This window comes from Anaeromyxobacter terrae, assembly GCF_022690685.1.
Lineage (GTDB): Bacteria > Myxococcota > Myxococcia > Myxococcales > Anaeromyxobacteraceae > Anaeromyxobacter > Anaeromyxobacter terrae.
In genome coordinates this window covers 1-97114 of sequence record NZ_JALCYY010000016.1, presented here as the reverse complement: position 1 = coordinate 97114, position 97114 = coordinate 1, and the positions used below count along the sequence as shown (strand labels likewise).

Sequence of the window (97114 nt, the reverse complement as noted above, 5' to 3'; positions counted from 1 at the left end):
AGCGCGGACTCCTCCCGCTAAACGACCGAGCATGATTCGGAAACAGACAACGAGCGAAGCGAGCCCGCCGGGGCGACACCGCGATAGCGGCGAAGCCGCCCGCGGTGGCGCACGGGACCCGGCGAGCCGGGGTGGGGCCCCGACGAGCTCTGCTCGGCGGGGCGGGGGCGCAGCCCCCGTCGGAACATGCCTAAACGACAGCGCGATTCGCGACACCGCAGGTGATCGCGAATTGCGAACTGTCGTTTAGGGCCTTCGCGCCTCGAGGCGCGCGAGGTCCGCCTCGCTCATGGTGACGTCGCCGAAGTGGCGATCCGGGGAGATCGCCGGACCGTGGAAGTCGGACCCCGCGGTGGGCACCAGATCGAGCGCCTGGGCCGCGCGGTGGTACTTCTCGCGCACGGACGGGTTGTGGTCGGCGTGCAGCACCTCGACGCCTTCGACGCCGAACGCGCGCAGCCGCTCGAGGTCGCCGCGCTCCAGGCCCGACACGCCGGGATGCGCGACGGTGGTGGTCCCGCCCGCGGAGCGGACGAGCCGTACCGCCTCGTCGGCCTCCAGCCGGTAGCGCTGCACGTAGGCCGGCCGGCCTTCACCGAGGAAGCGGTCGAACGCCTCCTTCACGTCTGCGACCACCCCCTGCTCCACGATCGCCCGTGCCACGTGCGGCCGGCCGATCGTCTTGCCGCCGCTGTACTTCTCGATGTCCTCGACGCGCAGGCGGACCCCGAGCGCCGCGAGCTTCTTCACGATCTGCTCCATGCGGCTGCGCCGCTGGTCCGCGAGGAAGTCCTCGAAGCGCTTCAGCCCGGGGTGCCCGGGATCCACGAAGTGCCCGAGCAGGTGGATCTCGCGCCGGTAGAGGAAGGCGGAGAGCTCGATCCCGGGCACGAGCCGGACACCGAGGCGATCCGCCGCGTCCTTCGCGGCGGGCAGCCCCGCGACGGTGTCGTGGTCACAGAGCGCCCACACCTTCACGCCCGCCGCGGCGGCGAGGCCCGCGACGTCCACGGCGGAGAACTGGCCGTCCGAGGCGAGGCTGTGCGAGTGCAGGTCGATGAGGCCGTCGGCGCGGGGGCCAGCCATTAAATGTCCACCTCGTGCGTGCTACAATAACGGCTTTCAAGCAGCGCGCTCGGCAGGAGAGGCGGCGCGCGAGGAAGGCCCCGATGCAGCACGTACTGCGTATCTCGCGGAAGATCGATTACGGGCTCCGGGCGATGATCTACCTCGCCTCGATCCCGCAGGAATCCGTGGTGCCCTTCCGGGAGATCGCGCGCCAGATGGACGTGCCGGAGGACTTCCTCGCGAAGATCCTGAAGACGCTCGTGGACCAGAGCCTCGTGAAGTCGACGCGCGGACCGCACGGCGGCTACGCGCTGGCGCGCTCGCCGAACGAGATCAGCTTCCTCGACGTGATCGAGGCGGTGGAGGGTCCGGTCGCCCTGAACGTCTGTCTCGACGGAGAGGACGCCTGCGGTCACTCGACGGCGTGCACCATGGTCTCGGTCTGGCGGCAGGGGCAGGAGCGGATGCTCGACGTGTACCGGCAGGCGAAGCTCGCCGAGCTCGCGTTCAAGCCGGCAGACGACGGGCAGATCGGCCTCGTCCAGCTCCAGCTCCAGGCCTCGGCCCGCGAGGCGTGATTGACGGGGCCGCGCCCGGCCCCCTGCCCGCCGTTCCTTGACGCTCTCCGCGGCGGCCGGTAACTTCCGCGCCCGCCATGGCCCAGAACTCCAAGGTTCTCCGGAAGAAGTACCTCTCCCGCCCCCCCGTCGAGCCGATGCGGCTCCGGCCGGGGATGTCGGTCGAGGATCTCGTCGACGTCTACCGCCGCGCCGGCGCCTTCAACGGAGGCCGGCTCGCGGAGGGCTGCGACCTGTTCGGCCGGATGATCGACTCGGGCGCGACGATCGCGCTCACCGTCACGGGCGCCATGGCGCCCGCGGGGCTGGGTGGCGCGATCCAGGCGATGATCGAGGCGGGCTTCGTCGACCTCGTCATCTCGACGGGCGCGAACCTGTACCACGACCTCCACTTCGCGTTGAAGCTGCCGGTCGTCCAGGGCCACTTCCACGTGGACGACAAGGAGCTGTACCAGGCTGGCATCGAGCGCATCTACGACGTGTTCATCACCGAGGACTCGCTCCTCGACACGGACGCGTTCGTGCGCGAGGCGCTCGAGAAGGCGCCCAAGGCGCTGCGCGCCCGCATCTCCACGCCGCAGCTCCACCACTACCTCGGCCAGCTCGTGAACCAGCAGGCGCCGCTGCCGGAGAAGAGCTGGGTCGCGACCGCCGCCCGGTACGACGTCCCGGTGTTCACGTCCTCGCCGGGCGACTCCTCGATCGGCATGAACGTCGCCGCCATGAAGCTCCGCGGCGGCGAGACGACGATCGACCCCGACCTCGACGTCCTCCAGTCGACGGCGATCGTCTACGACGCCAAGGTGAACGGCGTCGTCATCCTCGGCGGCGGCTCGCCCAAGAACTTCTACCTGCAGACCCAGCCGACCCTCTGGCAGATCCTCGACCTCAACCGCGGCGGCCACGAGTTCGTCCTGCAGATCTCGACGGACTCGCCGCAGTGGGGCGGCCTCTCGGGCGCGACGCCCTCCGAGGCCATCAGCTGGGGCAAGGTGCAGGCGAACATGATGAAGAACCACGTCGTGGTCTACTCCGACACGACGATCGCCGCGCCGCTCGTGTTCGCGTACGCGCTCGCGACGCGCAAGAAGCGCAAGCCCAAGCGGCTCTTCAAGCGCCTCCCGGACATGTACGAGACGCTCCGCAAGGCCCACGAGAAGAAGCACCCGGGGTCGGGCGCGCTGCCGGAGATGCGCGACTCGGGCAAGGCGAAGACCGTCGGCCCTGGCCGCGCGCTGCCGCGCCGTTAGACGTCCACCATGTCCTTCGATCCCTCCGCCGCGGCCCAGCCGGGCTCCGGCGTCTTCGGCCTCCCGCACTCGGAGGAGGACGCCGGCGTCGTCCTCGTGCCCGTGCCGTTCGAGGCGACGACCTCCTACGGCGGCGGTACGAACCGCGGGCCCGAGGCGATCCTGTCGGCGAGCCGCCAGGTCGACCTCTTCGACGTGGAGACCGGCCGGCCCTACGAGGCCGGCATCCACATGCTCGAGGTGCCCGAGGCCATCGCGCGGCTCGACGAGGAGGCGCGCGCGGCGGCGGCGCCGGTCATCGCGGCCGGGGGAGTGGTGGTGGGCCGGGAGGACCTCGCCCGCGCCGCCCAGGCGGTGGACCGGGCGTGCGAGCAGGTGAACCGGTGGGTGGAGGAGCGCGTCGAGGGGCTGCTCGCGCGGGGCAAGCGCGTCGGCCTCGTCGGCGGCGACCACTCCACGGCGCTCGGCTGCATCGCCGCCCACGCGCGCCGCCACCCCGGGCTCGGCGTCCTGCACGTCGACGCCCACGCCGACCTGCGCGTCGCTTTCGAGGGGTTCACTTACAGCCACGCCTCCGTGATCTACAACGCCGCCGAGCGCTGCCCCGGCATCGGGCGCATCGTGCAGGTGGGGCTGCGCGATCTGTCGGAGGAGGAGCACGCCTACGCCGGCCGGTCGAGTGGGCGCATCGTGCAGCACCACGACGCGCGGCTCGCGCAGGCCCGCTTCGACGGCGAGCCCTGGGCGGCCACCGTCCGGCGCATCGTGGAGCCGCTCCCGCGCGACGTCTACGTGTCGTTCGACGTGGACGGCCTCGACCCGACGCTCTGCCCGCACACGGGCACGCCCGTGCCGGGCGGCCTCTCGTTCCAGGAGGCGACGGCGCTCATCGGCGGGATCGTCCGGAGCGGCCGCCGCATCGTCGGCTTCGACCTCGTCGAGGTCGCGCCCGATCCGGAAGGCGGCGAGTGGGACGGCAACGTCGGCGCGCGCCTGCTCTACAAGCTCATCGGCTGGATGCTCCGCTCGCGGGCGGCCTGATCCGCGGCCGAACGCGCCCGTGACGGGTCGCCCTCGCGCCGCGGCGCCGCTCGGGGTTGCGCGCCGCCTGGCCTGAGCGCGGCCTGGGGACCTCACCGCCTCTCCGGCTCGCCCTCCCCGCGCGTCCGGAACCGCTCGAGCGTCCGCGCCCCGTCCGGCGCGACGCGCTCGACGAGGTCGTATCGCCCGGCGAGATCCACGAGCTGGCTCGAGCGCAGCGCACGCGAGAGCCCCTCGGGCGCGAGGCGGCCCGCGAGGGCGAGGATGGAGAGCAGCACCCAGGCGCCGAGCGCGCCCTTCAGGCCGCCGAGGAGCGCGCCCAGCCCGCGGTCGGCGGGACCGCGCACCGCGCGCGCCGCGGCGGTGCCGCTCAGGAGCGCGCCGCCCACGAGCGAGACCAGCGCGGAGACGCCGAGGAACAGGAACGTGGGCGCGACGACGCGCGCGACCGGCGCGGAGGCGAGCCGGCCGAGCCCGGCCGCGATGGGGGCGGCGAGGTGGTGCGCGGCGAGTCCCCCCGCGACCACGGCGGCGAGCTGGACGAGCTGCCGGAGGGCCCCCGAGGACGCGCCCAGGGTGGCGGCGAGCGCCACCGCCGCGATCACCGCGAGGTCGATGGTCGAGCCCGTCACTTGATCTTGAAGACGTCGCCCTTCGCGCGCCCCTTGTCGAGCTCGCGCTGCACCGTCGCGAGCTGCTCCTTGAAGCGGGCGTTCTCGGGCTCGTACATGAGCGCGCTCTTCAGCGCACGCTCGGCGCCCTCGAGGCGCGCGGCCTCGAGCTCGACGAGCGCCGCGGCGTAGAACTTCCGGCCGTTCGGGGTCTGCCCGAGCTGCTCCTCGAGCTTGCGCTTCTGCTCGTCCTTCACCGCGGCCTCCTCGACCTCGGTGAAGCGCAGCTTCGCGGCGCGGTCGGGCCCCGAGACGTCGGCCTGGTAGCGCGCGCGCTTCCGATCGTCGCGCAGCACCGTGTACGCCTCGTTGATGCGCCGGTAGATCCGGCCGACGAGGTCGCGCAGCGCGGCGTTCGGGAACGCGGCGAAGCGGTCCGGGTGGTACGCCCGCGACTCGCGGTAGTAGGCGGCCTTCAACTCCGCGGGCGTGGCGCCCTGCGGGAGCTTCAGGATGGCGAAGTAGTCGAGCTGGTCGAGCGAGCCCGCCAGCGTCTCCACCTCGATGAGGAACTGGGCGTCCATCGTCGTGACTCCTGCCTACGCCCGCGGGCCGCGGGCGAGCTCGAGCTCGGCGTTGTGGTCGATCGCCGCGCGGAGGTCCTTCTCGGAGAGCCCCGACGAGAGGCTGATCGTCGTGGAGGTTCGCTGGCCCGTCTCGAGGTCCGCGGCGGAGACGTTCACGATGCCGTTCGAGTCGATCTCGAACGTCACCTGGATCTGCACCGCGCCGCGCTGCGCCACGCGGAAGCCCTTGAACTCGAACTCGCCGAGGAGCTCGCAGCCCTCGGCGCGGTTCGACTCGCCCTGGTAGACGCGGATCTTCACGCGGTCCTGGCCGTCGCGGCTCGTCGTGAAGGTCTTCGACTTCTCGATGGGGATGGGGGTGTTCTTCTCGATGATCTTCTCGGTGAAGCCGCCGACGGTGCCCACCCGGAGCGAGAGCGGGGTCACGTCGAGCAGGTAGCTCGCCTGGCCGTACTCGGCGGCGTTCCGGTTCAGGAGCGCGTGCGCCTGGAGCGCGGCCCCGACGGCGACCGCCTCGTCGGGATCCACCCCGGACATCGGCTCCTTCTGGAAGTAGTGCCGGACGCTGTTGCGGACGATGGGCAGCCGCGTCGGGCCGCCGACCAGGATCACCGCGTCGACGTCGCCCGCGGTGAGCCGCGCCGACTGCAGCGCCTCGTCGCAGACCTTGAACGTGCGCTGGACGAGGTCCATCACCATCCGGTTGAACTGGTCGGTGGTGAGCTTGCCCCGGAGGTCGAGCACCTCGCCTTCCGGCGACTGGCAGATCCCGGGGACGTGGATGCTCGCCACGCCGTCGCGGCCGACCTCGATCTTCGCGCGCTCGCCCGCCTCCTTGAGCATCTGCAGGCAGAACCTGTTCTGCCGGAGGTCGAGGCCGTGACGCGTGAGGAAGTCGTCCGCCAGCCAGGTCATGATCCGGTCGTCGAAGTCGTCGCCGCCGAGGTACGTGTCGCCGGCGGTCGAGAGCACCTCGAAGACGTCCTTGCCGATCTCCAGGATCGACACGTCGAACGTGCCGCCGCCGAGGTCGTAGACGCAGATCTTCTGCGAGATGTCCCGGCCGAAGCCGTACGCGAGCGCGGCCGCGGTCGGCTCGTTGATGATGCGGAGCACCTCGAGGCCGGCGATGCGGCCCGCGTCCTTCGTCGCCTGGCGCTGGTTGTCGTTGAAGTACGCCGGGCAGGTGATGACCGCCTTCTTCACCTCGCGCCCGAGGGCGGTCTCGGCGATGGCCTTCATCTCCTTCAGGACGAGCCCCGAGATCTCCGGCACGGCGAGATCGCGCTCGCGAACCTGGAGACGGACCGCGTTGTTCGGCCCCTCCACGATCCGGTACGGCATCACCGCCTGCGCCTTCTTCACCTCGTCGGAGAAGAAGAACCGCCCGATGAGCCGCTTCGCCGAGTACACCGTGCTCTCGGCGTTCGTGATGATGTTCTTCTTCGCGTCGTTCCCGACGAGGACCGAGCCGTCCTCGAGGAAGGACACGACCGACGCGTGCGTGCGGTCCCCCCACTCGTTCGGGAGTACCTGCGGGGACGCGCCCGCCTCGGTGACGGCGGCGACGGCGCTGTAGCTGGTTCCGAGATCGATTCCGACCGCGATGTCGTCGCTCATGGATGTTGTCCAGCGGTTTCGCCGGGTTAGCGCATCCTAGCGGCGGGCTCGCAGGGCTGTCAAACGAGCGACCTCTCCCTCGTGTGGGCGCTCGCCGACCGGTACCCGGCCCCGGGGCGCGCGCGCGGTTATTACTGTTTCGAGCGGCGCGGTGATCTCTCGCCGCAGGGTCTTCGACCCGAGGAGAACGGATAGATGGGCGCCCTCGTCGCGGTCCTCCAGACCGATGACAGCCTGCTCCGGTGCCAGCTGGAGCGGCTCAGGTCGCACGTGTCGCTGCAAGGCGAGGGGGACACCCTCCCGCTGGCCTACGGCTTCGGTTACTACGCCGCGGGGAACGTGCTGCTCGGGAAGCGCCCCTCCGGCGCGACCGCGCCGCTCGCGCTCCCCGAGCTCGTCGGGAAGGTCGACTCGGAGGCGCTGCTCATCCACGCGCGCCTCTCGTCCGGCCTCGCGCTCAAGGACGAGAACACCCAGCCGTTCCGCTACCGCCGCTGGCTCTTCGCGCACGCGGGGACCATCGCCGGGTGGGAGGGCATCCGCCCCAAGCTCCTCTCGGCGGTCCCGGACCACCTCCGCAGGCAGATCGCCGGCGAGAGCCCCTCCGAGCATGCGTTCATGCTGTTCGCGAAGCACCTCAAGGACGACGGCCGCCTCGACGACCTCGACCTCGACGCGGCCACCGCCGGACGCGCGCTCGCGAGGACGGTGCGGCAGCTCGAGGCGTGGGCGCGCGAGGCGGGCGAGCAGAAGGCGAGCCCGCTCGTGTTCGTCGCGACGAACGGGCGGATCATGGTCGCGACGCGCCGCGCCGGCCCGCTGTTCTACGCGCTCTACGAGGGCATCGTCCCGTGCGCCCTCGACCAGATCGGCCTCGACACGCCGGAGAGCGACCCGCGGGTGCGGCCGCACCGCCGCGTGAAGGCGGTCGCGTTCGCGACGCGGCTCCTCGCGCCGAACGGCTTCATCGAGGTGCCGGAGGGGAGCGTCGTCGCGGTGAGCCGCTCCCTGCAGGTGTCGGTGTCGAGCCTCAACGGTCCCTGAGCGGCGGCCGTCAGACCACGCTCCACGGACGCGGGACGAAGATCGCCTCCCACACCCCGATCGCGAAGCGATCGGTCATCCCCGAGAGCCAGTCGATCACCGCCCGCTCCGGCGGATCGCCCTCGCGCGCGACCACGCCGTGCCGCTCGCGCAGCCGCGCGAGATCCTCGAGGCACCAGCCGTGGAGATCGCGCAGGATCCGCTGCGCCTTCACGAACTCGTCGTGGACCACCGGGTTCTCGTAGACGCGCGCGTACAGGAAGTCGCGCAGCGCGAGCAGCGCCTCGTGCACGTCCGGCGACATCTCGATGTGGCCGCCCCCGTCCACGTCCGAGCGGCGGATGACGTCGCGGATGAGGGTGCGGTACCGCGAGGTGGCGCCGCCGCCGAGCACGCCGCGGATCGCCGCCGGGACGTCCGCCTCCTCGAAGAGCCCCGCGCGCACGGCGTCGTCGAGATCGTGGTTCACGTACGCGATGATGTCCGCGAGCCGGACGATCTCCGCCTCGAGCGTGAGCGCCTTCGCGCCGCTCCCCTTGAGGAGCACGTTCCCCTTCCCCTTCGAGTGGCGCAGGATCCCGTCGCGCACCTCGGCGGTGAGGTTCAGCCCCTGCCCGTCGTTCTCGAGCACGTCGACGACGCGCACCGACTGGATGACGTGGTGGAAGCCGCCCGGCACGACGTCGTTCAGGATGCGCTCGCCGGCGTGCCCGAACGGCGTGTGGCCGAGGTCGTGGCCCATCACCATCGCCTCGACCAGCATCTCGTTCAGCCGGAGCGCGCGGGCGATGGAGCGCGCGACCTGCGCGACCTCGAGCGTGTGGGTGAGGCGTGTGCGGTAGTGGTCGCCGCGCGGCGCGAGGAAGACCTGCGTCTTGCCGGCGAGGCGGCGGAACGCCTTCGAGTGGACGAGCCGGTCCCGGTCGCGCTGGAACGAGGGGCGCTCGTCGTCCTCCGGCTCCGGGCGCTCGCGGCCGCGGGACTGCGACGCCCGCGTGGCCCGCGGGTGCAACGTCCGTTCCTCGAGCTCCTCGAGCATCTCGCGGATGGTCCCGGGCATGCGCGGGTTTCTAGCGCCCGGCTCCCGGCCTGTCACCCGTAGAAGCTCGCCTCGAGCGTCGCGAGGAAGACGTTCGAGAGCGCGTGCACCACTACGGGGGCGACGAGGCCGCCGGTTCGCTCGCGGACCCACCCGAACAGGATCCCGGGCAGGAAGGTCGCGAGCCGCCACGGCTCGAGCACGACGAGGTGGCCGAGCGCGAAGAGCACCTGCGTCCACAGGAACCCCGCGCCGAGGCGCGCGCCGAGCACCGTGACGCCGCGCTCCGGGGCGGAGCGGGCCCAGCTCGTCTGCATCCAGCCCCGGTAGAAGAGCTCCTCGGGCGCCGCGACGACGAGGAACTGCACCACCACGAGGAGGAGCACGCGATCCGGGAGCCGCGGCGAGAGCCGCGGGGCGATGCCGTACGGCGCGACGATGCGTGCGATCGCCCCCGGGACGTGCGGGAGCGCCTCCGCGTAGAGCCAGAACAGCGCGCCGAAGACCGGGAACACCACCGCGCAGACGAGGAGCCCCTGCAGCGCGCCACGGCCGAGCGCGCGCCGCGTGTCCGCGTCCCGCGGCGCGAGGCGCGGTACGCCGTACGCGGTCCACGGCTCGTGCCTCGCCCGCAGGCGGCCGTCGGGGAGCGCGATGAACAGGAAGGCGGCGATTCCGGCGAGGTTCCCGGCGAGGAGGCCGGTCGGCTCGACGTACGAGACGAGCTTCGCGAGCGCGAGCCCCCCGATGGCGAGGAGCCAGGTGCGCATGAGCACGCGCGGCGGCTCGGGCGCGGGCGTCCTCCTCTCGAGCGGGGTCGCGGCGCGCGTGTCGGCGGACGTCCTCTGCACCGGGCGGGGATCGCACGGGTCGCGCGGAGCGTCAACCCGGCTGCGTGTGCGCGCGCGTGCGCCGCGGCGGTACGAGGGAGCGCCCGCGCCGCTGCCTCGTCGGGGTCGGCCCATCGCCGTCCGGCCCGCCGCGGGCGGCGATCGTCCGCGGCCGCGCCTCTATACTCGCCGCATGGATCGCGCCCCCGCCGTGGCCGGCCGGTTCTACACCGCCGAGCCGGCCGCCCTCGCCTCGCAGGTCGACGGGTTCCTCTCGTCCGCGGGCGAGAAGCTCCGCGCGCGCGGCCTCGTCGCTCCGCACGCGGGCTACGTCTACTCCGGCGCGATCGCGGGCGCGATCTACGCGCGCGTGGAGGTCCCCCGGCGCGTCGTCGTGCTCGGCCCGAACCACAGCGGGCTCGGCGCGGCCGCCGCGCTCTGGCCGGCGCAGGGCGCGTGGCGCACGCCGCTCGGCGACGTGCCGGTCGACGCGGACCTCACCGCCGCGCTCGCCGCCTCGCCGCTCGTCACGCCCGACACGCGCGCGCACCGGCTCGAGCACGCGCTCGAGGTGCAGGTCCCGTTCCTCCAGCGCGCGCGGCCCGGCGTCACGATTGCCGCGCTCTGCCTCGCGCACCTCGCCTTCGAGGACTGCGTGGAGATCGGCGGGACCGTCGCGGAGGCCGCCTCCGCCGCCGGCGCGCTCGTCGTCGCCTCGAGCGACATGAGCCACTACCTCCCCGCGGCGGTGGCGCGCCGCAAGGATCACCGCGCCATCGAGCGGATCCTCGCGCTCGATCCGGAGGGGCTCTACGAGGTGGTCCACGCCGAGGACATCTCGATGTGCGGCATCGTCCCGGCCACGGTGATGCTCGTCGCTGCGCGGCTCATGGGCGCGACGCGCGCGGAGCTCGTCCGCTACGGCCACTCCGGCGAGGTGACCGGAGACGACGACCAGGTCGTCGGCTACGCGGGGATCGCGGTGGCCTGAACGGCGCGGCCGCGTCAGCGCCGGCGGCCGCGCCGCGCGAGCGCGACGAGCGCGAGGAGCGCCGAGGCGAGCCCGCCCGCCCCGCCCCCAGACGCGCAGCCGCCGCCGCCGCTCGCCTTCACGGGCGACGTCCAGGTCGCGCCGCCGAACGGATAGATGGCGCAGAGCCCGGCCCGGTCGTCGTCGGTGAGGGTGCGCTTCGAGACGTCGCCCAGGGTCGCGGCCGGGAACATGACGAGGGGCCTGTAGACGCTGGTCTTGGGATTGCAGTCGCTGTTGCCGAGCGTGCACGGATGGGCGAGGCCGATGAAGTGGCCGATCTCGTGGGTCGCGTTCGACTGCAGGTCCACGTAGGTGCAGCCGCTCTGGCCGTAGGCGGAGCAGGGCGGCTGGGCGGCGGGCGTGCAGGTGAAGTACCAGCCGTCCGGCGGCTGCGTCGATACCCCGCCGGGACTGAGCGAGCTGCCGGCCGGGAGCTGGCCCCTCCAGTCCGCGAGCTCGATGTCGGCGTCGTAGATCCGCCCGGAGTGGGCGTCGTGCGTGACGGTGGTGATCGCGATGGTCGCCCGGTCCGCCGGCAGCGCGTCCTCGAAGCAGTCGTAGGTGTTCGCGCAGGTGCCCGAGTCCCAGCACGCGTCGGCGGGCAGCGCGACCTCGGAGCACCAGCCCTCGCGGAAGATCACCAGGTTCTCGTTCCGGGCGGCCCGCGGGTCGAACCCGACGGTCGCGACGTCCGTGAAGCCCTGGTCCAGGAGCTCGAGATCGGTGCAGTCCTGCACGGCGCCGGTCCAGGTGCGGAACGCGGCGCGCACCGCCTCGATCGCGGCGGTGTCCGCGTACTGGGAGGCGTCCGAGCAGGACGGAGCGGATGGCCCGCGGCGCGGGTTGATCTGGTAGCCGACCTTCCGCTCCTGCCAGTAGAACGGGGCGCCTTCGCGGCTCGTGCTGCGCACGTAGGCGCGGGCGGCGGGCGCGAGGAGCAGCGCCGCGAGGGCGGCGGCGAGCCGGACCGTGCGCGGGCTCACCGGGCGCTCCGGACGCGCTGCTCGAGCTCGACGACGGACATCCGTCCGACCGCGCGCTCTCCGGCAGCGAGCCCGCGCGGCGCGAAGCGCGCGCCCGCGGTGCCCGGCGTCGCCATCCCGTCCTCGATCCGGTACTTCCCGAGCGCGAGGCCGTTCACGCGATAGGTGTGCCCTCGCCGGCCCGCGAAGACGACGACCTCCTCGCCCTCCTCGAACGTCGGCGCGGCGTCCACCTCCTGCGCGAGGTCGCCCACCGTGCCGCCGGGCACGAGCAGCGTGAGCCGCTCGCCCGGCCGGCCCTTCCACGCGCTCGTCACGCGCACGACGACCTCGGTGAGGATGCGGGAGCCAGCCCAGCGCGAGCCGACGCGCTCGACGACGCCGCGCACCACCGTCTCGGAGGTGCGCGCGGTCTCCTCGACGCTCGTCTCGAGGAAGGTCGCGGCGCGCGCCGCAGAGGGCGCGCCCGCGAGCAGGGAAGCGAGGAGGAGCGCGGCCGTTGGTTTCATCAGCGCACGATTCTACCCATGCTAGGTTCCGCCCGCCATGGACACACCCCGCGTTCGCTTCGCCCCTTCTCCCACCGGATACCTGCACATCGGGGGTGCGCGCACAGCGCTCTTCAACTGGCTGTGGGCGCGCCGCAACGGCGGCACCTTCGTGCTGCGGATCGAGGACACGGACCGGGAGCGCTCGACGCAGGCGGCGGTGGACGCGATCTTCGACGGCATGCGCTGGCTCGGCCTCGACTGGGACGAGGGACCGGAGGTCGGCGGCCCGCACGGGCCCTACTTCCAGACCGAGCGCCTCGGGATCTACGCGGAGCAAGCGGAGAAGCTCATCCGCGAGGGCAAGGCGTACGCCTGCTACTGCACGCGGGAGACGCTGGACGCGCAGCGCAAGCAGGCCGAGGCCGAGAAGCGCCAGTTCCGCTACCCCGGCACGTGCCGCAACCTCCCGTACGACCCGTCGCGGCCGCACGTCATCCGGTTCCGCGTGCCGGAGACCGGCTCGACGACGTTCGTCGACCTGGTGAAGGGGCCGATCGAGACGCCGCACGAGGTGCTCCAGGACGAGGTGATCCTGCGCGGCGACGGCGTGCCGCTCTACAACTTCGGCGCGGTCGTCGACGACGTGACGATGCGGATCAACCTCGTCGCGCGCGGCGACGATCACGTGAACAACACCGCCCGGCAGATCCTCATGTACGAGGCGCTCGGGTACCCGGTCCCGAAGTTCGCGCACCTGCCGATGATCCTCGGCGCGGACAAGGCGCGCCTCTCGAAGCGCCACGGCGCGACGAGCGTCACCGCCTACCGCGACATGGGCTTCCTGCCCGAGGCGGTGGTGAACTACCTCGTGCGCCTCGGCTGGTCCCACGGCGACCAGGAGCTCTTCACGCGCGAGGAGCTCGTCCGGTACTTCGACTTCAAGGACGTCGGCGCCACCGCGGGCGTGTTCAACCCGGAGAAGATGGCCTGGGTGAACCACGAGTGGCTGAAGAAGCTCTCCGACGAGGAGCTCGCCCGGAGGGCCCTGCCCTACTTCCTCGCCGCCGGGCTCCCCGCCGCCGACGACGCGAAGCTCCGCCACGTCTGCGCGGTGGCGCGCGAGCGCGCGCGGACCTTCGGCGAGTACGTGCAGCAGTTCCGCTACTTCTACGCGCCGATCCAGCTCGACCCGAAGGCGAAGGCCAAGTTCCTGACGGCCGACACGAAGCCCATCCTCGAGGCCGTCCGCGCCGGCCTCGCCGCGCTCGAGACGCTCGAGACCGAGGCGATCGAGAAGCTCTTCCACTCCGAGGCGGAGCAGCGCGGGCTCGGGCTCGGCAAGATCGCCCAGCCGGTGCGCGTCGCGCTCACCGGCGGCACGGCCTCGCCCGGCATGTACGACGTCGTCCAGATCCTCGGGAAGGAAGAGACGCTCCGGCGGCTCGACGACGCCATCCGGCTCGTCGGCTGACCCCCGCGGGAGCGCGCGAGGCGGCGCATTCGAGAGGCCCGCGGGGGCCGCCGCAGGGTTGCGAGGCGTGGCGCGCTGCGATACCACCATCGGCCACCATGAGCGACGCCCCGCGCCCCTCGAACTTCCTCGCCGACATCGTCGAGGCGGACCTCCGCGCCGGCCGGAACGGCGGCCGGGTGGTCACGCGCTTCCCGCCCGAGCCGAACGGCTTCCTGCACATCGGCCACGCGAAGTCGATCCTCCTCAACTTCGGGCTCGCCCGGGCGTACGGCGGCCGCACCCACCTGCGGTTCGACGACACGAACCCGGTCACCGAGGAGACCGAGTACGTCGAGGCCATCCAGGCGGACGTGCGCTGGCTCGGCTGCGAGTGGGGCGAGCACCTCTACTACGCGTCGGACTTCTTCGAGCGGATGTACGCGTGCGCCGAGCGGCTCGTCCGGGACGGCAAGGCGTACGTCGACAGCCAGACGCAGGACCAGATCCGCGAGCAGCGCGGCAGCTTCGAGCGACCGGGAGTGAACAGCCCGTTCCGAGATCGCCCGCCGGCGGAGAGCCTGGACCTCCTCCGCCGGATGCGCGCCGGCGAGCTGCCGGACGGCGCGGCCGTGCTGCGCGGCCGGATCGACATGGCGCACCCGAACGTGCTCATGCGCGATCCGCTGCTCTACCGGATCCGGCACGCGAGCCACCACCGGACCGGCGACCGGTGGTGCATCTACCCGATGTACGACTTCGCCCATCCGCTCGAGGACGCGTTCGAGGGCGTGACGCACTCCATCTGCACGCTCGAGTTCGAGTCGAACCGCGAGCTGTACGACTGGGTGCTCGACAGCCTCGGGCCGTGGGATCCGCGCCCGCGGCAGTACGAGTTCGCGCGGCTCTCGCTCGGCTACACGGTGCTGTCGAAGCGCAAGCTCCTGCAGCTCGTGAACGAGCGGCGCGTCTCCGGCTGGGACGACCCGCGCATGCCCACCATCGCCGGCATGCGCCGGCGCGGCGTGACCCCCGAGGCGCTCCGCGACTTCGCCGACCTCATCGGCGTCGCGAAGAACAACAGCGTCGTCGACATCGGCAAGCTCGAGTTCGCCATCCGCGGAGACCTCGAGGGGCGCACCCCTCGCGCGCTCGCGGTGCTGAACCCGCTGCGGCTCGTCGTCGAGAGCTGGCCCGCGGACCGGACGGAGGAGCTGGACGTCCCGTGGTGGCCCGGCGAGCCCGCCCGCGGCGGCAGCCGCAAGGTGCCGTTCGGCCGGGAGCTCCTCATCGAGCGGGACGACTTCTCCGAGGAGCCGCCCAAGGACTGGAAGCGGCTCGCCCCCGGGCGCGAGGTGCGGCTCGCCGGCGGCTACGTGGTGCGCTGCGAGGGGGTGGTGCGCGACGCGTCCGGCGCGGTCACCGCGGTGCGCGCGACGCACGACCCGGCCTCCCGCGGCGAGGGCGAGCGGCGCAAGGTCTCGGGCACGATCCACTGGGTCCACGCGACGCGCTCCGTGCCCGCCGAGGTCCGGCTCTACGATCGGCTCTTCGCGGTCGAGCAGCCCGACGCCGAGCCCGACTTCCTCCAGGTGCTGAACCCCGACTCGCTCGTCCTCGCGAAGGGCGCGCGCGTGGAGGCGGCGCTCGCCGATGCGGCGCCGGGCACCCGCTGGCAGTTCCTCCGCCAGGGCTACTTCTTCGTGGACCCGGTCGACTCGCGGCCGGGGGCGCCGGCGTTCAACCGGACGATCACGCTCAAGGACACCTGGGCCGCGCGCACCGCGGCGAAGCCCGAGGCGCGCCGCGCGAAGCGCGAGCCCGCGCCGGTGGACGGCCAGGGAGCGGCGGCCGCTCGGAAGGGCCGCGCGGAGCTGCGCGCCGAGGCGCGCGCCGCGGACCCGGAGCTCGCGGCGCGCCACGCCCGCTACGTCGGGCTCGGGCTCTCGGAGGAGGAGGCCGACCTCCTCTCCGGCGACGCCGCCGTCGCGACCTGGTTCGACGCCGCCGTCGCCGTCCACCCGAACGCGCGCTCCGTGGCGCGCTGGCTCCTGAACGACCTCGCCGGCCTCGCGCGCGAACGCGCCCTCGCGTCGCTGCCGCTCGCGCCGGACGCGTTCGGCCGGCTCGTCGCGCTCGTCGACGCGGGTCGCCTCACGCCCGCGGCGGGCAAGGCGCTCCTCGCCGAGCTCGTCGAGAAGGGCGGCGATCCCGAGGCGCGCATGAAGGCCCTCGGCCTCGAGAAGGTGGACGACCGCGCCGCCGTCGAGGCCGCCGTCGCGCGCGCACTCGAGGCGCGCCGGGCCGAGGCGGACCGCTACCGCGCCGGCGAGAAGAAGCTCTTCGGCGTGCTCGTCGGCGCCGCCATGCGCGAGACCGGCGGCGCCGCCGACGCGGCGCTCGTGCGCAAGGTGCTCGAGGAGAAGCTCGCGTAGCCGGGGCGCGCCGTGGGAGCCCGCGTCGATCCCGTCCCCGTCGCGTGCCGGCCCGCCCGCCCCGAGGACGCGGACGCGATCGCCCGCATCTACAACCAGGGCATCGAGGACCGCTCCGCCACGTTCGAGACCCGGCCGCGCAGCGGCGCCGAGGTGGCGGAGTGGCTCGCGAACCCGGTCGTCGTCGCGGAGGACGCGGGCGCCATCCTCGGCTACGGCGCCCTGTTCCCCACGAGCGCCCGCCCCTGCTACGCCGGCGTCCTCGAGCTCGCGGTGTACGTCGCCCGCGACGGGCGCGGGCGGGGCGTCGGCCGCGCCCTCGGCGAGGCCCTGCTCCAGGCCGCCGAGGCCGCGGGCGCGTGGAAGATCGTCGGCAAGCTCTTCCTCGAGAACCACGCGAGCGCGTCGCTCGTCCGCTCCCTCGGGTTCCGCGAGGTCGGTGTCCACCGCCACCACGCGCGGCTCGACGGCGCCTGGCGCGACGTGCTCCTCGTGGAGCGGCTCCTCGGGGACGCTCGCGAGGGCTGAGGCGCGGCGGGGGCGCGGCCGGCCCTCGTCGGCCCCACAAGGCACGGGCCGGCCCGAGGTCCCCAGACCATCCTCGCCCCATCCCGCTCCGGGAGGAGGAAGCGCATGGCCGCGAAGAAGATCCTCATGCTCGTCGGCGACTTCGTCGAGGACTACGAGGCGATGGTGCCGTACCAGATCCTCACGATGGTCGGTCACACGGTCCACACCGTCTGTCCGGGCAAGAAGCCCGGAGACACGGTGAAGACGGCGGTGCACGACTTCGTCGGCGATCAGACCTACGTCGAGCTGCCCGGGCACCGCTTCGCGATCACCGCCGCCTTCGAGGAGGTCCGGCCCGGCGACTACGACGCGCTCGTCATCCCCGGGGGGCGCGCGCCCGAGTACCTGCGGCTCAACCCGCGCGTCATCGAGCTCGTCCAGACCTTCGCGCGCGACGAGAAGCCCATCGCCGCGATCTGCCACGGGCCGCAGATCCTGGCGGCGGCGGGGGTCCTGAAAGGGAAGGCCTGCCTCGCCTACCCTGCCGTCGGCCCGGAGTGCACCGCCGCGGGCGCGCGCTTCGGCGAGGTGAACGCGACGGCGTCGAACGCGCTCACCGACGGGAAGCTCGTCACCGCGCCGGCCTGGCCCGCGCACCCCGAGTGGATGCGGCAGTTCCTGATGGTCCTGGGCTCGCGCGTCGAGGCGTAGGGGTTCGCGGCGGGAGGACGGCGCCGCGTCGTCCTCCCGCCCGAGCGCTACCGCCGCGCGGTTTCGGCGAGCCAGGTGAGGATCGCCCGGTTCACCTCGTCGGGCGCCTCGTTCTGCACGAAGTGCCCCGCCTCCGGGACGAGCACCACGGCGGGCGCGTTCCCCGGCGCGAACCAGGGCGCCATCTTCTCCGGCGCGATCGTCTCGAGCCCGAGGAAGCGGTCCCGGACACCCCACACGACGAGCGTCGGCGCGGCGACCGGCCGCGTGCGCGCGTCGCGCCCGAAGGATCCGCCTCCGCGAAACGCGGCCCGGTAGTAGCCGAGCGCGGCCGCCGCGGCGTCGGGTGACGCGAACGCCTCGCGGTAGGGCTCGAGCTCGTCCCTCGGGAAGGCGTCGCGCCGGTACGCGCCGCCGCGCAGCGCCCGCGCGATCGCCGCCGCGTGGTCGCGCGCGAGGAGCCGCTCCGGCAGCCACGGGAGCTGGAACGCGAGCATGTAGCGCGAGCGCAGGAGCTGGCGGGGGTTCACGAGGAGCTCCCGGGCGAGCGTGGCCGGGTGCGGGCAGTTGAGCACCACGAGCCGTTCCACCACCCGCGGCGCGTACGTCGCGGCTGCCCACGCCATCGCTCCGCCCCAGTCGTGCCCGCACACGATGGCGCGCTCCCGCCCGAGCGCGCGCACGAGCCAGGCGACGTCGCCGGCGAGCGTCCGGAGATCGTAGGGGCCCCGCCGCTCGGTGCGGCCGTAGCCGCGCAGGTCCGGCGCGACGGCGCGGTAGCCAGCCGCCGCGAGCGCGGGGAGCTGGTGCAGCCAGGAGCGCGAGAGCTCCGGGAAGCCGTGCAGCAGGAGCACGAGCAGGCCGTCCGCGGGGCCCGCCGCGAGGGCGAAGAACCGCAGCCCGTTCGCCTCCAGCTCGACTGTCTCGAGGGGGGTCAAAGAACGTTCACTAACGATGCGTTCGACTCCCCGCGAGAATTCGCCCGGGGTCATCCGGCCTCTCGAGCCCCTGTCCCGCCCGCGGGGGACCCCGCTTCCAGCCGACCCGGCCATCTGGTACACGATGGGTGCAGCGTCAATCGGTCGCACGCCATTTGGTCAGGCGAGCGCCGTTACTCGTTGGGGGTTCAATGATCAGAACTGTCCGGCTTCTTCTCTTTCCCCTCCTCGCCCTGACGATCGGCGCCGGCTGCAGCGGCTCCGGCTCGAGCGATCCTGGTGAGCCCGGCTCCAACACCCCACCGCTGGAGGGCTGGTTCGTCGCGACCGGCGGGTCGGACAGCGCGGCCGGTACCCGGCAAGCGCCGTTCGCCACGACCGCGCGCGGCATCGCGGCGGCCAGCGCGGCGGGCGGAGGCGACGTGCACGTCGCCGCAGGCACCTACCCCGGCACGCTGGAGCTCGCGAGCGACGTCGCCGTGTACGGCGGGTACGACGCCGCCTGGGTCCGCAATCCGTCCGTGAACGTGACGGTCGTGCAAGGCGGCACGGACGACCTGGACGGCAACGACGGAGTCTTCGGCTCGGGGGTGAGGAACGTCCTCCTCGACGGGGTCACGATTCGCAGCGCGGACGCGACTGTGCCCGGGAGGAGCTCGTACGGCGTTCGGCTCCTCTACTCCTCCGGCGTCCGCATGCACGCGGTCGTGATCGAGGCGGGCGACGGCGCGGACGGCCTCCCGGGCGGGAAGGGTCCCGACGGGCAGGCGGGCCAGCCGGGCCTTGCCGGAACCCCGGCGTGCACGAAAGACACCGCGTGTACTGGCGCGGGCGGCTCCGGGGCAGGCGGCGGGGCCCCTGGCGGCGTCGGCGGAACCGGCGGGTTCGGCGACAACGGGAGCGCCGGCGAGCGGGGCGTGGGGCTGGGCGCCGGCGCAGGCGGCGCAGGTGGCCTCATGAACGGCACCTCGACGACCATCGCCGGCAAGAGCGGGTTCGCGGGAGCGAGCAGAGGAACGTCGGGCGCCCCCGGCCGCGGCGGCGCCTCGTTCGGCGCCGATAAGGACGGCCGGTACCTGCCGGCCCCCGGCTTCGTGGGCGAGGCGGGCACGTTCGGCGCGGGCGGCGGCGGCGGCGGCGGCGGAGGCGGTACCGCCACCTTCGACACCACGAACGGCCTCGTCGAGCAGAGCACCGGCGCAGGCGGCGGGGGCGGCGGCGGCGGGGGCGGCGCCGGGGGCGGTGGCGGCGGCGGCGACGGCGGTGGCGGCTCGTTCGGTGTCTTCCTCGTGAACTCGACGGGGATCGCGCTCGAGGACGTCCGGATCGTCACCGGCAACGGCGGGAACGGCGGCGCAGGGGCGCAGGGTGGAGCGGGCGGCGCCGGCGGAGCGGGCGGTCTCGGCGGAACCGCGGGGACGACCGGGGCCGGCGCCGGGGGCAACGGGGGCGCAGGCGGGACCGGCGGAGCGGGCGGCCCGGGCGGCGGCGGCGGCGGCGGGCCGTCGATCGGGATCTTCGAGGACCCGTCGAGCATGAGCACGCGCCAGACCGTCGACTTCACGCTCGGCGCTGGAGGCGTCGGCGGGACCTCCCCGTCCGCGGGCGAGGTGGGCGTCGTGAGCCGCTCGTACCCGCTGTAGATCGGGAGCTGAAAAAACGAGCCCCGACTCCTCGACGCCGAGGGGCGGGGCTCTGCTTCTTGCGCCCTCGGTAGCCGCTCAGGCGCGCGGCACGAGACACCGCGCCGGCGTGACGGCTGAAAAGAAAAACCCCGCCTCCTGGACAAGGGAGGCGGGGCAAATGGTGACCCGTACGGGACTTGAACCCATGCTCTCGGCGTGAGAGGCCGATGTCCTAACCGCTAGACTAACGGGCCAACAGCGGGCGCTTATGTATCCGCGAGCGGTTCGGCAGTCAACGCTCGCCGTGCTTCTTTTTGTTACTGGCTGGGGGACTAGGATTCGAACCTAGATAGCCAGATCCAGAGACTGGCGTCCTGCCGTTAGACGATCCCCCAGAAACCTATTTTCTCTTCACGAGCACGAAGACGCGGGTCTCGCCCTTCAGCTCGTAGACGTTCAGCCCTTCCCACTGCCCCGGCTTCGCCGCCTCCGGGTTCTCGATGTGCACGGCCTTCACGGTGGGCTGGTCCGCGATCGGCCTTCTCCTGAACTTCCCCGGCGAGTAGACCGTCCGGAAGAACTTCAGCGTGTCGTCGTAGCTCTTCGAGACCCGGTACCGGTTCTCGCCGACCTTGACCGCCTCGTCGGGGAGGACCGCTCCGGCGACCCGCTCAGCGAGCGCGACGCCCGGCAGCGTGATCAGAACCGCTGCGAGCGCGGCCTTATAGCGAGGCGGAAGGGGCACAGTCAAGCGGCACGTGTACCGGCCCGGGCCGCGCGCGTCAACCGCCGAGATCGGCCCCGTCCGTCGGCGCGCGCTCACCGCCAGACCCCCACCAGCTTGCCCTTGTGGCCGGCCTCGCGCAGCTTCACCTCGCCCCGCTTCCAGGCCGCGCCGGCGTGCGGACCGACCCAGAAGCCCTTCGGGTCGCTCCTTCGCCAGTTCTTGCGGAACAGGTCGTGGACCTCCTGGAAGAGCGACTTCAGCGCGAGCGGCTTGCCGAGCCGGGTGTTCGCGTCGTCGGTCACGTCGAGCTCCGCCCACAGCCGGCCGGCGACGAGCTCCCCCTCCGCGTTGGGCAGCGAGCGCTCGTAGTGGATCACGGGCGAGGGGATCTCCTCGATCTCGAGCATGCCCCTGTCGCGCCCGCGCTTCACCGGGTGGACGATCACGGGCCCGAGCCGCTCCAGGGCGAGGTAGTAGGCGGACTGGTCGAGCTGCGCGACGAGGTCGGGCGCGACGCGCGGCGCCGTGTAGCCGGGCGGCACGAGCTCGGGGTAGACGGTGATCTCGCGACGCTCGAGGTGGCGGAAGAGCGCCCGCTCGTCGTCGGGGAGCATGAAATAGTGGAGGGTCGCGGCCATGGGTCCGGGTCCGGCGAGGAGCCGGGACGCCCGTTCTACCGCACGCGGGCGACGAGCGTCTCGTAGCTCTTCGCGATCCGCGTGGCGAGGATGAGCAGCTCCCCTACCCCGCCCGCGTCCACGACCCCGCCGCGGCCGTTGTCCGCGTAGAAGACGTTCACCACCCTGCCGAGGGCCAGGATCGGCACGAGGAACGCGTTCCCGGGCACGCCGCCGCCGAGCCGCTTGAGGAGCCGGATGTTCGCCTCGGTCTTCGGGAGCGGCCCGAGGAAGTGCGCCTGGGTGCGGACCACCGTGTCGACGACGCCGGGCGCGCCGAGCGCGAGGCGGAGGCGGCCGACCTGCTCCGCGTCGACCCCCTCCCCCAGCCCGGCCCAGCCTCGCGCCTCCCCGCGGTTCACGGTGAGGAGCACGGCCCGCCGGAAGCGGGAGCGCGCGTGGCGCAGCACCGACCGGGCGATCGCGCCGCGCTCCGTGACGCCCTCGAGGGCGCGGAGCGCCTCGTCGAAGCCGAGCGGCGAGGGCTCGGGCTCCGCCCGCGGCGCCGCGGGCGCGACGAAGCGGGCCGGCGGCGCATGGCCCGGCGCCCGCGCGAGCGACGCGAGCACCTCGGCGGCGAGCGGCGGCGTCGCTTCGTCGCCCGGCAGGATGAGGTCCGTGAGCTCGATGATCTCGTCGTCCGGGGCGGCGGGGCCGGGGGGCGCGAGCGCGAACGCGCCGGTCTTCGCGTAGAGCGCGTCGAACTCGCCCTCTCCGAGGAGATCCTCGGGCGCCCCCGGGGCGGGCGTCCCGGCGGGAGGAGGCGGCGCGGGGGCGGTCAGGCGGCGCCGGAGCGATCCGAACTCGACCTCGATACCGCGGAGCTGCCGCTCGATGCCGTAGCCCTCCCTGAGGAGCGTCCAGATCCGCGCCTCGGGCGCGACGATGGGGTGGACCTGCTTGCCCGTCGCGAAGGCGACCTCGTCGAGCATCGCGAGATCGGAGGGATCGCAGGCGAGGATCGCGAGCCGGCGATCGGCGACGAGGTACGGCACCACGTCGTGCCGGTCGGCGACCTCGGGGCGCAGGAGCGCCAGCGCCTTCGGGTCGAGCGGGAGCTCGCCCGAGAGCGCCGGCAGCCGGTGGCGCCTGCCGAGGGCGGCCGCGAGCGCCTCCTCCGTCACCGCGCCCATCTCGAGGAGGTTCGTGCCGAGCCGGCCGCCGAAGATGACCTGGTTCTCGAGCGCGCCCCGGATCGCGTCGGGATCGCACGCACCGTCCTGCACGAGGATCTCGCCGAGCCTTGGCACGGCGCGATGATACCCCGGATCGGGTCAGGCCCTCCCCGGCCGCGTGAGCCTGGCTGCGTCGAGGATCCGCCGCACCTGCCTCTCCGGGAGGCCGCCGCGCTCCACTGCGACCTCGACGATCGACCGGCCGGTCCTCACCGACTCCTTCACGATCTCGGCCGCGGCGGCGTAGCCGATCCGCGGCGCGAGCGCCGTCGCGAGGCTCACCGTCCGCTCGGCGTAGTGGCGGCAGCGGGCCTCGTCCGCCTCGAGGCCCCGCGCGCAGCGCTCGTCGAACGCGCGCACGGCGTTCGCCAGGATCTGGAGCGCGTGGCAGAGATCGGCGGCCACGAGCGGCATCATGACGTTCAGCTCGAGCTGGCCGCCGCTCGCCGCCCAGGCGATCCCCGAGTCCATCGCGACGACCTGGTACGAGACCATCGCGAGCATCTCGGCCATCGACGGGTTCACCTTGCCGGGCATGATCGAGGACCCCGGCTGGACCGGCGGGAGCCGGAGCTCACCGAGCCCGGTGTTCGGGCCGCTGCCGAGGAGCCGGACGTCGCCGCCGATGCGGAGGAGCTCGAGCGCGGCGGCCCGGAGGGCGCCGGACAGCGCCACGGCCGGGGCGAGGGACTGCATCGCGTAGAAGAGGTTCGGCGCGGGCGTGAGCGGGATCCCGGTCAGCCGCTCGAGCTCGGCGACCACGAGCCTCGCGTAGCGCGGATGGGCGTTGACCCCCGTGCCGACGGCCGTCCCGCCGAGGCCGAGGACCGACAGCTCCGGCAGCGCGTCGCGGATCCGTCCGGCGGCGGCGCGGAGCGCGGCCGCCCAGCCCGAGACCTCCTGGCCCAGGCGGATGGGCGTCGCGTCCATGAGGTGCGTCCTGCCAGACTTCACGACGCCGTCCCACGCGCGCGCCTTCGCCTCGAAGGTGCCGGCCAGGCCGGCGAGCGCCTCGATCACCGCCGGGGCGAGGTCGAGCGCGGCGAGCCGGATCGCGGTCGGCACGACGTCGTTCGTCGACTGCGCCATGTTGACGTCGTCGTTGGGGGAGACGAGCGGCGCGCCGCGGCGGCCGCCGAGGAGCTCGGTGGCGCGGTTCGCCAGCACCTCGTTCACGTTCATGTGGTGCGAGGTGCCCGCGCCCGCCTGGTACACGTCCACCACGAACTCGGCGCGGTGCTGGCCCGCGAGCACCTCGCGCGCGGCGGCCTCGATGGCGCGGGCCTTCGCGCGCGGGAGGAGGCCGAGCCTCGCGTTCACGCGCGCGGCGGCGAGCTTCACGCGCACCGTCGCGTCCACGAAGGCGGGGTGGGGCCGGAGCCCGGAGATGGGGAAGTTCTGCACGGCGCGCGCGGTCTGCGCGCCGTAGAGCGCGTCGGCGGGCACCGGCACCTCGCCCAGGGTGTCCTTCTCGATGCGCGTGCGCGCGCTCGCTCGCGGCGCGCGGCGCGCCGCGGCGCGGCGCGGGGATCGGGTCGTCGGCATGGAACGGATATTCACGGTTCGTCGCGTCCAGCGCAATCGCGCACGCGCTAGGGGGCGCGGCGCTCGCCGGGCCGCAGGCCGGACAGGCGCCTCCAGCCGCCTTGCGCGCGCACGTTCTGCGTCTAGATTCACGTGGCGTGTGCCTGGCGCGCGACATCGCGCCCCGTTCGCCCGCCCGAAGCGCGGCCCGGCGAATAGCTCCGCATGCGTCTCGCCCCGCAGCGGGGTCTGCCTTCTCTCCCGAAGTGGGTGCACCGTGGCGTGAACGCGGGGCAACTTTCGCCCGCGGGGCACGTCGCGCATGCGGCACTCCAGTGCTTCTCTCCGCATCACGTGACCCACGGTGCACGAAGGAGGATGGGCGATGACGTGGCGTATCCGAGGCGCGGCGTGCAGCCTCGCCGCAGCGGTGGCGATGGTCGCGGCGGTGGGTTGCGGAAGCAGCAACAAGAACAAAGGCGGCGGAGGCGGAGGCGGCGGCACGACGGGCGACACCTCCTCGATCCAGAACGGCGCGCTGAAGGTCGAGATCCAGAGCGTCGAGCTCCCGGAGAGCGGCCCGCCCGTGCTCACGTTCCGCGTGACCTCCGACGACACGGCGGTGACGGATCTCGCCCAGGAGGTGAAGAACGGCGTCGTCCCGTCGGGCGCCCCCGCGTCCACGACGTTCCCGTGGGTGAGCCCGATCCGCGTCACCCTCTCGAAGCTCGACTCGACCACGGCCGAGTTCACGTCCTATTACACGACCCAGGCCACCGGCCAGCCGTTCACGCCTCCCGGCGGCACCGAGCAGCAACCCAAGCAGGCGAACGCGACGCAGGCCACCTTCGATGCGGGCCCCACCGACGCGACGCTCGACCAGCGCCTCACGCACCAGGGCGACGGCGTGTACCGCTACACGCTCGCGGCCATCCCCGCCGGCGCGCAGGTGGACCGGACGAAGACGCACACCGCCGGGATCTGGCTCACCCGCCACACCGCCGCGGGTGAGCCGGGCACGTCGTCCGCGACCTCGACCCGGAACTTCGTCCCGGCGGGCGGGACCGCGCAGCGGCCGGAGATCGTCAGCAACGCCGCGTGCAACACCTGCCACGGGCCCGCGATCGCGGCGCACGACGAGCGGCTCGGGGCGACCGTCTGCCAGACCTGCCACTCGCCGCAGACGACGGACCCGGAGACGGGCAACGTCGTCGACTTCAAGATCATGATCCACAAGATCCACATGGGCGGGGACCTGCCCTCGGCGCAGGGCGCCACCGGCCAGCCCTACACGATCGTCGGCTTCCGCCAGACGGTGGCGGAGTTCGACACTTCGTGGATGCACGACGTGCGCGACTGCACGGTGTGCCACAAGGGCACGGACGCCGACCGCTACAAGACCAACGCGAACCTCGCGGCGTGCACCTCCTGCCACGACAACGTCAAGTTCGACGGCTCGGGCGCGGCCGCTTGCGCGCTGGGGACCGTCGACACGGCGGCCTGCAACCACGCGCAGGTCGGCACGACCGCGTGCACGACGTGCCACACGGCGGATGCGCCGAGCATCGGCGTCGCGACCGTGCACGTGACGCTCGCCAAGAAGGCCGAGGCGTACAAGTACGAGCTCGTCAACGTGACCGCCGGCGCCGACCGCAAGCCGGTGGTGCAGGTGCGGGTGACGAGGAACGGGCAGCCGGTCGACATCACCACCGACGCCGCCTACAAGCAGACGCTCAGCGCGCTCAACGCGAAGATCGGCTGGCTGGAGCCGGCGAAGGCGGACTACACCAACGTGGGCAGCGGCGCGACCTCCCCGGGACAGCCGGTGAACATCGCCATCGTCTCGAGCGGCGCGATCCCCGCGGCGAGCAACGTCACGCCGGTGTCGGGCCAGACGAACGTCTACCAGGTGACCTCGCCCACCGCGATCCCGGACGGCGTCACGACCTACTCCGTGCTCATCGACGGACGCGCCGTCGAGAACGGGGAGGAGATCCCGATCAAGAACGCGATCCAGGACTATGCGATCGGCGGTGGCCAGGCGACGGCGCGGCGCCAGGTGGTGGACATCGCGAAGTGCGACGCGTGCCACGGGTACCTGTCGGCGCACGGCGCGAACCGGAACGACGTCATCCAGGTCTGCACGGTCTGTCACAACCCGCGGGCGACCGACAAGGGCCGGCGGACGGCGACGGCGACGAACCCTGCGTGCGCCGCCAGCACGACCGAGCAGTCCATCGACTTCAAGCGGATGATCCACGAGATCCACGGAGGGTCCATCCGCGGGAACGACCTGACGATCTGCGGCTTCGGCAGCACTCCGGTCACGTTCGATGCGGGCGCCGAGGTGCCGCAGCTCGACAAGGTGCAGAACTGCGCCATCTGCCACACGGGCGAGACCTACCAGGTCCCGCCGGCGGGCAGCGTGGTGCCGCTCGACACGACGTACCTGTCGAACGTCGTGGCGGACCAGACCGACGACACCACGACCCCGGCGGTCATCGCGGTGTGCACCGCTTGCCACGACAACGCGAAGTTCACGGCGACGGCCGGGTTGCCCGCGTGCAGCTCGCTCGCGACCGTCAACAGCGAGCCTTGCGCGCACACGGGCGGCGAGGCGACCACGGGCACGACGTGCGTCGGCTGCCACGGCAAGGGCGCACCGATCGACATCGTGAAGTTCCACAACATCCAGCCGTGAGACAGGAGCCCCCGCGCTGCGGGGGTCCGCGAGGGCCCGGCCGGCACGTTCCGGCCGGGCCTTCTCGTTTTCGGCGTGCGGCTGCCCGTCCGGGGATGGCGCCCCGAGCGGACCGTCACGAGCGTTCCGTCTCGGAGGTCCGGATGCGCACGGGATGGAGCGGGACGTGGATCTTGGCGGTGGCAGGGCTCGCGGTCGGCGCGGCGTGTGGCGACGCGCGCGAGGTCGCGAACGACGAGAACACCAACACCCCGGCGACCCCCACGCCGACCGCGCAGGTGTCGTTCGAGCAGGAGCTCCACCCGCTGCTCCAGGGGAAGTGCGGCGCCTGCCACGGCAACGACTGGGGGTCTCCCGACGTGAACACGTCGTACCAGGCGGCCCTCGGGAAGGTGGACACCGCGAACCCGGCGCAGAGTCCGCTCTACGTGCGCCCCACGGGCGGGAGCGGCCACGCGAAGGTGCTGTCCGACAGCGAGGCGCTGCTCGTCCTCCAGTGGATCCAGCAAGGGGCCAAGGGGCCTACCGCCGCGACGACGCCCACGACCCCCACCACGCCGGCGACCCCCGCGGCCGTCTCCTTCTCGCAGCAGATTCACCCGTTCCTTCGGTCTGACTGCGGCGGCTGCCACGGCGACGCCTGGGGCAGCTCGGATCTCGTGACGTCCTACGCCGCGGCGCTGCAGAAGGTCGACACGGCGAACCCGGCGCAGAGTCTGCTCTACCTCCGCCCGACGGGCACCGGCCACGCGAAGATCCTCTCCGACGCGAACGCGCAGCTGCTGCTGCAATGGATCCGGGAAGGCGCGAAGAACGACTGAACGATCGGCTCGCGGCGCGGCGCCGAACGCGACGTCCGCGGCACGGGGCCGCCTACGCGCCGAGCCGTGCCGCGAGCCGCCGCAGCGCGATCTCGGTCTTCCCGTCCTCGATCTCCCCGGCCTCGCACGCCGCGATCGCCGCGTGCAGCTCGCGCCAGGCGAGCAGCGCGCCCTCCTCCAGCGGCGAGCCGTCTCCCTCGTGCGGCGCCTCGTGGAGACCTTCCACGTCCGTCCGCGGCACCTCGCCCGCGAGGAGGTGGATCTTCTCGGACACGATCCCCGGCAGCGGGAAGAAGGGACCGCCGAGCAGCTCGAGGCGCTCCGGGGCGATCTCGATCCCCGCCTCCTCGCGCGCCTCCTCCGCGCCGCGCCGGCGCAGCGCCTCGACCCCCCGCTCGCCCGGCTCGAGCACGCCCGCCACGATCTCCTCCACGAGCAGGTACTCGGGCTCGGGGAGCGCGGCCGGCTTGCCGCGGCGGAAGTACGCGGCCGGTCGGAGCCCGCGGCGCGTGAGGATCTCGATCCCGCGCGGCGTCCGGGCCCAGAGCACGACCGCCACCGCGTCCAGCGTGGGGCGATCGATGACGTCGATCGGGTAGACGGTCGAGGTGGTCCCGTCGGCACGGCGGTTCCGGGCGCGGTAGCGCTTCAGCCGGAGGAACCCCTCGTCGCAGCGGGCACGCTCGGTGTAGTCCTCGACGACCTCGATCGCGGCGATCCTGGGCATGCGTGAAGCCTGCGCGCCCTCCGCCCGGGCGCAAGCGCGAACGTTCGCCGGACGGCTCCTGTCTCCCCATCTCGACCGTCCGAGCGCCCCGTCGTCTCCCCGGCGGGGGGTAGTGGACTGGATCCATCGATGACAGCTTTCACTCAGGAGGGACCAGGATGAAGCAGTCGGAGGTGAGCGGGGAGCTGTCGCGCCTGCTGGCGCTCGAGATCGATGCGTTGCACGCATACGACGCGGCCATCGCCTGGGTGGGCGGGCCGGGCAGCGCGATCGGCGGCGAGCTCGCGCTCTTCAAGGTGGAGCACCAGCGTCACGCCCTCGCGCTGCACGAGGCGCTGCTCGCGATGGGCGCCCGCCCGCCGGAGGTCGAGCCGGACGTGAAGGGGGTCGTCATCGGGGCGCTCACGCCGCCGCGGCGCCGCCTGAACGCTCAGGAGGTGCTCGAGGCGATGCGCAACAACGAGCAGCTCACGACCGCGGTCCACCGCAAGGTGCTCGCCCTGCCCCTGCCCGAGGACGTCCGCGCGCTCGTCGAGCGGGCGCACGCGGACGAGGAGCGCCACCTCGCCTGGATCGAGGAGGCGCTCGCCCGCGCGCTGTGGTTCCAGACGTCCGTCGTCGCCGCCCTCCCGTAGTCGGGCGCGCCCGGCGGAGGTGCGATGCGCGCGCCGCGGCGCGTCACCACCTTTCTCCACGGGAGGCTCTCAGATGAACGTGCACGAGATCGCGGAGGAGCTGTCGAACCTCTTGCAGCTCGACGCCGACGCCGTCGTCGCCTACGACCGCACCATCGAGGTGATCGGCGACGGCTCGATCGCGACGGAGCTGGCGCGCTTCCGGCTCGACCACCAGCGCCACATCCTCGAGCTCTCGAAGGCGCTGCTCGACCTGAACGTGCGCCCGCCCGAGGCGAAGCCGGACATGAAGGGGACGTTGCTGGGCAGCGTGACCGGCCTGCGGGCCCGGCTCGGGATGGAGCAGGCGCTCCGCGCCATGAAGCCGAACGAGGAGCTCACCACGTCCACGTACGCGCGCGCGCTCGCGAAGCCGTTCCCGGAGGACGTCCTCGAGCTCGTGCGCCGGAACTACGCCGACGAGCAGCGGCACCTCGCGTGGATCGAGCGGGCCATCGACGAGCGGACCTGGGAGCAGCAGCAGCCCGGCGCGGCGTCCTGATCCCTCGACGCGCAGGTGCGCGCCGCAGAAACGAGCGCGGCGCGCCGTCCGAGGACGGCGCGCCGCTCGAATGTCACCGGCGCGAGACGCGCCGCAGCCTCAGGCGACGACCTTGAGGCCCTGGTAGCCCTCCAGCTCGTCGAACTGCAGGTACCGGTACACCTGCCCCGCCTTCGGCGCGATCTTCTCCTGGTACGCCGCGAAGTACTCCGCCGGCGTGGGCAGGCGGCCGAGGGTCGCCGCGACCGCGCCGAGCTCCGCGGAGCCGAGGAACACCTTGGCGCCGTTGCCCATGCGGTCGTCGAAGTTGCGGGTCGACGTCGAGAAGACCGTCGCGGCGTCCGGCACGCGCGCCTGGTTGCCCATGCAGAGGGAGCAGCCCGCGATCTCGATGCGGGCGCCGACGGCGCTGTAGGTCGAATAGTACGCCTCGTCCTTCAGCTGCTGCTGGTCCATCCGCGTGGGCGGGCAGATCCAGGTGCGCACCGCGGGGTTGAACTTCTGGCCCTTCCAGATCTCTCCGGCGGCGCGGAAGTGGCCGATGTTCGTCATGCACGAGCCGAGGAACACGTCGTCGATCTTGGTGTTCGCGACGTCGGTGAGCTTCTTCACGTCGTCCGGGTCGTTCGGGCAGGCGAGGATCGGCTCGGTGATCTGGGCGAGGTCGATCTCGATCACCGCGGCGTACTCGGCGCCCGCGTCGGCGGAGAGGAGCTCCGGCTTCGCGAGCCACGCCTCGGCCGCCGCGATGCGGCCGGCGAGCGTCTTCGCGTCGCCGTAGCCGTCGGCGATCATCTTCTTCATGAGCGCCACGTTCGAGCGCAGGTACTGGGCGACGCTCTTCTCGGAGAGCTTCACCGCCGCCGCCGCCGCGCTCCGCTCCGCCGCGGCGTCGGTCAGCTCGAACGCCTGCTCGACGGTGAGGTCCGGGAGCCCCTCCATCTCGAGGATCCGGCCGTTGAAGACGTTCTTCTTGTTCTTCTTCGGCACCGTGAGCAGGCCCTGCTGGATCGCCCAGTAGGGGATGGCGTTCACGACGTCACGCAGCGTGATGCCGGGCTGGAGCTTGCCCTTGAAGCGGACGAGCACCGACTCCGGCATGTCGAGCGGCATGAACCCGAGCGCGCCCGCGAAGGCGACGAGGCCGGAGCCCGCCGGGAACGAGATGCCGATCGGGAAGCGCGTGTGCGAGTCGCCGCCCGTCCCGACGGTGTCGGGCAGGAGGAGGCGGTTCAGCCACGAGTGGATGACGCCGTCGCCCGGGCGGAGCGGCACGCCGCCGCGCTCCTGCACGAACTGCGGGAGCGTGCGGTGCATCTTCACGTCGGCCGCCTTGGGGTAGGCCGCCGTGTGGCAGAACGACTGCATGAACATCGGCGCCTGGAACTTGAGGCAGGCGAGCTCCTTCAGCTCGTCCGCCGTCATCGGGCCCGTCGTGTCCTGGGAGCCGACCGTCGTCATCCTCGGCTCGTAGTAGCCGCCGGGGAGCGCGCCCGGGATCCCGCACGCCTTGCCGACCATCTTCTGCGCGAGGGAGTAGCCCTGCCCCGGCTTCGGCTGCGGGTTCGTGACCTTCGCGAAGAGGTCGGTCGGCGGGAGGCCCGCGGCCTCGCGCGCCTTCTCGGTGACGGCGCGGCCGATGGTGAGCGGGATGCGGCCGCCGGCGCGGTACTCGTCGGCGAGCGTGTTCGGCGCGAGCTTGAAGGTCGAGAGGACCTCGCCCGCCTCGCTGCGGAGCTCGCCCTTCACCGTGTCGACGACCACGACGTCGCCCGTCTTCAGCTTCGTCACGTCGGCGCGGATCGGGAGGGCGCCGGAGTCCTGCGCCGTGGCGAAGAAGATCGGCGCGATGACGCCGCCGATGATGACGCCGCCCCGCTTCTTGTTCGGGACGAACGGGATGTCCTCGCCGATGGCCCACTGCACGCTGTTGCACGCGGACTTGCGGGAGGAGCCCGTGCCGACCACGTCGCCCACGAAGGCGACCTGGAAGCCCTGCGCGCGGAACTCCGCGATGGTCTGGAGGCCGCCCTTGAAGCGGGTCTTGCCCATCGCGAGCGCGTGGAGCGGGATGTCGGGCCGGGTGGACGCGTCGCCCGCGGGGGAGAAGTCGTCCGTGTTGATCTCGCCGTCGACCTTGAAGACCTTCACCTTCACCTGCGCCGGGACGCCCGGGCGGCTCGTGAACCACTCCGCCTTCGCCCACGCGTCGAGCACCTTCTTCGCGGCGGCGTTCGTCTTCGCGAGCGCGACGATCTGATCGAACGCGCCGTAGACGTAGGTCATGTGGGAGAGCGCCTGCGCGGCGTCGTCGGCGAGCGCGGGGTCGGCGAGCGCCGCGACGAGCGGCGGCACGTTGTAGCCGCCCATCATCGTGCCGAGGAGCTGCACCGCCTCCTTCTTGGAGATGAGCGGCGAGCGCTTCGCGCCCTTCACGACGTCGGCGAGGAACCCGGCCTTCACCTCCGCGGCCGGGTCGACGCCCGGGGAGACGCGGTCGCGCAGGAGCCCGAGGAGGAAGGCCTCCTGGCCCTTGGGCGGGCTCTCGAGCAGCTTCACGAGCTCGCGCGTCTGCGCGGGGTCGAGGGGCTTGGGCGGGATGCCCTGCGCCTTCCGCTCCGCCTCGTGCTTCAGGTACGCCTCGATCACGGTCGCTCCTCCTCCCGACGGAACGTGGCGCCCGCCAAAGGGCGGAAAGCCGGCGGCGGACGCAGGTCGGGAAAGCTCCGGCCCTATAGCACGTCGCGTCGGCCGGCGTCACTCGCCGACCATGCCGAAAACCTCGCGAGAACGGGTGTTTGCGGGACCCCACCGGTCCATTTTCGGGCGGGCGGCGCCGGCGGGCGTGCCCCCGCGCGGCGCCGGCCGGCGCCCGGTCAGGTGGTCTCGGAGCGGTACTCGTACCGATGGTACCGGCCCGACCTGCCGTAGCGGCCGCCCTTCTCCGCCATCTCGTTCAGGATCGCACCCTGGACCCGCACTCCCGCCTGGCCGAGCTGCTTCACGGCGAGGGCGATCTCGTGCACCGAGTGCGCTGCAGCGCGGAGGACGAGCAGGTTCACGCCGGCGTGGCGCGCGACCAGGGTCGGGTCGGTGACCGCGAGCACAGGCGGCGTGTCGACGATGACGAGGTCGTAGCGCTCCGAGAGCTCTGCGAGCAGCGCCTGGAAGCGGTGGCTCGCGAGGAGCTCGGCGGGGTTCGGGGGGATCCGCCCCGTCGAGAGGAGATCGAGCCGCTCGACGAGCGTGCGCCGGAGCGCCTGCTCGAGCGGGGTCGCGCCGCTCACGACGTCCGACAGCCCTGGGGTGCGCTCGAGCGAGAAGTAGCGATGGAGGCGGCCACGGCGGAGATCGCCGTCGACGAGCAGCACGCGGCGGCCGGCGGCGGCGAGGAGGTGCGCGAGGTTCACCGAGATGAAGGACTTGCCGACCGCGGGCGATGGCGCGCCGAGGGCGATCACGTTGTTCCGGGCCTCGACGAGCGCGAACTGGAGCGCGGTGCGCAGGCTCCGAAGCCCCTCGATGGCGAGGTCGTCGGGCGCCGCTTGAGTGAGGGCAGCGCGATACGAGCCGGGAACCCGGCGCGCGTCGCGGTCCAGCCGGGCCTCCACCTCGCTGTGCGGGATCATCACGTACACCGGGAGACCGGTGCGCGCCTCGATCTCGTCGGGATCGACAGCACCCTCGTCGAAGGCCTTGCGCACCAGGGCGATGCCGACGCCGAGGCCCAGACCGAGGATGAGCGCCAGGGACAGGACCTGCCCGCGCTGCGGGCTGCTCGGCCGCCTCGGCACCTCCGCCGCGTCCAGCACCGCGACGTTCCCGACGACGCCCGAGCGCGCGACCTTGAGCTCCTGCGCCTTGTTGAGGACGAGGACGTACAGCTCGGACGCGACCTTGACGTCGCGGGCGAGGCGAACGGAGTCGAGCTCGCGCCCGGGGAGCGCCCGCATCTGCTGGTCGAGCGCGGCGCGCTCGCCCTGCATGCGCGCGATCTTCTGCTGGATGGCGACGATGGCCGGGTGATTCTCCGTGAAGCGCTGGCGCAGGTCGGTGGCCTGGAGCTGCAGCTCCTGCAGCGCCCCCTCGATCCTCACGGCGCGCTCGAGCATCGCCTCCGCCTCCTGCGAGATGTCCACCAGGCGGTTCTCCTTCTGGAACGCGTTCAGGGCCACCTCGGCAGCGTCGACGCCCGACTTCAGCACCGGCAGCTGCGACTCGAGGAAGCTCAGCATCTGCGCCGCCTCCGCGGACTTCCGCTCCACGTTTCGGCGCAGGTACGCGCGACCGATCGCGTTCAGCAGGAACGTGACCCGCTGCGGCTCGGGGCCCTCGAGCGTCGCGACGAGGATGCCGGTCTTCCTCCCGCTCTCCTGCACGCCCAGCGCGCGGCGGATGCGGGACACCAGGCCGGCGCGATCGTGCTTCGTCACGAGGAACTGCGTGCCCGGGCGAGCGACGAGCTCGTGGACGACGATCTCGACCGAGCGCGCCCCCTCCCCGCCCGAGGCGCGAGAACCGACGGCCGCCTCGAGGAGCCTCGGCTCGTCGGCGCTGCCGATCCGGTAGCGACCGCCCTCGAGCGCGGTGAGCACGAGGGTGTCGTCGACGAGGTCCTCGCCAACCTCGAGCCGGCTGAGATCGATCCGCTCGCCACCCCAGCCGTAGCGCTCGAGCCCGAAGCGCGCCGGGGCGGGTCCTGCACCCCGCCACCGGCGGGCGAGCGCCGCGCCCAAGAGCGGCGCACGGCGCGGCGTCGCCTCCACGTCGAGCCCGAGCTCGTCGACGACCCCGCCGATGAGCGAGCGGGAGCGGATGATCTCGATCTCCGTCTCCGCGGGCGACGCGGCGGCGGCCATGAAGTCCGAGAGATCCTCGAGGCCGGTCAGCTTCTTGGAGCGCTCCTCGATCTGCAGGACGAGGTTCGACTCGTAGATCGGCGTCGCGACGAACAGGTACGCGACCGAGAGCGCGAGGGCCGCGAGCAGGACGCCCGCGATGAGCCAGCGCTCGGCGGCGAGCGTGTGGAGCACCTCGACGAGAGAGGGCGGGCTCCGCGGCGCCAGCGCCGACTGGGGCGGCGGCAGATCGCGCAGCGTCGCAGCTCCGAAGTTCACCTCTACGACCGCGTCGCCCTTCGCCCGGTCGTTCGACATTCCGCCTCCCCTGCAATGCTCACAGCGTCGCCGGCCAACCGGCTCCGGCGATCCGCTCGCGCGGGCCGTGCTTCCGCGTCGTGTACGGCGAGCCCTGCTCGTCCTGCAGACCTGGCCGGGCGCAGTACGTGGGGACGAGCGATCTCAGCGCCGCCAGGATCGCCTCGCGGTTCCCGTCGTTCGCGAATCGCCTCAGCTCCTCGAGCCGGGCGTCGAGATCGTGCGGCGGCGGCGGGCTCTGCGTGACGCGGATGCCGTCCCGCACGACGAGCGAGCGCTCCTCCTGCTCGGTGAGCACCTCTTCGTTGAGCTTCTCGCCGGGCCGCAGCCCCGTGTAGACGATCTCGACGTCCTCGCCTGGGACGTGGCCGGAGAGGGTGATCATGCTGCCCGCGATGTCCGCGATCCGGACCGGCTCGCCCATGTCGAGCACGCAGAGCTCGCCGTGGCCGCCGAGCCCGGCGAGCAACACGAGCCCGACCGCCTCCGGGATCGTCATGAAGTAGCGCATGCAATCCGGGTGCGTGACCGTCACCGGGCCGCCGCGCGCGATCTGGTGCTTGAAGATCGGGATGATGCTTCCCGAGGAGCCGAGCACGTTGCCGAACCGGACGGCGGTGACGCGCATCCCCGACCGGCGGGCGATGTTGCGGACGATCAGCTCCGCCACGCGCTTGGTCGCCCCCATCACGGAGGTCGGGTTCACCGCCTTGTCCGTCGAGATGAGGACGAACCGCTCGGCGCCGCACTCGTCGGCCATCCGCGCCGCGTTCATGGTGCCGAAGACGTTGTTCTTCACTGCCTCGGCGGGCGCGTCCTCCATGAGCGGGACGTGCTTGTGCGCCGCGGCATGGAAGACGTCCTGCGGCCGGTAGCGCTCGCCCAGGCGGCGCAGGGGCTCCGGCTCCCGCACGTCGGCGACCTCGCACCGGATGTCCACCTCGGGGTGGTCCTCCGCGAGCGCGAGGCGGCGCAGATAGAGCTCGTTCTCGTTCATGTCGACCATGACGAGCTGTCGAACGCCGTTTCGCGCGAGCTGCCGAGCGAGCTCGCCGCCGATGCTGCCGCCCGCTCCGGTCACCAGTGCCCGGCGACCGGCGACGAGGCGACGGATCTCGAGCTCGTCGAACGCGATCGCGGCGCGCGGCATGAGGTCCTCCGGCGACATGTCCTCGAGCATCGCGCCGGAGAGACGGCGCTCGAGGTGCGCCCACGACGCCGGGGTGATCTTGAACCGGACCCTCGACCTGGCGCACAGCGCGACGACCTCGCGGATCCGCGCCGCGGGCATCCTGGGATCGGCGAGGAGGATCACCGCGATCCGGTGACGCCGGATGAGCATCGGGAGATCGTGGATCCCGCCCAGGATCGGGATCCCATCGATGCGGCAGCGCACCATGTGCGGGTTCTCGTCGATGAAGCCGACGAGCTGGTACTGCGCCTCCGAGGCGCGGCGGAGATCGCGCGCGAGCAGCTCGGTCGCGTGCCCCGCGCCGATGATGAGCGCGCGCGGCGCGCCGGCGAGGGTCTGGGACCACATGCCGGCCCACCGGAACGCGGCGCGCGGCAGGAAGCGAACCACTCCGAACGCGGTCGCCGACAGGAAGAGCTCGAGCGCGTACACGGTCCGCGGGAGGTGGAGCCCGAGCACCCAGGACGCGGCCACGAACAGGACCGTCCCGGCGACTGCCGCCGCGGCGACGCGGATCCCCTCCGCGAGGCCGGCGAGACGAAACGACCAGCGGTGCAGGCGCGCGGAGGCGTTGCACGCAAGCCGCACCACGACCAGCGTGCCTGCCGCGGCCGGGATCAGGCGCGCGTACCCCGCCGGGATCTCACCGTCGAACCTGAGCCACAGCGCGACGACCAGGGCGACGATCGACGCGACCCCGTCCGAGGCGATGATGATCGCGTATCGGATTGCCGGCGGAACTGGCGACGCGTCGATTCCGTCGCGCACCGCGGCCTGAACGACGGCACGCAGGCTGCGAAGACTACCCATCCCATCCCAGCCGACGGACCCAGCGTGGGCCATCACTACCCTCCCGAACCGCCTCCCGGACATCCCCCTGGATCGTGCAGTGACAGGTATGTGCTCTTGTCTCACACGGCGAGTCCACTGACTCCCGGGCATGAGAGGGTCGCCCACCTGGCGCAATCTGGCCGGGTCGCGCGCGGGCGAGGTGCCTGCGAACACGCCCAGGCGGCGCGGCCCGGTGCGAGCGCGGACGATCCGTGTACCCTTCGCGCGTCCCGCGGATCCGGTGCACGGTCTTTCACGCCGCCGCACGCTCAGTCCGCCGACGTGGGGGCGCCCCCATGAGCGTTTCAGGCCCGCACGATGCGCGGGCCATCGCCCCCGCTGAACAGCGGCGCGACGGCGTTCCGGGTGTCCACTACGAGCCGGACCCCCTCGTAGAGTGCCGCATCCTTGAACACGTCATGGGCTGTGGAGACCACGACGGCGTCGTAGCGCGCGAAGGTCTCGGCATCGCACGCGACCGAGTGCAGACGGAGATCGTGCTTGCGCCCCTTCCGCGACGCCGGGAAGTGCGGATCGCAGTAGTCGACGCGCGCGCCCCGCTCCTCGAGGAGCTCCAGGATCTCGTACGAGGGCGACTCGCGGTCGTCGTCGATGTTCGCCTTGTACGCGAGCCCGAGAACGAGGACCGCCGAGCCCTTGAGCGGCTTGCCGTCCTCGTTCAGGCCCTCTGCGATCTTCTCGACCACGTACCGCGGCATGCGTGCGTTGATCTCGCCCGCGAGCTCGATGAAGCGCGCCCACTCCCCGTGCTCGGCCGCCTTCCACGCCAGGTAAAATGGGTCGAGCGGGATGCAGTGGCCTCCGAGGCCCGGACCGGGATGGAACGGCATGTACCCGAACGGCTTCGTGGACGCGGCCCGGATCACCTCCCACACGTCGATCCCCATGTGGTCGAAGATGACCTTGAGCTCGTTCACGAGCGCGATGTTGACCGAGCGGAAGATGTTCTCGAGGAGCTTCGTCGACTCGGCGACGCTCGCGCCGCGCACGGGCACCACATGATCGAGCGCGGCCGCGTAGAGCGCGGATGCGACCTCGGTGGAGGCCGTGTTCACGCCGCCCACGACCTTCGGGATGCTCTTCGTGGTGAAGTCGGTGCGCCCAGGGTCCTCGCGCTCCGGCGAGAACGCGAGCAGGAAGTCCTCCGGAGTTCGCAGCCCACCTTCCTCCAGGATCGGGCGAACTTCCTCGTCGGTGGTGCCGGGGTACGTGGTGGACTCGAGCACGACGAGCTGCCCCGGCCGGAGCCGGCGCGCGATCTGGCGGACCGTCTGGTGAATGTACGAGTTGTCCGGCTCGCGATGCCGGCCGAGCGGGGTGGGGACGCAAATGAGGATCGCGTCGCACTCGGCGAGCCGGTCGAAGTCGGTCGTCGGCGTGAACCCGCTCGCGACGGCGGCCGCGACGCGCTCCGGCCCGATGTGCTGGATGTAGCACTCGCCTCGGGAGAGCGCCGCGACCTTCGCGGCGTCGACGTCGAACCCGATCACCCGAAAGCCGGCCTCGCTGAACACGAGCGCGAGCGGGAGGCCGACGTACCCCTGTCCGACCACGCCGACGAACGCGGTTCGCGCCGTGATCCGTTCACGAAGAGCCTGCATCGCCGTCCCCCCGGGACGTAACAAGCTGTTCATCGAGCGGCGGTCCGTCTCCTCCCATTCGTAATAGCCCGCACGGGCTGGGAAGGGCTCACTTGTCCCTGGTTGCACGACCTGGATACGCGATGAAGCCCGAGCAGGCTGGCGACGCGATCTTCCGGACGCCCTGCGCCGGGCAGCGAGAGCTTGCGTTCCGCGGCCCGAGCCACGGCTGAAACCGGTACCCGCGAACTTCCGCGACCCTCCGGAAACGACCTGATCCCGAGCGACGGGGGCGCGCCTCGCGCGAGGGGGGCTCCGAACAGCGCCAGTCGCGATCCTGGTCGCTCTGGCGGTCGTGTTACCTCGTTACTACGAGTTCCGAGCCCGCAATCGCGCGTGGAGGGCGGCGACCGATCACTTCCTCACCCGGCGAGCCACGGAGACGACCGTTGCGTCGAGAGCTAGCCTCCCACCATGGTGCCGGTCCCGGAAAGGGGCCGTTTCCAGCACAGGGATGAGGGCCGACGTCCGCGGATGGGTGCCGACGACAAGTCGTCCGTGATTGAAACGGGAAGCATGGAGACCGCGATGGAACCGGACAGCCTTAGAGTGACTGCCATTCGACGAAAGACGATCGCGGCCTCGACCGGTGAGGACGCAAGGCTGAACGCATTTGCCTTGATGGCCGTGCTCGGCCTGGGATTGTGCCTCCGGCTCGTGGACATCGACCGGCCCTTCTACGGCTACCACATGTGGAATGAGGCCTACTACGCCACCATCGCTCGCAACTTCGATCATTTCGGTCTCTTCCATTCGTACAATTACGATTGGCGCGGAGGATCCGACCTCGGTCAGCGATACGGGCCTTCTCCATTCGTGCCCTGGCTGATCCATTTCTCCTCTCATCTCCTTGGAAACAGCGAAGCTGCCGCGAGGCTGCCCATCCTGATCCTGGGACTGTTCTCGCTCCTGGCGATCTACTTCATCGCTCGCGAGCTGTACGACGCGGAGATCGCGCTGATCGCGAGCTTTCTGGCCGCCATCATGCCGGGCGTGGTCTTCATGTCACGTCAGGTGGCCCTGGACAGCCCGATGGTCGCGTTCGGACTGGCTTCGGTCTGGACGCTGTTGCGGGCCAGACGCACACCCGGTGGCGGCTGGATGTGGGTCGCAGCTTCGTCCCTGTGTCTCGGGATCGCCGTCTTCATCAAGTACACGGGCGTCCTGTTCGTGCCGCTCCTCGGGTGGATCTGGTTGAGGTCCATCGGACGAGGCGGCGCCTCTCGAGAGCCGTCCACGTGGCTGCTGCCTGGAGCCTATTTCCTGGCTGCGAGCCTTCCGGCCGTCGCATGGCTGGCCAGAGGCTGGCTGGCGTCCTCCGGCTCCGGCGAAGCCGGCAACTCGCTGGCCACCTATCTGGTTCGCGCCAACGAGTGGGCGCTGAGGTCCTGGATGCGGGCCATCTACGCGACCTGGGTCAGGACGGGCCAGCAGGTGGGCCAGTTCCTGTGGTACCCGTTCGTGCTCGCGGTGGTCCTCGCTTCGACGGGCCGGCGGAGCCTGGCTTTCATCAAGCAGAACGTCGAAGCGCTGCTGCTCGTCCTTCCGTGGCTTGCGCTGCTGATCTACCCGGTGTCCTGGTACCAGAACGATTCCTACTCGTACCCGGCTCTCTACGGACTAGCGGTCCTGATGGCGCTCGTGATCCGGCGAGCCGCTCATCTCCTCCAGGAGCTGCTGAGGCCTTCCCATCGGAAGACGGTCGTGGCCGCCTCCCTGTCGATCACGGTGGCCCTGGGTGCGAGCCTCGCGGATTACGTCCAGTACTATGGTTCCTGGTACAGGGATTTCTCGTCGAGCTGGGGGCTCCAGCTGCCGGCCAACCTGATCACGCAGCAGGAACCCTTCGCGTCGGCGCGGATGGTCCGTTCCCTGAACACGTCTCATGCTCCCATCCTGGCGGATAGCCCGGCCACCCTCTACTACGCCCAGGACGAGTACTGGAAGGGAACGGCGACTTGGTACTGGTGGACGATGCCGGGGGAGCTCGCGCTGCTGTTGAAAGCGATCGAGTCACTCAAGTACGTGTACGTGGTCTTCACCTACCAGCCTCCCTCGGTCGTGGTGAGGGTCCTGGGCGACACCGGCTATCACCACGTCGGCCTGGGAGTATGGCGACGAGCGAGCGAGCAACCCGCGAAGAGCGAGAGCCCCGCCTCGAACGCCGATTGATTGCAGCGCTGGATGAGCGCGCGCCGCGAGCCTCGGCATCACCGGCGAGGGCGGCAGATCTCGGGGGTCTCGCTCACCGTGGCGGGATCGCCGCTCGGCAGGTATCGGTGCTCACTCACCGACCCGGCCTCCGCCCTCCTCGGTTTGCGCGCCCCCCCGCTGGCCCCCTGGCAGGGGAGCCCCGAGCACGTCGACGTCCTGTGTCGTCAGGACGTTGGATCGGCTGATCAGGTGTTGCACGGTCAGCGCGAGGATCTTCAGGTCCAGCCAGAGGCTCCAGTGATCCACGTACCAGACGTCGAGCTTCACCCGATCGTGAAACGGGAGAGCGTGGCGGCCGTTCACCGCCGCCCACCCCGTGATGCCGGGCGGCATGTCGTGGCGGCGGCGCTCCTCTGGCGTGTAGACGTCCAGGTATTCCATGAGGAGCGGGCGAGGCCCCACGAGGCTCATCTCGCCACGCAGCACGTTCCAGAGCTCCGGCAGCTCGTCGAGGCTCGTCGCGCGCAGGAGCCGGCCGAGCCGTGAGACCCGGCGCGCGTCGGTTCGATACCAGACCTCGGCGGGAAGGGGCTCGCGCATGGTCCGGAACTTCAGGATCGTGAACGGCTCGCCGCGCAGTCCCGGGCGTCGCTGCCTGAACAGGACCGGCCGGCCGTCGATCACGGCCACCGAGATCGCGGTGAGCGCCAGGACGGGCGAGAGCAGGACCAGGCCGGCTGCGGCCCCGACGACGTCCATGCCTCGCTTCAGGGCGAGCGCCTTTCCCCGAGCGGTCCCCGGCGTCCTCTCTCGCTCCGCGCTCACGCGATCTCCAGCAGCGCGCCGAAGCGATCGACCTCGAGCGTCGGACGAGCGTCCCCTCCCACCTCGAGGCACGGGCGCAGGTTCTCGGGGTGCCGGAGCTGCACGGTCAGCCAGCCCAGCCGATTGGGCGCCACGAAGTCCTTGCGCTCGTTGTCCGCCACGTAGACGAAGGCCTTCGCGTCCGGAGCGGACCTCATCACGCTCTCGAACGACCACGGGTGCGGCTTCCAGTGATCGCGCCCCCGCTCGTCGGTGAAGATCACGGGGTGGAACGGCACGTCGAGCCGCAGCGCTCGCCACTTCCTCCGCTGCGGCTCCAGGTGACCATCCGAAACGAGCGCGAGCCGGTCGCCACGCCGCGACAGCGCGGCCAGCACGTCGCGCGCACCTTCACGCAGCGCGATGACCGGATCGTGCGTCCGGTATTCCTGGACGAGCCGCGGCAGCCACCCCGGGTCGAGCCCGAGCTCCGCCAGGCGCCGCTGGAAGAGATCCCGCGGCCGCGCGCGGCGCCACTCGGCCACGAGCCACTCGCCGCTCGCGCCGCGTCGCGCCCGTGACAGCTCGTCGAGCCTGCGGCCGACGGCGCGCAGCCCCGACTCGACGTACTCGCACTCGGAGATGAGCGTGTCGTCGAGGTCGAAGCAGAACACTCGCATGGCGGCTCAGCTGCCCGAGTCGAAGTACACGGCGTCGTCGTACCGGAGCATGACGACGCCGTCGCGCCAGTCGTCGAACGCGCGGATCGGCTTGCCTGCGCACATCTCGAGGATCCAGCGGGGGTAGTCCGCGCCCGCCGCGTGAGACAGCGGGAACCCTCCGCCGAACCTGAGGTTCGCCTCGAAGAAGACCGGCTCCTCGCGCCCGCCCCTGTCGAAGCACTGGAGCGTCACGCAGCCGCGGCAGCCTCCCAGGCCCTCCACGAGGCGCTTCCCCGCCTCCATGAGCTTTCGGTCCTTGGCCGTTCGGCCCTTGCTGATCTCTCCGGCCCGCACCTCCCACCGCTGCCTCGGAACGGCGCAGCGGGCGCGCCCCTCGAGGTCGGCGAACACGTCGATGGTGTACTCCTGGCCGCGCTCGAGGCTCTGCACGACGGGCGTCCTGAGGCGCCGTGACCAGAACCGGAGCTCCTCCGGTGTATCGATGCGCATCGCGTCGATGCTGCTCGAGCCCGCGGCGGGCTTCATGAACACGGGGTAGGGGAGCTCCTCGGGGTGCTCGAGCGCCTCGCCGTCGAACACGCGCGGTGCGCGGAACCCGAGCTCGCGGAAGCGCTGGACGGAGAGCCGCTTGTCGCGCGTCATCTCCACCACCGCCGGGTCGCTCACGATGACGTGACACCCCGCGGCGAGAAACTCCTCGCGACGGCGGGCGAGCACCAGGAGCTCGGTGTCGATGAGCGGGATCACGACGCGAATGTCGCGCCTGCGCACGAGGTCGAGCAGCGCGGGAGCGTACCCCGGGTCCTCGCAGGGCGGCAGGAGCACCCCTTCATCGGAGGCCCGCAGCGCCGCGCTCAGCGGAGAGACGTCGGCGGTGAGCACCTTCGACCTCGGGTGCAGGTCATCGAGCGCCTGGCGGAAGGCGCGTACCAGGGCGACGCGGCGGCCCGAGCTCGTCAGCAGGACGTTCACGGCTGCAGGGCTCCTCGGGATCGCGACTCGCGCCGGGACACCGATCGGATTGTCTCGATCACGACGTCCTGCACGTCCGGAGAGAGGCTGCTCGAGCTCGGCAGGCACATCCCGCGCTCGTACAGCCGCTCCGCGACCTCACCACCCTGACGGGCGCACCCCGCGTACAGGGGCTGCAGGTGCATCGGCTTCCAGAGCGGGCGCGCCTCGATGTCGCGCGCCTCGAGCGCGCGCAGGACGTCGTCGCGGGTCGCGCCGAAGCGGTCCGGATCGACCAGGAAGCAGGAGAGCCAGTTCGTGTGAAGGCCGTACGGCGCCTGCGGCATGAGCGTGATCCCAGGGAGGTCCGCGAACGCGTCGCGGTACCGGAACGCGACCGCCCGCCGCTGGCGCACGCGCTCGTCGAGCACCTCGAGCTGCCCGCGGCCGATGCCCGCGAGCACGTTCGACATCCGGTAGTTGTAGCCCATCTCCGTGTGGTGATACGCGGGCCCCGGATCACGCGCCTGCGTGGACCAGAAGCGCGCCTTCTCCACCCAGTCTTGCCGCTGCGCGACGAGCACTCCACCGCCCGTCGTGGTGATGATCTTGTTGCCATTGAACGAGAAGACGCCGACCTCGCCGAGCGCTCCCACTGGCTTGCCCTTGTAGAGCGTCCCCAGCGCCTCGGCCGCGTCCTCGAGCACCGGCACGTCGTGTCGTCGGCAGACGTCGAGGATGGGGTCCATGTCGGCGCTCTGCCCGTACAGGTGGACGACGATCACCGCGCGGGGCCGCCGGCCGCGGCCCGCGCGGTCCTCGAGGGCCTCCGCGAGGAGCGCCGGGCTCATCATCCAAGTGTCCTCGTCGCTGTCGACGAACACGGGCTCGGCGCCGAGGTAGCGGATCGGGTTCACGCTCGCGACGAAGGTCAGATCGGACACCAGGACCTCGTCCCCGGGGCCGACGCCGAGCAACCTCAGGCCGAGGTGCATCGCCGCCGTCCCGCTGGCGAGCGCGACCGCCGGACGGCCGAGGCGCTCGGCGAACGCGCGTTCGAACGCATCGAGGTTGGGCCCGACCGTGGAGAGCCAGTTCGACGCGAACGCCTCGCGAACGTACCGCTCCTCGTTGCCGCCCATGTGTGGCACGGAGAGGTACACACGCGACATGCATCACCTCACGGCTGCTGCGCTGGCTCGGACCACGGCAACGTCAGCGCGCCCTCGCGTCCCGTCTTTCCATGTTCCGCCTCGGCGCTTCAGGCTGTCGTAGTCGGTGACGCCCAGGAACCCTGCCCTCGCTGCGAGCCATCGTGTCCTCGATGCGTGATTCGTACGCAACTCGTGGTGCCCGCCCTCTCGCAGGCTCCGGCGGCGCAAACATATGCTCGGACCGCGTCAGGCGTCTGGGCCGCCAAGAGGGTGCGACGAGCACGCCGGCGGCACGCTCGTTCGGACGACGGCCCTCGTTCGGAGGAGCCAACGAGAGCACTCCGGGAGGCGGCAGCTCCTGTGACACCAGAAGCCAGGCGAGACGCGCGAAGCCGGTGGTCGAGGTCTCGGCGGGTCCATGCCCCTCCGGGCACGAGGCTGCGGAGAGCGGAATGCGAAGCTGTTGCCCGGTATGAGACCACCGGTGGCATCCGCGGAAGACGACCCGGAGCCGGGGAGCTCGCCCATCGGCGTGGAGACCGAGCGGCTCGTGCACATCACCACCATCCCGGTGACTCTCGGGTTCCTGCGCGGACAAGCCGCGTTCCTCCGCAGGAAGAGCATCGGGGTCCACGCGATCTCGTCGCCCGCGCCCGAGCTCGCGCGCTTCGCTCAGGAGGAGCAGGTGCAGGTTCACGCCGTGGAGATGGCCCGGCAGATCACGCCGCTCCGGGACCTCTTGGCGTTGTGGCGCGTGTGGGGAGTGCTCCGCGGGGTCCGTCCGGTCATCGTGGATGCCCATACGCCCAAAGCCGGGCTGCTCGGCATGATCGCCGCGACGCTCGCCAGGACTCCGGTGCGCGTCTACCACCTTCATGGGCTTCGATTCGTCACTGCATCAGGGTGGAAGCGGCGGCTGCTACTTCTCGCCGACCGGACCGCGTGCGCCCTCGCGGACCGGGTTCTCGCGGTGAGCCCTTCGATCAGGGCGATCGCCATCGAGGAGGGGGTGTGCCCACCCGAGAAGATCAAGGTTCTCCTCCGTGGGAGCGTTAACGGGGTGGACGCGACCGGCCGGTTCAAGCCGCAGATGGAATTGGTGCGGAGCGCGGCGCGATCGAAGCACGGGATCCCCCAGGACGCGCTCGTCGTAGGGTTCGTGGGGCGACTCGCGCGCGACAAGGGGATCGTCGAGCTTGCAGGCGCGTGGCGGCAGCTGCGGGCGAACCCGCGTCTTCACCTGTTGCTCGTCGGAGCGCTGGACTCGACGGATGCGCCGCCGACGGAGATCATGACCGCACTACACTCCGATCCGCGCGTGCATCGGGCCGGACAGGTCCCCGTCGCCGACACCCCTCCCCTCTACGCAGCGATGGACGTGGTGGTCCTGCCCACCTACAGGGAGGGGTTCGGGCAGGTCGCGCTCGAGGCTGCTGCCATGGCGCTGCCGATCGTGGCAACTATGGTGTCCGGCTGCGTCGACGCGGTCCGGGACGCGGTCACGGGCACTCTCGTCCCCGCGCGCGACATAGAGGGTCTCGTGGGCGCGCTGCGCAGATACCTCGAGGACCCGGCGCTCCGCGCGGAGCACGGCAGCGCGGCGCGGCGGCGCGCCCTCGCGGAGTTCAGCCCGGACGCGATGTGGAACGCGTTGGCGGAGGAGTACGGCGACCTGATCCTGCGCGCCCGAGCCAGGGGTCCTGAACGAGCGCCGACGGGCGGGGCCCGTTAATCACTGACCGTCATGGAGGGTGCATACGCAAGCGGACGGTACCTCGCGGGTCATCCGGGATGGCACGTCGAGGACTCGGAATGGAAAGCCAGCCAGGTGCTCGAGGCACTACGGCGGAATCGGATCGCGCCGAGGTCGGTGGCGGAGGTCGGTTGCGGAGCCGGCGAGATCCTGAGGCGACTGCAACTCCAGATGCCTCCCGAGACTCGTTTCGTCGGCTTCGATGTATCGCCGGATGCAATCGCACTATGCCAGCAGCGCGCCAACGATCGCCTGCAGTTCATCCTTGGGCAAGCCGCGTGTCACTCAGGCGAGTTCGACGTCCTCCTGATGATCGACGTAATCGAGCACGTCGAGGACTACTTCGGCTTCCTGCGGGAGCTTCGGCCGAAGGCGCGAACGAAGATCGCTCACCTGCCGCTCGACATGTCCGCTCACGGCGTCCTTCGGCGGGTTCCGGCCACGAGCCGGCGCAACGACCATCACCTCCACTACTTCATGAAAGACACCGCGCTGGCCGCATTCGCTGATTGCGGATATCGCGTCATCGACTGGTTCTATACGCCCAAGGCGAAGCTCCCCGCTCGCCAGTGGAGGACGGCGATCTCGAACCGCATCCGCCGAGCAGGGTTCGTCTTTGCTCCTGACCTCGTCGTTCGAGCGTTGGGAGGATACGGTCTGATCGTCGTCGCGGAGTAGGCCGGTCGTCCGTCTGCCCATCGCGCGCGCTCTTGCGGCGCGTTCCCATCCGGGCTCGTGCCGGGCCCCACGGGCGCTGACTAGCGTTGCGATCGCGTCCGTGCGAGCTGAAGCCACAGGGGGCCGACTCCGCGCCCGGACGGCGCACCCCCCTCAGGGAGGCACATGTCCCTCCGGATCACGCTCGCCCGTTGGACGTTGTGCCACCCCGTCGAGGGGTCGCCTCGGACGCGCTGGCACGAGTTGGCGACTGCGACTCGGAGGCTGCAGGGGCCGCCCGGAGGGGCTAGATGACGGCGCCCTTGCGCGTTCTTGCGCTGACCGTGCTCCTCGCCGCAACTCTGGTCCTGCCGAGTGCGGGCGGGCCGCTCGGCGCGGCGCTCATCTGGTCGCTGTGCTTGTCGATGCTCGTGCGCTCGCGCCCGAGCGGTTGGCTCTCGCTCGCGTCGCTCTACCTCTTGGTGCTGGGCATCTTCCACCTGGGGCTCATCGTGCCGGACGCCCTCGGCATCTCCACCGAAGACGCCCCCCAGTGGGCCCACTCCTCCCAGCTCGGTGCCGCGCTCGGGCTGTTCTCCATTGCGAGCATTGCATTTACGCTGGGCGCCGGCGCGTATACGCGGGTGCCCCTGGAGGAGGACGCAGCTCCGCTGCCGCCTCAGCGCGCGCTGTTCTGGATGGGCGTACTCGTCGCGGTGTGCGGCGCCGCCATGCTTTGGGCTGGAGTGCTCAAGCTTGGGCTCCTCTCCTTGGGGTACAGCGCGCACTTCGAGCGCGCCATGATGGAGGATGTCAGGTTCTTCGGGTTCGGGCTGATGCTGTTCCCGATGGGGGTTCTCGTCGGAGCGGTGGGCGCTACCCAGCGGCAGATGCTAGCGCTGGGGGGCATGCTCGCGGTCGTCCTCGGTCCACTTTTCCTGGGTGGCTTCCGCGGTCCCGCAATCGTCCAAGCGACGGCGCTCCTCGCAGTATGGGCGCGCAAGGACCGCCGCATCGCCCGGCGCCTCGCGATCACAGGTACGGTCGTAGCGATCGTCCTCATCCCTGCGATCGGCGTGACCCGCGACGCGGCTGAAGGCTTGTCCGTAGGCCTCGCCAAGTTCCGTCCTTTGGCCGTACTGCGGGAAACGGGCGGATCGCTGTACCCCCTCGTGGTGACCACGGAGCGCGTGAGGTTGGGGTCGGAGAAGCCGTGGATGGGCCGGTCCTACTTCATGTCGGTGCAGCGCATCGTCCCCAATATTTCGCGGCGCTGGACCCCACCCAGCGGACAACGAACGCTCACGCCGAGCACGTGGGCCACGATGCATGCGGATTCATGGGCGTACGAGCACGGCGGGGGGATCGGATTTTCCGGCGTAGCCGAGCCCTACCTGAACTTCGGCGTCGCCGGAGTCGTGATCTTCTTCCTCCTGCTCGGCTTCGTCATACAGCGATGGGACCGCTGGCTCGCGCGCGACCCGTTCCGCGCCGCGATCGGCGCCGCGAGCTTCGGGACCGTCCTGTGGACCGTCCGGAACGACGCGATGGAGCTGTTCCGGGTCCTGGTGTTCGCGAGCGCTACCGTGCTCGCCGCGTGGCTCGCCACCCGAATTTGGGCGCGGCGCTAGCTCGTCCTGCAGCGAAGGAGGAGTCCACGGTCGACACGCTGACCACATCACGCGAACCTCCGAACACCGGGAGCGTACGCGTCAGAGGGAACACCGTGATTCCGGAAGTTCGCAAGCCGCACGAGTGCCTCATCCTTGCTTACCACCGCATCAACGAGTCCCGGCAGGATGCACTGAGCGTCAACACCCGCCTGTTCCGTCGGCATCTGGAGCATCTGCTGGAGACGGGGTATCGGAACGTGACGCTGGAGGAGGTTGCGGCGCGCATTCGATGCAAGGAGCCTTCTCCCGGGAGGTGCTTCGCCCTGACATTCGATGACGGGTACCGGGACAACTACACCGATGCCCTGCCGGTCTTGAAAGACCTGGGTTGTCAGGCAACCTTCTTTCTCGCTGCGGACTACATCGGGGCCAACAGGCCGTTCCCGTGGGACGTCGGAAGGTTCGCGTGGGTGGGACCCGCCGACTACGCCATGGACGAACGAGAAGTCGGGGCGCTCGTGGATGCAGGTATGTCACTCGGTTCCCATACCTGTTCCCATCCCCTGCTGGCCACCCTGGACGCGCCGCGCGTGTGGCACGAGGTTGAACAGTCCAAGGTAACGCTCGAGCGCCGTTTCGGGGTGTCCGTACGGACGTTCTGCTACCCCGCCGGCAGCTTGAACGATGGCGTGGTGGCCTGCGTCGCGCGAGCTGGCTACGTCGCTGGCGTGGTGACGCCCCCTCGCCCGGGGATCCCCGAGACACTGTTCACGTTGAAGCGGGTGGGTGTGTATCACGGCACGACGCTTCCCCGGCTCCGGCTGAGGCTCAATCCACTGTACTCGCGGGTCCGGGGGATCATCTGGGAATGGAAGGAGAGACGCAGTATCCCATTTACCCAATCCTCGACCCCCGTCGCGCGACACCATATCCAGCGGACCCGTGAGCCTGGAGGCAACGAGCGACCCGGGGGAGCCCTGGAGGTGTTGGCGTGAAATGGGAACCGAAGCGGCTCGATGCTGCCGCGTTCGAGGAAGTGGCTCGGCAGGTCGGTCCCGCGCATGTTTTTCAAACCGCCGCCTGGGCACGCGTGAGGGAGCTGTCCGGCTGGCGTCCTCACTTCTTCGGCATTGCGGGAGAGGAACGGTGGGAAGCGGCGCTTCTTTGCCTGGAGAGGTGCAAGTACGGCGTATCCGTGATGAACGTGCCGCGGGGACCCATCCTGCGCAGCGGGAGCGGACGCCCGCAGGCCCTCGACGCAACCCTGAACGTCGTGCGGTCGCTGGCGCGCAGCCGCCTAGCAGCGTTCGTCAAGACAGTGCCGGATCTCGTTCGACACGAGACGTGGGCGGAGCCGATCTTCCGCGCAGCCGGCGCACGGCGATCCACCGTGCCCACTGGGCATACCTCGACGCTCCGCCTCAACCTGGAGCCGGACGAGGCGCAGCTTCTTGCCCAGATGGAGAGTCGGACTCGGTACGCCATCCGCAAGGCCGAGGAGGCCGGGGTCGACGTCAGGGCAGGCGCCGACCGCAATCTCCTCGATGACTTCTGCGCTCTGTATCGGCAGACGTGCGCGCGGGCCGGAATCAGCGCCATGCCGGTCCACCTGATGGCGGCCATGGTCGAGACCGGGATCGCCTCCATCTACGTCTCCTACTCCCAAGGTGATCCAGTGAGCGGCGCCTTGATGCTCCGGCATGGAGAGAGCGCCTGGTACCTCCTCGGCGGGTCTCGCCGGGGCGTCAAGCACACGGGGGCGGAGCTCCTGCATTGGACGGCCATACGGGAGGCGAAGGCGGCGGGCGTCCGCACGTACGACTTCCAAGGGATCCCTTCGAATCCGGACAAAGCGCACCCGCTCTATGGCGTCTATCTCTTCAAGCGCGGGTTCGGAGGCGAGCGTATCGACCTTCTCGGAGAGTTCGATCTGGGATCGCCGCCGCTCCTCGCTGGGCTCGGAGCTCGCGCCGTCTCGGCCTACTCGAGCATCAGAGCACACGCACATCGTCACAGGGAGACGCGGATCTGAGGTCACGGCGATCACGCCCCCCCCGGCGTCGTCGAGGTCATTGCACCCCCAAATCGTCTTCCCTCGAAGAGCGTCCAGATTCCGACCGCCGGTCTACCAGATCAGGTGCGCCCGCCTCACTCCCAGCCACCTTCGCGCGAGCCCGGCGAGCCCGGCGGTCGTGTACTATCTCTACGAGTCAACTTCAGCTGGACGCTCGCCGGGTACGTCGTCTACGCCGGATGCCAGTGGGCAACCCTCGTCGCAATGGCGAAGCTCGCATCTCCGGATGCGGTCGGGCGGTTCGCCCTGGGCACGGCGGTGACCGCTCCCATATTCCTGTTCGCGGGCCTGAACCTGAACGCGGTGCAGGTGACCGACACGGAACGCCGCTTTGCCTTCTCCGATTATCTAGGCGTGAGACTCGCCGGCATGCTGGCGGCTCTCGTCGCGGTGGCCGTCATCGTATCGCTGTCCCCCTATGACCGCCAGATGCGCCTCGTCGCGCTCGCCGTCGGCATGACGAAGGCCATCGAGGGGGTCAGCGACATCCACTACGGGTTCCTGCAGCAGAACGAGCGCATGCGACCCATGGCGGCGTCGCTGATGTGGCGCGGGACCTTGGGCGTGCTGGCCGTGTGTTCCGTCCTGTGGGCCGGCGGGGGGCTTCTGCTCGCCGTCGTCGCCATGGGCGCCTCATGGCTTGCCGTGCTCGTTGCGCACGATTGGCGAGCCGTCGCCTCCCTCATGCGGGCCACCGCACGACACCCCCTCCAACGTCCTCGCTGGCGTACCTTCCGTCACATCGCGGCGACATCCGCTCCGATTGCTGTCGTGTTGATGCTCGTGTCGCTCCGCACGAACCTTCCACGCTACTTCATCGAGAACCAACTCGGCGCCTCGGAGCTGGGCGTGTACGCGGCCGTTTCGTCGTTGGTGGCCGCCGGAAACCTGGTCATCGCCGCCCTCGGTCAAGCGGCCACTCCACGGTTGGCCCATCATTACTTCGCAGTGAAGTTGCGCGCGTTCCGCCGCCTGATGGCTCAGCTCCTCCTGGTTGCGGGGTTCGTCGGATGCGCCGGGGTGGCTCTGGCGATCTTCGCCGGCAAGCCGCTGCTGCGGGTGCTGTTCGGCCCGGTCTATGCCGGGCGCGCGGATGTCCTGGTATGGCTCATGGTTGCTGGGCTCATCGCGTACGCCGACTCGTTCCTCGGCTGCGCACTGACCGCAGCGCGCCGGTTCAAGATTCAGCTGCCTCTCTTCGCGGTCACCGCAGTCGCGTGCGCGGGAGCGTCCGCCTGGCTGGTGCCCAGGTATGGGCTCATCGGTGCCGCGTGGGCCTGGGGAGCGACACTCATGCTCGAGAGCATCGCGGCCGCCGTGATCCTGGCCCTCGCGGTGAGGGCTCGTTCCGGTCAGCCGTGACCATCCGACGCGGGCGATCCGCTGCATCCGCCGTCACGAGGTCCTGGCCGCATTCGGAAGCCGCGATCGCGCTGCTCGGGCCTGGTCGACGATCGCCGCCTTGAACTCTCGCACGAGCGAGCCACGACGCGCATCGACGACATCCGCTGCGTAGTCCGAGGCAGCTCGCCAGTTCCGGCGCGCCTGCTCCTTCATCTCCTCGCGATCTGCGAGGAGTGCGTCGACGAGTCGCGCGAGGTCGCGGTGGTCTCCGGGTCGATGGAGCCAGCGCGGGTGGAGCAGCTCGGGGATACCGCCCACGCGGGAGCCGACAGCGGGCAGGGCGCGGCTCATCGCCTCGACGAGGCTGCGCGGGAGCCCCTCCGTGAGGCTCGGAACCACACACACGTCGAGGCCGTCCATCCACTCGAGCACCGGCGCGCCGTGCGGTAGCGCGCCGTCGAACGCGACATTCCGCTCGACCCCGAGCGCCTCGGCCCGCGCGCGCCAGCGCGAAGGGTCCCCCACGCCGATGCACCGGAGAGTCACCGGCCGCCCCGACCGCAAGAGGAGCGCGAGCGCGCGCAGTGCGGTCTCGTGTCCCTTGTAATCCACGGCGTAGGAGCCGACGAGCCCGAGCGTTGCCGTGGCACCGTGGACACGCGAGTCGATCCTTGCAATCCGCCGATGCAGCACGTCCGTGCTCGGCATGCCGATGACGACGTTCGACGCCGCGACCCACTTCCCGCCCGGCGGATACCGCCGTTGCAGCGCCGCGCTCGTGACGTAGGTCGCGAAGAGCGCGCGCCCGATGTAGTGCCGGTTGAGGAGTGCCATCGGGACCGCAGCCACCTTCCCCTTCCACGACCCGTGATTCCACAATGCGTCGAACGCGTCCCCCGCCACCTCGGCCAGGAATGGCATGCCGATACGAAGTGCTTCCCTGGAGGCGATCGGGCCGATGATTCCAGGCATCCGGACGATCGCGCAATCTACCCTGGCGAGCACCTCGCGAGCGCGACGCGAGACGACGCTGACATAGCGCGCGGCCGACAGCGTCGACGTGTCGATGCACGCCCACTCGACGCCCTCGCCGCTCGCGACGGTTCGCGTCGCCCCGCTCGACTTCCCCAGGCGGCCGACCACGACGACCCGGTCGAAGTGCTCGAGGTAGCGGGCGAGCGCCCCGTACGGCACCGCCCCAGTGCTGTAGTAGGTGCCTGAGGCGTCCCGCGTGAAGCGTTCATCGTAGAAGAACGCTGCGATCATGGATTCACTATCACTGATAGATCGACCGACTGGACCGCTCCCAATATACGTCGACCAAGCGTAAGCGCTGCACGGCTGCAGGGGTCAGGCCCCCCCTACGCGGGCATGTGGGCTCCCCGAGCGGGCGCTGCCCCGGATGGCACCCATGTCCAACCTTACGAGCCATGACCGCGGTCCGGGTGCTCCACGTCGTGGGACAGATGAACCGGGGGGGGGTCGAAACCTGGCTCATGCAGGTGCTTCGCACCCTCGACCCAGCGTGCGTTCGCATGGACTTTCTGGTCACCCGCGGCGACCCCGGCCATTTCGATGCCGAGATTGATGCGCTCGGGTCCGCGGTGATCCCGTGCGAGTCGCCGTCGAGTCCGACGCGCTTCGCGCGGCAGTTCCTCGCCGTACTGCGGGAGCGCGGGCCTTACCACGTGGTTCACAGCCATGTGCACCACTTCAGCGGGTTCACCCTCGCGCTTGCGCACCGCGCGTCGGTCCCGGTCCGGATCGCCCACGCCCACTCGGACACGTCTCACCTCGACGCGCGCGCGAGCCCGTGGCGACGAATCTACCTCCGGCTCATGAAGGCCGCGGTGCGCCGCTACGCGACGCACGGGCTCGCCGCGAGCAGCGCCGCCGCGACATCGCTCTTCGGGCCGCGGTGGCCTGACGTCGGGCGCTACGAGGTCGTCCGTTGCGGGCTCGACTTCTCGGCGTTTCGCAAGCCGATCGCGGAGTCCGCGTCGGCGCGTGCCGATCTCGGTGTTCCGCCGCGTGCGCTCGTGCTCGGCCACGTCGGGCGGTTCGATGGCTGCAAGAACCAGGCATTCCTCGTCCGTATTGCGATGGCAGCATTGAAGCTCGAGCCATCGACATTTCTCGTCCTGGTTGGAGATGGACCATTGCGCGCTTCGGTCGAGGCGGATGCGACGCGCCTCGGGATCCGGGAACGCGTCGTCTTCGCCGGCGTCCGGGCCGACGTCCCACGCGTCCTGGCCTCGTTCGACGTGTTCGTGTTGCCGTCCGTTCGCGAGGGGCTTCCGCTCGTCGGGCTGGAGGCACAGGCGGCGGGCTTGCCAATCGTGCTTTCCGACATCATCACCCGCGAGCTCGTCGTTATCCCGAGCCTGTTCACGTGGCGGGCGCCGACGGATTCTCCCGAGTCATGGGCAGAGGCAGCGCTCTCGGCGGCGCGGGGCGGCGTTTCGCGCGCGGACGCGGCGGCGACGCTCGAACGGAGCGAGTACTCGCTGTCGCGGTCTCTCCCCCGGCTCCTCGAGGTCTACGGGGTCACGAGCTCCGCGACCAGGATCGCTGGATGACCCTCGGCGACCCGCCGGTCGCGCGTCGTGGGCCCATGCGCACCCGCATTCCCCAATCTTGCTGGGCTCGATGCCGCCTTCGAGGCAAGCTCAGCGCGAAGAGGCGCGGACTTCCTCGCGAGGACGGTGTCTCGCGAAGAAGCCCGCGCCTTGTGGGAACTACTCGATCTCCGGGGAAAGCCGGGCGATGAGCCCCCGGCGGCCCCTGCCGGCCTCGCTACTGCACCTCGTAGGCGCCGATCTCGACCCCTCCGTTCATGACGCGGGGGTTCCCGACGAAGTCCACCGCCCCCGATACGCTCGACCAGACGCTGGCGTCTCCGGAGTTGATCGCGGGCGACGTGCTCCGGAGCGAGAAATCGCCTGCACCTGCGTTCGTGAATTGGGGGTCCGCGGTCACCTTGTGCACGTCGGGGCCCGTTCCGCCGCCCACGTAGAGGTTGTAATCCATGGTCCCAACAGGCCATCCGAGCCCGTTCACCACCGAGGCGGAGCTATTCGCGACGATGTTGTTCTTCCAAACCACGGTCGCGCTCGTGTATGGCCGGATGACGAGCCCATTGGCGCAACTGTACAGCGTGTTGTTGAGCACCTGGATGTTGTAGACGGACGAGCCATCCGTAGTGCTGTACCAGTTGCCGAGCATGATCCCGGCATAGTTCCGCTCCGCGACATTGTTACGAATGACGACATCGTGAGACATGGGATATCCGGGCTCACTCACGACTCCGTACGCCCACCCAGAGTCCCTGACCGTGTTGCGCTCGATGGTGGCGGTGTTTCCTCCGGTCACATAGATCGCGTTTGCCCCGCTCCCGGTGTACCAGTATGAGCCGTCCCGCCTCTTGCTGATCCATTCCAGGGTGTTGCCGCGGACGATGTTGTTCGATGAGTTCTGCCCGAGGTCGATGGCGATCGCGTCGGTGTCGTGAATCCAGTTGTTCTCGATGGTGACGTAGCTGCCCGTGACCGACAACGTCTCGCCATAGTTGGAGACGATGTGGCCAAACTCGTTTCCGTAAATCCAGACGTGGTTCGCTGGAGCGGTCACCCAGAAGTCCAGCAGGGCATTGGTCCCGTCCCAGGCGCCGTTGTTCTGGATGTTCAGCACCTTGTTGGACTTGAACTCCACGTAACTCGATGACCCGGAGATGTTCACGCCGCGCTGCATGGCGCCCCGCACCTGGTAATTCTGGAACGTGAGCCCCTGAATCCGGACGTAGCTTCGGTTCGAGACCGCAAGGAACGGCACGCCGTCCGTCACGAGGCCGAACGAGGAGTAGTCAAGTACGACCGAGTCGCCGGTGCCGGAGCCGGCGTACCCGTAGGGCTGGAAGGTGATGTAGCTGCCGGCGGTGCCGGACACGTTGACCGTGAGCCGCTCCGGATAGGTCCCACCCTTGATGTTGACGGTCGAGCCGGCCGTTGCGGAGTTCATGGCCTTTTGGATCGTCCGCCAGGGCTGGGCCTCCGTCCCCGGATTCGCGTCGTTGCCGGTCGTCGCCACGTAGAACTGGGGACCGGAGGGCGAGGGCGAGGGCGAGGGGGAGCTCGGAGGGAGCGGGATGGGCGCGGTCACCGTGACCGTGGCCGTGGCGGTCTTCGACCGATCCGCGCCGCTCGTCGCGACGACGTGATACGTGCCGGCGGTCGCGGGCGCGGTGTAGACGCCGGACGCCGTGATCGAGCCGCCCGCGGCTCCCTCCTGGATCGACCAGGTGACCGCCGCGTTCGTCGTACCGGTCACCGTTGCGGTGAAGGCCTGCGTGGCGCCGCCGACGAGCGAGGCGGTCGTCGGGCTCACCGAGATGCTCACGGACTGCGCCGGCGCCGAGACGGTGACGGTGCCGTAGCCCGCCTTGGAGGGATCGGCCTTGCTCGTAGCCAGCACGCGATAGGAGCCCGGGGTGGCGGGCGCGGTGTAGATGCCCGTCGTCGCGTCGATGCTGCCCGGGGAGCCGCTGTCCAGCGACCACGTGACGGACTTGTCGATCGTACCCGTCGCGGCGACGTCCGCTGCCATCTGCACCGTTCCGTTCGCCATCACCGTGGCGTCACGGACGGTCACGCTGGTGATGCCCGCGAAGGGGACGCCGTTGGCGCTGAAGTCGACGACGGCCAGCGGGTCGGCGCTGGACGGGCTCCGCACGGAGAGGGTCCCGCTGGTCGCGCCCGCCGCCGTGGGGGTGAACCTCACCGTGAGCGTCGCGGACGTGCCGGGAGAGAGCGTGGCAGGCAGCGACAGCCCGGACGCGCTGAAGCCTGCGCCCGTCGCGTCGACGGCCGAGATCGCGACCGGCTCCGCCGACAGGTTCGTGAGCGTCACGGTCCGAGCGCTGAAGCTCCCGACGGTGACGTCTCCGAAGGGCAGCGTGGTCGGATTCGCGATGACCGAGACGGGCGGAGCGGACACGACGCCGCTCCCGCTGAGCTCGATGACCGCCTCCGGGTGCGGCTGGTCGCTTCTCAGGGCGATGTCACCCGTCACCGCACCGACGACGGTGGGAGCGAACGCCACGGCGACGCTCGCGCTCGCGCCGCTGCGGATCGTGAACGGCAGCGCCGGGACGGAGGCGGCGACGCCGCTGCCGGTCGCGACCATGTTCGTGATCGTCACGTCGCGCCCGGAGAGGTTCGTGAGCGTCACGTTCTGGACGGCTCGGTCGCCGACGGCGACCTGGCCGAACGCGATCGCCGCAGGCGCTGCGGTCACGGAGGACGAGGGGAGGACCCCCTTGCCGAGGTGATTCACGATCGTGGGGTTCACGGGGTCGCTGCTGGTGACGGTCACCGCACCGGCGACGTTGCCGCTCGCCGCGGGGACGAGCTCGACCGCCAGCCTCGTGCTCTCGCCGGGCGTGAGCGTCAGCGGGAGGGCCGCACCCGAGGTGACGAGCGCGGAGCCCGTGGAGTTCACGTCCGTGATCGTCAGGGGCTTCCCCGACGTGTTGGTCAGCGTGATCGTACGAGAGGTGCTGCCCCCGAGGGACACGTCCCCGAAGGCGACGTCAGAAGGAGACGCGACCAGCGACGGTGACGATGCGCCACCGCCGCACGCGAAGAGGGCAACCAATCCAGCGATCGACAGCACGGCGGCACTTCCGTGTGGAACCCTGTACATTGAGGCGTTTCCCTTTCATCCCCCCTCCGGTCGACTTGACTGAGGGTCCAGCGCGATATCCCGCGACTCCACGACATCCGTTTGCGGGACTCCGACGAAGGGAGACGACCACACCCAGTGGGTAGGTGGGAAAGCACCCAAGGTAAGAACCATCCGATATTACTGAGTTTTCTGGCGTTCGACTGCGATCTGGATGTCATACCCCTAAGGAGCCGCACGGGTCGAACGACACCTGGAGTGCGGCCTGACCCGGCAATTAGGCAAGCATCCTAGGCCCTTGCGGTTGGGCCCGTCGGCGGCGGCGTTTGCTTTGAGTGAGCGGCTCCTCGCCTGTGCGGCCGGGAGCTGGGCGCCAGCCGACATTCCGACCGGTCGGTTGCCGTTTCCCCCTTATCGGGGGTTCGATCATCGAGGATCGAACGCGCAGGAGCCTCGGGCTTGCCCGATCGCGGCGCGAGCAACCTCCGGGTGGCGATCGCGCGCGTGAGGCGGATTCACCCACAGGCGATCACGGCGCCCGACGCGTGCTCGGGACGCGGCGATGACTGCCGCTCGGCTGCAAGGACGCGCGGGCGACGCGGATCTACCGTTCTGCGCGCGCCGGCGCGACGCGGGCGCCTGCCGGGGCGGAGTGTCGCGCGAGCAGCACCACGAGGAGGACCTCGAGCGCGAGCAGCGCCCAGATCTGGTGCGGCACGAGCAGGATCCGCCACACGGCGGAGCCGGAGAGCCACGCAGGCACCTTCCCCGCGCTCACGAGGACGTGCAGCGTCGGCGCCCCGGGCAGCAGGAACGGCGCGAAGCAGGCACCGAGCGCGTAGCGAAGCGGCCTCGACAGGCCATCGCCAGCGGCCAGCACTGCGACGAGCGGCACCGCGAGCAGGAAGGCGTCATACGTTCGGTGATACGTCGCGAGGAGAGACGCGACGACCAGCGCGGCGAGCGCGAGCAGCTCGGTTCGGCGATCTCGCGCGACGCGCAGGCGCCACGAGGCGAAGGCGGCCACCGGGAGCGTGGCGGCGAGCGTCAGCACGGTGATCGCCGCAGGGCTGGACGTGATCCGCCACAGGAGCATCTCCAGGTGGATCATCGGGATGCTGCCGCCCGCCTCCGGCCGGACGTCATTCATCCCGGAGGGCGCAGCCGCCTCGCGGACCAGGCCGAGCCAGTCGCTCACCCAATCGTGCCCTCCCGCGTGAAGGCGCGCCACGGCGGCGACGAAGAGGCCGCCGAGCGTGGCTGTGCCCACGGCGACGAGCGGGAGCGCAGGCCTCACGGCGCAGGCGAGCAGGAACGGGATGGCGAGGGGCGGCTTCAGGGCGGTGCCGATGGCGAGGAGCACGCCGGCAGCCGCGGGCCTCTCCTGCCGCAGCGCCCACCCGAGGAGGAGGAACGCGGCGCTGGGGATCGCGACCTGTCCCGCGCCGAGCCCGGTGTGCAGCGGCGCCAGTGCGAGCGAACCGAGCACGGCGACCGCCGCGCGTCCGCCGGACAGCCCCGCATCGCGAACGAACCGCGACAGGGCGAGGAGGACCAGCGCGAGAGCGCCCGCCGCGAAGACGGCGACGGCGGTCCGCCAGCCCAGGAGCGCCAGCGGAGCCTCGACCGCGAACGTCACGGGCGGATAGACGGAGGGCATGTACTCGCGCGTCGGCCTCGTCTCGCGCGGACCGCCGCCCGCCTCGAACGCATCGCCGACCTGGCGCATGTCGTAGGGGTTTCCCCCCTCCACCCAGACGCGCGCCGCGCCGAAGTGAACCGTCAGATCGCGGCTCTCCTGGAGGGCCCGGACCGGTCCTCGGACCACGAGCTCGGCGAGAATGAGCGCCGCCACGGCCCAGTGCCAGGGCCGGTGCAGGGCGCGGCGAATGCCCGACAGCCGCATCCCGCGGCCGCCAGTCCCCTCGCCATCGAACGTGTGCTCCACGTTCTCCTCTCAACGGATGATCTTCAGGAGCGCGGCGGACTCGGAACCGACGACCTCCTGCACGGGAAGCGGCAGGCGCCCCGGATCGTACGGCTTCTTCACGAGCAGATAATCGAACTGATCGACGATCGCCGACCGCATGTGCGGGTCGAGCGTCGTTCCCGCCTGGTACCAGAACTCGTCGACGATGCCCTTCGGCCGCGCCAGGTAACGGAAGAACCTGTTCGGTCCGCCGCTGAAGAGATAGGGCGTCATGGCGCCGGCCTCGAGCGTGGCGAACGCCCCGGCGTGGAGGTACATGTCGACGTGACCCACGTGAGGCGCCGTGGCGACGGGCAGGACGCGAGCGCCCGCGGGGATCTCGGCGGCGACCGCCCTGTACTGTCGCATGACCGCGTTGTGCCGAATGAGCGGCGTGGAGATCGCGGCCAGGTTGGCCGCGGCGAGCAGGACGGCGAGCACGACCGCGATCGTGCTCCGCCGAGGAGCGTGCTCCACCGCCGCGAGCGACGCGACGAGCACGAAGATCGCGACGAGCGGCAACGCGCGGCTGTCGATGTAGTAGACGCGGCCGCTCTCGAACGGCAGCGCCGCGTAGGTGCCGAGGAACACCAGCGCCAGCGCCGCGGCGTTCACGAAGCGTGGGTCCGATCTCAGGGCCCTCCCGCGGACGAGCAGCAGCACGCACACGGCCGCGAACAGCAGGAACAGCGCCGCGTCGCCGAGCCGATCATAGCGGTAGTACGGGGAGACGAGCCGGACGATCTTCCTGAGTCCTCCCCAGCTCCAGTCGCCGTCGGGCGCCCCACCGGCGTAGCTCGCTTGCCAGACGGCGAGCGCGACCACGGGAAGCGTACCGGCGACGACCCTCCGCCACGTCGTCGTCCGCATGGCGAGCGAGACGAGCGCGATGCTTGCCGCTCCCATGGCACCGAGGACGAGCGCCGAGAGGTGCAGCAGGTACGAGACGGCGAGGAGCCCTGCCCACGCGACGTAGGCACCGACCGAGCCGCTTCGTAACCACACGTGCCCCGCGGCGAGGGCGAGCAGGACGAACGCCAGTCCCAGGCGGTAGTGGTGGAGACCGCTCAGGAGCGCCCAGTCGGTGGTCAGGTACAGCGACAGCGGGAACGACAGCAGGACGCCGTACGCCGAGTGACCAGTCGTCCGAAGATAGGCGGCGAGCGACAGCGGCAGCGACGCGGCGACCGCCATCAGCCAGAGCCGTCCGGCGACGTCGGAGCCGAAGACCGCCACGAGCCCGGCGAGCGCCAGATCCCCTCCCACGAACGGCCAGAGCTCGAGGTCCACCGCGAACATCGAGCCGAACCGCCTCCCGTCATGGAACAGCAGGTCGGCCTCGACGGTCGCTCGGGCGAGGTGGTTGGGGAGGTCCTGTATCGGTAGGGCGTCGAGCGACCAGAGCAGGAGCAGGTACCCAGCCGACAGCAGCGCGACGGCGACCGCCAGGACCTCGAGAAGGGTGCGCTGGCTCCGCGGCCGCTCTGGGGACGCACGCCACTCGACTTCGCCGCGCTCCACCGTGAACACTCGACGTAACATCGCATGCTCGCGCCCGCGGCCTAGGGCGGCGACCCCATGGGAACGCTCCGGTCCCCTACCTCGTCCGCGGCGGCGCTGCGATACAGCGGGAACCACGGGCGCGAGCGGAACTTCTCCGGATCGCTCCCGTCCCGCCGCATCTTCTCCGCGCAGAGCCGCTCGTAGATCTCGGGCAGGTGGATACGACGTCCCAGGAAGTAATCCGCCCGGCCAGGAGAGAACCTGGCCTTGTAGCGGAAGAGCGAGTCCTCGCCGTTGAGCCCGCCGCCGAGCAGGAAGCGTCTCTTGCCGATTCGATGGGCCCATTCGATCGCCGCGACCAGCAGGAGATCGTTCGTGCCCAGCGTACGCGATTGAGGGTCGGAGCAAGCGAGGTGGTAGTACGCGAACTCCTCGCCGTACAGCATCAGCAGCCCTCCCAGCACGCGGCCGTCGAGGACCGCGACCAGGAGACGCGCTCCTCGCCCCAGAAGCTCCCGGATGGACCGGAAGAACGGATCGGGGAAGAAGTAGAACCGTTCCGCGCCCCGGAGCGCCATGGTCGCTCGATATTGCGCGACGAACTCGCCAAAGAACCGACCGCCGAGATCGTCGATCACCTCGAGGCCCGCTTCCCGCGCCCTCCTGACCCTCCTCCGGACGTCCTTGTCCCCGAGTGGGTGGAGGTCCCCTCCGTCGGCCCTGAAGTCGATGCACACGACCTGCTGATGGAGGCGCACGTCCACCGGCGGCGGCTCGATGTCCCGGTGGTTGCCGAGCAGCGGGTGGAACCGAACGAACTCGCTCACGATGCCCGCCTCGCGGCAGTATTCCGCGAAGACCGCGGCGAATCGCGGGATGGGGGCATCGCGAGGGGATTTGACGTAGCCTCCGAACCCGTAGACCGAGGTGATGTCCCAGTACCCGGATTCTTCGATCGGTCGCCTGACGTACGGATAGACCACGACGGCGTCGCGCTCCTCGTAGGCGAAGCACTCCGCGACCCCACCGAAGGCGGGCTCGTTCGCGGCCACGTATCCCGGCGTGAAGAACACGTCGGTGACCCCGGCCTTCGCGAGGAGCGCGGACCACGCGGCCGCATCCTCTCTCCGCAGGATCGTCTCCACGGCCGCCCTACCTCGCGCATCACGTCAGAAATCGTCGAGCTTCACTCCGCGCGGCTCCGGCGCGTGCCCCGTCTCCCGAAGGCGGAGGTGATCTTCGGGCGCGACGTACACCTCGTCCCAGTAGCGCAGGCACAACCCCGGACGGACGGCCGGGCGGGCGATCGCCTCACCGAGAACGAGGTCACGAAGGCACAGCTCGGCTTCGTTGAAGCCGAACGACGCCCTCATCACCGTCGAGCTGGAGAACCGGAGGTTGATCTCGAAGATGCGAACGCCGGCGGCGGTCTTCCGCAGCTGGATGTTGATGGGGCCCCAGATGTCGAACGACTCCACGACCCGCCTGCAGACCGCCTCGATCTCGTCGTCGAAGACGACCTCGGCCTTGTACGTCAGCCCGGCTCCGAGCGCTCGCCGGAAGACGATCTGGCCCACGTACCCGGTTCGCGGGCTCTTGTAGATGCCGACCGTGTACTCCTCGTCGTCGGGGAACAGGTACTCCTGCAGGACGGCGTTCGGCACGTAGCGGGAGAAGAACTCCAGCTCCGCCTGGCTCCGCAGGACGAACTTGCCCTTCGACCCGGAGCCATCCCTGGGCTTGAGTACATAAGGGAAGGCGTTGCGCGTGACGAAGGAGCGGACCGCCTCCGCGTCGGCGACCGGAACGGTATCCGGGACCGGAAGGTCCCGCTCACGCAGGCGGCACGTCATGTGCCACTTGTCCAGCAGCGCATCGAGGAACCGCGGCTCGTTGAGGACGAGCCTGGCCCCCGTCGCCCGCTCGAAGTCCTGGATGCGTGGCGCCATGCGCCTCATCTCGATCTCGGAGCCGAAGCACACCGTCGAGACGCGCTCTCGGAGGCAGATCTCCTCGAGGCGGCGGAGATAGAGGTCCTCGACCTCGGCGACCCTGGGCAGCACGTAGGCGGCGTCCGCTCGGAACAGCCCCGCAGACCTGGGATCCGCGTCCGTCGCGACGATCCGAGGGCGGAGCCTGGACTGGCGAAACGCCTTGAAGATGGAGACACCCAGGGCGGAGCCGGTCCCGGTGACCAGGACGGTCAGATGCTGCGCTTTTCCCATGACCCGCTCCCCTTTCGCCCACTGTCAGCCCCTCTACCCGCCAGGACGACGCCGATCGTGCTGAAGACGATCCCGAGATCGCGGAGCAAGGACCAACTCCGGACATAGTCGACGTCCAGCTCGATCCGCTCCTCCCAAGGGATCTGGTTCCGGCCGTTGACCTGCGCCCAGCCGGTGATGCCGGGCCGCATCTGGAGTCGCTGCCGCTGGAACGGGGTGTATTTCTCCACGTGGCGCGGCAGATCCGGGCGCGGGCCGACGAAGCTCATGTCGCCCTTCACGATGTTGAAGAGCTGAGGCAGCTCGTCGAGGCTGGACCTCCGAAGGAGTGCCCCGAGTCGCGTCGGATGTGGATCGAGCTCGGGCGGCGGAGCCGCGTTGACCATCGTCCTGAACTTGTAGATCGTGAAAGGTCGACCGTCCTTGCCCACTCGCGTCTGCCTGAAGAGAGCGTCTCCAGGGGACGTCGCCTTCACGAGCAGCGCGATCGCGCCCATGAGCGGCGACAGGACCGGCAGCAACGACGCTGCCAGTAGAAGATCGATCGATCGCTTGAGGAAGAGCTGCATCGAGGAGTCCAGCGTTAGCCGGGGGGATGATGCCGAGCCCCGGCGACCGGGAACTCGTACTGCGGCGCAGACACTCCCGGCGTCCGCGGGGAGTCGCGTCTCGTCCACCTCTTCAAGGCGCGGTACGCGGTCGTGACGACCGGCGGGAGGCTGTCCTTGCGTCCGTGATAGAGCTCCATGAGCTTTCTCTTCGCCGGGTTCTCCCTCCTCGGTGCCTGGGAGGGGAACCAGACGCGGTGCGGCGAAACGCCGTGCACGAAGTCGTCAGCGAAGTACTCCACGAACACCGAGCCGACCTCGCCCGGGAAGTGGGCGTCGCTCCCCGCCACCGCCGGCAGATCGTGCGTCAGGGCGAACCGGTAGCTCCGCTGGTTGTTCTCGTAGCTGTCCCTCCCGTTGAAGCACTCCACGATGTCGACGTAAGTGAGCACGTCCTTCACGAGCTGGTCGGGGCGTCTCGCGTCGCTCCGAAAGATGCCGCTGCCTCGCCGGAACGGATGCGGGAGCAGCACCAGGCCGCCCTGCAGCTTGATGCCCTCCAGGATCGCGAAGAGCTCCTTCTCCGGGATCATGTCGCGCAGGTTCAGCCCGATGACGTGCGACCCGTCCTCGGACGTGAGCTCGCATCCGACGACCACCTTCACCTCGGGGCAGCGTCCGCTCTGGAGCTTCACGGCCCCGTCGATGGTGTCGTGATCCGTCACGCACAGGACGTCGATGCTCGCAGCGACCGCCTGCTCGAGGACAGCTTCCGGAGGGACCCTCGAGTCGTAGGAGAAGCTCGTATGGACGTGATACGCGGCGCGCACGCTGCGCGGTCGAGCCGCGACGTCGTCGTGCCCCGGAGCGACGGTGACGGCTTGGGTCGTCGCCCGATTCACGCGGCCATCCCCCATTTCTGCAAGGAGGATACGTTCGCAACTTCGCGTTCGCTCAGTGCCAGAAGGGGCAACTCGGGCGCGGGGCCTCGCGGTCGAGTTGCGCCTCCGTCGAGGCGTGCTCGTGGCATCAAACCGGCCGGGGCGGTGCCGCGTCCTGTCCCATGTGCCCCGGACCTCCCCAATGGTCGGCCTCGCCGGCGACGGCGAGACCCTAAGATTCGGCACCGCGGTGGCGTTGAACCAGGGGGCGAAGATGACGGTGCTCGTGACGGGCGCGACCGGCTTCATCGGCGGACACGTGGTGGACACGCTCCGCGATCGCCAGGTGGCCGTCCGCGCCCTCGTCCGGCCCGACGAGCCGACGGGCGCGCTCGCGAGCGCCGGCGTCGAGATCGTCCGGGGCGATCTCGAGGACGGACCGTCGCTCATGACGGCCGTGAGGGGGGTCGATCGGGTGCTTCACTGCGCCGCCCGCACCGGCCCCTGGGGCCCGAGAAGCGAGTACGAGGCCGCCAACGTTCGCGGGGTCGAGCTGCTCATCGACTCGGCGCTCGCCGCCGGCGTGAAGCGGATCGTGCACGTGAGCTCCGCGATCGTGGTGGGGACCGACGTCGGCGGGACGGTGGACGAGAGCGCACCGCTGCGTCTGGAGCCGAATCCCTACAGCTGGTCCAAGATCATGGCCGAGCGCCTGATCGAGCGCGTCGTGCGCGAGCGGCGCGCGCCGATCACGGTGGTCCGCCCCGGCCTCGTCTACGGTCCACGCGACGCGGCGAGCTTCGGCCGGTTCGCGGCGCTCCTCGAGCGCCGCCGGATGCCGCTCATGGGCCGCGGCGACAACCACCTCCCGCTCGTGTACGTGGGCGACGTCGCCCGGGGGATCGTCCTCGCGAGCGAGGTGCCGGCCGCGATCGGCCGGACCTACTTCCTCGTGAACGACGAGCCGGTCACGCAGCGCGAGTACCTCGAGGCGATCGCGGCCGAGCTCGGGGTGCCGCCGCCGACGCGCCACGTTCCGTACCTCGCGGCCCAGGCGCTGGCCGCGATCGCCGAGCGCGCCGTGAGCCTCACGCGCGGCGCGGGACCGCCGCCGCTCACGCGATTCGGGGTGAGGCTCCTCGGAGGCGAGAGCCGCATCGTCATCCGCAGGGCGCGCGAGGAGCTCGGCTTCGTGCCGGAGACGGACCTGCGCGAGGGAGTCCGGCGGAGCGTCGCCTGGTACCGCGCCGCGCAGGGGGCGCCGCGCGCAGGAGACCGCGCCTCGCGCGCGGCAGGAGGGGTGTCATGACCGCGGCGCTCGTCACGGGAGCAACAGGCTTCGTGGGCCACCACCTCGTCGCGGCGCTGCGGCAGCGTGGCTTCTCCGTTCGCGTGCTGGCCCTCCCCGGCGAGGACACCTCGGCCCTCGAGCGGGAGCACGGAGTCGTCGTGCACCGCGGCGACGTGCGCGACGCCGGCGCGCTCCCCGCCGCGATGCGCGGCGCGGACGTCGTGTTCCACCTCGCCGCAGTCCACGGGCTCTGGCGGCCGCGGCAGGAGTACGAGGACGTGAACGTGCGCGGCGCCGACAACGTGTGCCGCGCCGCGCTCGCCGCGCGCGTCGCGCGGCTGGTCCACGTGAGCTCCTGGACGGTCTACGGCATGGGGCTCCCCGGCGCGGTGCGCGAGGACGCGCCGCTCCGGCCCATCCTCGACGCGTACGCCGTGACGAAGGCGCGCGCTGATGCGGCGGTGCGGAGGCTCGCGAAGGAGCAGGGCCTCCCCGCGGTCGTCGTCCGGCCCGGCACCATGTTCGGCCCGGGCGATCGGGTGAACTTCGGACGCATGGCGGACCGGCTCCGCTCGGGCAAGGTGATCGTGATCGGCTCCGGCCGGAACGTGCTGCCGTTCGTCTACGTGACGGACGTCGTGGACGGCATGATCCGGGCGGCCGAGAGGGGCAAGCCCGGCGAGGCGTACAACCTGTGCACGGACCGGCCGATCTCGCAGCGCGAGATGTGGGTCGCGCTCGCCGAGGAGCTCGGCGCGCCGCCGCCGCGCGCGCGAGCGCCCTACCCGCTCCTGTACGCGCTCGCCTGGGGCGCCGAGAAGGCGGTCCTGCCCGGCCGCCAGCCGCTCCTCACCCGGCTCGGCGTCAAGCTGTTCGGCAGCGAGAACGCGCACGCGATCGACAAGGCTCGGAGCGAGCTCGGGTACGCGCCGCGCGTCCCCGTGCGCGAGGGCGTCCGGCTCGCGGCGGCCTGGTACCGCGAGGACTCGGCGGGCGCGGCGACCACGGCCGCGGCGGCCGCGTCCTGAGCCTCGCCGCGACGATCGCCCCGGCGCGAGCTCCCGCCGCGGTCACAGCAGGCGCTGCGCGCGATACCAGGCGACCGTCCTCGCGACGCCGGACGCGAGGTCGTGCTCGGGCGCCCAGCCCAGCTCCGCGCGGGCGCGCTCGCACGAGAACACGCGATCCTCGGAGAAGAACGCGACGCCGGCGCGGCTGAGCGGAGGGCGCCGCCCGGTCACCCTCCCCGCGACCTCCAGCGCCGCCGCGCCCACCATCGCCGCGGGGCGCGGGAGGCTCAGCCCCGGAGGGCGAACGCCCAGCGCAGCGGCGATCGTGTCCGCGAGCTCTCGGAACGTGACCGCGCGCGGGCCGGCGACGTGGTAGGCGCGCCCGGGGCGGCCGCTGCGGAGGCACGCCAGCATCCCCGCGACCGCGTCGTCCACGAAGGTCGGCTGGCAGAGGGCGCGCCCGCCGTCGACGTGGAAGTACCGGCCCCGGCCCACGGCGCGGAACAGCCCGAGCACGTGGCGGTCGCCGGGGCCGTAGATGAACCCGGGCCGGGCGATGACGACCGCGAGCCCGCGCCCGGCGAGCTCGCGCGCGACCTCTTCCGCCTCGGCCTTGCTCCGCTCGTACGGCGTGGCCGGCGCGTACGGGGCGTCCTCCGTCGCGGGCCCGGTCCGGGTCGGCCCGAGCACGCCCGGGCTGCTGAGGTGCAGCACGCGCGCGCCGGGGCTCCACGCCAGCGCCGCGGCGAGCACGTTCCGAGTTCCATCGACGTTGACGCGCCGGTACGCGTCCTCCGGGACACCCGCCTCGCCGAGCCGCCCGGCGGCGTGGACGATCGCCGTCGAGCCCTCGATCGCGGCGCGGAGCGTCTCGCGGTCGCCGACGTCGCCCGTGTGCCAGATCACGGGGACCCCCTCGAGCGCGCGCCGATCCGAGCCGGGCCGGCTGAGCGCGTGCACCCGCGCGCCCTCGCGTGCGAGCGCCCGCGCGAGCGCTGCGCCGAGGAAGCCCGTCGCCCCGGTGACGAGGACGCGCGGCCCGGCGCTCACGACGTGGCCGCCTCCGCGGGCGAGGACCTCGCCGCAGGCGCCACGGACCACGTGGTCAGGTACCCGGCCACGTTCCCGGCACCGGCGCCGGCGATCATGACGACCGCCATCCCCACGAGCCCGTCGCGTCCGAGCGCGTACATGCCGGCGAGCTGGGCCGCGACGACGCCCGCGAGGACGTACACGTAGGCGTGCCGCTCGAGCGAGAGCGCGTAGTTCAGCCAGATGTGGATCCCGGCGTAGAGCGTCGCGGCGAGGCTCGCGAGGCCGAGCACCACGCCCGGATCCGCGTAGGCGCCCGTGAAGACTGTCCGCACGAGCGCGCCGGGCAGGAGGAAGTACGCTCCGGTGAGCGCGAGCCCGGGCGCGAGCGCCGCCAGGAGCGCGAGCACGAGGAGCCCGCGGGGATCGAGTCCGGCCGCGCGGCGCCGGGCCACCTTGGGGAACAGCACGAGCCCGATCGCCCACGGCAGGAACAGGCTGATCTTGGCGAGCGCGACGACCGGGCCGTAGTGGCCGGCGACCTCCGGGCTGTAGTAGCGCCTCACGAAGAGCGCGTCCACGTTCGTGAGCAGGCCGAAGATCGCGAGCCCCACGAGCGTGGAGGCGGAGTACTTCCAGCTGACGCGCCGCGCGGCGGTCCGCGCGGTCCCGGAGAGGCGCGCGGGAGCGGGCGGCACGCGCGCGCGCAGCCACGCGAGCGCGAGCGCGACGCATACCACCGCCGAGATCGGCTGCGCCACGATGGCGGCGCTCGCCGTGCCGACCGCGGCGACCAGCGCCGCCGTCGCGAGCACGCGCAGCAAGGCCTGGATCACCTGCACGCCCCCGAGCACGCCGAACGCCTGGACGCCCTGGAGGGAGCCGAACGCCGTCTCGCGCAGGAAGAGGAGCAGGACGATCGGCGTCGCGGCCCAGAGCGGCCACGCGTCGGGGAGGCGCACCGCGTGCGCGATGAGCGGGCTCGCGGCCGCCATGAGGGCCGTCGCCACCGCGCCCCAGCGCCACGCCCAGCGCCACGCGTCGCGCAGGAACGCGCCGCCGTGGGGCGCGCCCCCGGGCAGCACCGTGAGCCCCGCCGTGTAGAACGCCACGACCATGCGGACGGCGATCGACAGCAGGGTGACCACCTGCACGATGGCCATCACGGTGATGAAGACGCCGAACTCGACGGGCGCGAGCCGGCGTCCCGCGACGACGTTCGTCGCGTAGTCGAGGGCGCCGGCGAGGACCATCGCGGACGACAGGACGAGCCCGTCCCGCGCGCCGCCCGAGCGCCAGGCGCTCCACCTCGGCCCGATCGCGCTCATCGCTCCGTGGGCTCGTAAGCCATGGCGGGACGGTACACGCAGGGGCAGCGCTCGCCGAGCGGACAACCGGGGAGCGGCAGACGCGGCGCCGCGGCCGGGTCGTACACCGCGCCCGCCGGGAGCGCGCGCGCCGCCGCGCAGCACCCTTCTCCCGCCCGGATCCGCACGCCGACGATCGCGCCCTTCCCCTTCATCCCGAGCGCGTACGCCGCGAGCGTCTTCTCGGCATAGCCGGGCGGCTTGGCCGTGCGCCGCTGAAACCCATCGAGCCACTCGAGCGCCATGCCTCACCCTCCCATCCGCGCGGCAGGTCCTGCCGAGGATGCGGCGCCGGGCGCGGGCCGACCGATCTCGACGAGCCCGCCGCCGGGCCTCGACGACGGCGCGCTCCGGCCGCCCGTGGGCCGCAGCAGCTTCGCCACGACGCGCGCAAGGGTGGGCACGTCGTGAAGCATGTTCGTGTAGGCGGCGTTCGCCAGCGGGCAGTGGCACTCCCGCGCGGCGATGCTGCGCCGCACCTCGGCCATCCGCGGGCCGAACCAGATGCGCCCGAAGTCGTACCCGTGCTCGCGCAGGTTCCCGAGATCGTCCGCCCGGACGCAGCACGGCCACACCGTGCCGTCCGCGTAGATCTGCGCGCTCGCCCAGCCCGCGTAGCAGTCGATCACCTGGTCCTGCTCCTGGAGGATGCGGCGGACGAGCTTGTAGTACTCGACGCGGAACGCCTCCGTGACGCGCGCCATCCCGCGGAAGCTGCTCGCCTCGACGAACGCGACGAGGCGATCGACGGCCCGGGCGTACGCCTCCGGGCTGGGCGTGATCGGGAGGCCGACCGTGTCGAGCTCCACCCGCGGCTCGGCGATCTCGGTGATGAACTGGTCGGCGCCAGAGCGCGCGGCGTACGCGATGAGCTCGTCGAGGTGCTCGACGCTGAACACGGACACGACGGAGTGGATCCCGACGGTCAGGTTGGGCAGCCGGGCGCGCAGCGCGAGGAGCTGACGGAGTCGCTCCTCGAACTTCTCGAAGTTGCCGGGCACGCCGCGGATGCGGTCGTGCTTCTCACCGATCCCGTCGAGCGACAGGTTCACGATGAGCCGCGTGTCCGGGCAAGCGCGCGCGATGCGCTCCACCCGGTCCGGGATCGTCGGCAGGATGGCGTTCGTCGGGATGTTGATGATCCCGGGCCGGCAGCGCGCGTAGACCGCCTGCGCGAGCTCGACGACGTGCGGGTACATGAGCGGCTCGCCGCCGCTGATCGTCACCCAGTACGGCGCGTGGCCGAGCGACGCGAGGACGCGATCCCATTCGTCGATGGTGAGCTCGTTCTCGCGCTTCATCCAGATGTTGCAGGTGAGGCAGCGGGAGTTGCACTTCGGCGACGGCGAGATCGTGAGGTTCGCGGGCAGGAGCCTCGGCCAGCCGGTCCGCCGCGAGAGCTTGAAGAGCGGGACGCGACCGAGGACGCCGACCATCGATCTCATCGAACGCCCTCGGCCTCGCGCGCGGCGGCGGCCTCGAGCCGCTTCGTCGTCGTCGCGATCTCCCAGACGACGTGCTCGCGCTTAGCCCGGTAGTCGCGACGGCCGAGGAGGCGGCCGTACGCCTCGAGCGCGGCGACCGCGACGGTCCAGCAGAACGCCCGCGGCCGCCAGTCCATGTGCCGCACGAGCAGGGCGAGGATCCTCGCGCTGCTCAGCGTCCGCACGCGATACCCGAGCTCGTCGCGCATCGCGAGGTGGCCGGCGAAGATGCGGCGGCGCTGGCTCAGGAAGTCGTGCACGGTCTCCGGGCCCTTGTTGTACGTCACCGCCGTGGGGACGTACCGCACGCCATACCCCTGGCCCCGGATCACCGGCTCGATCCGCGCCTCGTCGACGCTGGTCCGGTACGGGATGCGCTCGAAGATCTTCCGGAACGCGACGAGCTCGCCGGCCTTGAAGCCCTTGAGGTTGATCTCGTGGTGCAGGTTCCAGAGCAGGTGGGCGGCGAAGCCCATGAAGCGATCGGGGGCGTCCACCGGGACGGGCCGGCACGTCGTCATCCCGATGTCCGGATCGGCGAACGGGGCGACGACCTGCTCGATGGTGTCCGGGGCGGGCAGGAGATCGGCGCTGCACAGGACGAGCACCGGCGCTCTCGCGCGCGAGAGGAACAGGTTGACCGCGGACGCCTTGCCCTCGCGCCGGGGCTGCACGAGCACGTCGACGCGCGGATCGCGCCCCTGCCACTCGCGGCAGATCCCCACGGTGCCGTCCGTGCAGCCGCTCGCGACCACGACGATCTCGGCGATCCGTACCGTCGGCGTCCGCTGAGCGAGGACCGCCTCGAGGAGGTGGCCGATGTTCGCCTCCTCGTTGTGGGCCATGATCCCGACCGAGCAGGAGAGCGGTCGTGTCAGTTCGTCGCGCCCCACGTCCCCTCCCACCCCGCCGCAACGCGACTGCGTCCAGCACAGAACTCGACGGGGAGCGTCCGGCGGCGCGCACGCTCCTTAGCGGCTCAGAGATTCCGGTGGCGACCCGAATACGGATTGCCGGTAGGTGAATCAATGAGCACGAGGTGGAGACATTCAGCCTCTCACATGGGTCAATACCCCATCCCCAGGCGCGAATCAGACATCGGTCCCAGACTGACGGGACCTGCTGCGGGGCGCCCCCTCAGCGCCACCGCCCTCGGGTCCGCCGCCACGATGTCGAAACGCCCTTTCACGCGCCGCGGACACGCCCGGCCGCAGCTAGCTCGCCAGGGCGCCGGCGGCGGCGCCTGCGTACCACTCGGCCGCCTCCACGAGCCCCTGGTGCACCGAGTGCGTCGGCCGGTACCCGAGCAACTCCACCGCGCGCGACACGTCCGCGAGCGAGTGTCGCACGTCCCCGGGACGGAACTCGCGGTAGACGGGGAGCGCCTCCGCCGACTCGGGGCGGTACCGCGCCACCTGTGCTTGGACGAGCCGGAACAGCTCGTTCAGCGTCGTCCGCACGCCGTACGCGACGTTGTAGACGGTCCCGAGCGCCTCCCTGCGCGTGGTAACCGCCGCGAGCAGGTTCGCCTGGACCACGTTCGCGACGTAGCAGAAGTCCCGGCTCGTCTCGCCGTCCCCGTAGATCGCGACCTCGCGGCCGGCGAGCAGGGCCGAGAACCAGCGCGGCAGCACCGCCGCGTACGGCCCCTGCGGATCCTGCCTCGGCCCGAACACGTTGAAGTATCGAAGCCCCACGAGCTCGAGCCCGTAGCAGCGCGCGTAGGCCGCCGCGTAGATCTCGTCGCTCCGCTTGGATGCGGCGTAGGGCGAGAGCGCGTCGCCGATCACGTCCTCCTTCTTCGGAAGCGCGGGGTGATCCCCGTACACCGAGCTCGAGCTCGCGAACACCACGCGGCGGACCCGGGCCGCGCGCGCCGCCTCGAGGACGTTCAGGAACCCCGTGACGTTCACCTCGTGCGTGGCGAGCGGGTGCGCGATCGACCGCGGGACCGAGCCGCGGGCGGCCTCGTGCAAGACGATCTCGGCGCCGTGCAGCGCTCTCGCGCACGCCTCCGGGTCCCGGACGTCGCCGCTCATCACCGCGAGTCTGCGCGCGGCCTCCTCGCCCACCGCGGCACGGACCGCGTCGAGGTTCGCCTCGCGTCCGGTGGAAAAGTCGTCGAGGACGACGACGTCCTGTCCGCGCGCGAGGAGCGCCTCCACGAGGTGCGAGCCGATGAAGCCCGCCCCGCCGGTGATCACCCAGCGCCGCCGCGCTGCGGCGATGCCGGCGAGTGCCGCCTCGTACACGCTCATGGACCACAGCGTAGCAGCGCTCCGCGCCCCAGGCCGCGTGCCCGACGGGACTGGCGCTCACTGGAGGGTACTCAGCGCCCCCGCGAGCCCGTCGCCCGTGACGCGTGCGCGTCGGCCAGACGACGCCTCCAGGTATCGGCGCGACCCGAGCCCCGTCCGGATCGTGTTCCGTTCGTCGCCCACGCCCACGACAGTCTCCACGTCGTGCCCGAAGCGCCGGCCGCGGACCTGGGCCATGCGCAGCGCACGTCCGGCGCGCCGCCGGGCGGGCGCCGGTTACCTGCACGCGGGACATGCCCCCACCATGGACGCGTCGAGACGTCGTCGCCGAGGCCTCGTGGGAGCGCCTCGCGGGGTGCCGATGGATAACGTGCGCAGCGTGATGGCCCGCCTCCTCGCCTCGGCATGGTGGCTCTTCGGATCGACGGTCCTTGCCGGCGTCGTCCTGCATCGCTGGTTTGGCGACCAGCTCTTCGTGACGCGGTACACAGGTTACGTCCTGCCCTGGCTGCTCCTCGGGCTCGTGCCCGGCGCGGCCTGGGCGTGGGTGAGGCGACGCAGGCCGCTCGCCGCGGTCCTGGGCGCCTCGGCGACGATGATCATCGTCATCACCGCGCCGATGTTTCGATCGCACCCGCCCCTCTCGCCAGCCCCGACCGTCGCACTCAGGGTCATCAGCTACAACACGTGGTCGAAGAACATGGACGCGACGAGGATCGCGAGCGTGGTCCTGCGACAACGCCCGTACGTCCTCCTCCTGCAGGAGATCCGGGCGGAGGTCCTCGCTCGGCTCATCGACGCCGTTGGCGGGCTCTACCACGAGTCCCCCATTCACGTCGTCTACGACCCTGCGCTCCTGCAGGCGATCGTGAGCCGTTACCCCATCGAGTCGAGGGCGAGCCTCGCGCGGAAGGGAAATGCGCAGAAGGCGGTGCTCCGCTCGCCCGTCGGTCCCATCACCATCTTCAACGTGCATCCGCTGCGGCATGGCGGGTGGCGGGGCCCGTACTCCGAGATCGCTGCGCTCCTGGAGGAGGACGTGCTCCCGGAGAACGGACCGGTGATCCTCGGAGGAGACTTCAACGCGCCCGATTGGTCCCAGCTATACGGAATGGTGTCGAGCGAGCTCGCCAACGCGCACGGGGAGCGTGGATTCGGGTTTGGCTTCACCTATCCCGCGCGCATCGGGTCGCCCTTCGGCGCAGTTCCCGCCATACCGCTCGTGCGCATCGACCACATCTTCTTCACGAGTCACTTCGTCGCCGTGCGGGCAGGGACCATCGACGACTCTGGGGGCTCCGACCACCGTCCGGTCTTCGCGGAGCTCGCGATCCGAGCCGGGGTCGGTCGTTCGAACGTCACCGCTAACGACCATCGACCGGCCGCCCGGGGTGTGCGGGGCCTCGTGAACCATCGAGTACTCGAGGCACCGCCTGACGCGAATCGCCGCCAGGTGGCCGGCAGAGGTCGCCAGTCTATCGCCGCTCCCCGCGCGGTCCCCCGCGCTCACCCCGCGGCTTCGCCTCCCCCTCGTCGTCGTCGAGCATCCGGTACTTCGGCCCTTCCGGATCGTCGTACTGTCCGCTCTTCACCGTCCACAGGAAGAAGAGCCAGGCGACGACGCCGAGCGCGAGCGACAGGACGATGAGGAAGCCGATGGACATGTGGCCCTCAGCCGAGCGCGCCGCGCAGGCGCAGCGAGTTCAGGACGACGAAGAGCGAGCTCGCAGCCATCGCGCCGGCGGCGACGATGGGATGGAGCAGGCCCGCCATCGCGAGCGGGATCGCGACCGCGTTGTAGAAGAAGGCCCAGAACACGTTCTGGCGGATGACGGCGTAGGTCCGGCGCGACAGCCGGACGAGGTCCGCGAGGAGCCGGAGGTCGTCGCGCACGAGCACCGCGTCCGCGCTCTCCATCGTCACGTCCGTACCTCGCCCCATCGCCGCCCCGACATCGGCCTGCGTGAGCGCGGGGGCGTCGTTGATGCCGTCACCCGCGAAGAGCACGCGCCGGCCCTCCGCCTGGCGGCGCGCGACCACGGCGCGCTTCTCCACCGGGCTCGCCTCGGCCACCGCCTCCACCCCGAGCGCGGCGGCGACGGCGCCGGTCGTGACCTGCGTGTCGCCGCTCACGATGGCGACGCGGAGGCCGAGCGCGCGGAGGCGCGCGATCGCCTCCGGCGCCTCGTCGCGCACCACGTCGGCGATCGAGAAGAGCGCGGCGAGCGCGCCATTCACCGCGAGGAATGCCACCGTCTCGCCACGCGCCTCGAGCGCGCGGGCGCGGGCGTCGGTGTCGGACGGGAGCGGGACGCCGTGGTCAGCGAGGAGAGCGCGGTTGCCGATGAGGATGGGGACGGAGTCGGTCGAGGTCGACGTCGGGGTCGGCCCCCCGCCCATCCCCCGCACCCGCGCCACCACTCCCCTCCCCGGCACCGCCCGGAACCCCTCCACCTCGACCGCCGCCGCCTCGGGCAGCGCCCGCGCCGCCTCGACGATCGCCCGACCGACGTGATGCTCGCTGCGCGACTCCACCGCCGCCGCCAGCGAGAGCGCGTCGTCCGGCGCGACGGCCGGATCGAACGACACCACCTCGCGCACGACCGGCCTGCCGCGCGTGACGGTGCCCGTCTTGTCGAGCAGCACGTCCGTCGCGCGCCCGGCGCGCTCGACCACGTCCCCGCCCTTCACGAGGAGCCCGCGCTGCGTCGCGAGACCGGTCGAGACGATCACGGCGATGGGCGTCGCGAGCCCGAGCGCGCACGGGCACGCGATCACCACCACCGAGATGCCGGTCATGAGCGCCCGATCGAGCGGGGCGCCGCGCGCGAGCCAGAAGAGGAGCGTCCCGGCCGCGAGGACGAGCATCGCCGGCACGAACACGCCGACGACCCGGTCCGCGACCGCCTGGATGCGCGGCTTCGCGCCCTGCGCCTCCTCGACGGCCCGGACGATCCCGGCGAGCACGGTGTCCTTCCCGACGCGCGCGACCTCCACGACGAGCGCGCCCGTCCCGTTCACGGTCCCGCCGATCACCGCCGCGCCCGGCGCCTTCGCGACCGGCCGCGACTCTCCCGTGACGAGCGACTCGTCCACCTCCGACGCGCCGTCCAGGACCGTGCCGTCGAGCGGGATCCGCTCGCCGGGCACCACCGCGACGCGATCGCCCGGGCGGATCTCCGCGACCGGCACGCTGCGCCGCGTCTCCCGCCCGTCCGCGCCGCGCTCGAGCCGGCGCGCCTCGCGGGGGGCGAGGCGCGCGAGCCGCGCCACCGCCTCGGAGGCCCGGCCCTTGGCGCTCGCCTCGACGAACCGGCCGACGAGGACGAGCGTCGGGATCATGGCGGCGGTGTCGAAGTAGACCTCGCCGCCACGGAGCATCTCGTAGACGGAGTAGACGAGCGCCGCGCCGGACCCGAACACGACGAGCGAGTCCATGTTGAAGCGCAGGTGCCTGAGGCCGCTCGCGGTCGCGCGGAGGAACGGCGCGCCCGCGTAGAAGAACACGGGCAGCGTGAGCCCGAGCGAGATCCACTCCATGAGCCGGCGCGTCCCCGCGTCGATCCCCTGGAAGTACCCGGCGTAGAGCGCTGCCTGGTAGATCATGAGCTGCGAGGCGAGGAACCCGGCGGTGCCGAGGCGGACGAGCAGGTCCCGCGCCTCCGCTCGCCGCGCCGCCGCCTGCTCGGTGTCGGACCACGGCTTCGGGACGTAGCCCGCGGCGCGGATCCGCGCGAGCACGGTCTCGAGCCCGGCGCGCGCCGGATCCCAGCGCACCCGCGCGCGGTGCGTCGCGTAGTTCACGCGGGCGAAGGTGACGCCCGGGGTTCGCGAGAGGAGCCGCTCGTTCAGCCAGACGCACGACGCGCAGCGGATGCCGTCGACGTAGACCTCGATCTCGTCGCCCGCCTCGCCGTGGCGCACGGCCTCGCGGAACGCGGGCAGGTCGGCCTCGAGCCCGTCCGGCCTCACCGGCGCGCCGGGCCCGTCCCAGCGGCGCGTGTCGTAGTAGGCGCCGAGCCCCTCGGCGTGCACGAGCTCGAAGACGCCGCGGCAGCCGACGCAGCAGAACACGTGCGCCTCCCCGGCGATCTCGGCCCGGACCGCCTCTCGTGCGGGGAACGCGAGGAGGCAGTGGTCGCAGGCGGGCATCGTGGCGTCCCGCTCGCGGGGAGCCGTCGCCGTCACAGGCGGAGCCCCCGGGCGACGAACACGCCGCCGAGGACGGCGACGAGGATCCCGCCCGCCCGGTAGAGGACGCCGCGCGCGCGCGCGCCGAGGAGCGCCCCGAGGGCGCCGGCGAGGAGGAGGGCCGGGACGGTGCCGAGCCCGAACGCGAGCGCGAGGAGGAGTCCCTCGGGCAGGCTGCCGGTGGCCGCCGCGCCGAGGAACATCGTCCACGAGAGGCCGCAGGGGAGGAGCCCGAGCGCGAGGCCCGTCGGGTAGAGCCGCCCGGGACCGCCGCCGGAGAGGAGCCCGCGCACGAGGCGCACGACGCGGGCCGAAGCGCGCGCCTCGAGCCGCTTCAGCGCGCCGGAGACGCCCGCCGCGCCGAGGCCGAGCAGGATCATGAGCACGCCGGCGGCGACCGCGACGACGTCCTGCAGCCCGGCGAGCCGGCCCGCCACGTTCACGAACGAGCCGGTGAGCCCCATCGCCGCGCCGAGCGTCGCGTAGGTGGTGACGCGGCCGGCGTGGTAGGCGAGCTGCCCCGCGAGCGAGCGGCGCGGGCCGAGCGCACCGCTCGCGAGCGCGAAAGAGCCGACGAGCGGCCCGCACATGCCGATGCAGTGGCCGAACCCGCCGAGGAGGCCCGTCACGAACGCCATCGCGACCGCGTCGGTCACTCGGCCACCGTGAGCTCGAAGCGCGCGCTGCGCGGCGCCGCGCCGGGCGACGCCACCGTCACGTCCGCCGTCCAGTCCTTCCGCCCGCTCGGGCAGCGCACGAGCACCGCCTTCCCCGCGTGGCGTCCCTCCCCCGCCGCCGCGAGCGCGCTCGTGTTCTCGCCCATCTGCATCCCCTTCATCGCGAAGGAGACCGCCACGGTCGTGCCGGCGAGCGGCGCGCCGCGCACCTCGGCGGCGACCGCGAGCGTCCGCATCGTGCGGAGCGGGCGCGGGCCGAGCTCGAGCGTCACCTCGCCGCCGCCGTCGAGCGGGCGCGTGCAGGGACCCTGGCCCAGATCGCAGGGGGCCGCGACGTCTCCCGCGGCGGAGCGCCGGCCGGCCGCCGGCGTCCCGACGTGGACGACCTTCTCGATCCGCACCCGATCGTCGCCGCGCCGCACGTCGAAGCGGAGCAGCCACGGGCCGGCGGCGGGGAGGTCCACCTCCGCCGCGTAGCGCCCCGCCCCGTCCGGCCGCGCCGCCACCGTCGCCACGCCGCGGCTCGTGTCGAGCCGCGCCACGCTCACCGCGATCACGGCCCCGGTGACGGGCCTGCCCTGGCCGTCCGCCACCGCGAACGGGAGCGTGAGCTCGCCAGGCGACGCCGGCGGCGCGGGGAGGGCCACGTCCCAGCCGAGCGCGGCGCGCGCGTGGCGCTCGGCGTCGTAGCGGAGCCCTTCCTCGTAGGGATCGGCGACGATCGTCTCCTCCTTCACGTTCGAGCCGATCCACACCGTCCCGACGACGGCGCCGATCCCGGCGACCACCGCCGCCGCGAACGCGAGCTTCGTTGCCTGATGCGTCACCTGACCTCCGGGACCACGATGGAGACCTCCTGGCTTCGGCGCTCGAGCACCGCGCCGCCGCGGCGCACCTCGCCGACGAGCTCGGCCGTCACCCGCCCCGCGCGGTCGAGCCCGCGCGCGGCGGCGACGAGCCGGACCTGGCGCCGCGCGCCCGGGCCGAGCTCCACGACGTCCGGCCGGACGGTGACGTCGGCGCCGCCGGCGCGGAGCGCGAGGCGGACGGTCACGGGCGCGCGGCCGTGGTTCTCGAGCGCGACGCTGAAGGCGTTCACGACCTGCCCGTCGGCGGCGCGGCGCGGAGTGAACGCCGCCTCGGCGAGCGCGTTCATGTCGACGAGCGCCCGGCCCGCGACGACCGAGACGAGGAGCGCGAGCGCGGCGGCGGTCGCGCCTGCCAGCGCGAGGACGCCGGGGCGCGCGAGCCTGCGCGGGGTGCCGGGCTCGCCGAGGAAGTAGCCGACCAGGTCCGGCGGGCGGCGGAGCTTCGCCATGATGGGGGCGCACGCGTCCACGCACGCCGCGCAGGCGATGCACTCCATCTGCAGGCCGTCGCGGATGTCGATGCCGGTCGGGCAGACCCGCACGCACGCCCCGCAGTCGACGCAGTCCCGCGCGCGGCGCCGGTCGTACGCCACGACGAGCGTGTGCCGGTCGAACAGGACGCCCTGCAGCTTCGCGTACGGGCAGACCGTGGCGCAGAAGGTCTGGCGCACGAGGGCGAGGTCCGCGAACAGCAGGGCCCCCATCGCGAGCCACGCCCCGCCGAGCACCGGCCCGAGCGTCCCCGCCCCGAGCCGCCGGAAGAACTCCCAGGGCGGCACGAAGTACCAGAGGAGGTTCGCCGCGACGAGGGCGGACACGAGCGCGACGAGCGCGAGGCCCGCCGGCCGCCGCCAGCGCCGCGGGATCCTCCCCCGGCCGGGCTCGACGAGGCGGGTGAGATCCCCGAGGAGCGTCTGCGGGCAGGACCAGCCGCACCACACGCGCCCGAGGACGAGCGTCACGAGCAGGAACGCGGCCGTGACGAGGAGCGTCGCGGCGAGCACCACGAACGCCTCGTCGATCGCGAACGACGCGCCGAACGCGTGCAGCCGCCCGGCCGGCACGTCGAGGCGCAGCGCGCTCTCGCCTCCGACGGACACGAAGGGCAGCCCGAGCCAGAGGAGACCCTGGGCTGCCCCTGCGAGCCGGCGCCAGCGCTGGAAGCTACCGCTCGTCGTCATCCTCCAGCATCCGGTACTTCGCCTGCTCCACCGTGTGCTTGCGCTTGCGCGAGTAGTAGAAGAGCGCGATCCCCGCGAGCGCGGCGCAGAGCGTGAGGCCGAAGACGAAGTAGGCGGTCTCGGGGCTCATGCCTGCTTCTTCCCCTTCCTGCGCTGCGCGGCGATGAGGAGGATCGCCGCGGTGGCGGGGATCACCGTGAAGGCGAGGGTGGCGAGCACGTTCGTGCCCATCGACGCCCCGCCGCCCTCGAGGTCCTGCGTCTGCGACCAGCCACCGAGCCCGGGGGTGAACGCCCACGCGTACCAGACGCCCCAGACGATGAGCCCCCAGAACAGGATGAGCCAGCCGACGGGGAGCTCGTTCGCGGTCTCCTTCGGAGACTCGAGCTTCGAGAGGTCGTCGAGCTGTGGATCGAGCTGCTGCTGTTCGGCCATGGCGCGTCTCCCTAGCGATTCCCGTGCTCGGCGGCTTCCTCGTGCGGCGGCTCGGCCGCCTCGTGGCCCTTCTGGTTGCGGAGCCACGCGACGATCGACCAGATGTCCTCGTCCGAGAGCTCGCTGCCGAACGGCTGCATGCCCCCGTCGGCCAGGCCGGGCCGGCCGAGCTGCTTCTTCACGTCGCTGCCGCCCTTGATCATCCCGAAGTACGCGGCGTCCGGCAGATCGCCCTTCTCTCCCAGGAACTCGTCGTCCACGAGGCTCGGCGCGACGCCCTCCTGGCCGTGCGCCTCGTCGCCGTGGCACGCGCCGCACCCCTGGGCGTCGAAGAGCTGGCGCCCCTTCGCGATCGCGGCGGTGTCGGCGGCGAGCGGGTTCTTCTCCTCGAGGTCGAGCTCGAGCCCGCCCTTGCCGCCGCGGTCGACCGCCTTCCCGAGCGACAGCATGTACGCGACGATCGCGTCCATCTCGGTCTTGCCCTGGAGCGCAGCGGCCGCGCCGGCGAGGTCCGCGTCGGTGTACGGCACCCCGAGACGCCGGAGCGTCCGCATGTGGGCGCCGATGTCGTCCCCGTCCACCGCCGCCGCCTTCAGGAAGGCGTACGCTGGCATGTTCGACCGCGGCACGACCGCCTGCGGATCCTCGAAGTGCGCGTGGTGCCAGGCGGCGCTCTTCAGCCAGCCCTCGAACGCGAGGTCCGGGCCGGTGCGCTTCGACCCCCACAGGAACGGGTGGTCGTAGGCGAACTCGCCGGCGAGCGAGTAGCGCCCCGACGGCTCCGCGGCGCGGTTGCCCTTGTAGCGCACCACCTCGCTCTGGAGCGGGCGGACGGTCTGCGTGTGGCAGTTCACGCAGCCCTCGCGCTGGTAGATGGCGCGGCCCGCGAGCTCGAGCGCCGTGAGCGGCGCGAGCCCCTCGACCTTCGGGTGCATCTCCGCGCGGAGCATCGGGTACGCCATCATCGCGATCGAGCCGGCGAGCACGGCGAGGGTGGCGGCGATCGAGAAGGCGATCGGCTTCGAGTAGATCTTTCCGGCCATGGTCGTCTCCGCTCCTACGCCGCCGTGACGCTGGCCGCCGGCGCCGCGGGCGCGGCCTGCCGCTCGAGCGCCCTGCCTTTACGGATGGTCATGAGGACGTTGTAGACGAAGAACAGCATGCCCACGGTGAAGACGATCCCGGCGAGCGTGCGCGTCTGCCAGTACGGGTAGTTGCCCGCGACGGTGTCCACGAAGTTGCGATAGACGAGCTTCCCCTGCGCGTCCGTCGCCTTCCACATCCAGCCCTGCCGGATGCCGGTGATCCACATCGTGATCGAGAACAGGAGCTGGCCGACGAGGACCAGCCAGAAGTGGACGTTCGCGAGCTTCACCGAGTGGATCTCGGTCCCGTAGATCTTCGGGATGACGTAGTAGACCGACGCCGTGATCACCATCGTCACCCAGCCCATCGTGCCCATGTGCACGTGGCCGGGGACCCAGTCGGTGAAGTGGATGAGCTGCGAGACGACGCGGAGCGCCTGGGTCGGGCCCTGCACCGTCTGCAGGCCGTAGAAGGTGATGCCGAGGATGAAGAACTTGGTCAGGTAGTTCGACCGCATCTTCGACCAGTCCTGACCCACGGTGTAGTAGCCGTTCACGACCGAGCCCCAGCTCGGCGCGATGAGGAACAGGGTGAAGACGATGGCGAGCGTCTGGATCCAGTCCGGCAGCGGCGTGTAGACGAGGTGGTGCGCGCCGGTCCAGAGGTACGCGAACACGAGCGACCAGAACGCCACGATCGAGAGGCGGTGGCTCCAGATCGGCAGCCCGGTCGCCTTCGGGAGGAAGTAGTAGAACATCGCCAGGATCGGGGTCGTGAACACGAACCCGACCGCGTTGTGCCCGTACCACCACTGCACGTTCGCGGAGTTCACGCCCGCGAAGACCGGGTAGCTCTTCGTGAGGCTCACCGGCAGGGCGAGGTTGTTCACGAGGTAGAGGACGGCGACGGCGATGACGGTCGCGATGACGTACCAGAGCGACACGTACATCTGCTCCTCGCGCCGCTTCAGCACCGTCCCGAAGACGTTCACCGCGAACATCACCCACAGGACGACGATCGCGACGTCGAGCGGCCACTCGAGCTCGGCGTACTCGAGCGACTGCGTGTGACCGGCCATGAGGGAGATCGCGGCGAGCGCGATGCCGGCGTTGAAGAGCCAGAGCTGGACGCGGGCGAGCCTCGGGAACAGGAGCGGCCGCTTGCAGAGCCGCATCACGATCCAGTAGCTCAGCCCGAAGATCGCGCCGACGCCGAGCCCGAAGGCGAGGCCGTTCGTGTGCACGGGCCGGAGGCGCCCGAAGGTGAGGTACGGCGGGAAGTTCGCCGCGGGCAGCCACATCTGAACCGAGATGAGCAGCCCGATGACGATGCCGACGACCCCCCAGAAGATGGCCGAGAGGATGAACCCCTGGACCGTCCGGTGGTCGTAGCGATACTCGTTCATTTGCACGTCCCCTATGGGTTGATCGTGCGCAAGAATACAGGACCTCCGGCCCTCCGAGTAGAGGCCCGTAGAGCACCCTTTCGGGCTATCGCCTCTCGATTATAACGCCCTGAATTCGGGGTGATAGCCGCCGCACCGAAACGCGCAGATCCTGCTGCGCAAATACTGCGACACGTTGCCCGCCTTGATGGGCGTCAGCGTTCGGTGACCCCCGCAACGTGAGCGTGGAGCCTCCGGCGGGCGTCGAGGCGCCCGCCCGGGCGCGCTCCCCACGCCCCCTGGGAGCTTTCGGCGTGTTCCCCGCGACTGGACGGCGAGGCGCGGGCCTACGCGCCGCGCACGTCCACCCGGTTGTCGTAGAACGTCGACCCGCCGGCGGCGTCGGTGAGCCGCTGCGACGTGAGCGCGTTCACGTTCCGCGCGCCGGGCGCGTGCGCGAGCCACCACACGCCCTCGGCCACCGCGATCCCGTCGGGCAGCCCGGGCGTGACGCGCAGCGCGAACGTCGCCTCGCCGAGCGCGTTCCAGGCGACGACCGCGGCGCCGTCGGCGAGGCCCCGCGCCGACGCCTCGGCGGGCGAGAGCCGCAGGCTCATGCCGCCGTTCCGCTCCCGCAGCTCGGGCCGCTCCATGAAGGTGGAGTTGAGCGTGTGGATCGCCGGCGCGGTGACGAGCCGGAGCGGCAGGCCCTGATCCTCGTGCGTCGGGAGATGCCGCGGGAGCGGCTCGGCGAGCGCCTCGTTCCGGAGCTCGATCTTCCCGGAGCGGGTGCGCCAGCGCGGCCCCGCCGGCGGCCGGAGGGTCACCGCGCCCCCGGCGGCGAGCCGCTCCACGTCGAGCCCCGCGCGCCAGGCCGGTGAGAGCCGCTCGAGCACGGCGTCGATGAGCGCGTCCTCCGTCATCCGGAACACCGGCTCCTCGAAGCCCATCGCGGCGGCGAGGAGCCGGAACACCTCCCAGTTCGCCTTCGCCTCTCCGGGCGGAGGCGCGACCGGCCGCGCGCGCTGCAGGCAGTACTGGCCGTAGGAGCGGTACAGGTCCGCGTGCTCGAGCGAGTACGTCGCGGGGAGCACCACGTCGGCGAAGCGCGCGGTGTCGGTCATGAACCGCTCGTGCACGACGAGGAACAGATCCTCGCGCGCGAGCCGGGCGAGCACCGCGTTCTGATCCGGCGCGACCGCCGCCGGGTTCGCGGCGTAGACCATCATCGAGCGGATGGGCGGATCGCGGAGCTCGGCGAGCGCCCGGCCGAGCTGGTTCATGTTCACGACGCGCGTGGGCCTCGCGAGGAGGTCCTCGCGCGTCACGGGCGAGAGATCGAACGCCTGGGACGAGCTCGCGTCGGAGAAGCAGCCCCCGCCCTTCCTCCCGAACGCGCCCAGCACGGCCGCCAGCGCGACGATGCAGCGGACCGTCATCGCGCCGTTCGCGTAGCGCGACAGCCCGCTCCCCACCCGCAGGAACGGCGCCCGCGCGCCCGCGAGCTCCCGGGCGAGCTCCTCGATCTCCGCCGGTGCGAGGCCGGTCAGCCGGCTCACCGCCTCGGGCGTGTACTCGGCGAGCGCCCGCGCGCGCAGCTCCGGCCACCCGACCGTCTCGGCGGCGAGGAACGCCTCGTCCGCGAGGCCGTCTCGCGCGAGGACGTGGACGAGCCCGAGCGCGAGCGCGCCGTCAGACCCGGGCCGGACCAGGATCGTCCGGTCGGCGACGGCGGCCGTCTCGCTCGGCCAGACCTCGACGAGCAGCACCTTCGCGCCGCGCCGCCGCGCCTCCTTCACGCGCTGCACGAAGTGCAGGTTCGTCGCGACCGCGTGGATGCCCCACAGGACGACGAGGTCCGAGTCGAGCACCTCGTCCGGATCGGGTCCCGCCGTGGCGCCCATCACCTGGCTCCAGCCGGCGCCCTTCGCGGGCGAGCAGATGGTTCGGTCGAGCCGCGACGCGCCGAGCCGGTGGAAGAACGCGTGCCCCGCGTTCCGCTGCACGACGCCCATCGTCCCCGCGTAGGAGTACGGGAGGATCGCCTCGCCGCCGTGCTCGCGGACGAGCTCCTTCCAGCGGGCGGCGACGAGCGCGATCGCCTCGTCCCAGCTCGCGCGGCGGAACCGGGCCTCCCCCTTCGCGCCGGTGCGGACGAGCGGGTGCAGCAGCCGATCGGGCGAGCCCACGCTGCGCTCGTAGCCGTTCATCTTCGGGCAGAGGGTGCCCTGGCTGTACGGGTGCTCCGGGTCGCCGCGCACCTTGACTGCACGTCCATCCTGCACCTCGACGAGGAGCCCGCAGGCGTCGGGGCAGTCGAAAGGGCACACGGAGCGGAGCGCGGTCATCCGGGGAGGATAGCAAAAGGGCGGGGCCGGCTCCCGGCCGACCCCGCCCCGCTCCGCCCCGCGGCAGCCGCGTCAGAAGTGGCCGGACAGGAGGGCCATCGTCGTCTTGCCGCTCTGGTCCCTGCCGCGGTTCATCGTGAGCGACTGCCCGTCGCGCACCGGCGCGCGTGCCGCGTACGTGTTGTCGGAGGCCGACGCGGCGTCCACGACGCCCCACACGAGGCCGGCGCCGAGGCCGATCACGGCGCCCCACGCGAGCGTGCGGCCCCAGTCGTAGTTGTCCTCGCCCTGGATCCCCATGTTGTAGAGGATCACGCCTCCCGCGACGGCCGAGCCGACGAGCCCGCCGGCGACGGTGTCCTTGAGGACGATGCCCGCGGTGCTGTGCCGCCGCTCGACCCGAACGACCTCGTCGGCGTGCGCGACCCCGAACCCGAGCAGCATCACCGCGACCACCCATGCCTTCGCAATTCGCATCCCGTTCCCCCCTCGTGTCGTTTCCCCGGGCCCCTCCGGCCCGTCCTTCCGGGCCTCCCCGGCCCGTCCTCGTAAAAAACTGTAAGGACGCCCCTCCGAGAGCGACAAGGGACCCCAGCGCACGCACGCACGCACCGGGGGCGCCGGGCGTCGCGAGGGATTGACGGGGGCCCGGCTGCATGGTTCCGTCCGCCGGCCATGCGCGCGCTCGTGACCGGTGCCGGCGGGTTCCTCGGGTCGGCGCTCGTGCGCCGGCTCTCCGCGCGCGGCGAGCGCGTGCGCGCCCTCGTCCGCAGCCCCGCGCCCGCCCTCGAGGGCCTCCCCGGCGTGGACGTGGTCTCCGGCGACGCCACGAGCGCGGCGTCGCTGCGCGCGGCGGTGCGCGGCTGCGACGTCGTCTTCCACCTCGCGGGCGTGCGGCGCGCGACCGATCCCGCCGAGTTCCTCCGGGTGAACGCCGGCTCGACCCGGCTCGCGCTCGACGCCTGCCTCGCCGAGGCGCCGGGGCTCTCGCGGTTCGTGCTCGCCGGCTCGATCGCCGCGGCGGGGCCGTCGCGGACGCCGCGCCGGGAGGACGAGCCGCTCGAGCCCGTCGAGCCCTACGGCGCGTCGAAGGCCGAGGCGGAGCGGATCACCCTCGCCTACGCGGATCGCCTGCCCGTGGCGGTCGCGCGGCCGCCGCGGATCATGGGGCCGGGCGATCGCGAGAACCTCTTCTTCTTCCGGCTCGCGCGATCCGGGCTGGCGATCGGCCTCCGCGGCCCCGAGCGGCCGCTCTCCTGGATCGACGTGGACGACTGCGCGCGGGGGCTCGTGCTGCTCGCCGAGAAGCCGGAGGCCCGGGGCGAGGCATTCTTCCTCGCCTCCCCGGCGACGACCGACGCGCTCTCGATCCAGCTCGAGGCCGCCCGCGCGCTGGGCGTCCGCGCCCGCGCGGTGCTCGTCCCGCCCGCGGCCGTGCGCGGCGCGGCCGCGCTCGCGGAGCTCGTCACGAGCGTGAGCGGGCGCCGCCTCCCGCTGAACCGCAAGCTCGCGGCGCAGGTCCTCGCGCCGGGCTGGGTGTGCGATCCGGAGAAGGCGCGCGCCCGGCTCGGCTTCGAGGCGAGGACCCCGCTCTGCGAGTCGATCGCCCGCGCCGCCGCCTGGTACCGCGACCGCGGGTGGCTCTGATGGCGCCGTCCGCCATCGTGCGACTCGCGACGGGATCTTCCCAGCGAACGACGCCGTGACGCATCCCGCCGCGGCGCGCGACCGAGGGGCCCCTCGCCGCGCTTGCCAAGCCACACCTTCGCAGTCTACAGAGGCTCACCTATGGCGGGAACGGAGAGGGCCGCCTTCTTCGACGTGGACGGCACGCTCGTGCGCACGAACATCGTGCACGCGTTCGCGTTCTACGCGATGAACCAGGGTTCCATCCTCGGAACGGCCTGGCAGACCGCGAGGACGGTGCTGTCGGTGCCGCTCTTCGCCGCGGCAGACCGGATGAACCGCAAGCTCTTCAACGAGGTCTTCTACCGGTACTACGCCGGGCAGAGCGAGGACCGGCTGGAGACCCTCGCCGGCGAGCTCTTCGAGGACGTGCTCCGGCCGGCGATCTTTCCCGGCACCCCGCGCCTCATCGAGGAGACGCGCCGCGCCGGCTGCCGGGTCGTCCTCGTGACCGGCGCCCTCGACTTCACGGTGCGGCGGCTCGCCGAGCACCTCGGGGCCGACGATCTCATCGCGAACCGGATGCGCTTCGTGCAAGGCGTCGCCACCGGCCGCGTCGTCCCGCCCATCATCGAGGGGGCGCACAAGGCGCTCGCGATGCGGGACTACTGCGTGCGGGAGGGGCTCGCGCTCGAGAAGAGCTTCGCCTACTCCGACTCTTTCTCCGACTACCCGATGCTCGCGGTCGTGGGCCACCCCGCCGCGGTGAACCCCGACGTGCGGCTCGCGCGCGTCGCGCGGGCTTACGAGTGGCCCATCCTCAGGACCACGGAGGCGTGACGCATGCGTGACCCGAAGAGCCTCGCGCGGTTCTACGAGACCACCGAGCAGATCGTCACGATCGACAAGGACTCGCCGCCGCGCGTCCTCTTCTCCGGCGAGGACCTGCTCCTCGAGGACCTGCCGGTCGGCACCCGCGTCATCTACCCGAAGCCGCCGCTCGAGGGGTTGCCGAACGTGAAGGCGGCGATCCGGAGCGCGATCAACCGGCCGGAGGGCTGCGATCCGCTGCACGCGCTGCTCAAGCCCGGGATGCGGGTGACGGTCGCGATCGACGACATCTCGCTGCCCCTGCCCCCGATGCGGACGCCCGACGTGCGCCAGCAGGTGCTCGAGGTGATCCTGCCGCTCCTCGAGGAGTCGGGCGTCGAGGACGTGCACCTCGTCATCGCCATCGCGCTCCATCGCCGGATGACCGAGGCGGAGATGCGGCGGATGGTGGGCGACCGGATCTTCGACGCCTACTACCCCGACCGCTACTACAACCACGACGCCGAGGACCCCGACGGCTGCGTCGTCCTCGGCACCACCGCGCACGGCGAGAAGGTCATCGTGAACCGCCGCGCGGCGGAGTCGGACCTCCTCATCTACGTGAACCTGAACCTCGTCCCGATGGACGGCGGCCACAAGTCGGTCGCGACCGGGCTCACGAACTACGAGGGCGTGAAGGCGCACCACACGCCGCACCACATCCGCAAGAGCCACTCGTACATGGACCCGGAGCGCTCGGAGATGCACCGCTCCGTGGACCGGATCGGCCGCTACGTCGACGAGCACCTCCAGGTCTTCCACATCGAGACGACCATCAACAACCGGATGTTCGATGGACCGCTCGAGTTCCTCATGAAGCGGGAGGAGGACTACACCGAGCTCGACCGGCTGAAGCTCGCCGGCATGCGCGCGACCCTGAAGCGGCTTCCCCCCGCGGCGAAGCGCAAGCTCTTCCAGGCCGTGCCGGCACCGTACGACGTGATCGCGGTGCACGCGGGGATGACCGAGCCCACGCACGCGAAGATCCTCGAGAAGAGCTGGGCGCAGTACGCGGTCGACGTGGACTTCCAGGCCGACGTGCTCATCTACGGCATCCCGTACGTCTCGCCGTACAACGTGAACTCGATCCTGAACCCGCTGCTCGTGCAGGTGATGGCCTGCGGGTACTTCTTCAACTTCTACCGGGGCAAGCCGCTCGTGAAGAAGGGCGGTACGCTCATCGTGACGCACCCCTGCTCCGACGCGTTCGACCCCGAGCACCACCCGAGCTACATCGAGTTCTTCCATCGGCTCCTGCCGGAGACCCGCGACGCGCAGGTGCTCGAGGCCCGCTACGAGCGCGAGCTCGCCGAGAACCCGACCTACGTGCACATGTACCGGACCGGCCACGCGTACCACGGCGCGCACCCCTTCTTCATGTGGTACTGGGGCGAGAACGGGCGCCAGCACGTCGGCAAGGTCATCGCCGCCGGGGCGGACAACGCGCACGTCCCGCGCATGATGGGCTGGGACCACGCGGAGACGCTCTCGGAGGCCATCGACATGGCGCGCGCGATCCACGGACGCAGCGCGTCCATCGCGCTCCTCCACCACCCGCCGATCGTCATGACGCAGAACCTCGGATGAGCGAGCGCCGCGACAGGCCGGGACACCCGCCCCACCCCGCCCCGCGCCCCGGCCACGGGCGCGCCACCTCGCCCGCCGCCGAGCCGCTCGACATCGGCCGCGCGCTCGCCGGGCGCAGGCTCCTCGTCACGGGCGCGACCGGGTTCGTCGGCAAGGTCGCGCTCTCGATGCTCCTCGACCGCTACCCCGACGTCGGCCGCGTGTTCGTGCTCGTCCGGCCCGGGACGGGCGGCACCGCCGAGGCCCGCTTCTTCGACAAGGTCGCGCCGAGCCGTCCGTTCGACACGCTGCGCGCGCGCCACGGCGAGGGCTTCGAGGCCTTCCTCCGCGAGAAGTGCGTGCCGCTCGCCGGCGACGTGACCGATCCGCTGCTCGGCCTCTCCGAGGCGGATCTCGCGCGCCTCGAGGGGCTCGACGCGGTCGTGAACAGCGCCGGCCTCGTCGACTTCGACCCCTCGCTCGAGCTGGCGCTCGCGGTGAACGTCCGCGGGCCGCGGAGCGCGGTCGAGCTCTGCCGGGCCACCGGCGCGGCGCTCCTGCACGTGTCCACCTGCTTCGTCGCGGGGAACCGCGACGGCGTCGTGCACGAGGACGAGGAGCTCCGGGGCTACTTCCCGCGGCGCGAGGGCGTCGAGGGACGGCCGAAGGCGGGCGCCCTCTCCGCCGCCGACTTCGACGTGGACGCCGAGCTCGCCGACGCCACGCGGCGCATCGAGGACCTCCGCGCGCGCGCCGACGACCGCGTGCTTCAGTCCGAGTTCCGCGATCGCGCGCTCGAGCGGCTCCGCGCCGAGGGGCGCGCCGGCGACGAGAAGGCCCTGCGGCTCGCCGTCGGCCGCGAGCGGCGCTTGTGGCTCTCCGGGCAGCTCGTCGAGGCCGGCATGACGCGCGCCCGCCACTGGGGCTGGCCCAACACGTACACGTACACGAAGTCGCTCGGCGAGCAGGTCATCCTTCGACAGGCTCAGGATGAGCGGGCCCCAGGCGCGCCGGTCGTGTGGTCCATCGTCCGGCCGTCGATCGTCGAGAGCTCTCTTCGCTTCCCGTTCCCCGGCTGGAACGAGGGGTTCACGACGAGCGCGCCGCTCGCCTTCATGGCGCTCAAGGGCCACCGCAGCTTCCCCGCCGCCGAGAAGGCGATCCTGGACGTCGTGCCGGTGGATCTGGTCGCGGCCGCGATGATCGCGGCGACCGCGGAGCTCGTGGAGCGGCGCGACGCCTCCCGCGCGCGGCCCGCCGCGGAGCGCCCGGCGGGCCGCGTCTACCACCTCGCCTCCGGCGACGTGAACCCGCTCTGGGCGCGGCGCGCGGTGGAGCTCACCGCGCTGTACCGGCGCCGCTTCTACCGCGAGCGCGAGGAGGGGAACCCCACCTGGAACCGGCTCCTCTCCCGGCTCGAGCCCTACTCCGTCTCGCGCGCGCACTACGAGGCGGCGAGCGCGCCGGCGTTCGCGGCGCTCGCCCGCGGGGCGAAGCGACTCCTCCGCGAGGCCTCGCCGCGCTGGGGCGCGCCGCGGCTCTCGGCGCTCGCCGAAGGGCTCGCCGAGAGCCTCGACGAGCTCGGGAGCCGCCTCGAGCAGACGAAGGCGATGTGGGATCTCTACATGCCGTTCGTCTGGGACAACCGCTACGTCTTCCGCTGCGCGGCGATCCGGGCGCTGTACGCGCGCCTCGGCGAGGCCGACCGCGCGCGGCTGCCGTGGGATCCGGAGGCGCTCGACTGGCGGCGCTACTGGCTCGACGTGCACATGAAGGGCATGGAGGAGTGGGTGTTCCCCGGCCTCGAGGAGGAGTCCGGCAAGCGCGTCCACGCCCCGAAGGCCCACCGCGACCTCCTCGAGCTCCTCGACGCCGCCTGCGAGCGCTGGAAGGACCGCGTCGCGCTCCGCATGCAGGGCGCGGCCAAGGCGCGCGTCACCTACGGCGAGCTGCGCCGGGGCGCCGACGCGGTCGCCGCGTTCCTGCGCGGCGCGGGCGTCGCGAAGGGCGACCGCGTGCTGCTCGCGAGCGAGAACCGGCCCGAGTGGGCGGTCGCTTACTTCGGGATCCTCCGCGCCGGGGCGGCGGCCGTCCCGGTCGATCCGCAGCTCACCGAGCGCGAGCTCGCGAACCTCTGGCGGACCGCGGGCGCGCGCCTCGCGCTCCTCTCCGACGACGCGGCGGAGAGGAGCCCCGGCCTCGCGGCGCTCGCCGCGGCGGCGGTGCCCGGCGCGCGCGCGGCGCTCCTCGGCGAGGCGCTCGCGGGGGGCCCCCCGGGAGCGGTCGCGCCGTCCGTGAAGGTCGGCCCGGACGACCTCGCCTCGCTCATCTTCACGAGCGGGACGACCGGCACGCCCAAGGGCGTCATGCTCTCGCACCGCAACTTCGCGAGCCTCGTCGCGAAGCTCGTCGGCACCTTCGAGCTCGGGCCCGCCGACGGCATGCTGTCGGTGCTGCCGCTGCACCACACGTTCGAGTTCACCTGCGGGCTGCTCGTGCCGCTCTCGCGCGGCGCGGAGATCGAGTACCTCGACGAGCTCACCTCGGACCGCATCTCCGAGGCGCTCTCCTCCGGGCGCGTCACCGCGATGATCGGCGTGCCGGCGCTCTGGTCGCTCCTCCACCGCCGCATCACCCAGGAGCTGGCGGCGAAGCCCGGCGTCGTGGAGGGCGCGTTCCGCGCGCTCATGAAGGGGAACGCCGCGCTGCGCGACTCCGAGCTCGGCGTGAACCTCGGCAAGCTCCTCTTCTGGCCGGTGCACCGCCGCTTCGGCGGCCGGCTGCGCCTGCTCGTCTCGGGCGGCTCGGCCCTCGATCCCGAGGTCCAGAAGGCCTTCCGCGAGCTCGGCTTCGACCTGTACGAGGGCTACGGGCTCACCGAGGCGGCCCCGGTCCTGGCGGTGTCGCAGCCGGAGGAGGCGGCGCCGAAGGGGAGCGTCGGCCCGGCGCTGCCCGGCGTCGAGCTCAGGATCTCCGAGCCGGACGCCGACGGCGTCGGAGAGGTGCTCGCCCGCGGGCCGAACGTGATGCTCGGCTACTGGCGCGGCGGCGAGCACGCCGGCGTCGATCCGGAGCTCACCGGCCAGGTGCTCGAGGGCGGCTGGCTCCGGACCGGCGACCTCGGCAAGCTCGACGCGGGGAACCTCACCCTGGTCGGGCGCAAGAAGGACGTCATCATCGACGCCAACGGGAAGAACGTCTACCCGGACGAGGTCGAGGAGGCGTACCGCGAGCCGGAGCTCGTGAAGGAGCTGTGCGTCGTGGGTCTCCCCGACGGCACGGGCGAGAAGGTCGCGCTGATCGTGGTCCCCGAGTACGGCGAGGACGATCGCGAGGAGGTGCGCGCCCGCCTGGAGGCCCACGTGCGCGCGGTGTCGGCGTCCCTCCCCTTCGCCAAGCGCGCGAAGGTCTGGCACGTCGTGGACGGCGAGCTGCCGAAGACCGCGACGCGGAAGGTGAAGCGAGGCCTCGTGCGAGAGGAGCTGCTCCGGCTCGAGGCGGCCGCGCAGAAGGGGCGGCGCGCGCGCGAGTCCGCGAAGGAGCGCGGCGCGGGCGACGGCTGGCTCCTCGAGCTGCTCGCCGAGGTGTCGCGCCGCCCGCGCGCCGAGGTGACGCACGAGTCGCGCCTCGCGACCGATCTCGGGTTCGACAGCCTGATGCTCACCGAGCTCACCGCTGCCCTGGAGGAGGCGGGCGTGCCCGCGTCCGCCGCCGAGCACCTGCAGGACGTGCAGACGGTTGGCGAGCTCGCGCGCGTCGTCTCCTCCGCGGTCCCCCGCCACGCGCCGGAGCCGGAGCGCGCGGCCGCGCCTCCGCCCGCGGGCGACGAGGAGATCGCGGTGCCCGCGGCGATGGCGAAGCTCGGGCGCCGGCTGCTCGGGCTCGGGCAGCGGGCGCTGTACCACGGGCTGTACGACGCGAAGGTCGTCGGCGCCGCGAACATCCCGCACGACCGCAACGTGCTCGTCGTCGCGAACCACGCGAGCCACCTCGACATGGGGCTCGTGAAGATCGCGCTCGGCGAGGAGGGCCGGCGCCTCGCCGCGCTCGCCGCGCGGGACTACTTCTTCGACACCCGCGTGAAGCGCGCCTACTTCGAGAACTTCACGAACCTCATCCCGATGGAGCGCGAGGGCTCGCTCAAGGCGAGCCTCAAGGCCGCCGCCGAGGCGCTCCGCCGCGGGTACCACCTCCTCATCTTCCCGGAGGGCACGCGCAGCCGCGACGGGGCGCTGCAGCCGTTCTTCCCGACCGCCGGCTACCTCGCGCTGCAGTGCAACGTGGACGTGCTGCCCCTGCACCTCGACGGCACCTTCGAGGCGCTGCCGCCCGGCAAGAGCGTCCCGCGCAACGCCGAGCTCGAGGTGCGCATCGGCCGCCCCATCTCGGTCGAGGAGCTGCGCAAGCGGATCGCCGGCCTGCCGCGGAGCGAGGGGTACAAGGTCGCGACCCGGGTGATCGAGGACGCCGTCCGCGCGCTGCGGGAGGCGGCGAAGGGGGAGCGGAAGACCCCGACTTCGGCGTCGAAGAGCTCGAGCCCGACCTCGGCCTCGGCCTCTACCCCGACCCCGACCCCGAGCCCGACCTCGACCCCGACCCCGACCCCGAGCCCGACCTCGACCCCGACCCCGACCCCGACCCCGACCCCGACCTCGACCCCGAGCGCGACCCCGACCCCGACCCCGACCCCGAGCCAGACGCCGACGGCCGGCGCCGCGACGGCCACGCGCGCCCGCGCCAAGCGGAGGAAGGGCGAGCCATGAACGTCCTCGTCACTGGCGCGACCGGCTTCCTCGGCTCGGCCCTCGTGCCGCTCCTCGCCGGCGAGGGCCACCGGCTGCGGCTCCTGCAGCGCTCGGACGCGCCGGACGCGGAGCGGCTCGGAGCGGAGGTCGTGCGCGCGTCGCTGACGGACGAGGGCGCGGTGCGCGAGGCGGTCCGCGGGATCGACGCCGTGTACCACCTCGCGGGGCAGGTGGACTTCGATCCGGCGGAGCCGCGCGCCCTCTACGAGCTGCACGTCCAGGGCACCCGCCGGCTCCTCGAGGCCTGCGTCGCGGCCGGCGTGAAGCGGGTCGTGCTCGCCTCCTCGTCGGGCACCATCGCGGTCTCGCGCGAGGAGCGCGTCGCGACCGAGGCGGACCACCACCCCATCGCCGTCGTCGCGCGGTGGCCGTACTACCTGTCCAAGATCTACCAGGAGAAGGCCGCGCTCCGGATCCACGCCGAGAGCGGGCTGCCGCTCGTCGTGCTGAACCCGTCCCTGCTCCTCGGGCCCGGCGACGCGCGCCTCTCCTCGACCGACGTCGTGTTCAAGTTCATGGAGCGCCGCATCCCCGCGATGCCCTCGGGCGGCCTCTCGTTCGTGGACGTGCGCGACGCCGCGCGCGCGTTCGCCGCCGCGCTCACGCGCGGGCGACCGGGGGAGCGCTACCTGCTCGGCGGCGCCAACATGACGTTCCGCGACTTCTTCGGCCGGCTCGAGCGGCTCACCGGCGTGCAGGCGCCCCGCGTGCGGCTCCCGCCCGACGTGAACCTCGCCGGCGCGCGGCTCCTCGAGAAGTTCCACGCATGGCGCGGCACCGAGACGCCGCTCGATCCGCGCTCGGTCGAGATGGGCGAGCACTACTGGTACTGCGCGTCCGACAAGGCCGAGGCCGAGCTCGGCTTCGCCGCGCGCGACGCGCAGGAGACGCTCTTCGACACCGTGCGCTGGCTCGACGAGCACGTGCGGGACCGGCGGCGACCGCGCACCGTCGCGGACCTCGGCGCGCCCTCGCGGCCGCCGCGCTGACGCCCTACATCGTCCCGCCCGACACGTCGCGCACCTTCCGCACCGACGCGACCCCGCAGCGCTCGCCGCACGCCGTGCACACCTCGTAGGTGAGCTCCTTCACGACGAGCACGTCGGGGTGCTCCTCCGCCGGCGCCATCCGCGCGCCGCACTGCGGGCACGCGAGCTCCGACACCCGCACCGCCCGCGCGAGCACCTGCGAGCGGCGCTGCTCCGGCGTGCAGCGGCTGCACTCGACGCCGTACGTCCACCCCGTCTCGCGCCGCGGCTCGACCGCGTCGAGGTCCACGCCGCAGTACTGGCAGATCTCGGTCGCCACGCTCCTCGTCTAACACGCCGCCGTCGCCCAGGCCGCGCCGCGTCGCCCGGGCGCCCTGCGCGTGGGCGAGCTGGCGTCCCGGGGAGGGCAGGAGGTCGCCTCCGGGCGTGCGGTCGGGTCGCGCGAGGCCGTCCTCACGCTGGTCAGAGGCGATGGATGGCGCCACCGCGGCAGAGCGGGGCGCACTGGCCGCAGCCGACGCAGCGCGCCGGGTCGATCGACATTGCGTCGCCCCCGGGATCGGAGAGCGCGACGCAGCCGAGGCCGAGGCAGGCGCCGCAGCGGTTGCAGCGGGCCGGCTCGATCGTGAGCGGCGGGCTCACCGCCTCGCGCCGCGCGCACTCGGCGAGCGCGACGAGCGCCACGGCCCCGCGCGCGAGCGCCTCCGAGACGATCTTCTCGGCGTCCGCCGCGCTCACGCCGGCGGGGACGCGTACGACGCGGGCGCCCGCCGCGGCGAGCGCGCCCTCCACGGCGGCGGCGCGGTGCGGGCCGCGATCGACGACCGCGAGCAGCGCGAGGGCGCGCGACTCCGCGACGAGCGCGCCGGGACGGACGAGCGCCTCGACCGCGCCCGCCACCCGCACGACGCGGCTGGGCGGCCCGTCCGGATCGACCGGGTTCGGCGGCTCGCACCCCAGCCCGCCCGCGACGACGAGCCCGGCGCGCCGCAGCGCCCGCAGCATCGCGAGCTGCCGGCAGCCCGCGCAGCGGGGGTCCTCGAGCGGCCGGCCCTTCGCCGCGATCCGGCGACGGGGCGCGATCGCACCGCTCGATTCGCCGCCTCCATCGTCCATGCCTCGGAGCACCTCGCGCTTCCTCCCTGACCCCTTGATACCCGCCCTGACGCGAACGTGCACCCTGCCGCGCTGACCGGGCGGTGGTCTGCGATCCGAGCGCCGCGAACGCGTGCATCGGCCAGGGCGCCACCGTCGCCGTCCTCGTCAAGGACGACGGCCAGCAGATCGTCGAGGGGCTGTGCCCGAGCTGCCCGGTGGGAGTCGCGGGCGGGGCGGGCACCTGCGACCCCGAGCGGCGGGCGCGGCGCTCGTTCACCGTGCGAAAACACGAAGGGCCCGAAACCTGAGCGGCTTCGAGCCCTTCGGGGAGAGGCACCGCCCGGATTCGAACCGGGGAATAAAGGTTTTGCAGACCTTTGCCTTACCACTTGGCGACGGTGCCGTACCGAGGCGCCCTTTGTAGCGGAGGGCCGGGACGGCGTCAACGCGCGGAGCGCCCGGCTGGCGGGCCGCCGTTCGGCTGCGCGCGCACCTCCGCGCACGCGACGGTGATGCCTCGGGCGCGCAGAGTCTCGACGAGCCCGGGCAGCTCGGCGGCGGCCGCGCGCTGCAGCGCGGCGTCCGGCCGGAGGACGAGCTCGAGGCCCCCCGCGCTGCGGCGGAGATCGACCGAGAGCGCGCGACCGAGCGACAGGGACAGCGGCTCGCCCTCGCGGACCCGGGCCGCCTCGATGGCGATGGGCAGCGCGCGGACGATCGCGCGCAGCTCGGCGGTCCCCTCGACGCGCGCGGGCTGCGTCTGCGCCGGCGCCATCGGCGGCGGCGGTACCTGCGCCTGCCGCTCCCCCTCGACGGAGTCCGCGCGCCGCTCGCGCAGCACGCAGCGCGCCCGCTCCGCGCTCGTGCGTCGCGCGCCGAGGATCTGAGCCGGAGCGGCGTTCCGATCCGCGCTCGCCGCGCCCGGGCTCGACCGGTGCGGAGCCCGCCCGCCCCGGCGTGCGTTGCGGAGCACCTCGTCGAACCTCTGCCCGGGGGCGGGCCTCGAGCCGCCGTCCGCCTTGCCCTTCTCGGTGACCTTCATCGTGACCCTCTTCGCGCGCCCGCGCGCGCGGGCGCGCGAAGATGCACGGCCGGTGCCTGCTAAGGACCGCGGATCGTGCGGGACTCTTCGCGGCGGAGGTACGTCGCGCGGACGCGCACGGACTCGGCGCGGACTCCCGGTCGGGGTCGGGGTCGGGGTCGTTCTGGCCGACACCGCCGCGGTCGAGGTCACCTTGGCGCGCCGCCGGGACGGGACCTCACGTCCTCGGCGGGCCACGATGGACGGGGACAAGGTACGGGGGGCGGTGCCGTCCGCCAGACGCCGCCGGCAACGCGGGGCT

Annotated in this window: 80 protein-coding genes, 3 tRNA genes and 1 pseudogene; 31 read left to right on the top strand and 53 right to left on the bottom strand. The window is 71.8% G+C overall.

From position 1 onward, the window contains the following. Positions 1-246: 246 nt before the first annotated feature. The gene (locus MNY62_RS09650; protein WP_242343940.1) at positions 247-1086 is read right to left on the bottom strand and encodes a PHP domain-containing protein; all 840 of its coding nucleotides are present in this window, start codon (positions 1084-1086) and stop codon (positions 247-249) included. An 83-nt stretch (positions 1087-1169) separates the two neighbouring features. Here MNY62_RS09650 and MNY62_RS09645 point away from each other — a divergent pair, with 83 nt between their 5' ends. From MNY62_RS09645 to MNY62_RS09635, 3 genes are all read left to right on the top strand, one after another. Beyond that, positions 1170-1646, top strand: a complete 477-nt coding sequence (locus MNY62_RS09645; RefSeq protein ID WP_242343939.1) for an RrF2 family transcriptional regulator — start codon at positions 1170-1172, stop codon at positions 1644-1646. A 77-nt stretch (positions 1647-1723) separates the two neighbouring features. Continuing rightward, positions 1724-2896 (top strand): homospermidine biosynthesis protein, encoded by a 1173-nt coding sequence (locus MNY62_RS09640; protein ID WP_242343938.1) that lies wholly within the window; start codon positions 1724-1726, stop codon positions 2894-2896. 9 nt (positions 2897-2905) lie between these two features. Beyond that, positions 2906-3937 (top strand): agmatinase family protein, encoded by a 1032-nt coding sequence (locus MNY62_RS09635; protein WP_242343937.1) that lies wholly within the window; start codon positions 2906-2908, stop codon positions 3935-3937. Between the two features lie 92 nt (positions 3938-4029). Here MNY62_RS09635 and MNY62_RS09630 read toward each other — a convergent pair whose 3' ends face one another. Genes MNY62_RS09630 through MNY62_RS09620 form a run of 3 tightly spaced genes read right to left on the bottom strand, consistent with a single transcriptional unit; the run spans position 4030 to position 6755 of the window. Then, a complete protein-coding gene (locus tag MNY62_RS09630; RefSeq protein WP_242343936.1) occupies positions 4030-4569 on the bottom strand; it encodes a CvpA family protein in 540 nt (179 codons plus the stop codon). Beyond that, positions 4566-5132 carry a J domain-containing protein gene (locus MNY62_RS09625; RefSeq protein WP_242343935.1) on the bottom strand — a complete coding sequence of 189 codons (567 nt, stop codon included), beginning with the start codon at positions 5130-5132 and terminating at the stop codon, positions 4566-4568. The genes MNY62_RS09630 and MNY62_RS09625 overlap by 4 nt, the downstream gene beginning before the upstream one ends. Before the next feature lie 15 nt (positions 5133-5147). Continuing rightward, complete coding sequence (locus tag MNY62_RS09620; protein WP_242343934.1) at positions 5148-6755, bottom strand: Hsp70 family protein; 1608 nt, start codon at positions 6753-6755, stop codon at positions 5148-5150. Between the two features lie 195 nt (positions 6756-6950). Between MNY62_RS09620 and MNY62_RS09615 the strand changes: the two genes are divergently transcribed. Next, positions 6951-7799 carry a class II glutamine amidotransferase gene (locus MNY62_RS09615; protein WP_242343933.1) on the top strand — a complete coding sequence of 283 codons (849 nt, stop codon included), beginning with the start codon at positions 6951-6953 and terminating at the stop codon, positions 7797-7799. A gap of 10 nt (positions 7800-7809) precedes the next feature. On the opposite strand, the gene MNY62_RS09610 is transcribed toward MNY62_RS09615, so the two are convergent. Together MNY62_RS09610 and mrtX are read right to left on the bottom strand one after the other, a co-directional pair. Further along, entirely contained in the window at positions 7810-8859 is a 1050-nt protein-coding gene (locus MNY62_RS09610) for a deoxyguanosinetriphosphate triphosphohydrolase (protein WP_242343932.1), read from the bottom strand. A gap of 32 nt (positions 8860-8891) precedes the next feature. Next, a complete protein-coding gene (gene mrtX, locus MNY62_RS09605) occupies positions 8892-9689 on the bottom strand; it encodes a myxosortase MrtX (RefSeq protein ID WP_242343931.1) in 798 nt (265 codons plus the stop codon). A gap of 172 nt (positions 9690-9861) precedes the next feature. Between mrtX and amrB the strand changes: the two genes are divergently transcribed. Continuing rightward, the gene (gene amrB / locus MNY62_RS09600; RefSeq protein ID WP_242343930.1) at positions 9862-10659 is read left to right on the top strand and encodes an AmmeMemoRadiSam system protein B; all 798 of its coding nucleotides are present in this window, start codon (positions 9862-9864) and stop codon (positions 10657-10659) included. Positions 10660-10673: 14 nt separating this feature from the next. Here amrB and MNY62_RS09595 read toward each other — a convergent pair whose 3' ends face one another. Both MNY62_RS09595 and MNY62_RS09590 read right to left on the bottom strand, forming a co-directional pair. After that, the gene (locus tag MNY62_RS09595) at positions 10674-11684 is read right to left on the bottom strand and encodes a zinc metalloprotease (protein ID WP_242343929.1); all 1011 of its coding nucleotides are present in this window, start codon (positions 11682-11684) and stop codon (positions 10674-10676) included. Next, positions 11681-12193, bottom strand: coding sequence for a hypothetical protein (locus MNY62_RS09590; protein WP_242343928.1), 513 nt, complete (start codon positions 12191-12193; stop codon positions 11681-11683). Before MNY62_RS09590 ends, MNY62_RS09595 begins: the two co-directional genes overlap by 4 nt. A 37-nt stretch (positions 12194-12230) precedes the next feature. Between MNY62_RS09590 and gltX the strand changes: the two genes are divergently transcribed. The 4 genes from gltX (at position 12231) to MNY62_RS09570 (ending at position 17281) form a co-directional block, all read left to right on the top strand. Further along, positions 12231-13646 carry a glutamate--tRNA ligase gene (gltX, locus tag MNY62_RS09585; protein ID WP_242343927.1) on the top strand — a complete coding sequence of 472 codons (1416 nt, stop codon included), beginning with the start codon at positions 12231-12233 and terminating at the stop codon, positions 13644-13646. Between the two features lie 98 nt (positions 13647-13744). After that, entirely contained in the window at positions 13745-16060 is a 2316-nt protein-coding gene (locus MNY62_RS09580) for a glutamine--tRNA ligase/YqeY domain fusion protein (protein WP_242343926.1), read from the top strand. A gap of 12 nt (positions 16061-16072) precedes the next feature. Further along, the gene (locus MNY62_RS09575; RefSeq protein ID WP_242343925.1) at positions 16073-16588 is read left to right on the top strand and encodes an arsinothricin resistance N-acetyltransferase ArsN1 family A; all 516 of its coding nucleotides are present in this window, start codon (positions 16073-16075) and stop codon (positions 16586-16588) included. Positions 16589-16693: 105 nt separating this feature from the next. Next, entirely contained in the window at positions 16694-17281 is a 588-nt protein-coding gene (locus tag MNY62_RS09570; RefSeq protein WP_242343924.1) for a DJ-1/PfpI family protein, read from the top strand. A 47-nt stretch (positions 17282-17328) separates the two neighbouring features. Here MNY62_RS09570 and MNY62_RS09565 read toward each other — a convergent pair whose 3' ends face one another. Beyond that, positions 17329-18219, bottom strand: coding sequence for an alpha/beta fold hydrolase (locus MNY62_RS09565; protein ID WP_242343923.1), 891 nt, complete (start codon positions 18217-18219; stop codon positions 17329-17331). A 191-nt stretch (positions 18220-18410) separates the two neighbouring features. Between MNY62_RS09565 and MNY62_RS25555 the strand changes: the two genes are divergently transcribed. After that, positions 18411-19862 (top strand): hypothetical protein, encoded by a 1452-nt coding sequence (locus MNY62_RS25555; RefSeq protein WP_279426352.1) that lies wholly within the window; start codon positions 18411-18413, stop codon positions 19860-19862. A gap of 161 nt (positions 19863-20023) precedes the next feature. Here the strand turns inward: MNY62_RS25555 and MNY62_RS09550 are convergent. The 6 genes from MNY62_RS09550 to MNY62_RS09525 all read right to left on the bottom strand — a co-directional run bounded on the left by MNY62_RS09550 (position 20024) and on the right by MNY62_RS09525 (position 23968). Further along, a tRNA-Glu gene (locus MNY62_RS09550) sits at positions 20024-20098 on the bottom strand. 67 nt (positions 20099-20165) lie between these two features. Continuing rightward, a tRNA-Gln gene (locus MNY62_RS09545) sits at positions 20166-20239 on the bottom strand. A 5-nt stretch (positions 20240-20244) separates the two neighbouring features. Further along, complete coding sequence (locus tag MNY62_RS09540) at positions 20245-20589, bottom strand: hypothetical protein (protein ID WP_242343942.1); 345 nt, start codon at positions 20587-20589, stop codon at positions 20245-20247. Between the two features lie 74 nt (positions 20590-20663). Beyond that, positions 20664-21209, bottom strand: a complete 546-nt coding sequence (locus tag MNY62_RS09535) for a hypothetical protein (protein WP_242343921.1) — start codon at positions 21207-21209, stop codon at positions 20664-20666. Positions 21210-21244: 35 nt separating this feature from the next. Beyond that, entirely contained in the window at positions 21245-22498 is a 1254-nt protein-coding gene (locus MNY62_RS09530) for a GspE/PulE/PilB domain-containing protein (RefSeq protein WP_242343920.1), read from the bottom strand. Positions 22499-22522: 24 nt separating this feature from the next. Beyond that, on the bottom strand, positions 22523-23968 hold the full coding sequence (locus MNY62_RS09525; protein WP_242343919.1) for an aspartate ammonia-lyase: 1446 nt from the start codon (positions 23966-23968) through the stop codon (positions 22523-22525). A 364-nt stretch (positions 23969-24332) separates the two neighbouring features. On the opposite strand from MNY62_RS09525, the gene MNY62_RS09520 reads away from it, so the two are divergent. Together MNY62_RS09520 and MNY62_RS09515 are read left to right on the top strand one after the other, a co-directional pair. Beyond that, positions 24333-26648, top strand: coding sequence for an OmcA/MtrC family decaheme c-type cytochrome (locus tag MNY62_RS09520; RefSeq protein ID WP_242343918.1), 2316 nt, complete (start codon positions 24333-24335; stop codon positions 26646-26648). A 143-nt stretch (positions 26649-26791) separates the two neighbouring features. Continuing rightward, positions 26792-27469, top strand: coding sequence for a hypothetical protein (locus MNY62_RS09515; RefSeq protein WP_242343917.1), 678 nt, complete (start codon positions 26792-26794; stop codon positions 27467-27469). A 52-nt stretch (positions 27470-27521) separates the two neighbouring features. Here the strand turns inward: MNY62_RS09515 and MNY62_RS09510 are convergent, their stop codons facing one another. After that, positions 27522-28196, bottom strand: coding sequence for an NUDIX hydrolase (locus MNY62_RS09510; protein ID WP_242343916.1), 675 nt, complete (start codon positions 28194-28196; stop codon positions 27522-27524). A 158-nt stretch (positions 28197-28354) separates the two neighbouring features. On the opposite strand from MNY62_RS09510, the gene MNY62_RS09505 reads away from it, so the two are divergent. Together MNY62_RS09505 and MNY62_RS09500 are read left to right on the top strand one after the other, a co-directional pair. Further along, complete coding sequence (locus MNY62_RS09505) at positions 28355-28831, top strand: ferritin-like domain-containing protein (protein ID WP_242343915.1); 477 nt, start codon at positions 28355-28357, stop codon at positions 28829-28831. A gap of 73 nt (positions 28832-28904) precedes the next feature. Beyond that, positions 28905-29372, top strand: coding sequence for a ferritin-like domain-containing protein (locus tag MNY62_RS09500; RefSeq protein ID WP_242343914.1), 468 nt, complete (start codon positions 28905-28907; stop codon positions 29370-29372). A gap of 99 nt (positions 29373-29471) precedes the next feature. Here the strand turns inward: MNY62_RS09500 and acnB are convergent, their stop codons facing one another. The 4 genes from acnB to MNY62_RS09480 form a co-directional block, all read right to left on the bottom strand. Then, entirely contained in the window at positions 29472-32021 is a 2550-nt protein-coding gene (gene acnB / locus MNY62_RS09495; protein WP_242343913.1) for a bifunctional aconitate hydratase 2/2-methylisocitrate dehydratase, read from the bottom strand. A gap of 227 nt (positions 32022-32248) precedes the next feature. Continuing rightward, positions 32249-34528 carry a polysaccharide biosynthesis tyrosine autokinase gene (locus tag MNY62_RS09490; protein ID WP_242343912.1) on the bottom strand — a complete coding sequence of 760 codons (2280 nt, stop codon included), beginning with the start codon at positions 34526-34528 and terminating at the stop codon, positions 32249-32251. A gap of 19 nt (positions 34529-34547) precedes the next feature. Next, positions 34548-36563 carry a polysaccharide biosynthesis protein gene (locus tag MNY62_RS09485; RefSeq protein WP_242343911.1) on the bottom strand — a complete coding sequence of 672 codons (2016 nt, stop codon included), beginning with the start codon at positions 36561-36563 and terminating at the stop codon, positions 34548-34550. Positions 36564-36856: 293 nt separating this feature from the next. Further along, positions 36857-38173, bottom strand: coding sequence for a nucleotide sugar dehydrogenase (locus MNY62_RS09480; RefSeq protein WP_242343941.1), 1317 nt, complete (start codon positions 38171-38173; stop codon positions 36857-36859). 453 nt (positions 38174-38626) lie between these two features. Between MNY62_RS09480 and MNY62_RS09475 the strand changes: the two genes are divergently transcribed. Then, on the top strand, positions 38627-40384 hold the full coding sequence (locus MNY62_RS09475) for an ArnT family glycosyltransferase (protein WP_242343910.1): 1758 nt from the start codon (positions 38627-38629) through the stop codon (positions 40382-40384). Between the two features lie 111 nt (positions 40385-40495). On the opposite strand, the gene MNY62_RS09470 is transcribed toward MNY62_RS09475, so the two are convergent. The 4 genes from MNY62_RS09470 to MNY62_RS09455 all read right to left on the bottom strand — a co-directional run bounded on the left by MNY62_RS09470 (position 40496) and on the right by MNY62_RS09455 (position 43976). After that, entirely contained in the window at positions 40496-41125 is a 630-nt protein-coding gene (locus tag MNY62_RS09470) for a sugar transferase (protein WP_242343909.1), read from the bottom strand. 62 nt (positions 41126-41187) lie between these two features. Continuing rightward, complete coding sequence (locus MNY62_RS09465) at positions 41188-41850, bottom strand: HAD family hydrolase (protein ID WP_242343908.1); 663 nt, start codon at positions 41848-41850, stop codon at positions 41188-41190. Positions 41851-41856: 6 nt separating this feature from the next. After that, on the bottom strand, positions 41857-42825 hold the full coding sequence (locus tag MNY62_RS09460; RefSeq protein ID WP_242343907.1) for an ATP-grasp domain-containing protein: 969 nt from the start codon (positions 42823-42825) through the stop codon (positions 41857-41859). Next, a complete protein-coding gene (locus tag MNY62_RS09455; RefSeq protein ID WP_242343906.1) occupies positions 42822-43976 on the bottom strand; it encodes an aminotransferase class I/II-fold pyridoxal phosphate-dependent enzyme in 1155 nt (384 codons plus the stop codon). The genes MNY62_RS09460 and MNY62_RS09455 overlap by 4 nt, the downstream gene beginning before the upstream one ends. A gap of 400 nt (positions 43977-44376) precedes the next feature. On the opposite strand from MNY62_RS09455, the gene MNY62_RS09450 reads away from it, so the two are divergent. The 6 genes from MNY62_RS09450 (at position 44377) to MNY62_RS09425 (ending at position 51417) form a co-directional block, all read left to right on the top strand. Next, the gene (locus tag MNY62_RS09450) at positions 44377-45690 is read left to right on the top strand and encodes a glycosyltransferase family 4 protein (RefSeq protein ID WP_242343905.1); all 1314 of its coding nucleotides are present in this window, start codon (positions 44377-44379) and stop codon (positions 45688-45690) included. Positions 45691-45702: 12 nt separating this feature from the next. Further along, positions 45703-46389, top strand: a complete 687-nt coding sequence (locus tag MNY62_RS09445) for a class I SAM-dependent methyltransferase (protein WP_242343904.1) — start codon at positions 45703-45705, stop codon at positions 46387-46389. Positions 46390-46679: 290 nt separating this feature from the next. After that, complete coding sequence (gene wzy / locus MNY62_RS09440; RefSeq protein WP_242343903.1) at positions 46680-47999, top strand: O-antigen polysaccharide polymerase Wzy; 1320 nt, start codon at positions 46680-46682, stop codon at positions 47997-47999. Positions 48000-48094: 95 nt separating this feature from the next. Further along, a complete protein-coding gene (locus MNY62_RS09435) occupies positions 48095-48976 on the top strand; it encodes a polysaccharide deacetylase family protein (RefSeq protein ID WP_242343902.1) in 882 nt (293 codons plus the stop codon). Then, positions 48973-50013 carry a lipid II:glycine glycyltransferase FemX gene (locus MNY62_RS09430; RefSeq protein ID WP_242343901.1) on the top strand — a complete coding sequence of 347 codons (1041 nt, stop codon included), beginning with the start codon at positions 48973-48975 and terminating at the stop codon, positions 50011-50013. The genes MNY62_RS09435 and MNY62_RS09430 overlap by 4 nt, the downstream gene beginning before the upstream one ends. 105 nt (positions 50014-50118) lie before the next feature. After that, entirely contained in the window at positions 50119-51417 is a 1299-nt protein-coding gene (locus MNY62_RS09425) for a lipopolysaccharide biosynthesis protein (protein WP_242343900.1), read from the top strand. Positions 51418-51450: 33 nt separating this feature from the next. On the opposite strand, the gene MNY62_RS09420 is transcribed toward MNY62_RS09425, so the two are convergent. Then, the gene (locus MNY62_RS09420; protein ID WP_242343899.1) at positions 51451-52665 is read right to left on the bottom strand and encodes a glycosyltransferase family 4 protein; all 1215 of its coding nucleotides are present in this window, start codon (positions 52663-52665) and stop codon (positions 51451-51453) included. Positions 52666-52829: 164 nt separating this feature from the next. Here MNY62_RS09420 and MNY62_RS09415 point away from each other — a divergent pair, with 164 nt between their 5' ends. Further along, positions 52830-53978, top strand: coding sequence for a glycosyltransferase (locus MNY62_RS09415; RefSeq protein ID WP_242343898.1), 1149 nt, complete (start codon positions 52830-52832; stop codon positions 53976-53978). A gap of 217 nt (positions 53979-54195) precedes the next feature. Here the strand turns inward: MNY62_RS09415 and MNY62_RS09410 are convergent, their stop codons facing one another. The 7 genes from MNY62_RS09410 to MNY62_RS09380 all read right to left on the bottom strand — a co-directional run bounded on the left by MNY62_RS09410 (position 54196) and on the right by MNY62_RS09380 (position 64225). Next, positions 54196-57099 (bottom strand): choice-of-anchor D domain-containing protein, encoded by a 2904-nt coding sequence (locus MNY62_RS09410; RefSeq protein WP_242343897.1) that lies wholly within the window; start codon positions 57097-57099, stop codon positions 54196-54198. Between the two features lie 583 nt (positions 57100-57682). After that, positions 57683-59026, bottom strand: a complete 1344-nt coding sequence (locus MNY62_RS09405; protein WP_242343896.1) for a glycosyltransferase family 87 protein — start codon at positions 59024-59026, stop codon at positions 57683-57685. Between the two features lie 9 nt (positions 59027-59035). After that, positions 59036-60589 (bottom strand): hypothetical protein, encoded by a 1554-nt coding sequence (locus tag MNY62_RS09400; RefSeq protein WP_242343895.1) that lies wholly within the window; start codon positions 60587-60589, stop codon positions 59036-59038. Between the two features lie 20 nt (positions 60590-60609). Beyond that, entirely contained in the window at positions 60610-61695 is a 1086-nt protein-coding gene (locus MNY62_RS09395) for a GNAT family N-acetyltransferase (RefSeq protein WP_242343894.1), read from the bottom strand. A gap of 24 nt (positions 61696-61719) precedes the next feature. Then, positions 61720-62775 (bottom strand): ATP-grasp domain-containing protein, encoded by a 1056-nt coding sequence (locus tag MNY62_RS09390; RefSeq protein ID WP_242343893.1) that lies wholly within the window; start codon positions 62773-62775, stop codon positions 61720-61722. Then, entirely contained in the window at positions 62754-63344 is a 591-nt protein-coding gene (locus MNY62_RS09385) for a sugar transferase (RefSeq protein ID WP_242343892.1), read from the bottom strand. The genes MNY62_RS09390 and MNY62_RS09385 overlap by 22 nt, the downstream gene beginning before the upstream one ends. Positions 63345-63358: 14 nt before the next feature. Continuing rightward, positions 63359-64225, bottom strand: a complete 867-nt coding sequence (locus tag MNY62_RS09380; protein WP_242343891.1) for a PHP domain-containing protein — start codon at positions 64223-64225, stop codon at positions 63359-63361. 181 nt (positions 64226-64406) lie between these two features. On the opposite strand from MNY62_RS09380, the gene MNY62_RS09375 reads away from it, so the two are divergent. Together MNY62_RS09375 and MNY62_RS09370 are read left to right on the top strand one after the other, a co-directional pair. Continuing rightward, a complete protein-coding gene (locus MNY62_RS09375; RefSeq protein ID WP_242343890.1) occupies positions 64407-65513 on the top strand; it encodes an NAD-dependent epimerase/dehydratase family protein in 1107 nt (368 codons plus the stop codon). Continuing rightward, positions 65510-66523 carry an NAD-dependent epimerase/dehydratase family protein gene (locus MNY62_RS09370; protein WP_242343889.1) on the top strand — a complete coding sequence of 338 codons (1014 nt, stop codon included), beginning with the start codon at positions 65510-65512 and terminating at the stop codon, positions 66521-66523. The genes MNY62_RS09375 and MNY62_RS09370 overlap by 4 nt, the downstream gene beginning before the upstream one ends. Before the next feature lie 42 nt (positions 66524-66565). Here MNY62_RS09370 and MNY62_RS09365 read toward each other — a convergent pair whose 3' ends face one another. From MNY62_RS09365 to MNY62_RS09340, 6 genes are all read right to left on the bottom strand, one after another. Then, complete coding sequence (locus MNY62_RS09365) at positions 66566-67555, bottom strand: NAD-dependent epimerase/dehydratase family protein (RefSeq protein WP_242343888.1); 990 nt, start codon at positions 67553-67555, stop codon at positions 66566-66568. Continuing rightward, positions 67552-68865: a lipopolysaccharide biosynthesis protein gene (locus tag MNY62_RS09360; RefSeq protein ID WP_242343887.1), complete on the bottom strand. Its 1314-nt coding sequence runs from the start codon at positions 68863-68865 to the stop codon at positions 67552-67554. Before MNY62_RS09360 ends, MNY62_RS09365 begins: the two co-directional genes overlap by 4 nt. Next, positions 68862-69149 carry a hypothetical protein gene (locus MNY62_RS09355; RefSeq protein ID WP_242343886.1) on the bottom strand — a complete coding sequence of 96 codons (288 nt, stop codon included), beginning with the start codon at positions 69147-69149 and terminating at the stop codon, positions 68862-68864. The genes MNY62_RS09360 and MNY62_RS09355 overlap by 4 nt, the downstream gene beginning before the upstream one ends. A gap of 3 nt (positions 69150-69152) precedes the next feature. Next, positions 69153-70349, bottom strand: a complete 1197-nt coding sequence (locus MNY62_RS09350; protein ID WP_242343885.1) for a radical SAM protein — start codon at positions 70347-70349, stop codon at positions 69153-69155. Beyond that, positions 70346-71281, bottom strand: coding sequence for a glycosyltransferase (locus tag MNY62_RS09345; RefSeq protein WP_279426346.1), 936 nt, complete (start codon positions 71279-71281; stop codon positions 70346-70348). Before MNY62_RS09345 ends, MNY62_RS09350 begins: the two co-directional genes overlap by 4 nt. A gap of 321 nt (positions 71282-71602) precedes the next feature. After that, the gene (locus tag MNY62_RS09340) at positions 71603-72646 is read right to left on the bottom strand and encodes an NAD-dependent epimerase/dehydratase family protein (RefSeq protein WP_242343883.1); all 1044 of its coding nucleotides are present in this window, start codon (positions 72644-72646) and stop codon (positions 71603-71605) included. A 595-nt stretch (positions 72647-73241) separates the two neighbouring features. Here MNY62_RS09340 and MNY62_RS25725 point away from each other — a divergent pair. Then, positions 73242-73940: pseudogene (locus MNY62_RS25725) on the top strand (endonuclease/exonuclease/phosphatase family protein); the annotation flags it as partial. 181 nt (positions 73941-74121) lie between these two features. On the opposite strand, the gene ccoS reads toward MNY62_RS25725, so the two are convergent. The 11 genes from ccoS to MNY62_RS09285 form a co-directional block, all read right to left on the bottom strand. Beyond that, positions 74122-74310 (bottom strand): cbb3-type cytochrome oxidase assembly protein CcoS, encoded by a 189-nt coding sequence (ccoS, locus tag MNY62_RS09335; RefSeq protein WP_242343882.1) that lies wholly within the window; start codon positions 74308-74310, stop codon positions 74122-74124. A 7-nt stretch (positions 74311-74317) separates the two neighbouring features. Next, positions 74318-76798, bottom strand: a complete 2481-nt coding sequence (locus MNY62_RS09330) for a heavy metal translocating P-type ATPase (protein ID WP_242343881.1) — start codon at positions 76796-76798, stop codon at positions 74318-74320. A gap of 32 nt (positions 76799-76830) precedes the next feature. Further along, positions 76831-77493: a sulfite exporter TauE/SafE family protein gene (locus MNY62_RS09325; protein WP_242343880.1), complete on the bottom strand. Its 663-nt coding sequence runs from the start codon at positions 77491-77493 to the stop codon at positions 76831-76833. Beyond that, a complete protein-coding gene (locus MNY62_RS09320) occupies positions 77490-78341 on the bottom strand; it encodes a FixH family protein (protein WP_242343879.1) in 852 nt (283 codons plus the stop codon). Before MNY62_RS09320 ends, MNY62_RS09325 begins: the two co-directional genes overlap by 4 nt. After that, a complete protein-coding gene (locus MNY62_RS09315) occupies positions 78338-79564 on the bottom strand; it encodes a 4Fe-4S dicluster domain-containing protein (RefSeq protein WP_242343878.1) in 1227 nt (408 codons plus the stop codon). The genes MNY62_RS09320 and MNY62_RS09315 overlap by 4 nt, the downstream gene beginning before the upstream one ends. Continuing rightward, positions 79548-79694 carry an LPXTG cell wall anchor domain-containing protein gene (locus tag MNY62_RS09310; protein WP_242335999.1) on the bottom strand — a complete coding sequence of 49 codons (147 nt, stop codon included), beginning with the start codon at positions 79692-79694 and terminating at the stop codon, positions 79548-79550. The genes MNY62_RS09315 and MNY62_RS09310 overlap by 17 nt, the downstream gene beginning before the upstream one ends. Next, positions 79691-79999, bottom strand: a complete 309-nt coding sequence (locus MNY62_RS09305) for a cbb3-type cytochrome c oxidase N-terminal domain-containing protein (RefSeq protein WP_242343877.1) — start codon at positions 79997-79999, stop codon at positions 79691-79693. The genes MNY62_RS09310 and MNY62_RS09305 overlap by 4 nt, the downstream gene beginning before the upstream one ends. Before the next feature lie 11 nt (positions 80000-80010). Beyond that, the gene (locus MNY62_RS09300; protein ID WP_242343876.1) at positions 80011-81042 is read right to left on the bottom strand and encodes a cbb3-type cytochrome c oxidase subunit II; all 1032 of its coding nucleotides are present in this window, start codon (positions 81040-81042) and stop codon (positions 80011-80013) included. A 14-nt stretch (positions 81043-81056) separates the two neighbouring features. Further along, on the bottom strand, positions 81057-82490 hold the full coding sequence (locus MNY62_RS09295) for a cbb3-type cytochrome c oxidase subunit I (protein ID WP_242343875.1): 1434 nt from the start codon (positions 82488-82490) through the stop codon (positions 81057-81059). A gap of 326 nt (positions 82491-82816) precedes the next feature. Next, entirely contained in the window at positions 82817-84817 is a 2001-nt protein-coding gene (locus tag MNY62_RS09290; protein WP_242343874.1) for a molybdopterin oxidoreductase family protein, read from the bottom strand. A gap of 72 nt (positions 84818-84889) precedes the next feature. After that, positions 84890-85294 (bottom strand): hypothetical protein, encoded by a 405-nt coding sequence (locus MNY62_RS09285; protein WP_242343873.1) that lies wholly within the window; start codon positions 85292-85294, stop codon positions 84890-84892. A gap of 198 nt (positions 85295-85492) precedes the next feature. On the opposite strand from MNY62_RS09285, the gene MNY62_RS09280 reads away from it, so the two are divergent. From MNY62_RS09280 to MNY62_RS09260, 5 genes are all read left to right on the top strand, one after another. Continuing rightward, entirely contained in the window at positions 85493-86464 is a 972-nt protein-coding gene (locus MNY62_RS09280) for an NAD-dependent epimerase/dehydratase family protein (RefSeq protein WP_242343872.1), read from the top strand. 141 nt (positions 86465-86605) lie between these two features. Beyond that, complete coding sequence (locus MNY62_RS09275) at positions 86606-87283, top strand: HAD family hydrolase (protein WP_242343871.1); 678 nt, start codon at positions 86606-86608, stop codon at positions 87281-87283. A 3-nt stretch (positions 87284-87286) separates the two neighbouring features. Beyond that, positions 87287-88900, top strand: a complete 1614-nt coding sequence (locus MNY62_RS09270; RefSeq protein ID WP_242343870.1) for a lactate racemase domain-containing protein — start codon at positions 87287-87289, stop codon at positions 88898-88900. Further along, the gene (locus MNY62_RS09265; RefSeq protein ID WP_242343869.1) at positions 88897-93642 is read left to right on the top strand and encodes an AMP-binding protein; all 4746 of its coding nucleotides are present in this window, start codon (positions 88897-88899) and stop codon (positions 93640-93642) included. Before MNY62_RS09270 ends, MNY62_RS09265 begins: the two co-directional genes overlap by 4 nt. Beyond that, a complete protein-coding gene (locus MNY62_RS09260; RefSeq protein ID WP_242343868.1) occupies positions 93639-94673 on the top strand; it encodes an NAD-dependent epimerase/dehydratase family protein in 1035 nt (344 codons plus the stop codon). Before MNY62_RS09265 ends, MNY62_RS09260 begins: the two co-directional genes overlap by 4 nt. 4 nt (positions 94674-94677) lie before the next feature. Here the strand turns inward: MNY62_RS09260 and MNY62_RS09255 are convergent, their stop codons facing one another. Beyond that, positions 94678-94992 carry a hypothetical protein gene (locus MNY62_RS09255; protein ID WP_242343867.1) on the bottom strand — a complete coding sequence of 105 codons (315 nt, stop codon included), beginning with the start codon at positions 94990-94992 and terminating at the stop codon, positions 94678-94680. A 143-nt stretch (positions 94993-95135) separates the two neighbouring features. After that, positions 95136-95789, bottom strand: a complete 654-nt coding sequence (locus MNY62_RS09250; protein ID WP_242343866.1) for a 4Fe-4S binding protein — start codon at positions 95787-95789, stop codon at positions 95136-95138. An 83-nt stretch (positions 95790-95872) separates the two neighbouring features. On the opposite strand from MNY62_RS09250, the gene MNY62_RS09245 reads away from it, so the two are divergent. Further along, a complete protein-coding gene (locus MNY62_RS09245; RefSeq protein ID WP_242343865.1) occupies positions 95873-96079 on the top strand; it encodes a hypothetical protein in 207 nt (68 codons plus the stop codon). Between the two features lie 23 nt (positions 96080-96102). Here MNY62_RS09245 and MNY62_RS09240 read toward each other — a convergent pair. Together MNY62_RS09240 and MNY62_RS09235 are read right to left on the bottom strand one after the other, a co-directional pair. After that, positions 96103-96174, bottom strand: a tRNA-Cys gene (locus MNY62_RS09240). A 39-nt stretch (positions 96175-96213) separates the two neighbouring features. Next, a complete protein-coding gene (locus tag MNY62_RS09235) occupies positions 96214-96813 on the bottom strand; it encodes a hypothetical protein (protein WP_242343864.1) in 600 nt (199 codons plus the stop codon). Positions 96814-97114: the final 301 nt, after the last annotated feature.

Excerpts from the sequence above, each read along its gene's own strand:
- MNY62_RS09650 (WP_242343940.1), bottom strand. The coding sequence starts at position 1,086 with ATGGCTGGCCCCCGCGCCGACGGCCTCATCGACCTGCACTCGCACAGC.
- MNY62_RS09645 (WP_242343939.1), top strand. The coding sequence starts at position 1,170 with ATGCAGCACGTACTGCGTATCTCGCGGAAGATCGATTACGGGCTCCGG.
- MNY62_RS09640 (WP_242343938.1), top strand. The coding sequence starts at position 1,724 with ATGGCCCAGAACTCCAAGGTTCTCCGGAAGAAGTACCTCTCCCGCCCC.
- MNY62_RS09635 (WP_242343937.1), top strand. The coding sequence starts at position 2,906 with ATGTCCTTCGATCCCTCCGCCGCGGCCCAGCCGGGCTCCGGCGTCTTC.
- MNY62_RS09625 (WP_242343935.1), bottom strand. The coding sequence starts at position 5,132 with ATGGACGCCCAGTTCCTCATCGAGGTGGAGACGCTGGCGGGCTCGCTC.
- MNY62_RS09620 (WP_242343934.1), bottom strand. The coding sequence starts at position 6,755 with ATGAGCGACGACATCGCGGTCGGAATCGATCTCGGAACCAGCTACAGC.
- MNY62_RS09615 (WP_242343933.1), top strand. The coding sequence starts at position 6,951 with ATGGGCGCCCTCGTCGCGGTCCTCCAGACCGATGACAGCCTGCTCCGG.
- MNY62_RS09610 (WP_242343932.1), bottom strand. The coding sequence starts at position 8,859 with ATGCCCGGGACCATCCGCGAGATGCTCGAGGAGCTCGAGGAACGGACG.
- amrB (WP_242343930.1), top strand. The coding sequence starts at position 9,862 with ATGGATCGCGCCCCCGCCGTGGCCGGCCGGTTCTACACCGCCGAGCCG.
- MNY62_RS09590 (WP_242343928.1), bottom strand. The coding sequence starts at position 12,193 with ATGAAACCAACGGCCGCGCTCCTCCTCGCTTCCCTGCTCGCGGGCGCG.
- gltX (WP_242343927.1), top strand. The coding sequence starts at position 12,231 with ATGGACACACCCCGCGTTCGCTTCGCCCCTTCTCCCACCGGATACCTG.
- MNY62_RS09580 (WP_242343926.1), top strand. The coding sequence starts at position 13,745 with ATGAGCGACGCCCCGCGCCCCTCGAACTTCCTCGCCGACATCGTCGAG.
- MNY62_RS09570 (WP_242343924.1), top strand. The coding sequence starts at position 16,694 with ATGGCCGCGAAGAAGATCCTCATGCTCGTCGGCGACTTCGTCGAGGAC.
- MNY62_RS25555 (WP_279426352.1), top strand. The coding sequence starts at position 18,411 with ATGATCAGAACTGTCCGGCTTCTTCTCTTTCCCCTCCTCGCCCTGACG.
- MNY62_RS09535 (WP_242343921.1), bottom strand. The coding sequence starts at position 21,209 with ATGGCCGCGACCCTCCACTATTTCATGCTCCCCGACGACGAGCGGGCG.
- MNY62_RS09525 (WP_242343919.1), bottom strand. The coding sequence starts at position 23,968 with ATGCCGACGACCCGATCCCCGCGCCGCGCCGCGGCGCGCCGCGCGCCG.
- MNY62_RS09520 (WP_242343918.1), top strand. The coding sequence starts at position 24,333 with ATGACGTGGCGTATCCGAGGCGCGGCGTGCAGCCTCGCCGCAGCGGTG.
- MNY62_RS09515 (WP_242343917.1), top strand. The coding sequence starts at position 26,792 with ATGCGCACGGGATGGAGCGGGACGTGGATCTTGGCGGTGGCAGGGCTC.
- MNY62_RS09510 (WP_242343916.1), bottom strand. The coding sequence starts at position 28,196 with ATGCCCAGGATCGCCGCGATCGAGGTCGTCGAGGACTACACCGAGCGT.
- MNY62_RS09505 (WP_242343915.1), top strand. The coding sequence starts at position 28,355 with ATGAAGCAGTCGGAGGTGAGCGGGGAGCTGTCGCGCCTGCTGGCGCTC.
- MNY62_RS09500 (WP_242343914.1), top strand. The coding sequence starts at position 28,905 with ATGAACGTGCACGAGATCGCGGAGGAGCTGTCGAACCTCTTGCAGCTC.
- MNY62_RS09490 (WP_242343912.1), bottom strand. The coding sequence starts at position 34,528 with ATGTCGAACGACCGGGCGAAGGGCGACGCGGTCGTAGAGGTGAACTTC.
- MNY62_RS09485 (WP_242343911.1), bottom strand. The coding sequence starts at position 36,563 with ATGGCCCACGCTGGGTCCGTCGGCTGGGATGGGATGGGTAGTCTTCGC.
- MNY62_RS09480 (WP_242343941.1), bottom strand. The coding sequence starts at position 38,173 with ATGCAGGCTCTTCGTGAACGGATCACGGCGCGAACCGCGTTCGTCGGC.
- MNY62_RS09475 (WP_242343910.1), top strand. The coding sequence starts at position 38,627 with ATGGTGCCGGTCCCGGAAAGGGGCCGTTTCCAGCACAGGGATGAGGGC.
- MNY62_RS09470 (WP_242343909.1), bottom strand. The coding sequence starts at position 41,125 with ATGGACGTCGTCGGGGCCGCAGCCGGCCTGGTCCTGCTCTCGCCCGTC.
- MNY62_RS09465 (WP_242343908.1), bottom strand. The coding sequence starts at position 41,850 with ATGCGAGTGTTCTGCTTCGACCTCGACGACACGCTCATCTCCGAGTGC.
- MNY62_RS09455 (WP_242343906.1), bottom strand. The coding sequence starts at position 43,976 with ATGTCGCGTGTGTACCTCTCCGTGCCACACATGGGCGGCAACGAGGAG.
- MNY62_RS09450 (WP_242343905.1), top strand. The coding sequence starts at position 44,377 with ATGCCCCTCCGGGCACGAGGCTGCGGAGAGCGGAATGCGAAGCTGTTG.
- MNY62_RS09445 (WP_242343904.1), top strand. The coding sequence starts at position 45,703 with ATGGAGGGTGCATACGCAAGCGGACGGTACCTCGCGGGTCATCCGGGA.
- wzy (WP_242343903.1), top strand. The coding sequence starts at position 46,680 with ATGACGGCGCCCTTGCGCGTTCTTGCGCTGACCGTGCTCCTCGCCGCA.
- MNY62_RS09420 (WP_242343899.1), bottom strand. The coding sequence starts at position 52,665 with ATGATCGCAGCGTTCTTCTACGATGAACGCTTCACGCGGGACGCCTCA.
- MNY62_RS09415 (WP_242343898.1), top strand. The coding sequence starts at position 52,830 with ATGACCGCGGTCCGGGTGCTCCACGTCGTGGGACAGATGAACCGGGGG.
- MNY62_RS09410 (WP_242343897.1), bottom strand. The coding sequence starts at position 57,099 with ATGTACAGGGTTCCACACGGAAGTGCCGCCGTGCTGTCGATCGCTGGA.
- MNY62_RS09400 (WP_242343895.1), bottom strand. The coding sequence starts at position 60,589 with ATGTTACGTCGAGTGTTCACGGTGGAGCGCGGCGAAGTCGAGTGGCGT.
- MNY62_RS09390 (WP_242343893.1), bottom strand. The coding sequence starts at position 62,775 with ATGGGAAAAGCGCAGCATCTGACCGTCCTGGTCACCGGGACCGGCTCC.
- MNY62_RS09385 (WP_242343892.1), bottom strand. The coding sequence starts at position 63,344 with ATGCAGCTCTTCCTCAAGCGATCGATCGATCTTCTACTGGCAGCGTCG.
- MNY62_RS09375 (WP_242343890.1), top strand. The coding sequence starts at position 64,407 with ATGGTCGGCCTCGCCGGCGACGGCGAGACCCTAAGATTCGGCACCGCG.
- MNY62_RS09370 (WP_242343889.1), top strand. The coding sequence starts at position 65,510 with ATGACCGCGGCGCTCGTCACGGGAGCAACAGGCTTCGTGGGCCACCAC.
- MNY62_RS09360 (WP_242343887.1), bottom strand. The coding sequence starts at position 68,865 with ATGAGCGCGATCGGGCCGAGGTGGAGCGCCTGGCGCTCGGGCGGCGCG.
- MNY62_RS09355 (WP_242343886.1), bottom strand. The coding sequence starts at position 69,149 with ATGGCGCTCGAGTGGCTCGATGGGTTTCAGCGGCGCACGGCCAAGCCG.
- MNY62_RS09350 (WP_242343885.1), bottom strand. The coding sequence starts at position 70,349 with ATGAGATCGATGGTCGGCGTCCTCGGTCGCGTCCCGCTCTTCAAGCTC.
- MNY62_RS09340 (WP_242343883.1), bottom strand. The coding sequence starts at position 72,646 with ATGAGCGTGTACGAGGCGGCACTCGCCGGCATCGCCGCAGCGCGGCGG.
- ccoS (WP_242343882.1), bottom strand. The coding sequence starts at position 74,310 with ATGTCCATCGGCTTCCTCATCGTCCTGTCGCTCGCGCTCGGCGTCGTC.
- MNY62_RS09330 (WP_242343881.1), bottom strand. The coding sequence starts at position 76,798 with ATGCCCGCCTGCGACCACTGCCTCCTCGCGTTCCCCGCACGAGAGGCG.
- MNY62_RS09315 (WP_242343878.1), bottom strand. The coding sequence starts at position 79,564 with ATGACGACGAGCGGTAGCTTCCAGCGCTGGCGCCGGCTCGCAGGGGCA.
- MNY62_RS09310 (WP_242335999.1), bottom strand. The coding sequence starts at position 79,694 with ATGAGCCCCGAGACCGCCTACTTCGTCTTCGGCCTCACGCTCTGCGCC.
- MNY62_RS09305 (WP_242343877.1), bottom strand. The coding sequence starts at position 79,999 with ATGGCCGAACAGCAGCAGCTCGATCCACAGCTCGACGACCTCTCGAAG.
- MNY62_RS09300 (WP_242343876.1), bottom strand. The coding sequence starts at position 81,042 with ATGGCCGGAAAGATCTACTCGAAGCCGATCGCCTTCTCGATCGCCGCC.
- MNY62_RS09295 (WP_242343875.1), bottom strand. The coding sequence starts at position 82,490 with ATGAACGAGTATCGCTACGACCACCGGACGGTCCAGGGGTTCATCCTC.
- MNY62_RS09290 (WP_242343874.1), bottom strand. The coding sequence starts at position 84,817 with ATGACCGCGCTCCGCTCCGTGTGCCCTTTCGACTGCCCCGACGCCTGC.
- MNY62_RS09285 (WP_242343873.1), bottom strand. The coding sequence starts at position 85,294 with ATGCGAATTGCGAAGGCATGGGTGGTCGCGGTGATGCTGCTCGGGTTC.
- MNY62_RS09280 (WP_242343872.1), top strand. The coding sequence starts at position 85,493 with ATGCGCGCGCTCGTGACCGGTGCCGGCGGGTTCCTCGGGTCGGCGCTC.
- MNY62_RS09275 (WP_242343871.1), top strand. The coding sequence starts at position 86,606 with ATGGCGGGAACGGAGAGGGCCGCCTTCTTCGACGTGGACGGCACGCTC.
- MNY62_RS09270 (WP_242343870.1), top strand. The coding sequence starts at position 87,287 with ATGCGTGACCCGAAGAGCCTCGCGCGGTTCTACGAGACCACCGAGCAG.
- MNY62_RS09265 (WP_242343869.1), top strand. The coding sequence starts at position 88,897 with ATGAGCGAGCGCCGCGACAGGCCGGGACACCCGCCCCACCCCGCCCCG.
- MNY62_RS09260 (WP_242343868.1), top strand. The coding sequence starts at position 93,639 with ATGAACGTCCTCGTCACTGGCGCGACCGGCTTCCTCGGCTCGGCCCTC.
- MNY62_RS09250 (WP_242343866.1), bottom strand. The coding sequence starts at position 95,789 with ATGGACGATGGAGGCGGCGAATCGAGCGGTGCGATCGCGCCCCGTCGC.
- MNY62_RS09235 (WP_242343864.1), bottom strand. The coding sequence starts at position 96,813 with ATGAAGGTCACCGAGAAGGGCAAGGCGGACGGCGGCTCGAGGCCCGCC.